We start from the raw sequence: 113995 nt of genomic DNA, 5'->3' as shown, positions 1-113995 counted from the left end.
CGGCCCTCCTGTGCCAGCAGGGCTTTTGCCTCGGTCACAAGATCATCAAAGCTAACGGTGCGGTTCATGGTATCTGGTCCAGTTTAGGCGCTAACATCGGATGTTTTGCCCAATAAACAGCCCCTGTCCAGTATTTTCCCGCCCCGATTGCAGCCCTTGGAACAAGAAAAGGCCGGCGCATGGCACCGGCCTTTAGGGTCACTGAAAAGCAATCTGGGTCAGGTGATTACATCGGGGCCATCACGGCCTGTGCGCTGTTTCAGCCCGGCAATCTGATCCGCAGCGGCGATGATATCCGCCAGCGCCGCGGCCGGTTCCAAGGTCAGCAACGCGGGATCGGTCTCAAGCCGCTCAAGATAGACACGGATGGTCGCGCCAACGGTGCCTGTGCCCGAAAGACGGAACACAATGCGGCTGCCCCCTTCAAACAGGATGCGCAGACCCTGACGCGCCGAATGCGAGCCATCAATCGGATCGTCATAGGCAAACTCATCCGCCATCTGGACCGTCAGCGGGCCAAAGCTTTGACCTTTCAGATCATCCAGTTGGCCGCGCAGAGCGTCCATTAAGCCGTTGGCGGCGGCGGCATCCACATCCTCATAGTCATGGCGCGAATAGTAGCAGCGACCGAACTCACCCCACATTTCGCCCATCAAGTCGGCCACGGATTTGCCGCTGGCCGCAAGGATGTTCAGCCACAGCAGCACCGCCCAAAGGCCGTCCTTTTCCCGCACATGGTCCGAGCCGGTACCGGCGCTTTCCTCACCACACAGGGTCACGCGGCCTGCGTCCAGCAGGTTGCCAAAGAACTTCCAGCCGGTGGGGGTTTCAAAGCACTCGATCCCCTGCGCCTTGGCCACCAGATCAACCGCGCCAGAGGTCGGCATGGATCGGGCAACGCCTGCCAGACCCTTGGAATACCCGGGGGCCAGATGGGCCTTGGAGGCCAGCAACGCCAGACTATCCGACGGAGTCACATAGCTGTTGGGACCCACGATCATGTTCCGGTCGCCATCCCCGTCCGAGGCCGCACCAAAGTCAGGCGCATTGTCGCCATACATCACGTCCATCAGTTCCTTGGCCCAGATCGGGTTCGGATCGGGATGACCACCGCCAAAATCTTCGGACGGGACGCCATTCACAACGCTGCCCTCGGGCGCGCCCAGACGGTTTTCAAGGATTTCCTTGGCATAGGGGCCCGTCACAGCGTGCATCGCATCGAACCGGATACGGAAACCGCCTGCGATCATTTTCCGGATCGCGTCAAAGTCGATCAGCGTCTCCATCAAGGCGGCGTAATCGGTGACGGGATCGACAATCTCGATCACCATATCGCCCATCTTGCTTTCACCCAATGTGCTTAAATCGGCGTCCTGAGTCTCGACGATCTTATAGCTATCGATGGACTTGGTGCGCTCGAAAATCTTGTCGGTCACCCCTTCCGAGGCGGGGCCGCCATTGGGGCCGTTGTACTTCAACCCAAAGTCCGCATCGATGCCGCCGGGGTTATGGCTGGCCGACAGGATCAGACCGCCATCTGCGCCACGCTGGCGGATCAGGTTCGAGGCCGCAGGGGTTGAAAGCACACCGTTCTGGCCCACCACCATCCGCGCCGCGCCATTGGCGCAGGCCATACGCAGGATCACTTGGATCGCTTGAGCGTTAAAAAAGCGCCCGTCGCCGCCAAGGATCAGGGTCTTGCCCGCGATCCCGCCGATGCCGTCGAAAGTCGCCTGCACGTAGTTTTCAAGGAAATGCGGCTCCATGAAAGTACGGGTCTTTTTCCGCAGACCGCTGGTGCCGGGTTTTTGCCCATCAATGGGCCGGGTTTCCTTGATCTGGATATCCATAAAATCCTCTTGTCTTCAAAACCGTTCAATCGGGACGATACGGCTGTCTTGATAAAGAACTGTGAAGCTACGCAATGGGTTACACATGCGCAGCGCCTGCGCAAATCGCGCAGCGGGCAAAAAAGGGTTTGCACTGACAGCCACGTGCTTTTCCGTCCTTCCGCCTCTGGTCACATACCAGAGATCACCGAGGACAGGACCAGAGTCGGCCCTGCTGCCTCACACAGCATAAAAGCCAGACCGCGCGGGAAAGCCAACAGGGCATGCACCTGATTTCATCAGATTGTCACCAATCCCGCATCAAATCGGGTCATTTTTCGACACCATCCGCCACTGGAATTCTGCGAATGCATCCGCTACCTCCGGCGCAACCCTCCGAACACAGGTTTAATTGATGAAACACCTTATTCTTGCGCTGGCCGTTCTGGCCGCCCCTGCCCACGCCGAAACCCTGTACTTCTCGGCCATCCCCGATGATGACGAAACCAAGCTGGTCGAGCGTTTCGGCCGTGTTGCCGACTATCTAGAAGAGGCACTTGGTGTTGATGTGGAATACATCCCCGTCAAGGATTACGCCGCCGCCGTCACCGCCTTCCGCAACGACCAGATCCAACTGGGCTGGTTCGGCGGTCTGTCCGGCGTTCAGGCCCGTATCGCAGTGCCCGGAAGTCAGGCCATCGCCCAAGGCGCGGAAGACGAGACCTTTGTCACCTACTTCATCGCCAACACCGAAACTGGCCTGACCGCCAGCGAAACCTTCCCCGATCTGGCGGGCCGGTCTTTCACCTTTGGTGCGCAGACCTCGACATCGGGGCGGTTGATGCCGGAATTCTACATCCGCGAGGAAACCGGCAAAGCACCGGAAGACCTGTTCAGCGCCGTCGGTTTTTCGGGCGACCACGGTCAAACCCTGCGTCTGGTGGCCTCGGGTGCCTATGAAGTGGGTGCGCTGAACTACACGGTCTATGACAACGCCGCCGCCGAAGGCGCGGCCGAGGCAGAGACCGCCAAGATCATCTGGCAGACCCCCGCCTACCCCGACTACAACTGGACCATTCGCGGCGATGTGGATGCCCGCTTTGGCGAAGGCTTTGCCGAGCGCGTGCAGGACGCCCTGATCGGAATGACCGATGCGGACCTGCTGGCCAGCTTCCCCCGCTCGGCCTTCATCGCGGCGGACAACGCTCTCTATCAGCCGATCGAAGACACCGCCCGCGCGTTGGACATCATCGAGTGAGCCAGCCGCTTGTCTCCTTGCAAGACCGCTCATTAGGTTGGGGCGGGCAGATGGTGCTGACCGGTGTGTCGGTCAGCATCCATGCAGGGGACAGGATTGCCCTTCTGGGCCGCAGCGGCGCGGGCAAAAGTACGCTTTTGTCCGCTCTGCAAACCGAGATGGACCGCGCCGCCTTGCGCGTCGCCCACATCCCGCAGGACTATGGTCAGGTGCTGGAACTCAGCGCCTTTCACAATGTGTGGATGGGACGGCTGGATGACTTCGGGACCTTTTCCAATTTGCGCACCCTGATTTGGCCAAGCGCAAGCCAACGGGCAGAGGTGCGCGATGTTCTGAATTCGGTCGGCCTTGAAGCGCTGGATCGCAAGCCTGTCCAAGACCTTTCTGGCGGGCAACGCCAGCGCGTCGCATTGGCCCGCGCCTTGCTGCGCGGCGGCAGCGTTGTGCTGGGGGACGAGCCTGTCTCGGCCGTGGACCCCGCCCAAGGGGCCGATCTGCTGGACGCTTTGGCGCAGAGGTTCGACACAGGCATTCTGGCGCTGCACGATGTGGACCACGCCTTGCGCTTTGCCACGCGGATCATCGGGCTGAAGGACGGGCGTATCGCGTTGGACGCAGCCGCCACTGATGTCAGCCGCGCCGCGATCATGGACCTTTACGCATGAGCCGACAGCGGCGGCATGTTCTGGCGGGCTTCGCCGCGCTGACTCTGCTGGCGTTTCTGTGGGCCGATCTGTCGGGCCCCGCCCCCGATCCTTGGCTGACCTTGCGCCAAGTCGGTTGGGGCCTTATGCACCCAAGCCTGCCCGCATTGCCCGCGCTGACCTATGCTGCGGCTCTGACTGTCGCCTTTGCCCTTTGCGGTGTGGCCCTTGGGGCGGGCGCGGGTCTGCTCTTGGCCCCTTTGTACCAGTTCACCCCCGTCCGGTGGCTCTGCGTCTCGGTCCGCGCGGTGCACGAGCTTTTCTGGGCGCTTTTGCTGCTGAACATCACCGGCCTAAGCCCCACCACGGGCATTCTGGCCATCGGCCTGCCTTATGCTGGCATCTTCGCCAAGGTCTTTGCCGAATATCTGGAAGAGGCCAGTCCCGCCCCCAGCCGCGCCCTTCCCCGCGCCACAGGTCAGATCACTCGTCTGCTTTGGGCAAATCTGCCCCAATGCCTGCCACAGATGCGGTCCTACGCCCTATATCGCGTGGAGTGTGGCATGCGGTCTTCGGCAGTGCTGGGGTTCATCGGCCTGCCCACCCTTGGCTTTCAACTAGAGACCTATTTCCGCCAAGCCCACTATGATCAGGCCATCGTCGTGCTGGCGGTGTTCTTTGCCCTGATCCTGCCGCTGCGCTACTGGCTGCGCTGGCGGCTGGCTTTGCTGTTCATTCTGGCAGGCGCAGCCCTGCTGGCGGCACAGCCGGTGCCCCCGATGGCTGACGGCGCATGGCTGCGCTTTTTCCAGGATATCGTGCCCGCACCGATCCGGTTGGATCAGCCAATGCTGCCATGGCTGGATAAGGTCCTGATTGGCCAAGCTTGGCCCGGTGCCATCAATACGCTGGTCCTGTCGCAGATCGCACTTGCGCTTTCCGCCCTGCTGGCAGCGGTAGCCTTCCCGATGATTGTGCCGCGCGTGTCAGGGCGCATTGGCGCTGCGGTGGGTCATGGACTGCTGGTACTGGTGCGTTCAACGCCCGAATATATGCTGGCGTTTGTACTGCTTCAGGTCTTTGGCCCGTCAATGCTGCCCGCGATCCTTGCACTTGGTCTGCACAACGGCGCCATCATCGCCCATCTCATGGGCCGCCACGCCAGCACCCTGACCCTGCGCCACGATGCCCCGCGCGGCCTGACGTTGTGGGGGTGGGAGTTGTTCCCGCGCCTGTCGGGCTCGTTCTGGGCGCTGTGCCTCTATCGCTGGGAAATCATCATCCGCGAAAGCGCGATCATGGGCATCCTTGGCATCACCACGCTGGGGTTCTACGTCCAGCGCAACGTGCAAGAACTGCGTCTGGACCGTGTGGTCCTACTGCTGCTGGTCACCATCGGGATCACGCTGGCTGTAGATCACCTGTCCCGCCGCCTGCGCCGCACCATGCGACTTGGCAATGACCTGCGGATCGAGACATCACGCGGGCAGTGGCGCACCTAAGGCCCGCCAGAAAAAATCTTCGCCGCAGCGCGGCGGAAACAGGCTGCTCGGGCGTATCACCGAGGAAACGCGTAAACTTTACGACCTCAGTCGTCAGCACTTTATGGAACGGAGCCTTTTCCCAATGACCGCAATCTTCATGCGATATGCCACACCCCTGATCACCACCCTATTTCTGGTCAGTTTGATTTCGGGTATCGCGCTCTTCTTTCACGTCGGCCCTGCCGGTTTCCACGGCATGCACGAATGGCTGAGCATGGTGCTGATTGCCCCTTTCGCACTACACCTATGGAAGAACTGGCGACCGATGACCGTCTACTTCAAAAAAGCGGCCTTTGCAGTCTCGGTCATTGCCAGCATCGGCGCTGCCTCGCTGTTTCTGGTCCCTACATCTGATGCTTCGGGCGAGGCCACGGGCCGCGCGGCGGTCTTCGGCGCGCTCAACCTTATGATGCAAGGATCGGTCACGGAAGTCGCGGCACTTTTGGATATGACTCCCGACGCATTAAGCGCGGCCCTTAAAAATAAGGGGCTCGAAGTGACCTCGGCCGATCAGACTTTGGCAGAGATTGGCACCACAGGCGGACGCGACACCATGGCAATGGCAGGCGTTCTGGCCAGCATAGAGCGTTGAGCTAAGGTGAAAAAAGCGGCCGGTCTCCGGAATGGATGGGATGGGCGAAGACCGGCCAGCTGCACAGGGTCAGCAGCTTGGACAATGGTATAGCGTAGTTTCATCAAGAAGGGGATTACGGAATTCCATTCCTTTGGTGGATGGGATTGCTTTTTTGCAATACCATTGCCACACAGTTCAAAAACAACCCATAGGATAGTTACGCTGCATTTCCCTGTTCTTCATTCTTGACGCGGATCACCGAACACCTGTCTACTAATGAACGGGCGTTCATTTCCCTTTGGGAGGAGGGATTCGAACCGCCGTCGGGAGGAGAAACATGCTGCACGCAACAAATGACCACGCCGCTTTGGCGGCTGGGTTCCGCTGGGATATTCCACAGACCTACAACATCGGCACCGATGTCAGCGACCGCGTCGCGGCCTTGCATCCGGACCGGATCGCGCTGGTTGATGTTGCCGCTGATGGCACCCGCCGGACGCTGAATTTCGCGGGCCTTGCGCAGCAAAGCACGGCGCTTGCCGCAGGGCTTTCTCAGCTTGGATTGGGGCGCGGCGACCGGATCGCGGTCTTCATGCCGCAGCGGATCGAGACTGCGCTGGCCCATATCGCGGCCTTCAAGCTGGGGGCGATCTCGCTGCCTCTGTTCACCCTGTTCGGCCCTGAGGCGCTACTACACCGTTTGGGGGATAGCGGCGCGGCGGCGGTGATCACTGACAGCAATGGCGCGGCACTGCTGGCAGGCTTGCGCGACCAATTACCCGCGCTGCGCCATGTGATCTGCGCTGACGGGCCATCCCAGGGCAGCCTGCCCATGTCCCAAGTGATCTCTGATGGCGATCCGGCCTTTACCCCCGTCTCAACCCGCGCCGAAGATCCTGCCTTGCTGATCTACACATCGGGCACCACCGGCAACCCGAAGGGCGCGCTGCATGCGCATCGTGTGATGCTGGGGCACTTGCCGGGCGTTGAGGTCAGTCACGATTTTTTACCCCATGAGGGCGACTGCTTTTGGACGCCGGCAGACTGGGGCTGGATCGGGGGCCTCATGGATGTGTTGATGCCCGCGCTGCACCACGGCCTGCCCGTTGTGGCCTGCCGCTTTAACAAATTCAGCGCCGAAGCCGCCTTTGATCTGATCCGCCGCGAAAAGATCCGCAATGTCTTCCTGCCACCCACGGCGCTAAAGCTGATGCGCCTTGCCCCGCCCGAGGCCGCCCAAGGCCTGAACTTACGCTCGGTCGGCAGCGGGGGCGAGCCTCTGGGGCAAGAGTTGCTGGATTGGGGCCATCGGGTTCTGGGGCTGGAGATCAACGAATTCTACGGCCAGACCGAATGCAACATGATCGTCTCGGCCTGTAGCGCGATGGAGCCCGCCTTGCCAGGTGCCATCGGGCGCCCTGTGGTGGGCCATGACGTGCAGATTATCGATCCCGAGACCGGCCGGATTTGCGAAGACTACGAACAGGGCGCTGTGGCCTGCCGTGCGCCTGATCCGGTGATGTTTCTGGAATATTGGAACCGGCCCGACGCCACCGCGGAAAAATTCCTTGAGGCCGACACAGGCCGCTGGTTGCTGACCGGCGATACGGGATGCCGCACCCCATGCGGGCGCATCCGTTTTGTGGGACGCGATGATGATGTAATCACCTCGGCGGGCTACCGGATTGGCCCTTCAGAAATCGAGGATTGCCTGCTGCGCCACCCCGCCGTGCATTTGGCCGGTGTCGTCGGCAAACCCGATCCGATCCGCGGCCATGTGGTCGCGGCATATGTGACGCTGGCAGAGGGGCAAGCGCCCTCGGACGCGCTGGCGCACGACATCGCGCTGTTTGTCAAAACACGACTTGCCGCCCACGAATACCCGCGCGTCGTGCGGTTCATCACGGATATGCCGATGACCCCGACCGGAAAAATCATCCGAGGCGCACTGCGCAAAATGGCCGAAGAGGAGAGCGCCGCCGATGTCTGAAGAATTGGTCCAGTTCCGCACCGAAGGCCCTGTCGCCATCCTGACCCTGAACCGCCCCGACCGGCGCAATGCCGTCAATCTGGCAATGGCCGAGGCCATCAGCGCCGCACTGGACACGTTCGAGGCCCGCGATGATTTGCACGTCGGCATCCTGACCGGCGCGGGGCCGGTCTTTTGCGCGGGGCTTGATCTGGCGGCCCCGACGGATGAGCAGGACAAGACCGTTTTCCACCCCGACGGCTTTGCTGGCATCGTCAAACGGCGCCTGTCCAAACCGCTGATCGGGGCAGCCAACGGCCCCGCTCTGGCTGGCGGGTTCGAGGTTCTTCTGGCCTGCGATTTCATCTATGCGGCAGCAACAGCGCAATTCGGCCTGCCCGAGCCCCTGCGTGGCCTCTTCGCCGCAGGCGGCGGCGTGCTGCGGCTTGGCGGGCGCATCCCCCCTGCCCGCGCCGCCGAGATGCTGCTGACCGGCCTGCCCATCGCCGCCGATGAGGCGCAGACCCTTGGTCTGGTAAACCGCGTGGTGCCCTCGGGCGAATTGCTGGTTGCCGCCATCGCAACTGCCCGCACCATCGCCAACAATGCCCCGAACGCGATTTCCCAGACGCTGGCATTGGCCCGCGCAGCTGAGGAAAGCCGTTACGCAGCCCTCTGGGAAGACAGCGACCAACGGTTCCGGGCGGTGCTGCCCTCAGACGAGGCGAAGGAGGGTATGTTGGCCTTTACCGAAAAGCGCGCGCCGAAATGGCAAACTGGCGACGTCTGAGACGCATTTCAACGCCGCGAAATTCACCAGACGCCCGCATCGTGACCAAGCACAGGCGGGCGTTCAAGTTTGCGGTGATTGGATCGAGAACCGTGTTTCGCCAGCTTTTAAAGCAGGCCGAACAGTTGCGCCGCTTGAGGGCGCAGGACGGCGTGGGTGCGCAAACGCTCGACCGCAGACATCGCCATGGTTTCCATCGCGTGCAGTTCGACATCCGAACAGGCAGGCTTTTCGACGTCATCAGCAATGCCGCAATAGCCGATCACCACGCCTTCATAGACCATGGGGGCAATGTGCAAATAGCGCGGAACGGCATTCCCGCCGGACGCATCAGACAGACCGTGAAACTGCGCTGGCACATCCAGATATTCTACCGACTCCGTCAGGTTTTTCAGCAAAGGCAACGCCTGATGCATCGGGTACTGCATCTGGTCAAAGCCGTGCTGGCCAACCATGAAGAACGCGCCCTCATTCTCCAACGCCACGAAAGCACGACGGCAAGACCGCAGCATCGCCACGATCTCGCACATGCGGTTCAGCTGGGGGTCCCCGTCGAGCGCAAGGATCAAAAGCTCATTCACCATGCGGTGCTTGCGCATCTCCGAACTCTCGGTCGTTGGAAATATAATCACGTTTTTCGACATTGGGTGCTCCCTCTGCCGACATGGTGCCTGATGCACCCTGAACAACAATCCGAGCAAATGGCCACCGCCCTATATCAAACGGTGAGACCAACGTCCTTTCGGAGATAATAGGTGGCCGAACCTGTTTTTTTCTGGGCGGTATCTAGGGATATGTGCGGTTTTTCAGGCCCCACTGAACATAGTTCTGACACATTGGAATCGGCGGTCAGCGCTGCCGCCCCTGCCACACATGCGCCTTTTGCAGCGCGATTCTTTGCAGAAACGCAGGTGTGCCCTATCGAAAGACAGGCGCCAATACGCCACCCTACAAGGGCCCGTGCGCCCGCCCTGCGTCAGCGCAGAGGATCTGCGGGAAAATCCGGACTCGGATTTCGCAGCCAGCGGGCTACAGTGCCGGACACAACGACAGTCCGGAGACCGTTCCATGAGCCAGAGCGCCCCTCGTATTCCGACCCAAGGGATCCATCACATCACGTTGGTTGGTGCCGACAGGCAGACCTCGATCGATTTCTGGCAGGGACTTCTGGGCATGCCCTTCGTGTTCGAGCAGCCCAATCTGGACAATCCCGACGAAAGCCACCTGTATTTTGACCCCGGTGACGGGCGGTTGATCACCGTTTTCACCAACGAAGAGCGCACCCCGAACCGCAGCCGCACCCCCACCGATCCGGGCTGCGTGCATCATCTGGCGCTGGATGTCAGTCAGGCGACGTTCTCGCAGATCGAAGAGCGTCTGAAAGCGCGCGGGATTGCCAATTCAGGACGCAAGGATCGCGGGTTTATGGACTCGATCTACTTCAAGGATCCGCTGGGTTTTCTGATCGAACTTGCAAGCTACCGTTTCCAACCGCCTGAGGGCTATCGCATCTCTGATGTCATGATCGAAGCACACCGTATCCGTGTGTCACGCGGCGATTATAACATCGACCAAGTTCATCTGGCTGACGCAATCGAGACCCTGATTGCCCGCCGAGACAGCCTTTAAAACCATATAATATGATATTCGCGCTGACATGCCCGAAACGGTCAAGACGCATCTACGCAAACCCACAGTAACAACTTTAGCGTGCAAATCGTTTGACTCGCTTACCGCTCGCGCATAAAATTCTTGTTAAAATTGAGTTTCAAAAATTTTGCAGGGTTTTATGGCGTATTCGGCCGGTTTTGACATTGTGATCAATGCAACATCTCTCTTCCGAGAGATGTCCCGCGCCTTGCGGTCATTAACTGTGTTCGACAGCACCTCTTACGAGAGCGCACCCGACACCTACGCAAAAACCCACGTGGTGAACGGCACCTATCTGACAGTTCGCTACGACTACGCCGAAACCCTGACCTTTACCGCCGGAGACCTGACGCTAGAGATTTTCGGAACAGGACTTTCCGGCACTGGAACTGCCGCATTGGTCGGGTATCGGGTCAGCCGCGCAGGCGAGGAATTCTTCTCCGCGTGGTTCAATGAGGCAATTTCCCTGTCCGTCACGGACGGCTTGCCAGATTTTAGCGCCATGATCACGGCCATTCGCGCCGACGCGGACCAGCGCGCGATTTACCTCATGAGCGATGACAGCGACGCATTTCGCGGAACTGCCGCCGAAGAATGGATCTTCGTAGGCAATGGCGCGGACACCCTGCGCGGGGGCGATGGCAACGACGTCCTGATGGGCGAACGGGGTGCAGATTTTCTACTCGGAGGCCGGGGGGCCGATCACGTGGACGGCGGCTGGGATGACGATGTCATCGCTGGCGGCGTCGGCCGCGATACATTGAAAGGAGGTGCAGGCGACGATTTATTGGCAGGCGGCTGGGGCAACGACCGGCTTTACGGTGAAAGCGGCGACGATACTGTGCAAGGCGGCGAAGGCGTCGATTTCATCTGGGGCGGTAGCGGCGACGACGTCATCGACGGCGGAAACGGTAACGACAAGTTGGCGGGCGAAGGCGATGACGACAGCCTCACCGGCGGCCGCGGCAATGACGTGCTGCGGGGCAATGAAGGCAATGACACCCTGACCGGCGATCAGGGGCTGGACCGGTTGCTCGGCGGTAACGGCAATGACCGTTTGGACGGTGGAGGCCAGCGCGATGTGCTTTACGGTCAAGGCGGCAACGACTGGATGGACGGGGATACCGGCGACGACACCCTCTATGGCAATGCGGGCAATGACACCTTGATGGGCGGATCGGAAAATGACCGCCTTTTTGGCGGGCAGGGCAACGATTATCTGGATGGCGGATACGGATACGACCGGCTGGAAGGCGGGGCAGGCAACGACACTCTGCGGGGTGCAGGAGGCTTTGACCAACTGATCGGCGGCGCTGGCGCCGACGTCTTCATCTTTGCCCGCGACGGGTCAGCCGACAACGTCAACGACTTTGAAATTGGCGTTGATCACCTAACCTTCGAAGGCCGGTTCACCGCAGACCAGATCACTGTGACCAAGGTAGGGAACGGGGTTTCCTTGCAGCTCGGATCAGCCCATGCGGTGCTAAGTGGTTTGGATTACGACGATCCGGACAGCTTTCTTGAGTCTGTATTACTTTGAGCATCCAAAGCGTTAGCCCACACCTTCGGAGCAGCACTTCATACTAAATCGTGCATGATCTGATACGGACTTCGGGTTAGCATAAGATCCTGCCCAAAGGCCCTTCGCGCCAGAAAGTTCGAAGATGAAGGCGAAAACGGTATATCTGCGCTATTGCAGTCAAGAGGCTGCAATCCTCTCAACGCCCTATCTCTTGGGGCGAATGAGCGAGTGCATCGAAACGTTTTCTCCTGAAGAGTTGCGCGTCAATCTGGGTGAATCTGGTGAGATCCAGATCATCGTGCTGTTCCGGAATGCTGCCTGCGATCCCCATCTGCAAGAGTTTCTTGCCGATGTCATCCGCAAGATGCAGACCGGAATTCTATTACGGGCGCGGGTCATGGATTCAGAACCTTTGATGTTACTGACAGAGGTCGAACAAGATGTCTTGCCGATGCACGATGCCCCTACGCGGATGTCACTGTCGGCCTAGCCTGATGTGAGCAACGCGCTTTGTGCAAGGCAGTCTTCAGCCATGACTGGGACTTCTAGTGCAGGAACGCCGGTACCCAGTGCTTCTGTCACGCAGGACACGGCCGATTGCAGTGCCACCACATCACAGCCAAGTTCCCGATAAAGGCTGACCGAGGCCACTAGCCGCTGGGACGTGGCCGCCACTTCTTCGCGCGCGCCAACGTGCAAATCGTCCAGCACCGCCAGCCATCCGGAAATCGCGACTGGTGCCAGAATTTCGCATTGCTGAAACCGGCCTTCAGATGCGGCAGCTGGGGCCAATTGTGCGTAGAGGACTGCGGCAGTGATCAAATACTTCATGCTTTTTTCCTTCTGTAACCGCGCAGCCCTAGCCCACCAATAGCTGCCGCCAGCAGCCAGAAACTGGCAGGCAGGGGCACCGGTGATGGCGGTTGATTGTTCGATGTCCCATTGCCTACATTGGAATTGCCCAACCGCTTGGCCAGATCGGCAAGAAAATCACGCACGACCACGCGGGTCAGTGTCCCCGGGACGTAGCTGCCGTTTTCAATGCTTTCACGCAACTGGGTCGCTAGGGCGAAGCCATTGCCACGCAGAAACGCCGCAGCCGGACCGTCCCCCGCAAGCATTTGGGAAACCGGACCATTTCCCTGCACACCGCTGCGTGGCGCGTTCCCCAGAAAACTGCCCAGAATACTAGCCGTGGTCAGTATCGATCGCTGATTACCGCGAAAGGAAAGCGACCCCAGAGCGGCGACAACATCCTGCTCGGACGGGCCGGTGACAGTGCTGTCCGTCAAAGCGGTGGTCAGGCCAATATCTGCGGGGTTAGACATCAGGCGCGACAACATCGCCGTCCAATTCGCCTGTACGATAAAGTCGCCCTGCGCCACGTCATCCGTGATGCCATGCCCCGCACGATTGCGCCGCGCGGCATTCGCAACCTCACTAAGCCGCGCGACAGACAGCAATTGCTGCGGCGCAAACTGCGTCATAGCGATGGTAGTGCCCGCAGGCACCTGCCCTGCCAAGGCCGCTCCGATCGCCCCCGCTTCATCGGTATAGCTAGAAAGCAACCTAGTAAGGCCGAACCGCGCTGCATGGGCCGAGCCAAAGCTGATCAAGAAAATGCCCGCAGCACACAGCAGGCCAGTCAGTACGCGCACAAATCCATTCCCTCAGGTGCAAGGAACACCCTTGCCATCACCTTCGGGAATATGCGGAAAGGCTTAATAGCCCATTAACGCTAACCGTCTTTTAGCCCCACGGGCCGCTGCTTTGCGACGCACGCGGCGCAGGCGCGGGTCGACGCATGCCAATACCTTGCTCTTGCGCCATCTGGTGCAGAGCCGCGACGCGATTACCCGTGTCGGGGTGGGTAGCAAAGAGGTTGTCCATACGCTTGCCGTTCAAGGGATTGATGATGAACATATGTGCCGTTGCGGGGTTCCGCTCGGCGGCCACATTTTCAATCTGCGAGGCGCCCGCCTGAATATGCTCTAGCGCCGAGGCCAGCCACAGGGGGTTGCCACAAATCTCGGCTCCTGCCCGATCGGCGGCGTATTCCCGCGTCCGGCTGATGGCCATCTGGACCAAAGCCGCAGCCATAGGCGCAAGGAACATCATCGCTATTGAGCCGATCAGCCCCGGACCTTCATCCCGTCGCCCACCGAAGAACATCGCAAAGTTGGCCAGCATCGAGATCGCACCGGCAAAGGTCGCCGTCACGGTCATGATCAGCGTGTCACGGTTGCGGATATGAGCCAATTCATGGGCGATGACACCTGCCAATTCCTCACGCGGCAGCATCTGCAAAAGACCCGAGGTCACGGCAACCGCCGCGTTATCGGGATCGCGGCCCGTGGCGAAAGCGTTCGGCTGCGGCGTGTCGATCAGATAGACCGCAGGCATCGGCAAATCCGCATTGCGGGCAAGATCGCTGACCATGTCATGCAGGCCCATGCGATCGCGCGGCCCGATCAGCTGCGCATTGTGCATCCGCAGGACCATCCGGTCCGAGTTCCACCAGTTCATGACGTTCATGCCAGCGGCAATCACCAGCGCGACCAGCATACCGCCTGCGCCAGCCAGCATATATCCCAGCCCCATGAACAGCGCGGTCATCGCGGCCATCAAAATCGCGGTTCTGAAATACCCCATGAAAGAGCCCCTATCTTACGGTCTGATACCGTTCGATATAGGAAGCAGTTTGGCGCGCGACAATTGCCCCGCGCCGCAATCAAGCATGGTTCAAGGTTCAGGCGTGCGCTTTTCCGCGCACCTCTTCCATCGCCTTCTGCGCGGTCTGCACCAATTGCGGCACGTCCCCTTCGCCGGTGCGGCAGCCCCGTTCAAGCGCGATCATGGGTTGGACCAGATCGGCCACGTTCAGCGCGCGGATCACACCAAGCAGACGGTGGGCAATATCCCGAGCCACCCCGACATCCCCCGCAAGATGCGCCTCAAGAATTGCCGGCAAATCTCGATCCGCCTCTGCCATCGCCCGCGAGACAAAGCGCGACACGTCCAGATCGTATTGCTCATCGTTCACGTTGGCCTCAACGCCCATGATCTCTTCAAGATCGGTGAGGCGAATGGGCTTTTCGATGACGCGGGTCATGCCAACCTCGCGGCAGCGTTCCTCGACCTCTTCGCTGATAAAGGCAGTGGCGGCGATGATCGGGATATTGGCGAAATCCGGATGCAGGCGAATGCGGCGCGTGGCGTCATAGCCGTCCATGACCGGCATACTCAGGTCCATCACGATCACATCGGGTTTGACGCTGGCCAGTTTGCCCAAGGCATCGCGGCCATCTTCTGCGCCGACCGCATAGATATTCAGACGACGGCTAAGAGCCAGCAGAATTTCGCGGTTGGTCGTGTTGTCATCGACAATCAGCAGGCGACGATCCGAGTCGGTGGCCTGACTGGTACGGGGCGAGGCGATATTGCGACCTTTCGCCAAGGGCAGCTCGAACGTGATTTCGAAATGGGTGCCGCCATCGACCTCTGAGTCCACCTGCACCGTGGCATTCAACTCATCCAGCGCATTGCGCACGATAGACAGACCAATGCCTGCCCCGCGCCGCGTATCGCCGTATTTCGCGTCCGTTTCGAACGGTTGCCAGACCTTGTCCAACCGCGCAGGATCAATGCCAACACCGGTGTCGGTCACCGACAGCATAACCTGCACCATCTTTCCGCGCAGTACCGCGCTGTAGGTGACATTGATCTGACCATCTTTGGTTGCCTTGATGGCGTTCGAAATCAGGTTCTGCGCGATCGAGAAGAACAGCGGCGCTTTGCCTTTCAGCCAAAGGGATTCCCCCTGCCCCAGTTCCAGTTCAAGCGTGCTGCCTTCTTTCTGCGCGAAGGCCGATTGTTGTTCGATGATGTCCTTTAGAACCTGCGCCGGACGGAACGGACGCGGCGGCACATGGCCGAACCCTTCTTCCGAGCGGACAAAGGCCAGAACGTTGGTCACCTGATCCAGTGCCGTCTCGGACGAGCGGGCGATGATTTCGATCAGATGGCGCTGGTCGGGGGTCAGGGCCTCGTCTTCCAGCAGCATCTCTGTGGTCAAAAGCAGGCCGTTCAGCGGTGTGCGCATCTCGTGGGACATCACACTGACCAGACGGGTCCGCGCACGTTCTGCCGCTTGGGCACGCTTGTTCGCCCCTTCCAATTCGGCAGCCCGCTTCATCGCGGCCGCTGCCAACTGGCTGTCACGGTAATCGCGAATAATCACGACCGAAGACACCGCATTGCGCCACATGGTCCGCGCAATCCGCATTTCGACAGGCACAGGCCCTGCAGTCAGCCGCAGTTGCCCTTCCGTCACGAAAGGCGCTTCATCTGCGCGTTTCCAAAAATCAGCTTCGTTGCCCGTGCTGAGGTCAACCAACTCGGTCAGCTCGACCCCTTTCAGAAGATCGGCAGAGGCTCCGACCATATCCCCGAAGGCTTTGTTGGCGCGCAGAACCTCGCCCGTGTTCGAAACCAGAACGATACCGTCAGAGGCCGCGTCAAAGATAACTTCGGCCTGACCTTCGACCTCAAGCCGACGGGCAATTTCCTTGTCCGTAATTTGGCGCTGTCGGGCAACCTCGCGGATCGGGGCGAATTCTTCATGACCGCCGAAGCGGAGCAATACGTTATTGTTCTCATCGGACAAACGTCGTCCGGTCGCGAACAAATCCTTTCTACCTTCAAAGGTGAAACGGGCGGGTCGTGCTTCACTCTGACGCAATATCTCGGCAAGGATGCCGAAACCCGCAGGGCTGCGCAGCTTGGAAAGCACCGCGTCTTTCTGATCCCACGACCAAAAACGCCTGTTCCCCAAAACGAGAATTCCATCACCAGTCACGATCAGCGCGGGGCTTTTTATCGCGTCAAGAATTGTACTTTGAGCTTCAAGACCCGCTTTCATCAACCCCACTCCGGCACCTCTTCCAATAGGTTACTCCGGCGCCGTGGGATCCGTCTAGATGCACAACTGCACGGCAGCACGCACCGTTTTGCGCAATCGTCTCCAATAACTGAACACGCGCTTGACCATTACACATCGAGGCGACAGTGCCCATAATGCTAGAGGTCAAGGTACATAGCGATTGGCGCCCCGCAAATTGGGTCGAATAGGGGCATTGGGTGTTGGTCAGACGGATTTGATGACCGTTCTGAACCTCTACGTCGAAACAACCACCCAACAGGTTCTGAACCTCAACCAACAAATCGGCCATCTGGTCGATTGAGAGGCTTTCGAAATCCACACCCTTCGCGATTTCGGCTGCAACGAATTCACCAATTCGCTCACCGACAATTGAAACGTAACCTCTGGCATCATCAGCGCCGACCACGTCCTCAATCATTGCACCGAATGCGCGCACACATTCAGATAGCATTTTTTCGCGATCAAGTTCCAGCTTCAGCGCAGTTGGAACACTAGACATTTGAACCTCAAGGTTTGGCGTGGAGTTGTTTCTATCTAACGGCACAGCCAGCGATTTCTCCAACTATACATTGGTATTCGAGCTAACCATTTTGCTCGTCACATACGACAATTGGCATACTTCACAAGCAAGTTGAACCAATATCGCCCGGCATTCCTTTGCAAAAACTAAAACCCGCCTGCCGCTCAGATTGGTTTTTCCTCACGTTAGGTCCACCAGATATGAGCGAACGCACATATCCCGACACAGACCAAGGTACAGATCAAATTGCCGCACATATATTAGCAATTTAGACCAAACCTACATCCTAAAGGATATCGATACGCGCATTAGCATAGTTGCGGATTTAGCCACCATACTTCGGAGTAGTTGGCACGCATTTCGCTATCTTTCTGGCATGACAACGATCCATCACAACTTCACCAATCCAGACGCCGGTCCCCGACACGCATATCTTGCCGATCCTCAAACTGTAGAGGTGGCTTTCGATTTCGGTTCGTCAAACGACTCACGCAGAGTGGGGACGCTTGAATGGGACAAAGGGCGTCGATGCGCGATACTTGAGTGGGACGAGACATTCGTCGCCGACCCGCTTCCCCTATCTCCGATGCTGGTCCGCCAGATCAGCACGGTCCTGAAGCCTCGTAAAGGCTGGTATTTCGAAGGCATCCCTGCCCCCTTTGCCGACAGTCTACCTGACGGATGGGCGCGGCAGGTTGCGGATGCGGAAATACTGGCACGGGACGGCAATCTACGCCTTCTTAGCGGTCTTGGCCGTTTGGCCCAGATTGGCCAGAACGGCATGGGCGCTTTGACCTATCAACCGGCATGGCGCGGCGCGGTACCCGAAGACATGAACCTGGAGTGGTTCGCAGGATGCGTGGCCAGCTTGGGCGACGGTGCCTCGATCGAAGAGCTGTTGCAACTGCGACTGGCAGGGGGCGGCGCCCATGGGGATCAGCCCAAATTTCTGGCCCAGATGAGCACAGACGGCACCAGACTGCGCAGCCATCGCAACCGCCTTACCCGTGGCTGGCGCCATGTTCTGATCAAACGGCGCGAGAAATCGGCGCGGAACGGCTCGATCGAAGCAGAAGTAGCGTACGCCTTGATGGCGCAGGCTGCTGGCATTCAGATGATGCCGGTCACGACGCTGCAATCGAACTCGAAAGAGCGGTTTCTGGCGGTCGAGCGGTTTGATGTGACCCGCGACCAGCGGTTCCACATGCAAACGGCCGCGGCGCTATTCGGAGTGGACCACAAGAACGCCACCGTCGACTATATCGATCTACTGAAGCTGACCCGCTGCCTGACGCGCGACAATGCGCAGGTGGAACAGATGCTGCTGCGGATGATCTTTAACGCGCGCGCGGTGAACCGGAACGACCACCTGCGCAACCATAGCTTCCTGATGGATGCCGAAGGGCGCTGGTACCTTTCGCCGGCCTATGACCTGACTCACACCATGGGGACGGGCGGGGTGCACCGGATGACCATGGCGGGCAACAACCGCCAACCGGGGCCGGTCAATTTCGTCGATGTGGGGCGGGCGTTGGACATCAAGCCAGCGAGGGTTCTGGCCCTTCGTGACAAGGTTGACCGCGCGATCTTGCAGTGGGACGGCTTTGCCGAAGCGGCCTGTGTACCGCGCATCCTGCGCCACACCATCAAAGACGATATCGAACGCGCGCTCACCTGGCACTAACCGCAGCATCTGCTGCAACCGTTGTCTGAATACAATGTTGCCGCCTCTGGGGAGCAGAGGCGGCAATACTGCGTGATGACATTGGGAGCTGGCCTAATTCAGGCCGAGATACCACGCAGTTTCTCGCAAATCGCGTCAAGAAGCACATGGGCCGAGGCCGCGCCGGGGTCCACATGCCCAACCGAACGGGCGCCCAGTTTGGCGCTGCGGCCACGGCGGCTTTCGATCTCGGCGGTGTAGTCGCGTCCGGATTTGGCCCCTGCAACGGCAGCCTCAAGGCAACCGATAACGTCTGCCCCACCTTGCAACGCCTCTTTCGCGCGGGTCACGGCGGGGATCCAAGCATCCACCATGGTCTTGTCCCCGACCTGAGCGCCGCCACGGGCCAGAATACCCGCACAAAGCCCATCCAGCCATGCCACCATCGCCTTGGCATCAAGGTGCAGACGGTCCGACACCGCCTCGCCCGCCTTGCGGAAGGCCGACGCATAAAGCGGCCCCGAGGACGCGCCCACGGCATCAAGGAAGGCTTTTGCCATCGCCTCGGACACCTCAGAGATCGTGGCATCCGCGTCCATCGTCACCAGACGGGCCCGCACGGCTGTCCAGCCGATGTCCATCGTGATGCCGTGATCGCCATCGCCAATCACCCCGTCCAGCTCCGACAACCAATCGCGCTTGGTGTGGATGGCAGCGCCTGCCGCCAGCATCAGGTCACGGAAAATCGCGGGCGTTACAGAGCCGTCGGCCTTCAGTGTGGACCGATCCACCTTGGCGGCGGTCTGCGCCGTATCGGCGTGGCGACGAGTGCGGCTGCCTTTGGGTTCCAGACTACCAGCGACCGTCAGCGCAGAGGTGCGGCAGGGCGTATCCAGCAGCATTTGCAGATCGTCATCCAGCTTCAGCAAAGTGATCGAAGCACCCGCCATTTCTAATGAACTAACATATTCGCCAACCCAACTGTGGTGAATATCAATCCCGTGTTCGCCAAGCACCTCAGCCACGCGGCGGTGGATGATGTAAAGTTCCAGCTGGCCCGTGGCACCAAGACCGTTCACCAGAACCGCCACACGGTCACCGGATTTCAGGCCCATATCCTCAAGGATCGGCTCTAGCAGTTCGTCCGTGACCACATCGGCGGCCTCAACCTTGCCGCGGCGGATGCCCGGCTCGCCGTGAACGCCCATGCCGATTTCCATCTCATCGGGGCCGATCTCGAAATTCGGCTTCAGGGTCTGGGGCATGGAACAAGCCGTCAGCGCCACCCCCATGCTGCGGGTGTTGGCGTTTGCGGATTGGGCAGCGGCGTAGCAGCCCTCTAGATCGCGGCCATGTTCTGCAGCCGCGCCTGCGATCTTGAACACAAAGAAATCGCCCGCGATCCCGCGGCGTTCATGCTGACGCTCTTTCGGGGCGCTGGCCACGTCGTCAATCACCTGAACCGAGCGGGTCGGGATGCCCATGCCTTCGCATTCTTCGGCCGCCATGTCGAAGTTCAGCACATCGCCGGTGTAGTTCCCGTAGAGGAACATGACCCCTGCCCCACCATCCACGGCGCGGGCGGCGTCCATAATCTGTTCGGGCGAGGGCGAGGCAAAGACGTTGCCCACTGCCGCCGCATCCGCAAGGCCACGGCCCACGTATCCGGCAAACGCAGGCTCATGCCCCGAGCCGCCGCCGATCACGATACCCACCTTGCCATCACGGGGACCATCCACCGCCACAACAGCGCGGCCTGTGGGGCCTTCGACCGTCAGAATGTCAGGATGGGCCGAGACCATACCCGCGATCATCTGCGGGATAATATCTTCGGGGGCGTTGATCAGTTTCTTGGTACGGACTTCAGTCATGGTTTCCTCCCTCACTCAGCGCCCTTTGATGAATTCTTTTGCCGCCGCGACGGTCTGTTCCAGCCAAGGCTGTTCCTGCGCGCGGGCGTTCGCGGTGTCGTCACCGCGGGGCAACCAATGCTCAAGGATAACACTCATATCCTTGGGACAGTGGGCCAGTTGATCCAGAATCCACGGGATCGGCGCACGCCCCTGCCCCAGCGGCACACCGTGGATGTAAAAGCCGACGCCGTAGTTGTCGGGCTGAATCACATAGTCTTTGAGGTGCAGGTTGATCGTATAAGGCGCCAGCATCTTGACGGTCTCGTGCGGCCATTCGCCTGCACAGATCGAGTTCGCCACGTCCAAGCAAACGCCAAGGGTCGTATCACCGACCACATCCAGCAGCTCGACCATGCGGGGAGAGGGGTAGTTGAAGTGGTTTTCAATCGCGATCCGCATCCCTGCATTGCGGGCTTTCTCCAGCAGGGGGCGCAGCTGCTCGGCAAGTTCGGGGACCGGCATGTGGGAGTCCTCGGCGTCCAATGCCACACGCATGATCTTGGCGTGAAGGCGTTGACCGATGACCAGATAACGCTCAACCTCATCCGCATCAAAGCACTGGGTACCCAGTTCCAGCGCGATGCCTTTGGACTGCGCGATCTCATAAAGCTTGTGGTGATCCGCCTCAGAGAAGGTGTCCAACGGCATGTTGTCGGCGTATTGCACAACGTCCAGACCCAGAGCCGCGGCTTGATCCAGCACCTCGAACGGAGTCATTTTCACCGCTGGCTGTTGATCCTTGATGCCGATCGACCAGCGATAGGCGTAGCTTCCCAGACCCAGTTTCATGGGCGCTCCTCCACAAATACTCTGCCTGCTCTCCCGACAGGCGCGTTAGGGCACAGTCCTATCGAACCGTGACCAGCAAAGAAATCCACCTAATGTGAAGTAATACTAAACAACTCTGTAAGAACGCTTTCTTGAAGGTTCCCAAGAACCGAATATTGACTGCAATCTAGGAATTCACGCCGTCGCGCCCATTCGCGACGCGCGCAGGGAGGAATTGATATGGGACTTTTGACCGGCAAATTCGCCGTCATCACCGGTGCCGCTTCGGCACGCGGTCTGGGTAAAGCCACCGCGAAACTGTTCGCAGAGCATGGCGCAACCGTGGCCATTCTTGATCTGGACGAAAGCGCCGCGAAGGCCGCAGCCGCCGACATTGGCGCACAGCACGTAGGTCTGGCCTGTGATGTCACCGATAAAGCAGCCTGCGAAGCAGCCGTTGCCGCCCTGCTGGATCAGTGGGGCCGGATTGATGTTCTGGTGAACAACGCAGGCATCACCCAACCGCTGAAGTCGCTGCAGATCGAGCCCCAGAACTATGACGCCGTCATGGACGTCAGCCTGCGCGGCACCCTGTACATGTCGCAGGCCTGTGTTCCCGCGATGCAAAAGCAGAAGTCGGGCAGCGTAGTGAACCTGTCGTCGGTCTCGGCACAGCGCGGCGGCGGCATCTTTGGTGGCCCGCACTACTCGGCTGCCAAGGCTGGTATCCTTGGCCTGACCAAAGCGATGGCCCGCGAATTCGCGCCTGATCAGGTCCGTTTCAACGCGATCTGCCCCGGCTTTATCGCGACCGACATCACCGGCGGCAAGCTGACCCCCGAGATGAAAGAGATGATCCTGGAAGGCATCCCCATGGGCCGCGCGGGCGAAGCGTCGGACGTGGCAGGCTGCGCCCTGTTTCTTGCGTCCGACCTGTCGGCCTATTGCACCGGCACCGAGGTTGACGTGAACGGCGGCTCACTGATCCACTAACCGAATTATCAGGAACAACAAAAGGGCGGCCTTAATGGGCCGCCCTTTTTACGTTGATTGCTACCACCTCACATCAGGTGCCCGTATCGGCAGCTGGAGGCTTGCCCATTTCATTCTGCAGCGTCTGACACAGGTTGGCGACATTTAGTGGCTTGGACATCACCGCCGTCACGCCTGCCTCGATAAAGCGGGCCGTGTCATCGCCTACCACCGCAGCCGTCAAGCCGATGATCGGGATCGTCACACCATCCGCGCGCAAAGCGCGGACCAATTCGTCCCCCGTCATTTCGGGCATAAACAGATCGGTGAGCAAAATGTCGGGCTGCTCTTCACGAATGGCCTCCCATGCCTCACGGCCATTGGACGCCAACCGGATCGAGCCGAACACCCGCGACAGCTGCTTCGTGGTGATCTTCGCGACTAGCGCGTTGTCCTCAGCCACGAGCACCGACATCTTGGCGAAACCGGCGCAGACAACTTCCTTTCCTTCTTCCTCATGGACAACCGCTTTTTCCAGCGGGTCCGGCAGCCATATCCGATAACCTGCCCCGCCCTGCGGCGCGGTGAAATATGTCAACTCGCCCCCAAGAAGTTCGATGGTCTGCTTGGCAATGTAGAGCCCCAAGCCGCTGCCATCGGCCTGATTACGGGCATCTTGCGAGCCGCGCTCGAAGGGTTCGAACAGGCGTTCCACATCCGCTTCCGGGATACCTACCCCGTCATCGGTGACAGTCCAGCACCCCTGCGCCAGAATGCGGCGATCCACCAGATCCTGCGGCAGCTCCTGATACGCAATGCGGATTTCACTACCGTTGCTATGGATGATCCCGTTGCGCACCAAATTGCCAAGAACCTGCTTGATCCGCTTTGCATCGCCTTTCAGCGTGCTGCGTGCCCCTTGTTCAAGTTCTACGCTCAGGCGCATCTGATTGCCCCGCGCAAGAAGCTGATAGGTGTTCCGCAGGCTTTCGGCCACATCGGCAGGCACATAGGCCTCATGGTGAATGCGCTGGTTCTTTTCGGGGTTCACGGCCTGCCGCATATCGTCCAGCACGTTCAAAAGCTGGCTTGAGGCCTCGCGCATCTGGCTGGTGGTTTCGGCCAGATCCTCGCCGGATTTCAGCTCGTCAATCAGCATCGAGATCACCGAGGCCGGTGTCCGCAGTTCGTGGGACACGATCGAGAACAGCTGCTTCTGACGCTCCTGACGCACTGACAGTTCACTCAGCGCATCGGACAGAGCACGTTGGCGCTTATGTTCGTCGGTGACTTCGACCATCATCCCGTAGGCTATGTGTTCGCGCCAGAGGTTCTGTTCGCTCCAGAGGTGGACACGCAGAATTCGCTGCTCACCATTCGCCCGAACGTGGGCCAGACGTACCAGCAAGGTGTGCGAGCCCGCATCGCCCGACAGGATCATCCTGCGCAAGGCCTCCTGATCTTCGTGTTCAAACCGGCTTAGCAACGCTTCCAGATCATCGCTGGCTGGCAGACCCACCAAACGCTGCGCGGCCGGATCCACCCGCATCATGTCGCGCGGCACGTTAATCGCGAACAGGCCCACACCTGCAAAGTTACGCACGGTGGACAGGCGGCGAATGCTGGCTTCGCGTTGCGCCAGATCGTAGCTAAGACGGCTGCGCAGGGCCATCGCCAGAACGATAATAAACAGCATAAGGATGGCGTAACGCTGCAACAGAAACGATTCAAAATCGCGCGGCGCGGTGTCGGTCAGATAAGCGCCTGTCATAGCCGAATAGATCGCCACCCCTACAATGACGATCAACGGGGCAACGCGCGCAGGCAAGGTCAGCGCCAGCAGCAGGGCCAAAAGACCCACATCCATCATCGCATAGCCGCCACTATCTGACTGGTGCATCAGCGCCAGCGCAGGGAAGACCCCCAATATCGGAGCCGCCCGCAGCAGGCTGGCCCGCGTAGGCATATTCAGGATCGCCACCATGAACCCGCCCACAACAGCGGTCCCGCGCAGGGTCCTGTTCAAGGCGAAATCGTTGTAGTTTTCGTCAAACCCCAACGCAGCCAGATGGGCAGGATCCAATTTGGACGCAAACTTCTGGACCGCAAGGAACTGAATTGTACAGATCACCAAAAAGGCGACTGAGATCACCGCGGTCACCAGCAGCGCCGTATCCAGCGGTGGAAATTTTCGGGCAATCTGCGCGTAGACCTGCCGGACGATGTGACCGACCAACACACCACTCAGCATGTTCGCGCCCCACATGAAGCCCAAAAGGTCCCACGTGACCTCTGGCATCGTAATCCACATGGGCTTGCCACTGAAGGGCAGGATCGCGGGGACAAAGAACAGCCCCGCCAGCGCCAATATCGGCACCCACGTCAAACGCTTTGGATAGGTAACGATCCCAACACAGGCCGTGAAAAGCGCCACATGGGGGCTAAGGTTCACTGCAATCGTGTTTGGCCCATGAAGCGCCGCGCCATAGGAAATGCTGATGGTCCAAAACAGGACCACTGACAGATAGAGCACGGAGTGAAAGACAGGACGGCTCTGAATAGCCTCACTGATCACACTGAGCCGCGAAACCTCAAAGTCACGATAAACCTGTCCATAGGCATTCTCATGAGACCAGAACTGTCCGACCTGCGCCGATTTGTGCATGCCGCCTCGCCTTTACGCACCTGCAACTCAAGTTTGACCGCCAGCGTCCCGCCTACACTATTCGCGCGACGAACCTGTCGCGGCGCAGCAGCCGAGAAACAAAAACCAGCGAACAGATGCATTAGACATGAAGGCCTGACTTAATGGCAGATGGCCATCAGGACGAGGAAACGCAAAAAAGGCGGTCGGTTATGCCCTAATATCACCTTTCGGACGTAATAATCTTCCCCGTGGGGAAGATCGGATATGCCCTAGACTGCACCGCGGGTGATCGATGCCAAGGTGTCCGTCTCTTCGATTCTACAGCCAAGATCGGTAAGGGTCGCGGCGACATGCGCATCATGCTGACGCCCCTCAGCCCTGATCCAGTCAGAGAACAAACGAACGATCCGGCGGCTTGCATGGCGTGACGGACAGACCAACCAATAGGCCGGAAAGCGCAGCACTTCAAACCCGACCGACAGCGGCACCAATGCGCCGCGTTCGATCTCAGGCAGGGCAAGGGTCGCGCTTTCCAGCACGACACCGCCCCCATCGGCAGCCACCTGAATAGCCATCGAGGACCGGTCAAACCTGAGGGGATAGACCAACCTGCCCCCCATCGCGCCCCGCCGCGCCAGCCAGAAATCCCAACGGCAGTGGGTCTTGACCGAGTCAATCAGGCGGGCCTGCCGCAACTGGGCAATGGGATCGTCTGAAAGCTTGCGCAACTCTTCCAGATAAGACGGGGCACAAAGCGGTAGAACAAAATCATCCACGACGGCCTCCTGGTGCAGGCCAGACCAATCCCCTGCCCCATAACGCAGATCCAGATCCACGATCTCGGTTTCGAAATCGGTAAAGTCTGGGGTGCCATCTACACGCAAGTCCCAGCCCGGATTTTCGTCAAGAAAGTTCTTGATCCGTGGACCCAACCAGCGCACGCCAAAACTGGGGCTGACGCGCATGATGAAATGGCGGTTTTCGCGCTGGCGGACGATCGCGCTGCGCACGTCGCGCATCATACGAAAGGCTTGGGTGGTGGTTTGAAACAAGCGCTCACCATCAAGGGTCAAAGACAGGCGGCGCTTTTCACGGCGAAACAGTTTTACGCCAAACTGCTGCTCAAGCAGCCTGATCTGCTGGCTCACTGCGGACGGAGACACACCCAACTCCTCCGCCGCCTTCGAGACGCGGCCGAGGCGGGCCACCGCCTCAAAGTGGTTCATCGCGTTCAAATTAAGGTCTTTGACCAAAATCGCCTCCCTGATCCAAGAGTTAAGGCTTAGCACGGAGACTTGAGATACGGTATCTCCATCTCACACCACACTTTTTCACTGGTGAGGGTTTTGCAGAATTCATCCAGCGCTACGGATCGGTTGGTAGTTAGCTGGGTTTGAACCAGCGCGACACTCTCTTAGGTATAGAGGCAACAACCTAAGATTGTTTTCGATGATCCTATGTGGAACTCTGACCCAACGGGTCGCGTGTTTTGGCCCAATCAAACATTCATCGCTCGCCACAATTGAGATGCGATTTTTCTTGTCGCCTCGCGCCACGACCACGTGCTGCGCACTTTTGTGGCACCAAAGACCAGAGGCAATATGCGCCGACCATACCCGCTGCAGGCTGACGATCCTGCGTTGCTTTCGCAAACCACACCCCTGCCCCTCGCCATTCCGATGGACCAGCAAAGCATCGCGCCTTTCAATCTCAGCATCCATTACGACACCCTTGCCCGCATCGAAGATCCTGACCTTGGACCGACAGCCCGCATTCAAAGCACAACCGATCCGCTTGGCGTGTCTGGCGCAGAAATCCGCGTCGGGGTGATGTCTGGTGACACCACGAGGTTCCCGCTACCCGTCCCTGACCTGAAATGCGGGATAGCCGACCCGAGCGACATTCTGAGGTCAGCCTTCATGAGACAGGCGAAAATCACGTCCCACTGTACCGCGATCATTGCCCAAGGCAGCGGTGTGGCGACGCGACTGTCCGTCCATCACCGGACGGTACCCCAGAAAACCTTCCCCGCGGGGATGATCCTGTCATTTGAAACCGCCGCATCGCTGGTCATCGGAACCGGTCTTGATCTGGGCTTTCAGATCACCTGCCGCGATCTGCGGGGCTATATCTCTGAAGCGGGCTCCAAGCTGCTTGCGAGCATCTATGCTGTAAAACCGGCCACGACCTCCGCGCGAAGCACCACCGCAGACGCGTATCGTTCGATCGCGCTTGAGACAGCCGTTGATCTAATCGCGCGCTGCGCTGGCAAGGCTGATCTGCCGCAAACACTGTTGTCCGAGGGGTTGGCGAATTACCTTAAACGTCTTGCGCCGCTGTTGGCCGATGAGGCCGCAGAACTGGCAACCCGGATTGCGACAAAGGGCAGGGAGGACGACATCGCCAATCCCCTTGGCACACCTAGCCCGCCATCCGATCTTGAAGCGCAAGACATCAGAAACCTGAGGCGGTTTGCTGCCGCGCTACGACTGCTATCCGGCTGCAAGGGCGGGTTGGAAGGAAATATCGAAGAGGAAAAAGACGAACACTTTCCAGTAACAATCGAGGACGCCTTCGCCCTACTTGATCAGGATGTCCTAGGGCAGGGCGATGAGGCAAATCAGCGGCAGATGTCGCGCTGCTTTCAGCACCTGATCGAGGCGGGATACCTGACCGGACGTTCTGCCAGTCAATCCTTCGCAGTCGTGTTTCGCGATACGCCGATGAATAGTGCGCAAACCGGCGCGATGGTTCTGCATGCGCAGTTGATGTCAGTCGCGGACAATCTTCCCCGCGGGGAAGGAGGCGATCTACTGCGGGACACGGTCACAACAGTTCGCGAATTGCTGCTGCCGTATATTCTTGAGTGGGATCAGCAAACCGAAGAAACAATGCAAAGCCTGCAAGAGGTCGTCAGACGATGGATGGTCGCGCCACTGGCCCCTCTAGCGGCAGAGCTTTTTGAAACCCTGACCTGCACGATCCCCGACCATCTTGTTGCTTTGGACGGACAGCCATCATTCCCATCCACACGCTTGAAAAGCGTCCTCAAAGCGGACCCGCTGCTACAAAGTGGCATCCTTTCTCAGGCTTCCCAGTCCCAACGCTCACTGCCTGTGCTGGCGGAAAAGCTGATGACAGACGTCATTCGCCAAGCCGCCAACATCCCAGATGGGGCAGGGGGTGAATTGTTGGCACAGGCAATCAAGGCCGCTCTGCATCACCCGGATGGCGCGGAAACTGATCTAAGGTACGCCCTACGAGACCGCGTTATTGGGAGCTTGAAACGCGAAGCCGCTCCGATCTCCAAACCTCATCAAGCGCTCTCAAACGCGATCCCTGCACTGCGACAGCATGGCTATCTGGCCGCACTAGACCGTAACCAGAGCAGCTGCGATCTGCTGGACACCCGCCACCTCTACGCAAAACCGCAGGCAAACCAAGGAAGGTCCCTTCGCATCACCAGCCCTTGCTGCGCCGACCCGAAACGCATGGTTCCAATCCTTAGCGCACCAGTTTACTTCGAATTTCACTGCCCCGACATTCCATCCTGGAAAGACCAAGGGAGTGTCGACATCTGGCTGAACCACACCCTCCTAAATCACGCCGACCTCCGGCAAAACGGGGCAGGGTGCTACTACGGTTATCTTGGGCTTTCGACATTGCGATACGGGCCGAACTTGCTGGAAGTCCGCTGCCAAACTGGCACAGCGCAGCCCCATCGCGCGACGCAGCTGTTCTATATGGCGCTGGACGAAAGTCTGGTGGTCGGGCGACTGGGGCTAAGAGCCAAAGCCTGTTCGCAGCGCCAGAACATCACCCTGACAAACCGATCACCCGCGCCCCTTGCCTTGGCAGGCTACACGCTGGAAAGTTCTCTCGGCCTCAGAGCCCGCTTCAAGACCGGCGCATTATCGGCACTTGGCGAGATGACAATCTCCATTTCAGGGAACATTTCTTCGCGCAAAGACTGGATGACCGTTGAACAGGCCAGCGCGTACGACAATCCAGCAGGAAGCATGTTGATGCTGCGGGCCCCGGATCAAAACATCATCGCGCAGGCATATACAGCAGGGGCAAAACAAGCGGCCATCAATCTAGTGAATAGCCTGAAATAAAGCCCACCGCGCCCCTCAGGGAAGAGGGACGCAGTGGCTTCCGGTCCAAGCGGGGACCTCTACCGCGAGGACCATGAAGACCGGTAAGCAGAGATATAGTGACGAACGGCAAGAATATGAGGGGGAGGGGACATCACCCCTGCTCACGAACGCGCGTGGTGCTATGTAGGGCGCATCAGGTAGGGAAGCGCATGGGGCCTTAGGTACGTCGCAAAACCTTATCGGCCTGCGCCAGCGCCGCATCCAACGCCGCCATCGCTTCAGATCCAGCCTCTTGCCCCAAGGGCGCACGTTCCTCAGAAAATTGCGCTTTGGGTCGCCGTTGACACAAGTAATCCGCCAAGGGCGTGGGTGCCCAAGCGCGGTAGGTACGACGGCCAGTGATCGGCGCAAGAAAGCCGCTGGCCACACCTTCATTCATCAAGTTCAACCCCGTCCGTCCACTAACGTTCAGCCGGTCAGCCACGCGCACTGTCGTCAGGATTGGCTCTTCCATCAGCAGGTGAACAAGATCCCGCAGACGGGATTTGCCATGCTTCCCCTCACAGGACGCCAACGCCTGCGCACGCCAGCGGCGCAATAGGGGCAACTGCCCCATCGCCCGCGAAAGCTCGACCTGAAGCCCATCCAGCAGGCTGACTTGCCCCGAAGGCACGGTCGGCTGCCATGCGCGAAACCCTTCGGCAGTCAAAGCACAAGAGGGCAGGAAAACCCAATCCCCACGCAGCGCCGCCAAGACTTCGACCGACCCAACATCTTCATCGAAATTCAAATCCCGCGCCCCGGCGCGACGGCTACGAAGTGAATGATCGATCATTGTAAAGAACAACCGCTCGGCGGCGGGGTTGGCACTTTCTGTTGCCAATCGCAAATGCGAGGTCGCCCGCAGCGCCGCGACAAGAGGGGAGGGGGCCTCTTCGACCAAAATCGTCAAATCCCGACAAAAACCGGCCCCAAGCTCTGCCGGATCAACGGTGCTGCCTTCTTCCAACGGCGCGGCCCGATAACAGCGCTGAACACAGCGCTCTGGATCGCGGAAAAAGTCCACCGGAGAAACCAGCACCTTTAACATCTCGGACGCCAGCCAAGAACCCCGCGCAGTCTCTAGTTCCGTCTGACGGGCTTCGAACTGACGCGAAACCAGATCGCCTTCGGAAAGAGGCACACCTTCAAGGCCGACAGACCTGCACACTTCGGAAAGCGCAGCTTGCGCACGCCACATCGCCCCGATCTGAGGGTCCGCCAAAAACGCCCCCTCTAGACGCGCAGCCAGCACTTCGATAGAGAGAATTTTCTCATAAAGCTGCATATTCTGCCCTCACTGCGCAAAAGCACAAGTCATTGATAGTATGCAGAATAGATCAAGAAACGGAAATAAACCAACCGATATTTTCGCTTACTGAGGCATTCTTGAGATCCCCTCAAAACTAGGCAAATATTCGGGGAATCGGCGCTAAAAACCGTTCAAAAATAATGCCATCTACTTGGCAAAAACTCAACAGAAGCGAAAAATGCAAAGGTAACTTTGCATCAAGAGCAAAGGCGAATCGACTTCATTCCGTTGAACTATCCCTAAGGTGACATATCTACTCTTAAGAACGCCGCAGATCTGCGGTGAAAGAAGGTCATGAGCAGCGTTTACGACAACATTCGGCGCAGAAGCCTATCCTCGCTTCTGCCAAAAATCGCGCTAGCCATGGCGATTGTCGTGTTACTGCTTAGTTTGATCACAAAAACGGGCCAAACGACCGCATATTTGACCACGCCGTCGATCTTGACAGCTGTCATCCTAAGCTTGGCAGTCGGTCTTCACGCATTTCCTTCGATAAAGCCTTCACTGCAACGCCAACTCGCGCAGTTCACAGCAGTTAGCGCAGCGATCCCAGCCGCGACCGTTCTAGGTGGAATGCTCATCGGTGGCGAAAAGACCCAATGGCTACAGCATCTGATAGATCCAGAAACGGCAGTTTGCGTAATTCTGATTTCATTACCACTGGCCAAACGAACGGAAGAGAACGAATTCAGGAACCTGACAAGGTACGTGATGTGTCTTGGCTTGGGAGTTGTCGGGATCATCCTGACCCCAGAAACGATAATCGCCGCAATGATGCAGACTGTCGTACATCCGGTGGTCGTCAGTTCTCCGATCGGCGCAATTCCACTGTGCATCATCGCAGCAATTCGAACGATCCAAGCGAAAAAGGGGTTCAGCAGACCGGTTCTGAATGTTTCAATCGCGATTGCGGTTCTGGCTTACCTTCTTTTATCCAGCATATATGCCAATCTGATCCTCGGGCAGATCGGCTATGCGCTTTTTGACATATTTCTCTTCGCAGTCTTCGGCTACGGAATGAACACGCTTGTAAAGGGAATGGATGAGTATTTCCGTCTGGTCGGCGGCCTTGAGCGGCGCAACAACCAACTCAGCCGCCAAAACCAAGTGATCCAGGATTTGCTTTATGCTTTAGCACATGACTTGCGCAGCCCTGCACGCGGGATCGTGCAATCTGCCGAGTGGCTGCGTGAAGACCTGAACAAAGGTAAAATCAAAGAGGCCGAAACACGCGCCTTTAAAATTGCCGACCGCGCCGAGACCCTCTATGAGCGGATGGAAGCTTTTGTCGAGTATGTCAGGCTTGGCGGTTTCACCGTGAATCGCGTTCCGATCCGCTTTGACAAACTGGTCGAGCAGATCTTGCAGGCAATTCCCCAGATCCCCAAGCTACAGGTGAAACTTTCTGGTCCAAAGGTGCTGCTGCACAGCGACGAAAGCGCGCTTAGTGGTATTCTTTCGAACCTGATCGACAATGCAATCCGCTTTGCCAATCCGGACCATCCCGAAATTACGATCACATGGCGCGTTGTAGAACAACAATTGCACTTTGAAGTGATCGACAACGGGGTCGGTATTCCCGTCACAATGCAAACCAAACTGTTTCAACCGTTCCGGACCACTGGCGCTCCGGCGTCCCAACAGGGAATGGGGCTGGCGATCAGCGCGCGCATGGTCGAAGCTCTACACGGTGAGATCACACTACACAGTCAGCCGGCCGAAAAACCCGGCACGACTTTGAAAGTCACCGTGCCGGTCGAGAACTATACTCTTATCGATGACAGCAAGGGTGCATGTTGACAGCTGTCAACTGCCAGCGCCTCCGTCCAGCTGATCCAAAAATTCAGACAACGCCCGCTCCAGCGCCGCCGCGTCCAAAGCCGAGAAATCACGGCTGGTTTTGATCTCAAGCTTACCATCAACCGCAGTACACTGGACCGCAGTTCCATTGCGTTCAAAACCAAGACGCAACCGCGCGGGCTTTGCAGATGGGGCAGGGGCCTTGGGCCCGGTCTCGGGCATCGCCTTCTCAGTGACACCCACTGCTACGCGCAAAAGGTCCAGTTCTTCCGACACGGACCGCTCGGGCATCGCCGCAAGCTTGGCCCGCAAAGCGTCAACGTCAGCCGGCGCTTTCTCGACCAGCGCGACCAATGCCAAGCCCAACGCGCGGGGCAAGTGGGTCGGATGGCGCAGATCTCCACCAAGCGCATCGATCAGTTTAATGAAGCTGCGGATGTAGCTGCGTTTCTGATATCCGGCGGACTTGAACAGCAGCGCGACCACTTTATCGGGGTCTTGTTCTTCTGTCGCTGGATCACGGGCATACTCAAGCGCAAGCTGCGCCATTTCAGCGAATGAGATATCCTTGCGGACAAGGTTCTCATCCACCATCCGGCGATACAGATCTTCCAGCGTATCGCCAGCCGAGGTCACGACCGCAGGGATCGCCGACCATTTTTCCTGACCCAATGTTTTGGCCAATTCTTTGTAAGCGCAAAGGCGGCGAAAGCCTTGGATCAGCTCATACCCGCCGTCATCCCGCGCCTCAACGCGTATCGGGTTAGAGAGGCCAATCTCGACAATCGAGTCCTTCAGTTCTGCCAACTCAGGATCAGGCGCGACCGCACGGTCGCGAACAAGCTTGTCGGTGTGGATCGCATTGATGGGCACAAGCTCGATTATCAGACCCATGTTCTTGAGGCGCACATGCTCGTGGGCCAGCGCGTCATTCTCGGCGCGGATCTGCGCTTCGATCTCTTGGCGCTGACGATGGGACTCTGCCGCCTCAGTAATCGCCGACGCCATCGGCCCGCGACGCGACTGGGTCGCTGGGGCAAGGGCTTCGGGCGCTGACTGCACCGGAGCCGCCTCGGTGGGCATATCGATGCTGAACATCCGACGTTTCTTTGCCATCATCGCCTCCTTAGATCTTGTCCCACGCCGCAAGAACATTCCCGCGGAATTCTTCGTAAGCGCGGTCAAAGCTGGCGCGCGCCCGACGCCAAGTCTCCCGCGTCATATCGCGGTAATCAATCTCATAGACCGACGACAGGAACCGGCCCGATTGTTCCACCGCGCGCGTCATCTCAACCGGATGTTTGGTAAGATGCTCGCCAAAGACTTTGCCGAATGCCTCATACATCGCACGGTGCAATTCGTTGCCCGTCTCATACCGCGTCATCAAGAAACGAATATCCGCGAAGGCTTTGGGTAGACGCATCGTACCGCCCGGCACAGTACCTTCGAAACCGGCGGCCAAGTCTTCCAGCGCCTCAGCCAACTGGCCGATGAAACTGGTGGTCGAGTCATATTCCCAGTAGCCAGGCCCCGATGGAATATACAGCATGTCTGCCGCAAAGACCGCGTTCATCGATTGGTAACCGATCGCTGGCGGACAGTCGAAAATGATCAGATCGTAATCATCGTCGTTCAAGCTATCCAGATATCGGGACACCGCCGCGAAGAAACTCCATTCGGGGTTCAGGTGTCGATACTGCGCGCTGGCAAATTCCACGAAAGCCGCGTTCGCACAGCTGGGAACGATATCAATCGTGCTCCACGATGTCGGCTTGATGAAATCAGGGGTCCGCAGAACTTCTAGCCCCATTTCACGGATCGAGGACGGGATCTGCCGCTGAGGCAGCGCCGTGCCACTGGCCGCCCCCGACACCGCCGCATTCATCCGGTCGGTTTCGCGGATCAGGTCGCGGGCCATGATGCCCCAAACCGTGTATTCCTCGTCCACATCGGTCAGCCCCATCGAGTGGGACAAGGTTGCCTGCGGGTCGAAATCCACCAACAGCACACGATACCCGTCAAGCGCAGCCGCATGGGCCAAATGCAACGCAACCGTCGATTTGCCCGCCCCGCCTTTGAAGTTGGCAATCGCCGCCCGCAATGCACGTTTACCAGCCGGTCGCGGCGGCATCAGCGATTTCTTGTTCACCTTGATCCGGCGTCGCAACTCGTTGATTTCGTCCAAAGAGAACCAGCGCTGACGTCCATCGGGCTCAACCTCGCCGCCGGGCAGATCAAGGTCGGCCGCAAGCCGTCCGCGGAAAGTGGATTGATTGATCCCCAGGATCAGCTCGGACACTTCCCAACTGGAAAAGCGCCGAAGCCGTTTGGTCGTTTCAGGCGAGAACGTCTGCGTTCTGATCCAGCTCTGCATTTTCAGAGACTGAGCCTGAAGCCTGCTCAAATCCTCATGCGTGTACATGAATTACCCCTAGACGTAAAAACCGTGTTGCTCTGAATTTACGCCGAAAACGAACGGAACGCAAAAGCTAATGCTTTGAAAAATAGCGTTTTGCCCACTGTGGTCATCATGACGCACGACACCGACATCGGTGCCCGAAAGCGTCCCAGATGCCGTCTCCTGAGAACATTTAGCCCGAGGCCAAAGCCAACTAGACCCCAACGAACTTCCAAAACATACCACAGCCCAGTGCATCAAACCTCCCGCTTATTTTCCGTTGAGATAAGCGCCATGATCATCGGCCCAGGCGAGAATGCCCCGTCCTCGGCTTTGCTTGTTAATGCACGCAAGTATCCGCCCGGGCTTCGGATCTCGGATGCTTTCTGCAAGATCGCAACCAAGGTGATCGCCGCTTGTTCATCCCCCATAGCATTTCGTGCTCTGAGCCATGCATCATCGGAAATTCCCAGCATTGGCCTGATGAAGTCCGCACTATGAACCAGCTCTTCCCAGCTTGAAATGCCATCGGGCATATAGTCCAGAACATCCGGACATGCCTTAAGCACCAAATACAGAGGAAGCTTTGGTTTCACTCGTACAGCAGGGTCAGCGAGGGCGGGGGCCGTCGCCTCTTCCTTTTCTAAGGAAGGTTCAGAATCTGAATGTTTTAGGTTTGAATATTGTATGTGACGTTCATTAATAGCGTCATTGGCGTCCATTTCTTTTGTTTTATTCGCTACTATCAGACTGTTAACGTTGTTCAGGATGTGATCTGCATCTACGTTCAGCGCATTGAGAGCATCCACGTCATTCTTCCGACGCAAGCACTGCTGGATCAGCTTCAATTTTCCTAGAATGCTGCCCCAGTCTTCTTGAATTTCATCCTGTGCGAACTCGATCAACTTCACCGCATCACGCACGCGAAGAACCACCGCTTCACGCAACCGCTTCAAACGCAGCGCCGCAGCCCTCGCCTCATGAGCGGCCTGAGCAATCTCGGGCAAGCGAACCAGCAATGGACGCAAGTCAAAGCCGAACACACGCTCAAAGCCCCCGTCTACCCCACGCGCGGCATAGCGTTTACCGTTCGGGCTATCGTGTCGGATGATCAATTGCGCACGGACAAGCGCAGCAAGATGACGGCGTAGCGTGCTTTCAGCCATCCCATGCGCCCGCTCGGACAGTGCGGCATTCGAGGGAAACACAATCGTGCCCTCACCATCCGCCAGACTGTCATGGGGATGAAAGCTGACCAATGCATGCAAGACCGCCAGATCGCGATCGGTAACCTGAAAGGCCAAACGCGCTGCGGTCAGTTCCTTAATGATGGTCCATTTGTCAGGCACAGCATCGGGGATCGGCGCCTTCAGCAACGCTTGCGCTGCCAAATGGTCAGCCGTCACCTGCCGGCGCCCGAAAGGCGTCGAAGTGATACGTTCCATTATATTTCACGACGGCAAAAAAATCCCACCCATCGGACTGCGCGATGGTTGACAGCTGTCAACAAGAAGGGCTAGATTCGTGGTGCGAGTACGAAACGGCCTCTCGGGATGTCATGTCCTGGGGGGTCTTTTTCTTTCCGTGTATCGTGCCTCCTTAATTTCGGTCTCGGGTTACTTGCTTTCGGGTGCCTCATCAGCGTCCTTGAGAAACTGCTGATGAAGCGTTTTCAGGTTATCGATCAGCCACTGATCGAAACCGGAATTCTCTTGTAGGGTCAGGACGGTCTTGCCGCCTTTGTGAGCAACCTCGCCCAAGGTCTGGCCATCGACTGCGACAACCGCACGCTTTCCGCCACGGGCTGGCTTCAGCTTTTCCGGCGCCAACGCGTCGAACATGGACTGGAACCGCTCGTCCGAGGACGAACCGACCGCCATTTCGACCAACTGGCCAATTGCGCGCCCCTTGATCCGCTCTGCCAGCGACAGCCAACGATCCCGCCCAACACTTGGCGCAGCACCAATGGCCACGATGATCGGGTAGGGGACAGCATCGGTCACGCTTAGCATCCGGCTGATCACTGTCTTATCGATGTGCAAGGCATCGCAGATTACTTTGCGTTCGAACCCGCTTTCGACCATCTGCCGCGCAAAGTTTGCCTTCTCGATAAAAGTCAGATCTTTTCGGGCCGCGTTTTCCTGACCCTGTGCCACGATCAAATCGCGGTCCGTCAGAACGCGAACCATCGCCCTTACGGGTTGGCCCAACTGCCGCAAAGCACGCACACGGCGGCGACCATAGACCACCTCATACCGCGCAGCATCCTTTGGTGATTGCCGCAGTAAAACCGGAACCTGCTGACCATATTCACGGATCGAGGCCACCAATGCCTCAATTCCAGCGGGATCATCATCCAACCGGTCCTGAAGACCCGCGTCATCGATCAGCTCTGCCGCAACCTCAACCAAAGCGCGGGTTTTAAGGTCCGCGATCTGCTGAGAGACCGCCCCGATTGCGCCAGTGGTCCGGCGTGGGGCAATCGCTTCGGGCGGCGTCATCGCGCCAGGGCCCATCAGATTACCAAGCAGGTTCTTGCGTGCCATCACCGCCCCCATGCTTTCTGGACAAGATCTTCGATCTCGCCGTTCGCGGCATTCAGGCTTTCCATCGCCCGCTCATAAGTCGAGCGGTGGAACTGGTTCTTTTCAACCTCATAGAGGGTCTGCTTTGTGATGCCCGCATCGGAAATCGCTGTCGACTTCAGAACCGGATGGTTCAGCACATGCTCTCCGAACATTGAGCGCATGAACCCAACCATCTGGTTTTGCGGCCCGTCACCGGGCTCATAACGGGTGACCAGATAGCGCAGCCAGTCATAGCTCATGTCGCCTCCGGCTTCGGCCACGACACCAAGTAGGTTCGAGGTCATCAGCAGAAACTGACACATGGACATCACATCCAGCATCTGGGGATGCACCGTCACCAGAACGGCCGTTGCCGCTGATAGGGCAGACATTGTCAGGAACCCCAGCTGCGGCGGACAATCAATGATCACCACGTCATAGGCGGCCTCAATCTCGGCCAGTTTCTCGCCGACGCGGGTAAAGAACAACTCGCCCGACTTGCGGGCCAGCGCCCGGGGTGTGTCATGTTCGAACTCCATCAAGTCCAGATTGCCCGGAATGATATCTAGGTTCGTAAAATGCGTCTTCTGGATCACCTGCGCCAAAGGCACTGGGTCATCATAGCGGATCGCATCATAAAGGGTGCCGCCGTCCACCAGATCGAATTCCGGCTGAAACCCGTGCAGCGCACTCAGGCTGGCCTGCGGGTCAAGATCAATTGCGAGCACACGATAACCATCCAACGCCATCTTCTGCGACAGATGCGAGGCGGTGGTGGTTTTCCCCGATCCACCTTTAAAGTTAATGACCGTGATAACCTGTAGGTGATCGCCCTCGCGACGGCCGGGCAAGTAGGTGCCTTGCACCTTCGCCCCGTGGTCCAACATCACACGAAGGGCCTGAATATCCTCGGTCGTGTAATAGCGACGCCCGCCCGTGCGGATTTCAGGCTCAGGTCCACGTCCGTCTAAATGGAGTTTCCGCAGATAAGCGTCTTTCACACCCAGTAGGGCCGCAACTTCGCCAGAGGTGAACTTTCTCAGGAAACGGCGCGCGTCTGGGGGAAAGAGTTGCGTGCGATGTGCTTGCAACCTCTCCGACAAACTCGCAGCATGTCGACCGACCAACTGGTCGATCCGCCCCTGACGATCCATCGTCTGCCCTCAAATTGCGCCGTGTGTTACGGAAAACGACGTCTTCTTCTGTGTTTAACGTAAGTAATGGCTTGAAGCGGCAGGATGACGCAAGCGTTTTTTAGAGAGATCGCCGGTTTAGCGTCCGAAGCGAGCCTAACGGAAGAAAGAGTACGATTATTTTCCGTCATCTCTCCCGCTGCTTACGTGTCACAAAACGTGCAAAACCGAATCTCAAAGTAGGTTCAGGCACCAGATTTACCCTGTTTTCGGGAAAAACCCCTAGAAACTGATAGCTTTTGGCTGACAATCGGACGCTTTGCACGCTCAAGCTCAGAAAAACGCTATGTGGATAACTTACGGGATCAGCGTTTTACCTATAGAGACAAAGCCTCAGTCAAGGCGACAGACCCGCGAATGCACATCCCTATCTGGCCTAAAGACGCAAAAAAGCCCGCCGAAGCGGGCCCTTTGAACTGGCAGGGTGTTTGACCTTAAGCGGCGGCGCGTTGTGCCCGCTTGGCTTCAAGACCTTCATCGTTCAGGTGCATCACCGCAACCGCATCAAAGGCGTGGACACGGAACAGGAACGAACGCTTCATCGTTTCGACGATCTCAGCAAAGAACACGTTCGCTTTCTTCAGTGCCTTCGCATCTTTGAAACCACTCGAGACGACGACCTCTCCAGCTTTCCCGATGATAATCTTGAGGTCGATGATCTCAAGTTCATCGATCTTCATCGCCAGACCCTCAACAAGGAAAGGCGCGGCCATTTGCGCCCCTTGTAGATCTGGAAATCGTAGAATGAGTGACTTGTTCAGCATATCGATCTCTCAGGCTATTGTTATCTGTCTTGCTACTTTGAGTAACGGACGCTCTACGAGAAAATGTAAATGTTCATGAGAAATCCATAAACATCTCCTTGGGGCAGCTAGACACGTCTTTCGGATAGAAAGGGCGTCGAAAGGCAAAGCTTCCACCCGCCATGACGTATTTTCCAACCGAATTCTCGACACCCCAGTTTGTGAGACTCGGTCACATATCAGTGCACCCTACATGCCGAGGCATAGGAGAGAGTCGGCGTCAGCCGCGCTTTGGGGTGAATCGGGCGCTTAACTTTCGGGACTATATCGCAATCCGAAACATTATGATTACAGCTACGGCCTGATCTCTCCCGCGAATTGCCAGAGATAATGGCCAACAACCAAAAGATTAGCGCAAAAAATCTTTCACCTGCCCTCTGTCTAACATGATGTGTTTTCGCCAGCTTCTCTCAAGAGTTGCGTAAATTCCTGGCATTCAATCCAGCACCACTTACAGCTCACCCCCACCCTATAAAAATGTACGATAAAGCACTGGAATAATCGGGGAAGAGAACTTTATTTGGACGAAATTCGTTAGTTTTTTCTTACCGATTTCCACGCTGAAGATAAGATTTTGGTGCCTTAACCCAACCGGTTGGATGCGCGCTACCAATTGGGTTGTGCCGCATTCATGCAGGCCTGTTTCGCAAATCCGCCACTCACGCGATCCCGAATTTGCGAGAACCGCATCGTAAGATGAGGAGAGGTAACCGCACGCGCCCTCAGGGTATCCCTGCGGGCAATCATGTCAGGCGTAGTTTCGTATATTTTATGAGGAAACCACCGCTTTCCTGCGGCTGACGCGGGCAAGTGCTGTGGATGATGTGCCGTTTAGTTCCGGTTCCCTGCCTTGGTACGGCGTTAAAACCCGGAAAATCCCCATGATCTTTCGCCTGCTGACTGCCCTTTCCTTGCTGATGGCGACTACACCCATCGTAGAAGCCCGCTCGATCATTCCTGACAACAAGTGGAGAGTGATTGACTTTGATCCCGGAGGGGTCGTCGGACATCGTTTCAGGCAGGAAATGAAAGCGGAAAAGGCAGGCGCCGGTTATGTGATCCGTGGCACCTGCGCCAGTATGTGCACCATCCGCCTTGCTTATGTGATCGAGAACCGCCTCTGCACCTACCCAAACGCTAAGTGGAAGTTTCACGCCATCATGCCAATCACCGGTGGCCGTTCGACCACGATCAATGGGACCAACGCGATCCTCAGCACATACCCGCCCGAAATTGCGAGCTGGTTCAAAAAGAATATCGGCTACAACGCCACATTCTCGGCCAAGACCCTGACGGGGCAGGAACTCCATGACATGACCGACGGCACGGTCCCTTTGTGTGGGCAAACCGGCTAATGCTCCCCGAAAGACCGAAATTCTTGGAAAACTGAGCAATTCCGGACCTTCCATGAACACCCAGATCGCCTAAACTTCACCACGACGCGCACAGGGCCAACCATCAGTCCTGTGCGGTTCAAAGCGAGTTTGTGAATCGGGGATGGGTATGTCTGAACCTATGATGGCCGCAGGGTTCGTTGCGGCTTTTCTGGATTATGCGTCGGAGAAAGGCGCACCACGCGGGGCGCTGCTGACGGCCTCGGGCTTACGCGAAGAGGATCTGGATGATCAGGACAACCGCGTGCCCATTGCCGCATATCAGGCGATGATCGGTGCAGGGATCGCAGCCACGCAGGACACCGCACTTCTTCTGCGGCACACGCTGGATACCAAGCTTGAGACAATCTCGATCGTCGGGCAAATCGTGCATACCTCGGCCTCGCTGGCCCATTCGATCGAACAGCTGAACCGCTACCTCCGCCTCATGAGCGAAAACGATGCTGTTGCAGGACAGGATCGGTTTGAACTGCTGGCGCAAAATGGCGAAGCGTGGATTGTCGATCATATGCCCATCGGTGGTTCAAGCGAGGCGCCCCCCTATCTGGCGCTAGAGGCTTCATTCGCACGCTTTATCAGCGAATTCCGCCGGTCTTTCCCCGATCTGACCTTCGAGTTGGAGATGGAAGTCACCTACGGCCCGCCGCCCCATGTTCAGGACTATCCCGACCTGTTCCGCGTCCCTGTCCGATTTAACAGCACCCGAAATGCACTGCGGATCGATCCGGTCTGGCTTAGCGCCGACAGTGCCTTTGAACCAGGGCATCAATATGCTTTCGGCATCTTCACCCGCCACGCGGACGGTCTGCTGCAAGAGCTAGAGCGGTCCGACGGTATCCGAGCCCAGATCGAGGGCCAGATTCTACCTGATCTGCATAAGGGCTCTCTATCTATGGACAAGATCTCACGTGATCTGGGGATGAGCCGCCAAACCCTCTATCGCCGCCTGAAAGAAGAGGGCGTAACCTTCGCTGAAATCCACGACAGCCTACGCGAACGAATGGCGCGGGATTATCTGGCCGCCCGCAAAGTTTCGGTGAATGAAACAGCTTATCTTCTGGGCTTCTCCGAGGCATCATCCTTTGTCCGCGCCTTCAAGCGCTGGACCGGCATGACCCCTTCGGCGTTCCGTGAAGAGGGGGCAGGGGCCTGATCTGAGACCAACCATCAAAGGAATGAAACCAGCGGTCATCCGCAGCGCCGCGAAACACAGATAGGGTCATTGCATAACGAAAGGAATTTCCATGCCCGATATGCTGACCCTCCGCGCCCACCGTTTCAAAGCCCTTCACGCCTTACTCACCGGCGAAACACTCTTCACGCAGCTGGTTAACCGCGACGAACAACCAACTGAAGCAACGCCCAAATTGCCGACACAATGCGTCGCCCATCAAGAGGCTATGTCATGACCATCGCCGCGATTATCTACGCCGCAGCGACCACGCTGCCGATTTCCATGCACTTGGGTCTTATCGCAGGTGCGCCTTGGGGCCGTTTCACGATGGGCGGACGCTTTTCCGGCCGCTTGCCCGCCGTCTGGCGGGTGCTTCCGTTGGTGCAAGCCGCTCTTTTGATCGCAATGTCATGCAGTGTGTTGCAACGGGCAAATCTGCTGGATCTATCCCTGCCAAGCTATGCCTTTCCTCTGACGTTGATCTTGACCTTTGTGACCCTGATCGCGAACAGCTTTAGCCCCTCGCGCCCCGAGCGGCGCCTCTGGACGCCCGTCACTGCCGCGATGGCGCTCTCAGCGGCCGCTGTTGCGTTCCCTTGAAAGGAAATCCGATGCAATCCGTCTTCATCGCCGGAGCCACCGGCTACCTTGGCCGCTATCTTTGCGCCGAATACGAACGCCGCGGCTACTACGTTACTGCCCTTGTTCGTGACAAATCCCGCGCCCGTGACATCAGCGCCAGCGCCCTGATCGAGGCTGAGGCCACCCGTCCCGACACGCTTGCTGACACTATGGAAGGGGCCGATCTGGTCGTCTCGGCCCTTGGGATTACACGGCAAAAGGATGGGCTGACCTATCGTGACGTGGATTTTCAGGCAAACCTCAACCTTCTACGCGAAGCCGAGCGGGCAGGCGTGTCGCGGTTTGCCTATGTTCATGTGCTGAACGCCGACAAAATGCGACATGTCCCATTGGTTGCCGCGAAGGCCGATTTTGTGGATGCACTACAACGGTCTCCTATCGCCTCAACCGTGATTGCGCCATCGGGCTATTTCTCGGACATGCAGGACTTTCAGAAGATGGCGCAAGCGGGCAGGGTATGGCTGTTCGGCACAGGGACCAACCGGATCAATCCAATCCACGGTGCCGATCTGGCCGCCGCAATTGCCGAGGAAACAGACACTGGCACCCCATGGCTGAATGTGGGCGGCCCCGATACCTTCACCCATCGGGAATTGGCAGAGCTGGCCTTTGACTGCATCGGCAAGACGCCCCACATTACCTATCTGCCCGATGGGATCAGACGGGCGGCTCTACATGTCCTGCCATGGGTCACGCCACAAAGCGTGAGTGGGCCCATACAGTTCTTTCTGACCGCAATGGCAATAGATATGGTAGGCCAATCTTTTGGAACCCGCCACTTAGGTGATCATTTCAAAGCGGTCGCAGAGACCCGCTGAACAGCGATCCCCGCAAGCCGTGGGCGAACTTTCAAAACGATGTACATTCGATGGCCGCACGCCTAGAACCATTCAAGTCTTGTCGCAGAGGGGCCTATGGAAGCTCAAAAGATGATCGGCCACATGATCCGCCGCTTACATCAGAAATCCACACAGGTTTTCACCAAGCGGATGACCGATGCGGGCCACGATCTGACCGCCGTGCAATTCTCTGCCCTTGATGCGATCCACAGCCTGCCGGGGTCGGATCAGGCAACCATTGCCGAAGCCATCGCCTATGACCGCGCCACGATTGGCGGCGTCATTGACCGCCTTGAACGCAAGGGCCTTGTCCAGCGGTCCGTCAGCCCCAAAGACCGCCGCGCCCGTGTGCTGCACCTGACCACGGCAGGGGAACGCCACTACAAAGACGTCCTGCCGGTGATCATTGACCTACAAGACGACATCCTGTCCGGCCTAACGGACGAAGAGCGTTCGCTGCTTGCGCCGCTGATCCGGAAGACAGTCTTCCACGACACCTAAGCAAAAAAGGTTATATCGCTTAGTCTTACGGATAGGACGCCCCCACACCGGCTGTTGCGGCGCAGTGCGCTAGGGTACTGTGTGGCAATGCGGCCCGTGGCAAGCCCACCTTGCCAAGGGGCGCGCCTTATTCCTGTGCCCTGTACCGACCCATCGCAGCGAAACGAGATGCCCATGGCTCCGAAGAATGATCTGGCGCTAGTCCTTTACACCAAGGATGATGACTATCTGCTGAAAGCCGACGGGACCGAGGCCCCTCTGGCTCTGGACGAGCGCACGCGCATCTTGATGGGCGTGATGGAGGTGCTTCAGGCGAACAACTTTGCCCCGACCGAGATCGCAGCAGCCCTGCAACGGGTCACTGAGCGCAACCTTGCGCTTCGGGCCATTGACGCGAACCAGCAACCGCCCCTCACGACGCCCCAAGCGCTTGAGCATCTGTCAAACGCGATCCTGCGCCATCTGGACAATGCCTATGCTCCAATGGCTGCCGCCCACGAAGATGGCCGCCGCGTGGTCGAGAACACCTGTACTATCTTTGGGGCTGTGACCAATCTGAACGAAATTGCCCCGTCCCAGAAAGCCCGCTGGCAATACGGGGCAGGGATCTCGCGCGAGGATCTGGCGTCCATCGGGGGCGACACAGCCATCGCGCAAGATATCCGCCGCTTCTTTGCCCTCTCGGTTGCGGCACTACGGGCGGCACCGCCGAAAGACCGCGACCTGTTGCTCATTGCCGTGCGCATCGTATCCGATGCTTGGGAAATCATCGGCGACGATCTGTGCGAGGCGCTGGCCTGCGCCTCTGCCTGACGGATTTTCCCTAGCCACAACGGCCTTGCTTGTGTTCTCTGGTCCTGACCAACCAAAGGACATAAGGCACCATGCAGCAGCGCAAATTTGGACACAGTGGCAGAACCGTTTCATGTATTGGTCTGGGAGGCATGAGCTTTTCCGACTTTTACGGCGCCACATCACAGGAAGAGTCCTTCACCGTGATGGATGCCGCGCTGGAGTTGGGCATCGACCATATCGACACCGCCAACATCTACGGCATGGGCCGGTCGGAAACGGTGATCGGCAATTATCTCAAGGCCCGCGGCGGCGAAAACCCGTTTTACATCGCCACCAAAGGGGCGATCACCAGCGATCCCGAGACCGGCCAGCGGTGCTTTGACAACTCGATGTCTCACCTGCGCAAAGAGCTGGAAGGCAGCCTGACGCGCCTCGGGTTAGAGCAGGTTGACCTATACTACATCCATCGCCGCGACACGCGTGTCCCGATCGAGGAGCTGGTCGAGACTCTGGTCACCTTCAAAAAAGAGGGCAAAATCGGCGGGTATGGCTTGTCTGAAATCGCCCCATACACTCTGCGACAGGCCGCAGCGATCCATCCTTGCGAAGCGGTCCAGAACGAATATTCCCTGTCCACGCGCCTGCCAGAGCTCGGGATGCTGCAAGAATGCGACCGCCTTGGCACCGCCATGGTTGCCTTCTCGCCCGTTGGGCGCGGTCTGCTGACAGATACTCCGCCGACTGCGGACCGGATCGAAGGTAACCCGTTCCTTGGGGTAAACCCGCGCTTCATCGCGCCCCACTATGCGGCGAACTTAGAGAAAACCGCGCAGTTCCAACGCCTTGCCGCCGAGATGGGCTACAGCACTGCCGGTCTGGCCAATGCTTGGGTCTTGGCGCAGGGCGAACAGGTCATCTCGATCCCCGGAACGCGGTCGGTGACCCACCTAAAGCAATTGGTGGAAGGTGTCGAAAAGCCCCTTGGCGCCGCCGAACTGGCACGGATCGAAGAGGTTCTGCCCGTGGGGTGGGCTGCAGGTGATCGATATTCGGTTGCGCAAAATGATGGGCCAGAGCGCTACTGCTAAGCCCTCAGACGATCAAAAACGAGGCCAACAAAGCGGCACCTAGAAACGCCACCGCCAAGCTACGAATTAGCGGGCGGTGGACGGCTTTGTATTCGAACCGCACGTCGCCCGGGTGATAGCCGTAGTGCCGCCCCGAGCCACTAAAGGAGTCAGAATAGGAGTCGCGCGTCCGCGCAATTCCCATGGATACGTTGTCCATTCTCACACCTTTTCGCGCCCGCGCCATAAAAGCTGTCCTTCATCTAGCAGCACTTGGTTCTCGTAAACCGAGTTTGGAGCAATTGCTCTCATAAATATATAGAACGTTACGGTTATGGTTTCCTAGCCCACCTATTCGTTGGGGTAGGCCATTGTTTTGATGGTCAAAAACATCCTCTCGACACATATGAAAGCTAAAATTTGTTAATTTTTAATTACAAATTGAGAGAAATTTATCTGAGAATCGCTTTTCTACGCGACTACTGCCCCCATGCGCTAATTTCTTGAAACAATGGTAAAATTCCACTGATTCACACGGCCAATCCAGCCACCAACGTAGAGACAAGTGATCGAAATACGGCCTCTACTACCCATTGGGGTACATTCATCAGCGTGCTCGATATGCCTATAAGTATACATAGATTTGCAAGTTCGTTTTTTACCAAATGCAAACCCTCTCCCTGCTAGACAAAGAAACGGAACGAACAACGTGACACAGATTATCATCGCCGATGCCAACCTTCTGGATGCCGAACTGCTGTCCTATGCCCTGCACGCACGGGACTATCGCCACATCACGATCGCCAGTTGCTTTGATAGCCTGCTGACCGCTATGGATGCTGCAACGTCGATGACAACACTGGTCGTATACGAAGACGTCTTGGGTGGGGCAGATTGGGACGGGATCGAATTGCTGCGCGAAGTGGCACCCACAAGCCAGATTCTTGTCCTTGGCAACGAAGTCTGCGCAGAGCGCATCGAAAAAGCCATTAGCAATCTGGTGTATTACGCACCGAAAACGCTCTCGGCTGCGGCGATGATCGGTCATATCGAGATGATTGACCGAACACGTATCGCTAATAGCGTATTCACGCCCCTAGCGTCTGTGGCCGCAATCGCCTGAGCTTTCAGGCAAACGGATTTCTGCCACGGGTCCGAACGTATTCGCAATCAGTCTAACGGGCGGCCTTGTGCCGCCATTAGCTTTGGCTCAAAGGCCGCCCTCAGGCCTTCAAACGGGCGACAATTTCTTTGATCTCGGCAATCTGGATTGGCTTGATCAGAACACCATCCATTCCCGCCGACATGCAATCCCGATGGGATTTCGGGTCCGCATGGGCTGTGACCCCGATTATCGGCAGTTCCGGACCGTGTAGCGCTCGGTAGCGTCGCGTCGCTTCCAGACCATCCATTTCGGGCATACTCACATCCATGAAAACCGTATCAAAACTGTTGGTATTCATGGCACTAAGGGCTTCTTTCCCGTCCCGCGCAAAGCTGACATCACAGTCCTGCCTGTCCAACGTCATCCCCAGAACCTGCCTGTTGGTCGCGTTATCATCCACCACCAGAACCTTGGGGGTCGTCAAGACAGTACGCAAGGGCGCTTGCGCTCTACCGTCGTTCAGCATTTCGGCAAGGGGCAGGGACAGACGCACCGTCATAACCGAGCCCACACCGATCACCGATTTCGCCTCTAGGCGGCCATCCATCAACGCCACAGCCTTGGCAACGATTGCCAAACCAAGCCCCGCGCCATCAAACGCGCGACTATAACTATGCTCGCCAATCTCGAATTCTGCGGTCAATCTCTCCAGATCGTCACTGTCAAAGCCCGCGCCGGTGTCACTGACACGGATCAGCACCTCTACGCGGCGTGCCGACCTTTGTTCCATCTCGATGTTCAGACCAATACGACCATCGTGGGTGAATTTCACCGCGTTATCTATCAGATTGTAAACGATATCCCGCAGAAGCGCCGGATCGCAAAACACCCGCCGATAGGACGGCCCCAAGAGGTGCACATCAATCGCATTGCCCCGATCATAGGCATCTTCTTCGAAATGTTGAACAAGGTCCTGCGCGAACTGATCCAATCGCATCGCGGCGGGGCGAGGCGCAAAATCCCGGACATCAAGGCGCGTATACTCCAGAATGCGCTCGACCTGCGCCAGAACCTGATCGCCAGAACGCTGCGCGAGCGAAACCAGTTCATCCGCAACCGAATTCTTCGCGACCTCATCATTCAGCAATTGCAATGCGGCCAGCGTGCCATTCAGGGGTGTGCGCAACTCGTGGCTCATCACACTGAGGAAACGCTGCGTGGCCTCCGTCTTTGCGGTGAGAACCTCACGGCGACGGTTGGCCTCGTCGGCAAGCTTCAAGGCGCGCTCTAAAGCACGTCTTTCCGTTATGTCACGGAAGACCAGCACCGCGATTTTGCCGTCAACGGTCTCGGTTAAAGCAGCCGATATCTCGACCTCCAGCCGCTGACCATCACCTATTAAGATGGTGCGGTCATAGTAGCCGCCCCCAGCCTCTGTATCCGCCAGTGCCTGCGTCAGATGGGTGGCGCAATCGCCTTGGCCACCAAAAATCGCGGCAAGGTGGGCGTCTGGCCCAACCATTGCGGTCAGCGCGGCGTTGCGCACCAGAACCTGCCCGTTCAAGTCACAGACCAGAACGCCTTCGGCGATCGTATTGAAAATTCGCCCAAAGACCTTTTCGTCCCGCGATGCCTCAGCCAAATGCTGGTTTTGCGCATTGATACGGTCGGTCAAACGGCGGAAGCGATGGGAGATCTTATCCGCATCAATCCGGATGACCGCCAAGGGTAAGTAGCCTTCCAAGCGGACCGCCGAGATCGTCGCCTTTACCCCTGCAATCACCCCTTCGGGCGTTTCAAACTGCAAGCGACGTGGCACCGCCTGACTGCTGCGCATAGCAAAATGCACGGCGGCAGTGTTCACCTCGGACGAAAGAGCCGCTGCCAAACCCTGATCCAGAAACGATTGGGCTTTATTGTTTGAATAGATCAACCCACCGCCCATTGTGACAGCAATCACCGGCGAAGGGTCCCCCTTCAGAAAGGCTGAAACAAGATCGGCGGGAACGACACTAGGGCTGCGCATAGTACTCCCGTCCATGGCCTTCCGCCTCTTTTTCGAAATGAACTGTCACACGGCACATTCCGTCGCCAGCAGCGATCGTCTTTTCCAAATCAACACGGGCATAGCCGTTGGCCTCTGCGGCGATGAACCCGAAAACGTTCGACGTCATCATGCAAAGCGACTGGCGTCCCTCGACCCGGTCCCCGAAGGGGCAGGCGCCATTGCAGAATGTTGTGCTCTTGGCGCTTCGGCTTTCGATACGGAAGGTTCCCCCGATCCGATCCTTCAAATCCACCAAAAGATCGGGAACGTCAGCGCATGTAATCGGGTCGGTCCGTTCGCTTTGATAAGCGTTCCAGATCCTTTCGCCCATTAATGCGCCAACGACAGCGAAATAGCCCTCTGCCTCATCCAGCCCGACGACATCCTCAAGCGCACCGGAAATGTCCCTCAGCATGTCGCGAAAGAAAATATCTCGTGCTTGGTCTGTTGCCATTGACGGCTCCTTGCGCACTCGCGCCTGTGGTGATCAGGGGAAAAATTCGCAATCGAACAAAACATTTCTGCCTTGAGACCGAGCGGCCATCTCTCACAGCCGAAGGCAGGCGGCCGTGAACAAAGCGGCACAACGCTGGACCAAGAGGATCTGCGCAAGCCGCCGTTAAATCGTACAGTTTATTAACGCGCAAAACACGGCACGAGTTTCACCGCAAAGCGCGAGAAATGATAGGAAATGTGATAAGAACTACCCTCTTTCGGGTATATCGATGCGAGTCTGGCGCCCCCATCGCCCCATTCCCGTCCGACTGACAGCAAAAAACGCGCATGTTCGTCAAGGCAAGCACAGTGCAACTTGCGTCAAAGACCCTTCGCAACCATCTGATTTCAGGCCCATTCGGCAACAGCATACTGATCAAAGAAATGGCCCGCTCTTTTCCAAAAACAGGCCAGTTGCACATCCAAAGACTTTTTCAAAGCGCCCCGAGACGCAGGATTATCCTCAGCGGCGGCGGGCACCGCTTCGCGACTTGGCGGGTGTGCCACTTAGGCGTTTTGCGTTGCTTTCCACCGCTTTTTTGATCGGAGACAGCCCTTCGGTCGTTGCCGCCGCCCAACCTTTATTCTCGGCCAAGGCCCAAGCGGATTTTTCTGCGCCGCGCATGAAGGCCGACGGCTTTTCCATTACCATCCGTGTCGCTTCGCCAGGGGTCATGGTGCCAAGGCTCATTTGCAGCACACGCATCTGCATGACCGATGCGGCAGAGACCGACACCTCGTAAAAGGCCATTGCAGCTGACTGCCATTGTAACGCTGTGTGAAGTATAGGTCCGAACATAAAAAGAGCCTCCTTGAGACTTTGCTGCACCGCAGCATAATCTAGTGCGTCCGTATCTCCAAAGCAAATATTTCCCACACAAAAGGCTGTGACTGTATCTTCTTTCGTGTCGCGCTTTCGACGCCCCGATGAATAACGCCGTTCACCGCATCTGGCACGCCGAAAATTGTTAAGGATTCCTCGCCTTATCAGGCGGCGCCGATTGCGACACACTTTGACATAGTGTTGTCACCAGCCAAAGCGGAAGAGGGCCCATGTATCCCACAATCAACATCCAGCAACCGCAACCCTATGATCTAGTGGCCCGCACAATCCTGATAGCGGGCAGCGCCGCAGCATTCGAAGGGACACTGACCGCGACGCTCACCGACGGTCACGACGAAGTTCGCAGCTTTCTGCAAGTCGGCTCGATGGGGATCAAACAGTTTCAAGGCCAGATCGAAGTGCCAACCCATGCCGCCTTCAAGCTACCTAGGCTGTTCCTGACCCTTGCCGATGATACAGGGAACGAAAACGGCGCTTCGGTCACTATGCCGATCCTTTTCGGACCGTTGATTTTGCCAGAGTACTCGGGCTGGCATCCCTATGTGGTGAAAGCAGGCGATACTTTGATAAAGATCGCCCGCGATCAATATGGCACCGATAATTATGGGCCGATATTTGCAGCCAATCAGGACGTACTAGCCAGCCCCAACCTGATCAAAGTGGGCCAGCTGCTGCGAATTCCGCGCAATGACATCTGACCCTACCGCCACGCTACACCCAGCTTATTCAAAGCTGATATCGGTAATCTCGCCGTCCCAGAAGGGATATCGCTGCCCTCCTGCGGCGCGAGAGATTGTGAAGCGGTGCGGGATGCGTTGTCCCTGCACCATGCGGTAGTCTCCACGCGCTACATGCTCGCCCGAACCATGATAGGGCAGGGTCAGGTCGCCGTCCTCTTCAGCCATCATAGCAACCATCGCACCCGAGAAATCAAATTCCGCAACCATGCTGGCCTCTTCCCCATCGGCGCGGACTATGGCCCGCGCGTGGGTCGCATCGATGGCCTGCCATGTGACAGGGCCACCAGGCAAAAGGGCGGCCGGATATAGGGCACTTTCCAGCAACCAGCGACGCAAGGAAATCCGGTTCAGCAAAGGCGTCTCACGCTCGTCCACCACAGTCAGAGCCGACAGAATCCGCGCCTTCATCACCATTTTACCTTCGGCGAAATAATCATAGGCCCGCGCCCAACCAACGCCGAAGATCGGAGTTGTGGCCGAGAACATCAATGCAGGGGTCGTTGTTGCAATCACCTGCTCTGCAGTCGTGGGCCCAAAGCTATCTGTCCCCGGACGGCGAAACTGCCCCTTGGCACTTAAGCGCACCAAGCGGTCCTGCGGAACGCCTTCGGGGAAAACATAATCAAAATACCGCTGCACCGGTTCTGGCAAAGCCGCAGTCTGAAAGGCAGGAACCGTTGCCTTGGCAGCCAGCGCAGCCACCGCCTGCTGGTTGCCTGCAATCTCGGCCTCGGTCCGTCGGCTTTCAACACCGACCCACAGCGCAACACCTAAACCTGCCACAGCCACACTTGCGGCCAACGTCTTGAACAAAGCCATTACAATCTCCGTTTTCAAATCACAGCCCGCTGGGGCGACACAATGCACGGCTAAACGAATCTCCGTGCCGTACACAAGTGTACACCTCTTGTAGCCATGTGTACACCCATGTACTATCACCCCAGAGAACCGGAGGTCCTATGCCGAACGCACCCCAAGATGCCCGCCGCAAACGGATCGAAGATGCGGCCTTTGATTTGTTGAAAGAGAACGGCTTTCGCAGCACCTCTATGCTGCAAATCGCGAAACGCGCCTCGGCCTCGAACCAGACGCTCTACGGGATGTACCCGAACAAACAGGCCCTCTTCCGCGACATCATCGAACGGAATGGCCAAGCGGTCCGCGAAATGCTGACACAACACATGGACGACACCGCCGCACCACTGGAAACCTTGGAAAAACTTGGCCCGCTCTTGTTGGCCTATGTGGCAGGCGACCGCGCCGTCGTCATGAACCGCGCCGCTGTAGCCGACGCCGACGACACCGGCATTCTGGGCATCGCCATCGAAGAAGTTGGACGCGGCATCGTCTTCCCGCTCATCGCGGGCCTCATGCAACACATCACGGACACCGGAAAGCTGAACTTTGATCTAGGCCCGCAAGAGGCGGCCCAGACCTACGTAAACCTTCTTTTCGGAGAGACCCAAATCCGCCAAGCGCGTGGCGCCGAAGCGCCGCTGACCAAAGGTGAAGCCGCCATCAAAGCGGCCCGCGCCTTTACTCTCTTCTGCCGGCTCTACGCAGCCTAAGGACTATTCGGTCAAAAGGTGCTCGTACCGCTGATCGGTCAGGGTTCTCATAAAGGCAACCAAAGCGTCGATCTCCCGGTCCTTCAACGCATCGCCTTCCATCAACTCTGTCACAGCAAGCGTATCAGGGAAGGGCGCAGGTCCGAAATTCTCGCCCGTTTCGGGGTTAATCTGCCGCGCCTCCGAGCGCGAATTGTGCCTGTTGTAAAACAGCACAACAGTCCGCAGATCCTCAAAAATCCCGTTGTGCATATAGGGCGCGGTGACCGCTACGTTGCGCAGGGTGGGCACCTTGAATTTGCCCGCCTCGGCCATATCCCCCACTTGCGGATGCGCAGACAGCCCCTGATCGGCGGTCTCTAGAGGAACACCATTCATCTCGCGCAACGCATCATTCCGTGGCACGCCGATGTTAAAATACTGATAATTGGTAAAGACCTCACCCTCGGTCGCGGCCAGAGGGTTCAATTGATGGCACAGATTGCAGTTGGTAAACTGCTGCGAGAAAAACAGCGTCTCGCCCAACAATTCTTCGCTGGTCAACTCGGCTTCCCCGCGCAAATAGCGATCATACTTGCTGTCAAACGGCTGGAACAGCGGCATGCGTTCAAAACTGGCCAGTGCAGCAGTCATCGCATCATAGCCACGGTCTGTATCCTCCAGAACACTCGGCCCGAACAATGCATCAAATGCCGCGATGTAATCTGCATTCTCCCTCAAGCGACCGACAACAGCGGCTTTGTCAGTCATCCCCATTTCAATAGGGTTCAAGGGCGGTCCACCCGCTTGATCTTCCAGCGTCGAGGCGCGTCCTTCCCAGAACTGACCACCGTGCCAACGGCCATCCTTATCCTTACCAAACTCCGGCGTCAGCGCCGCATAGGTCAACGTCGGCGCATTCCGGTCGCCGATCGATGCGCCATCATCCCCGATTGAGGCCATCCCCCGAGGGTCCGCAAACCCAGCTTCGGGTATATGGCAACTGGCACAGGCCTGCGTACGATTGGCCGACAAGTTCGTGTCAAAAAACAGCGCCTCACCCAATCCTTCCAAACTGTCCAAAGACGGTTGCGCCCCACCCGCGACCGGAGACACGAACACGCACGCGGAAATCGCCAGAGCAAGATATTTGCGGATCATCAGGGCACCTTCTGTCCAACAGCCTCGCCCTGTTCCAATCACCAATGCAAACCGCATTCAAGGCCACAGCGCTCACATTTCCCTGCGTCCTAAAGCCCCGCCCAGAATATCGCGCCTGACTAGAGGAAAATGAACCGGTGCTTCTTCATGATCCAAATACTCAAAAATGGCCGGCCCGCCAAAAGCACCTAGCTCAATCGAACAGTGCGCGGTGGCCAAGAAAGAAAACCGCCGCCGAGGTCCGGTTGGGCACCTCCAGTTTCGAGATCACCCGATGTATGTGGATCTTTACCGTATGCTCGGAAATCCCGAACTCCGTCGCAATTAGCCTATTCGACATCCCGCCGCCAATCGCCGCCAGAATTTCCCTTTCACGAGGGGTCAGGCGCTCGATCCGAGCGAGTGCATCAGGATCACATGTGGCCAGCGCGGCCCCGCCAAGAGACAACAAACGCAGTGCGATAGAAGCGGGCAAATACTGCGATCCTGTATGGACTAACGACAACAAACACAGCCACGCATTGATCCCGCTGTTCATGGGCAACAGGCTGATCCCTTCGGAAAAGATCAGACTACTATGGGCGTCAAACACAGTGTCACAGGCTGAAGTGTCCTCTAACGCGACCGCGACACGGCCGGACGGCAAAGTGACCTCGCCACCTGCAAGCTTTGCGGCGAAGGCACAAAATGACCCGGCATCAAACATCACCATCTCAAAGCCCGAGGGTTCGGCCCGATGCCCGTCCACATAGGCATCGATCCTATCAAAAAAGATGACATCCCGTTCAGGAAACTCGGCCGAAACGCTGCCCCGCAGCCGACGGGAAAAGGTTGCACCGCAGCCGACAATCGCAATCTGGCGTTTCCCATCAGGGGCCAGAGTGGGAAGCGACGCAGAAGTCACGGGATCGAAGGTCATCGAAGTTGTCATAGGCACCAACCAGATAAGAACAAAAGGTTATCCGAAAACGACCCTTCATGCGCTTCTCTGGCCAGAACCGACAAACCAACACTCAACCGACCAGCCCCGCAACTTGCGAAATCGTTTGTGTGTATTACGATCCGTTTGATTGATTGGTTTCAAATTAGTCCAAAAATCATGCGGCGCGCGCGACCCCCATAGCTTCAGCCAGTTCTGCCACACGCTCGGCGTTTGAGGATGCACATGACAAATCCTGGTTCATCCGGTTGTTTTCAAACCCGATCCGCGCTTTCCCGCCCAAAGCCCGCCCGGCCAAAAGGCACTCGGTTTCATAGGCGCCAAAGGCACAAACGGCCCAATCTACATGTGGCAGCGTAGACAGTAGCGCGGCCGCAGGCGCGCCCAGATCCACTACGGACGATGTCTGACCGGCGCTATAGCGCCCAAGAACGATCAATGCCTGAAGCCCACTCTTGGGCACTGTTCCGCCAGCGACCATGACTGCCAAAGCCCTGACATCCGCCACATCGTAAAGGATGTGCTGCACAGCTATCCCCGCCTCATGGCAATCGTTGTAAAAGCGGCGCAGGGTTTTGTCGTCTTCCCCAGCGGTCATTTCGCGCACAGCGATCGAGACCGCTTCGGGCCGGACACCTTCCACCAATGCACGCTGCGCTGCCGGTGTATAACGGCCCATCGCCTCGGTGGTGATTTGCAGCATAAACTGCTCAGGCACCTTTGGCGCCAGTTCAGCCAGCAATTCTTTATATAGGCCCACGTCCAGCACATGCTGCTGGCTTTCATCCCGCACATGAGCGTGCAAACCGTCCGCACCTACCGCGATACAGTCCAGCGTCGACTGCACGATCTCGGGGATCGTGACCGGCACATTCGGGTGATCTTTCTTGGTCAGGCGTGCGCCATTAGGCGCGACCATGATCCGGGGCAGGGGTTTCATACGGAAAGTGCCTTGTCGATTGCAGTGGATAGCTTCGAGACGAGCTCATCAATCTGAGTGTCTTCGATGATGAAGGCCGGAGCGATCAGGACGTGATCACCATTCACCCCGTCTATTGTGCCGCCCATCGGGTAGCAAATCAGACCCGCCTCAAAGGCCGCCGCTTTGATCTTTGCGTGCAGCTTCTTTGACGGATCGAAGGGGTTTTTTGTGTCGCGGTCGGCAACCAGTTCAACGCCACGGAAGAGGCCCCGTCCACGGACATCGCCCACATGGGCATGCTGCCCGAACTGCGCCTGCAGAGCGGCCTGCAACTTGTCGCCTTGGGTGCGCACGCGGGTCAGCAAATCGTTCTCTTCGATCTCTGACAGCACGGCATTGGCCGCAGCCGCCGCCATCGCGTGGCCCATATAGGTGTGCCCGTGCTGGAAAAAGCCCGACCCTGCTGCAATAGCGTCATAGATCTTGCCCTGCACCAACAGCGCCCCGATCGGCTGGTATCCCGCGCCAAGCCCCTTGGCGATGGTGATCATATCAGGCGAGACACCATCTTCTTGGCAGGCGAACAAGTACCCCGTGCGCCCCATCCCGCACATGACCTCATCAAGGATCAACAGGATACCGTATTGATCGCAAATCTCGCGAATGCGCTTCAGATAGCCTTCAACCGCAGGAACCGCGCCAGCGGTGGCCCCCACAACGGGCTCAGCGACAAAGGCCATGACAGTTTCCGGCCCAAGGCGCAGGATTTCGGCCTCAAGCTCACCCGCAACGCGCAGGCCATAGTCTTCAACACTCTCGTCCTCGGCACGGCCACGGTATTCGTAGCACGGCGAGATATGGGTGGTTTCAACCAGTAAGGGGGCGAACTGTGAGCGGCGCCATTCGTTGCCGCCAGCGGCCAGCGCACCCAAGGTGTTGCCATGATAGCTTTGACGGCGCGCAATCACGCGGTGCCGCTGGGGCTGGCCGATCTCCATATAATACTGACGGGCCAGCTTCAGGGCAGCCTCAACCGCCTCAGAGCCGCCAGAAACCAGATAGACCCGATCAATTCCTTCTGGCGCTGCGGCAACCAGACGGTCGGCAAGTTCCTCTGCGGGATCAGAGGTAAAGAACCCCGTGTGAGCAAACGCCAGTTGCTCAACCTGCAAATGCAGTGCCGCACGCACCCGAGCGTTGGAATGCCCAAGGCAACTGACCGCCGCCCCGCCAGAGCCGTCCAGATACCGCTTGCCTGTGGCATCGATCAGATAACAGCCATCGCCCCCGACGGCGGTCGGCAACTGGCCGCGGGTCGAGCGTCCGAAGATGTGGCTCATGGTCTTAGTTCCTTACGACATAAACCGATTGTTTGGCGTGCCGAACCACGCGGGCCGCGTTCGGCCCCAGTAGGTAGTCCGAGAATTCAGGGCGATGCGCGCCCATAACGATCACATCCGCCTCAAGCTTGTCAGCAGCCCGCAGAATTTCGTCATAGACCGTGCCATGTACCAGATGCGGCGAGACATCGACTGTCGGCGCGATGTTCTGGGCCACCCAATCGCGCAACTGGTCACCGGCAGCTTTCAGCATGTCTTTTTCATAGCCTTCGCGAAAAAACCCTGAGACCTGCGACATCCCGAAATTAGGCATGACCGCAATCACATGCAGGCGGCCTTCGGGGTCCAGAATGCGCAGCGCTTCCGCCAAAGGTTTGGTCGCGTGCGAGGGGTTATTCAGATCGATTGCAAGCAGGACGTTCTTTGCCATGTCAGGCCTCCTCAGAATGCAGGTTTCGTCTGGCGGCGACGCTGGAACATCACCACGACAGCCAGCAGCAGCACTGCCGGTATCCACAGCCAGTATTTGCTGATCCGGTCTGCGGGATGCAGCAAGCTGACCACTTCGACGCGGGGCTCTCCGTAGAAATCAAAGCCCTGCATCTGTTGCTGATAGTCTGTGCCGAACATGGGCTCGTCCATGTACATGCGGTCGCCCTCGGGCAGCAGCATCAAGCCCGCCGCATCGGTGCGGCCGGTCTCAGGCTCATCGGCGGTCACCGTATGCACGATGGTCAGCGATGTGGGCGAGCCGTCGGCGAAAGAGGGGCCGGCCACCACGAAACGCACGGTGTCGCCAGGGGCGGCCTCATCAAAAGCCTGAGCCAGCAGTGTGGGGGACATTTCCTCGAACTTGGGCTGGATGCGATCCAGCCAGAAGCCTGGCACGAACAATGTAAAGGCCACCAACAAAAGCGCCGCGCTTTCCCACTTGCGCGAGTCCGCAAGGAAGTACCCTTGGGTCGCCGCCGCAAAAAGCAGCATCGCAATCGTCGCTACGAAGAAGACCATGACCGCCTGCAAGATGCCCGCAGTGGTGCCAAGGTCCACGCCGTAAAGGATCAGCGTCGGGTTGTAGATGAACAGGAACGGCAGGGCCACGGTCCGCATCGAATAGAAGAACGCGGTAAAACCGGTCTTGATCGGATCACCACCAGAGACCGCCGCAGCGGCAAAGCTGGCCAGACCCACAGGGGGCGTCACATCCGCCATGATCCCGAAGTAGAACACGAAGAGATGCGCAGCGATCAGTGGAACGATCAGCCCTTCTTGTGCGCCAAGTTGAACCACAACGCCCGCCATCAGCGAGGACACCACGATATAGTTCGCCGTGGTCGGCAGCCCCATGCCAAGGATCAGGCTGAAAAGGCCAACCAGCAGCAGCATGATCATCAGATGCCCGCCGGACAGCAACTCGACCAGACCGGCCAGTTCGGTGCCGATGGGGGTCTTAGTCACAGTGGCGACAATGATGCCCGCAGCCGCCGTCGCCACACCGATGCCGATCATGTTGCGGGCACCGGCGATCATTCCATCAACCAGATCCATGATCCCTGCGTTAAAAGCCGCGCCCATGTCTTCACCGCGGAACATCGCCTTCAGGGGACGCTGGGTGACGATAATCGCCAGCATGACCGCCACCGCATAAAAGGCCGATTTGGCAGGAGACTGCATCTCGATCATCAGGAACCAGACCAGCACCAGAATGGGCAGCAGGTAATGCAAGCCGGTCGGAAAGACCTCTTTGACCGTGGGCAGAGTAAAGTTCTTGGCGCCCGGATCATCCAGCGCCAGATCGGGGTTCGCCGCCGCCGTGCGCACCATCAGCACATAGGCCACGATGATCACCGCCAGAATGATCCATTCGGAAATCGCAGGGGCCGCAGCACGCAGGCCATTGATGCCATAGACCAGCGCCGTGAACGCAACCGCCGTCACCACGAAACCGATGAAGATTTTCAGGAACATCTTGCCCAAGTTCGCCGCCGGTCCCAGCGCAGGCATGTCTTTCTTCAGCGCCTCAAGATGCACGATGTAGACCAGCGCAATGTAGGAAATCACCGCCGGAATGAAGGCGTGCTTGATCACCTCAACATAAGAGATGCCGACAAACTCGACCATCAGGAAGGCCGCTGCACCCATCACAGGGGGCATGATCTGACCGTTTACGGAACTGGCCACCTCGACCGCGCCGGCTTTTTCCGAACTGAAGCCCACCTTCTTCATCAAGGGGATCGTAAAGGTGCCGGTTGTCACCACGTTCGCGATTGACGAGCCCGAGATCAGGCCAGTCATGGCAGAGCCCACAACCGCCGCCTTCGCAGGACCACCACGCAGAGCGCCAAGGCCCGCAAAGGCCAATTGGATGAAATAGTTGCCCGCTCCTGCCTTGTCCAAGATCGCGCCGAACAGCACGAAAAGGAAGACAAAGGCCGTTGAGACGCCCAGAGGGATGCCGAAAACGCCAGTGGTATCCAGCCATTGCGCGTTGACGATCGCGGTGAACGACAGACCGGAATGTTCAATGATATCGGGGATCAGCCAGCCTTGCCCCATGTAGGCATAAAGCAGAAAGATCGACCCGACGATGGTTAGCGCAGGCCCTAGTGCGCGCCGCGATGCCTCCAGCAACAGGACAATCCCGACCGAGCCAATCGCGATCTGCGTCGGGGTCGGCAGCCCCGAACGGGCAGTCGCCGAAATCTCGCGCGAGAAGAGGAACACGTAAAAGGCACATCCCGCGCCGACGATAGCAAAGGTCCAGTCCAGCATCGGCACGCGATTGCGCGGGGAATTCTTGAAGGCCGGATAGGCCAGAAACGCCAGCAGCACCGCAAAGCCCAAATGCACAGGCCGCGTCTGGGACGAGTTCATGACCGGCAGCCACGCGCCGAACCACAACTGAGGCTGCGCGATCCAAAGCTGGAACAGGGACCATGCGAAGGCCACACCAGAGATAAAAAACGCCACCGCCCGATTGTCAGGGGCGCGGCCACCGGTGTCTGTGCTGGCAACCAGATCCTGCAATTCGTCGTCTGAAAAACTACGTGTCGACTGTTCGTTGGTCATGAAATCCCCCTAAGAAAAAAGGCCGCCGCGCAGGCGGCGGCCCAGTTAGCCTAGTATTCTGCCGTTATTCGATCAGGCCGACTTCGCGGTAGTACTTCTCGGCGCCCGGATGCAGCGGAGCCGACAGGCCGTCATTTGCCATTTCTTTGGGGTCAAGGTTCGCGAAGGCAGGGTGCAGACCGCGGAAGCCGTCCATGTCCTCGAACACGGCTTTGACCAGCTGGTACACAGTCTCATCCGAGACACTGGCCGAGGTCACAAGGGTCGCGCCCACACCGAAGGTCGCGACATCGCTGTCATTGCCGCGATACATGCCACCGGGGATGGTCGCGGTCCGGTAGTAGGGGTTGTCTGCAACCAGCTTGTCGATGGCTTCGCCGGTAACCGACACAAGGGTCGCATCACATGCAGTGGTGGCTTCCTGGATCGAGCCCGAGGGGTGACCCACGGTATAGACCATCGCGTCGATGTTGTTGTCGCACAGGGCCTGGCTCTGTTCTGCCGCTTGCAGTTCCGACGCAAGGCTGAAGGTGCTCATGTCCCAACCAAGTGCGCCCATCACCACTTCCATGGTGTCGCGCTGACCGGAACCGGGGTTACCGACGTTCACACGCTTGCCTGCCAGATCCTCGAACTTCGTGATGCCGGAATCCGCGCGGGCCACAACGGTGAAGGGCTCGGGGTGGATCGAGAAAACCGAACGCAGATCAGGGTTCGGCCCTGCATCCGCCAGCGAACCTTCGCCGTGAACGGCTTTGTACTGCACATCCGACTGGGCCACACCGAACTCCAGCTCGCCCGAGCGGACCGCGTTCACGTTGTAGACCGAACCGCCAGTCGACTCGACCGCGCAGCGGATGCCGTGCTCTTTGCGGGTCTTGGACATCATGCGGCAGATGGCACCACCGGTGGGATAATACACGCCAGTTACGCCGCCGGTTCCGATCGAAATAAACTCTTCCGCCATTGCGGGGGCTGCCGAAACGGCCATTGCCGCAGCCAGTGCCACACTCACGATCTTCATTGGGAAACTCCTCTCCTGTCTCACCCTTTGCGGGAATAATTCATTTGCGTTACAGTTGACGCAAAAATAAAGCAAATGAATTATTTTGATTTAGGTGATCACGTGGTACATGTCACGCACCACCGGCCAAGGACAAAACCCATGGGAAAACAAAGACAAATCAGAACAAGCCTGATGTATGTCGTCGAAAACGGCACGCCAACTTTGTCAGGCTTTGCCGCGTGGACCCTTGATCACTTGAACGATGTGGCCTTCCAATCGATTCGCGGATTGGCACAACAGGCGGGGGTGAATGCGAACACGGTGACCCGTCTTGCGCGGGAAATCGGATATGACGGGTACGAGTCCTTCCGGCAGGATGTGCGCGAACTGATACAGGCTGCACCGCCTCTTTACGGGGATCGGGCCGAGGCGCTGCGCAACCGCACCGGACAGGACATCTGGTCCGAGGCTCTCTCGACCAGCTGGAACAACGTTGAAACCCTGTTCCAGTCCGACGGACTAGCCACGATCGAAGCCTGCGTTGCGCCGCTACTGGCCGCCCGCCGTGTCTATTCGATCGGCGTGCGCAGCTGCTACGGGGTGGCCCATTACTTCAGCTATGTGGGGGCGATGGCCTTTGACAATTTTGTGCAGGTCCCCAGCATGCCCGGTGCGATCATCGACCAGATGTCCGCCCTGACCGAAGATGATATCGTGATCGCGATCACCTATGAGCACTACTCGGCCGAGGTGGTGCGCGCCTGTCAGGTCGCACGCGAGGCGGGCGCCAAAGTCTTGGCTCTGACTGATAGCTATCAATCCCCCATCGCAGTTGGCGCATGGAAAGTCCTACGATTGCCAATGGCCGGACCCCAATTGATGCCCTCGCTGACCACGGCCTTCATCACGGTCGAGCTACTTCTGGCCGCGATGACCGCCAAAGACGCCCGCGCGGCGAAACGGATTTCAGGCTTTGAAAGCCGGATCATGGAGCACGGCGGCTACGTACAGAAATAACCGGACCGCTGCTTAGGCCAAGCCAAGCGACGCGGTTTCGACCACACGGCGCAACTCTTCCATAAAGCTGCTCAGGATCGCCGAATGGGGCACCCCTTTTCGGGTCAACATCACGGCGCTAACCTCGCGTACCGGCATGAACGGGCGGGTGATCAACCCACGCCCTAGGTAGGGCGCTGCCGAATATGGGTCCACAACAGTGACCCCCATACCACTAGCCACCAGCGCCGCAGCCGTCTGGCAATAGCGCACGTCAATGCGCGGCGCATAAGGCATGCCCGACACATCAAAACCCACTTTCAAAAGCCGCCCCAGTTGCGAGGCCACATCAATCCCGATCAACGGATAAGGCATCAGGCTTTCGGGTGTCACAGTCTCGGATGCGGCCAGCGGATGGTCTTCGGGCATCAGGACAACCATATTCCGACGCTGCAATAAATCACTGTTTACGGTCTCGATCCGCTCTGCATTCAGCACCAAACCGATATCCGCCTGACCAGTAGAGACAGCCTGAACCACATTCTCCAAGCGCCTGACATCATAAGAAATCGTCGCCTCTGGCCGCGAGGCGGTCAGGTTCCGCAAGGCTACAGGCCCCACAGAATACCCCAAAGGCGGCGTCGCCATGACCCGCAAACGTCCCCGCCGCCCGATGCGCAAATCCTGCGCCCGCGTGGTGAAAGACCGCACGATCCCGAACATCGGCTGGATTTCGGAATACAGTTCCTGCGCCTCAGGCGTGGGCTGCAAACGCCGCCCCGTACGCGTGAACAAGGTGATCCCCAACTGCGTCTCTAACTGCCGCAAGCTTGACGACACCGCTGGCTGCGAGATCTTCAAATGCTCGGCCGTCTCGACCGTGGTCGAACAGCGCATCATCGCTGCGAAAATTTCCAAAAGACGCAAGGATATATCGGAAAAGGTTTCTTTATCGCTCAAATACTCAACCTTTCACGATGCCCAACGCCATCGCACCCGCCGCCACGACAGGGTCGATCACCGCCAGACCCGTTTCGGCCTCAAGTCGAGCGCGGATCGAGGCCATGCCCGCGCACCCCAAGACAATCGCGCCCGCGCCCATGTCGCCAAGTTGCACGGCCAAGCCGCGCACCTGCTCATAGACCTGTGGATCCGTGCCCGAGGCCGCCGCAGATACCCCGTCCAGCGCCAGCTCTGCCGCCAAGCGGCCTTCAACGCCCATCATCCGCATCTTGCGTAGGTGGCGGGGAATCGATTTCGGCGACAAGGCGATGATCCCGAACCGATCCGCCCGCGCCAACGCCGTTAGTATGCCCGCTTCCTGCACGCCGATCACTGGCTGTGTCAGCGCCGCCCGCGCCAATTCCAATCCGGGGTCAGAGAAACAGGCGGTCACAAAAACCGCCGCATCCTCGCGTCCCCGAACCAATTCAAGAAACCCTAGTCCAGCCCGCGCCACATCTTCATCGCTGGCGATGGTAGCGGGGCTGTCGGGCAGGTCTGTAACCTCAAAACAATCGCCCAAAGGCGCTAGAGCAGCGGCGATCCCTTGGGTGACCACCGCCGATGAGTTCGGATTGACCACCAGAACCTTGCCCATCAGCGCAAGTCCGCGCCAAAATTCTGAGCGGGGTTAAACTCCGGTACTTTAAAACCGGGCTTACCGCGCAGATCGACAGGCTGACGGGCAAAGAAACGCCCTTGCCCCTCAGCCGCCTTCAACACGCCGTCTTGCACGATCTTAGCGCCACGGTTCAGAACCACCTCCGGCACGCCGGTGATCTGCATCCCCTCGAACGGGGAGTAGTCCATGTTGTCGTGCTGGTCTTGTTGGCGCACAGTCCGCGTGGTTTCAGGGTTCCAGATGGCAATATCCGCGTCCATTCCGGGCGCGATCCGTCCCTTGGTTGCGCAGCCAAATGTCTTTGCCGCATTGGTCGATGACAGCGCCACAAATTGTTCCGGCGTGATCCGTCCCTTCACCACCCCTTCAGAGAACAGATAGGGCAAGCGCATGGCAATCCCCGGCATCCCGTTTGCGATTTTGGGGTAGGGCACATCGAAACCATTTAGGAATTTCCCCGTTTCATCGGCACGGTAGGGCGCGTGATCCGAAGACACGCTTTCAAACGTCCCATGTGCTACGTGGTGCCAAAGCGCCTCTTGGGTATCGGTGCCGCGCAGCGGAGGGGAACAGATATACTTCGCCCCCTCCATCCCCGGTCGGTCCAGATCATTGCGGGTCAGGGCCAGATATTGAGGGCAGGTCTCGGCATAGATCTTAGCGCCGTTGAACTTTTCGCGCCGCACAATCTCGGCCCCGCCTTCGGTCGAGACATGGACGATGAACAACGGCGCATCCACCAGCTTCGCCAGTTGGATTGCGCGATTGATCGCCTCTTCTTCGGCCAGTTGCGGACGGCTGATGGCATGGTATTTGGGCGCGGTCAGGCCACGGGCCGCCAGCCGCTTGTTCATCCATTTCACCATGTCGTTGTTTTCCGCATGGACCATGGTGATCGCCCCGTGATCCCGTGCGACGGTCAGAATATCCAGCATTCCCCCATCACCAAGGTTCATCAGATCATAGGTCATGAAGACCTTGAAACTGGTCACACCGCGCTGAAACGCGCGGGGCAACTCATCCGTCAGGACCTCTGGGCGCGGGTCCGAGATAATCAGATGATAGGAATAGTCGATGACCGAGCGCGCACCCCGTGCATCATAGGTGGCCAGCACGTCATCCACGCTTTGCCCACGCTGCTGCGCCGCGAAGGGGATAAAAGACGAATTGCCCCCGAAGGCCGCCGAGATTGATCCCGACAGATAATCATCCGCCGTCATCACGCCAGAACTGCTTTCCTGCGCGATATGGGCGTGGGCCTCAATCCCGCCAGGCATCACGATCCGCCCGCCTGCGTCAATGCGCTGATCGCCGCCCGAGAGATGTTCGGCCACGGCAACGATACGACCATCCTTAATGCCCACATCGCCCTTTGCCAGATAGTCCGCCGTGGCGATGGTGCCGCCGTGGATGACTGTGTCAAAATCCGCCATCATTCAGGCTCCACCACACCGGTTTGCGCGGTGATCAAGCCATAGTGTTCAACCCGCCGGTGGGCGGCAAAGTTGAACACGGTGGACTTGCCGAAAGCGCATTTGTCAAAGTCCGCCTCGGCCACGATCAACTCATCCCCTTCGCCTTGCGCTCGGGCGATGACAAAGCCATCAGGATCCACGATCACTGAGCCGCCAATCATGTGATTGCCGTCCTCATCGCCGCATTTGGCCACCGACACAGCATAGGTCGAGTTCTGATAGGCCCCCGCGCATACCGACAATTCATGGTGGTAGAGGCGCTTTTCCAAACCTTCCGCTTGCATCAGGTTATTCTGCGAAGGGGTGTTGTACCCGATGGACACCAACTGAACCCCTTGCAGCCCCAGCACACGCCATGTCTCGGGCCAGCGACGGTCATTGCAGATGCCCATCCCCATGATCACGCCTTGGCTGCGCACCACGTTGAACCCCGTGTCGCCCGGCAGAAAATACCGTTTTTCAAGGTGCTGGTGGCTGCGTTCGGGCTCATACTCCGCGTGGCCGGGCAGGTGGGTCTTACGGTAGGTCAGCACGATCTCGCCCTCAGGCGACACGATGACCGAAGTGTTGTAGTGCAGCCCCTCGGGCGTCAGTTCGCAATAGCCGAAGGTAAAGCCCATGCCGTACTCCTTGGCCTTATCGAACAAGGGCATCACGGCCGCATTGGGCATTTCAGTTTCGAACCAGTGATCAAACTCGGACCGGTCTTCCACGTAGAAACGGGGGAAGAATGTGGTCAGGGTCATCTCGGGGTAGGCGAGAAATTCAACGCCCTTGTCATGGGCCTCTTCCATCAGGGCCAGCATCCGCGCGACAACCTCTTCACGGGTTTCGGCCTTTTGGATGCCGCCAATCTGCGCCCCGCCAATGATCATTTTCGTCATGACAAACTTCCTTCGTTAATGCACCGCAAGGCCACGCTGATAGCGGGAGACGACCCGCACCAGCGGCCAAAGAACGGCAAGGTAAAGCAGCGCCGCCAGAACAAGAGGCGACGAATTATAGGTGACCGAGCGGGCCATGTTGGCCGAGTAAAGCAGCTCGGAGAGAGACACGACCGACGCCAGCGAGGTCAGCTTGACGACCTCGACCGTGTTGGACAGCAGATCGGGCAGCACGTTGCGCACCGCTTGGGGCAGGACCACATAGGTCATGGTCTGCGCGGGGCTGAGGCCGGTTGCCCGCGCCGCCTCGGTCTGGCCCTTGGGGATCGAGTTGATGCCCGCGCGGAACACCTCGGCAAAGTAAGACGAGTTGTTCAGCAAAAAGGCAACGATTACAGCGACAAACGGGCTGAGGTTAATCCCCGCAAACGGCAGGCCGGAATAGACAAAGATCAGTAGAACCAGCGGTGGCAAGGCGCGAAAAAAGTCGATGTAGATCACCGCCGACCAGCGCAGCCAGCCACGGGGTGACACCGCCGCCAAAGCCAGGGCCAGCCCGCCCAGTAGCCCAAGGATGATGACAAAGGCGCAAAGTTGCAGGGTGATCCAAGCGCCCTTCATCAAAAGGGGAAAGGCTTGGCGCATGATGTCGATGTTGAAGAAAGTATCGATAAAGGCGTCCATATCGCGCTCCTCAGGTCTTGTAGTGGAAGCGGCGCTCGATCCAGCGGGATGCGATAACAGCCGGAATGAAGATCAGCATGTAGGCGACAGCAGCCATGGTCAGCGGCGTGGCCGAACCAGAGAAGGACTGCGCCGAAGACGCGACCGACAGGATTTCTTTCACCCCGATGACCGAGCCAAGCGCCGTCATCTTGGTGATCGCCAAGGCGCGGTTGACCAACGGCGGGATGCCCATCCGCCATGCTTGCGGGAACGCGATGTTGGTCAAAACTTGGGTAAACGATAGACCCGTGGCGCGTCCGGCCTCCCACTGGCCTCTGGTGACAGCGGTGAGGCCCGCCCAAAAGATTTCCTCAGCAAAGGCAGCCAGAACGAGGGACAGTACCAGATACAGCACCAGCCAGTCAGGCATCAGCAACCCGACCGACGGCAAGCCGAAGAAGAGGATCAGGATTACCACCAGCGGCGGCAACGCCCGCATCAGGTCGGCAAAGAGGACAATCAGCAGGGTTAAAGGACGAACCTGAAAACTGCGCAGCCCCGCCAGAACCGCCCCGAAGACGATGCCAGAGATGATGATCGCCACAGACAGTGCAAGGGTAATGCCCATCGCCACGATGATGTCGGGCGTATATTTGGCGATCACCGTGCCGTTAAAGAACGTCTCAAGAAAGCGCATCAGTGCGCGCCTCCCGATACGCGGGAGAGGAAGGATTTCAGGCGGTCGGATTTGGGGTTTCCGAATATCTCGTCGGGGGTTCCTGCCTCGACCACATAACCGCCGTCCATAAAGACCACACGGTCGGCAGCCTCGCGGGCAAAGGCCATCTCATGGCTGACCACCAGCATGGTCATACCCTTGTCGCGCAGGTCTTTCATGACCTTCAGGACCGAGCCTACCAGTTCGGGATCAAGCGCCGAGGTCGGCTCGTCAAACAGCATGACTTTGGGGTCCAGTGCCAAAGCGCGGGCAATGGCGACACGCTGCTGCTGGCCGCCGGACAGCTCGGACGGCATCGCATCGGCTTTATGTCCCAGCCCCACCTGATCCAGCAGTTCCATCCCGCGCTGACGGGCCTCATCTGCGGGACGTTTCAGCGCCTTGATCTGCGCCAGAATCACATTCTTGATGACGCTCATATGGGGGTAGAGGTGAAAGCCCTGGAACACCATGCCGACGTTCAATCGCATCCGGTCCAGATCGCGGCGGGGAATGTCGGTGATGCGGGCGTTGTCGATCAAGATCGCGCCAGAAGTGGGCTCTTCCAGCCGGTTGCAGCACCGCAACATGGTGGATTTCCCAGACCCTGAGGGGCCGATGATAAACACCAACTCGCCTTCGGAGACATTCAGGTCGATGGCTTTCAGAACCTCGGTCTCGCCGAAGGTTTTCCCGAGGCCACGGACCTCAAGCATATAACGCCGCGCATTCATATTAGGCACTTTCAGGTATTCAGAGGGAAGGACCTGCCGGACGCGGAACGCCCGACAGATCGAAGCGGCGGCCTACACGAGGGAAGGGGAAAGCAGGCCGCCAGAACAGATCAGAAGGTGCAAGAGACCTCATGCGCGGTCTCGTCATAGCCTTCAAAGCCGGGGGTGCCGTAACCGGGGGTGGGGGTTACGATGGTGCGGCCCTCGGCAGGGGTGACGCCGAACCATTTCTCCGACAGACCGGCAAGGGTGCCATCGGTTTTCAGACACTCGATCACACTGTCGATCAGGTTGCGCGTAGCTTCGTCGTCCTTGCGGAAGGGCAGGGCCCAGACCAGACCGGTGTCCACCTCGTAGGACAGATCGACTTTGGGGTTCTTGACCGCTGCCCACGCCGCGCCCGTCGCGCCCGCAAGGTTGGCATCGGCACGGCCCGTCGCCACAGCCTCCACCGCATCGGTCTGAGTGCCGAAGGTCACGATTTCCCAACCGTATTCACCGGCCTTTTCGGTCAGCCAGCTTTCATAGACCGAGCCCTTGTTGGCTGCGATGGTCTTGCCCTTGAACCCTTCGAGCGAGGTCACCGGGTCCGAACCGGCGGGCACTACAAAGGCAAAGTTGGTGTCCATGAAGCCTTCGGTGAACAGAAGGTTGCCCGCGCGTTCGGCGGTCACAGTGGTCGGGGCCGCGATAAAGTCATAGGTGCCCGCCTGTAGCGCCGGCAATAGACCCGAGAACTGCGCAGCGGTCACATCCACCGGCACGCCCAGTTTGTCAGCGATTGCCGCAGCAAGATCGACGTTAAAGCCTTCAATCCCCCCGTCCAATTTGGGCATAGCATGGGGGGCAAAGGTGCCGTCCAGCGCGACTTTGTAGCCGTCAGCTTTGATCGGCGCGATGTCCGACGCGAAAGCTGTGCTTGCCAGTAGCGACAGGGCGGCGGCATATCCGAGGCGGGTAAACATGGTCATGGGAACTCCGTGTTGGCAAAAGGAAGGGGTCGGGGCTTGTTGCCCTCTTCCTTGATCCAAGACCCAGTTCATGCTGCACCGCAATATAAACAGTCATTTGAATATTTCTAATATAATAACATGAACTTATAGATCAGTTGAGAAAATCGTCGGAAAATAGCGCCGCGTAGCAGCAATTTTCCTTTATTTTTAAGACACGAAGACAAGATGATCGAAAAAATAAAACAATCGATTGAAAAATTTTGCTTTTCGTAATGCCTAAAACTTAGTCTTTACCTTTAGGCACGCCTGCGCAACTTGAAGGCACTTTTTAAACGATTGTTTGACAGGAGACCCCGATGCAGTCGCTTTTCCACCTTGCCATCCACGTCACGAATCTAGACGAGGCCCGCCGTTTCTACGGTGGCGTCCTTGGCTGCGAAGAAGGCCGGTCGACCGATACATGGGTCGATTTCGACTTTTTCGGCCATCAGTTGTCTTTGCACCTAGGCACGCCCTTCCCGACCACACGCACTGGCAAAGTCGGTGATCATATGGTCATGATGCCCCACATGGGCGCGGTGCTGCGTCTGGATGACTGGAAAGCATTGGCTGCAAGACTGGAAGATGCAGGCATCACATTCGATATCCCGCCCGTCATCCGCTTTGAGGGCGAGCCCGGCGAGCAGCGCACCATGTTCTTCTTTGATCCGTCGGGAAACCCGATCGAGATCAAGGGCTTTGCCGATTTCGATGGTCTCTTCGCCAAATAAACAAAGGCTCTTGCCATGACCGACTATGTCTTCTCCCCCGCGCCGCAGCCCTCATTGCCCGTTGTGGGACATGAAGCCCGCTATCCCGTGCGTCGTATCTATTGCGTGGGCCGGAACTACGCCGATCACGCCCGCGAAATGGGCCACGATCCGGATCGCGAACCACCCTTCTTCTTCATGAAACCGGCCAGCACCATCGCGCAGGCGGGCGAGCCTGTGACCTATCCACCCCAGTGCGAAGACTTGCACTATGAAGGTGAATTGGTTGTCGCATTGGGGGCGGGGGGCCAGAACCTGACGCCCGAAGCCGCGGAGGCTGCGATTTACGGCTACGCAGTGGGCAACGACCTGACCCGCCGCGACATGCAGGCCGAAGCAAAAAGCCTGCGCCGCCCTTGGGCGCTGTCCAAAGGGTTTGATGGCTCGGCCGTGATTGGACCAATCCACCCGTTCTCCAAGACCGGCGCTTTGACCAAGGGGCGGATCACAAGCCATGTTGGGGATGAGTTGCGTCAAGACGGCGATCTGGCCCAAATGATTTGGTCCGTGACCGAAGTCATCGTGGCCCTGTCGCAAACCATCACACTTGCGCCGGGCGATCTGATTATGACCGGCACCCCCGCAGGCGTGGGAGCGCTGAACCGTGGCGATGTGGTCGCGGTCGAGATTGCGGGCCTCGGCCGGATCGAGACTCCGATTGTCTAACCCTACCGATCAAGGGCGGGTAAAACCGCCCATGATCAAACCGATCACCGTGTCGATCACCTGATCACTCAAAGTGGTCTGAACGGCCGTATCACCCGCAAGCAGCTGAATTCGCTGCACCTTTGGATCGACATCCGACAGCAGATGGATCGCTGCACCACGCGCGAACTCATAGCGCCAAATCAACTGCTCGCGGTCCAATGCGGGAAAGGTTGTGGCCATCGCCCGCAAGAATGCCTGCGCCACATGGTCGTGTTTGTGAAAATTCGACATGGCCAGTGGGTCCTGCGGCGTGATGCGCATTTGGTAGATCATCCGCAAATAAAGACTGCCCCCGTCATTGGCGCGGCTGACCGCCTTGATCGGCTCGATCAGCGCCCGCAAAATCGCTTCAGCAGGGATGGCGCGCCCTGCGGCGGCAGTCTCGGCGGCCCGCAACTGATCAAGTCGCGCATCATTGACTGCGCCGGTGATCTCTTCAGCGGCAGCGCGGATCAGATCCTCTTTCGAGCCAAAGTAATACCGGACAGATGCCACATTGGCGCCTGTCGCCTCGGTCACGTCCCGCACAGTGGTCGCATGGGGGCCTTTCAATGCCACAAGCTCTTTCGTGGCCTCTAAAATTCCCGCCCGCGCCAAAGCCCCCTTGGTGGGCTTTGCCTCTTTCTTAGGCGGCTTGCCCTGTTCTTTGCCCGACATGGCCCGAACGCTCCCCTTCGTTCATGTTTCTCTTGAGGATCACTTTAGCACCGGCTACCAAAATAAAACAAACGTTTAATTTAATATCTGAGAGTCGCAGCTATGGTTCAGCTTACAGACACACAGGCACGGGAAAGCTCTTACCTCGCGCCAGAGGCGCGACCTGCGGACACGGGTGATTACCCTTACGCTCCGATGCGGGGGCGGCCAAAGCTGACGTGGCCCAACAATGCCCGTGTGGCTTTCTGGATCGCTCCGAACATCGAACACTATGAATGGCGCCCGCCGATCAACCCGAACCGCAATCCCTATCCGCGCATCTGTCCTGATGTGATGAACTACAGCTGGCGCGATTACGGCAACCGCGTCGGGTTCCGCCGCATTGCGCAGGAAATGGACAAGCGCGGCATACGCGGCTCGGTCTCATTGTCCGTCACGGTCTGCGATCACTTTCCCCAGATTGCCCGCCAGATGACAGATATGGGGTGGGAGCTGTTCAGCCACGGCCTTTACAACACGCGCTACTTCTACGGGATGCCCCTAGAGGACCAACGAGCCGTGATCCGCAACAGCAAAGAAACCATCGCGCGCTTCGGCCAGCGGCTGGACGGCTGGCTGACGCCAGCGATCACGCCTTCGCTAGAAACCCAGCGCCTATTGGCCGAAGAAGGGCTGCGCTACACGCTGGATTATTTCCACGACGAACAGCCCATGCCTCTGGATGTGGGCGGCGAATACCGTTTCATGACCGTGCCTTATTCGATTGAGATGAACGACATCCCGCTTTTGCACTGGAACAACATGTCCGTTGACCAGATGCTGAAATCGCTGAAGGCGCAGTTCGACCGCCTCTATGCGGAAGGCGCCGAGAACGGGAAAGTCATGTGCTTTGCGATCCACCCCTTCGTGTTGGGGCAGCCCCATCGGATCGATGCGTTCGCAGAGTTCCTCGACCACGTAAAATCCCATCCAGAGGTCTGGTATCCGACCGCCCGCGAAATCGCGGCACATTATGATGCCACCCATTACGACCGCATGACCCAATGGCTGGCCGCTCAGCAGGAGGGCGCAGCATGAGCAAACAAATCCTGCCCACCGGCCCCGACTATCTGGAAACGCCACTGCGCCGCGAAGGGCCTGATCACGACTTTTTCCCTTGGCGCGATACATGGGCCGACAACCGTTTGTGCTGGGATGGTGACACCACGTTGGGCATCTGGATTCAGGTTGCTGTTGAATGGTTCCCCCTGAATATCACCGGCACACCCTTCCTGCCCATCGGTGCGCCGAACCGCCCTTGGCCGGATTCCGAGACCTATACCCAGCGCGACTACGGCAACCGCGTCGGCATTTTCCGGATGATGGACGCGCTTTCGGCACGGGGCATGACTGCCTCGACTTTTCTGAACGCACGGGTGGCGGCGCGGTATCCGGCTTTGGCCCGCGAGATTGCAAAAGAGGGCTGGGATGTGGTCGCCGCCGGTCTTGATGCCGGCGCGATCCATCACGACGGCCTAGATGAAAACACCGAACAAGCCATGATCGCCGAGGCGCTGGCCTTGCTGCACGCACAGGGGATGCCACCGGTCGCGTGGCACTCGCCCAGTTGGTCGCAGTCCCCGCGCACGCCTGCGCTCTTGGTCGATGCTGGCGTAAAAGCTATGGCCGATTGGGGTAATGACGAGGCTCCCTACCAGCATATGACCGCCTCTGGTCCTATCACCTCGCTCCCCGCAGCGTTTGAGCTGTGTGACCGCGAGATTATCGCCAACCGGCAAAACGCGCTGGCGGATTTTGAAAGCGCAATGATTGTGGCTGCCCAAAGGCTCGCGCGCGAGGCCGCTGAGACCGGCCAGCACCGCCTGCTGACAATCAACCTCTCGCCCTGGATCATGGGCCAGCCCTTCCGCATCGCAGGCTTTGAGCGCATCCTTGATGCCTTTGCCGCCATTCAGGGCGTCAAAACGGTTCAGGTCGCTGAAATTCTCGCAGCATCGCAGGCGGCAAATGACTGATCGCACCGTTCTGCCGCTGGCACTGACGGTCTCGGTCGCCTTTCTGATTGAGACACTGGACAGCACCATCTTGATCGCCGCCCTGCCAACCATCGCGCAGGACTTCGGGATCGATCCGCTCAGGGTCAATCTGGCGGTCACGATCTATCTCGTGACGCTTGCCGCGATGATCCCCGCCAGCAGCTGGATGGCCGACAGGATCGGAGCCAAGCGGCTGTTCCTCATAGCGATTGCGCTGTTCATGGGGGCGTCCGTCGGGGCGGCGATGTCCCAGAACCTTGGCCAATTGGTGACCATGCGTGTCCTTCAGGCGGGGGCAGGGGCGATGATGACGCCGGTTGGGCGTCTGCTGTTGATCCGCCACACCCCGCAGGCGCAACTGGCAACAGCAATCATCTGGATGACAACTCCCGTGCAGATCGGGCCGGTGCTTGGCCCCCTGTTGGGCGGTTGGATCGTGACCTACGCCCAATGGCCGCTGATCTTTCTGGTCAACATCCCGCTGGGTCTGATCGGTTTGTTCTTTGCCTGGCGCGTTCTGCCCGCCGACACCCCGCAACCCGCCGGAGCCTTCGATCTAAAGGGCTTTGTCCTTTGCGTTGTGATCCTGTCTGTCCTGCAAATCGGCATCGATTACTTTGTCCATCCACTGTTGCCTGCCGCATGGATGCTGGCCCTCTGGGGCGCGCTGCCGCTGGCCGCTTGGGCCTATGCCCGCCACATCCGCCGCACATCCCGTCCGGCGCTAGATCTGTCACTGTTCCGGCTGCGCCTGTTCCGGAACGGGCTTGGTTGGGGGGTACCTGCCCGCATGGGGATCAACGCCATCCCCTTCCTGCTACAGCTACAATTGCAACTTGGCTTCGGGTGGAGCGCTGCCCGCGCGGGAGTTGTGGTATTTGCCATTGCGGGCGGTGCAGTGCTGCTAAAGCCCTTTATGGTCGGCATTCTAGCCCGCAGCGGCTTTCGCGCAGGTCTTGGCTGGAACGCCTTCGTGGCCGCGGGATTTGCAGCAGCCTTAGGCTCCATCACGGCCAATACTCCGCCTTGGGCAATCCTTGGGCTGGTCCTTGGCTTTGGCATGGCTCGGTCGCTGCAGTTCAACATGATCAACACCATCGTTTTTGCCGATGTACCGAAACACCGCCAAAGCGCCTCGACGGCGCTGGCTGGGGTGGGGCAGCAACTGTCCATGGCGTTGGGGATTTCCGTTGCCGCCGCGCTGGTGGCACAGGTCCAACATCTGGCGGGGGCAGGGGCCAGCGCCGCGATCTCGATCGCGATGTTCGTGATGGCGGCCCTGACCGTGGCCGGAGGCGTGGGCTATCTCTGCTGCCTCTCTCCTGATGATGGCCGCAACATCAGCGATGCCTCTCGGGGCAGAACATCGAAAGGAACCCCATGACCCTTCCTGACGATCTAACGAACCTTTCCTTGACTGAGGCCACCGCCGCAATTGACTATGGCAGCCTAACGCCTTTGGACCTGTTTGACGCCCTGCGCGCACGGATTGAAACCTTTGAGCCAGCAATTCACGCCTATCTGCGCTATGATTTAAGCGCCGCTGAAACGCTGGCCCGACAGGCCACTGACCGCGCCCGCAGAGGTCAACGCCTCTCGCCGCTCGACGGTCTGCCGTTTGGCGTGAAGGACAACATCTACACCGCCCGCTTTGCCACGACAGCTGCATCCGCAGTCCCTCAAACCCACGACCCTGCGCTGAACGCCACTCTGGTCGCCAAGCTTGAGGCACAAGGGGCGATCCTGATCGGCAAGTGCAACACGTGGGAATATGGCACCGGCACCGGCCATGTCCGCTTTGACCTGCCCATGCCGCCCGCTGTGAACCCTTGGAAGGCACAGCATTATACGGGCGGGTCATCCTCGGGCTCGGCTGCGGCAGTAGCGGCGGGGCTGGCCAGCTTTGCCATCGGCACGGACTCGGGCGGCTCGGTCAGACTGCCTGCGGCGGGCTGCGGTGTGGTGGGCTTCAAACCCACGTTCGGACGCATCAGCCGCCACGGGATCATGCCCAACACATGGAGCTTCGACACCCCCGGCCCCATCTGCGCCACCGTGGCAGACGCCGCCCTGATCTATGACGCCATCGCCGGATATGACGCCGCCGACCCGTCATCGCTGGACGCAAAAGCCCCTAATGCTTCAGCCAACCTAGGCGCTGGGATAAAAGGGGGGCGTGTGGGCGTGGTCCGCAATCTAGCAGGACCGAACGGACTACCTGACAGCGCCATTCTGGCAGCGCTAAACGAGGCAGAGGCGGCACTTCAGGCCCAAGGCGCCCAGATCGTTGATGTCGAAATGCCCGTCGCCCCGTCCGAATTCCGTGCCATCGCGGGCATTCTGAACTGGTCCGAGTGCTTTACAATCCACGAAGCCGACTACCAGCATCACCGCCACCTGATGGGCCGCGCCCTTCGTGAGAAACTGGAAGCGGGGATGTATGTGCGGGCTGTCGACTATCTATCAGCCGCGCGTGAGCGGCGGCGGCTGGTGGCCGCTGTGGATGCTTTGTTCGAGCAGGTCGATGTGCTGCTTTTGCCGATGACCTACCGCACCGCGCCGCATCTGCAGGACACCGAGGCAGTGCGTGATTTCACCACCGGCTCGGCCGGTAGTCCGTTTTCCTTGACCGGCCATCCGGCGATCTCGGTGCCCGCAGGCTTGGACGCAGATGGTCTGCCTTTGGCGATACAGCTTGCCGCCGGTTTCTGTCAGGACGCGCTGCTGTTGCAGGCCGCTCAGGCCTTGGAAACTGCGATAGACTGGCGGCCCCGTCGCGCGCCCCTCATAGCGGAGGTTGCCCTATGAGCGATCAAAACGAAACCACTGTCCGCGCCATCTGGCAAGCAGCGGGCTGGACCCCACCCGAAGGCGACGAGTTGTCCCGCGCGGCAGAGGCATTCCATCGCGCCGCAGCCTTAGGTCGGGGTGTGCCGCGCACTGCCGATAAGACCATTAGCCCTATGCTTGGCCCCCGCGACGACATTAAAAGGCAAACGCAGGACTGAAACGAAAAAGGGGCCTCATCCGAGGCCCCTTCATCATCCGTTAGCCGAACATCGAATTCGGAATGAACACCGCGATTTGCGGGAAGATGATGATCAGGATCAACGCCACGACCATCGCAATCAGAAATGGAGTCACTCCTTTAAACACCGTGGTCAGCGGCACACCCGTGGCAACGCCACGCACCACAAAGACGTTGAGGCCAACTGGCGGGGTGATCATGCCCATTTCGATCACGATCACGGCGACCACGCCGAACCACACCGGATCAAAGCCCATCGCGGTGATGACAGGGAACACGATCGGAATGGTGATCACCAGCATCGACAGGCCATCCATGAACATCCCCAGCACCACATAGGCCAGAAGGATCACAGTCAGCGTGCCATAGGGGCCGAAATCCAACTGTCCCAGCCCTGCACCCAGTGTCTGCGGGATATGGGTGACCGAAAAGAAAGGGTTCAGGTTATTGGCCCCGATCACGATCATATACAGCATGGACGAGGTCTGAAGCGTACCCATGACCGCCTCTTTGAACCCGTGCCAGTTCAGTCGGCGCTGTGCGAAAGCCAGCACCAGCACCATTCCTGCACCAATGCCCGAAGCCTCGACCGGCGAAAACACCCCCAGATAGATGCCACCAATCGAGGCAACGATCACGAACAGCAGCGGACCTGCCTCTGCCAGCAAACGGAAGCGTTCGCGCAGGGGAACCACAGCACCACGGGGGCCTGCTTTGGGGTCAAAGTAAGACACCAGCCAGACCACGCCAATAAACAGAACCATCAACAGCAGACCGGGCAAGATGCCGGCCATGAACAGACGGCCAATGCTTTCCTCGGTCAGGATCGCGTAAAGAACAAAGCCTGTGGACGGCGGGATCAGGAACCCCAGCGTACCGCCTGCGGCAATGGCACCAGTGGCAAGGCTGTCTGCATAGCCCATACGTTTCATCTCGGGCAGGGCTACTTTGCCCAAGGTCACGGCGGTGGCCACCGACGATCCCGACACCGCCGAAAAGGCCGCGCAGCCGATTACCGAGGCCGAGGCCAGACCGCCCCGAAACCGTCCGACCCATGCAAAGGCCGCATCATAAAGCCCGCGCGAGTAGCCAGCGACCGAGGACACGTTGCCCAGAAGGATGAACATCGGTACGACAATCAGCGAATAGCTGGACACCGCCGAGTAGCTTTCTGTCAGCAACAGGGCCGTCGCAGAACGGGTTCCTTCGAGCCAGCCGTAGCCGAAAAAGCCGACGATCAGCATGGCAAAGGCAACTGGTGTCCGCAGGATCATCAAAAGAAAAAGGCTGGCGATACCGATCAGCCCGACGGTGGTCTCAGTCATTTTTGCTCTCTGCCTTTCCGGTCAGCAGAAGAAGGATATCGGCGGCAAACACCCCGACACACAGGGCCGTGCCCGCCGCAAGCACCGCGTAAAACGGCCAGATCGGCAGATTCAGCATGTTGGTGGCATCGCCCCATTCCAGCGCATCCATCGCCTTATCCCATGCCCGCAAGGTCAGCAGGCTTAGGACGTAACCAGAGATCAGACGCGACAGCACATCCCCGAAGAGGGGCCCCCACCGGCCAAGCATGTTGTCAAAAACGTCAACCCGCACATGAACCTGATGTTCGGTCGCATACGGCAGCGAGGCCATGACCAGCGCCAGCGCGGTAAGCTGCACGATCTCGTTGATGCCAAGGATCGGCTGGCCAAGGACGTAGCGCATGATCACGCCCACCGCCAAAACCAACACCAGCGCGATCAGACACACACCGCCAAGCCAGGCCAGCGCCAGGTTGGCGCGGGCGAAATACTTCGCCCAAGCCGATGAGGGATACGCGCTCATGGGTTACTTGCTCAGCGCGTCGACAATCGCAGCGGCATTGCCGCCGGTCTCGGCCACGGCCGCATCACGCACAGGTGCGGACAGGACGTTGAACGCCTCGGCCTGCTCGGCGGTCAGTTGGATCACCTGCTTGCCTTCAGCTTCCGCAAAGGCGGTCAGACCGCCAGCAGCCGCGGCCAACTGGGTCTCATTCGCCAGAACCGAGGCCTTCTTGCCTGCCTCAATCACAGCAGCCTGCTGTTCATCGGACAAAGCGTCAAAAGCATCGCGGTTCATCAGGATGAAGAAGGGCGAGTTTGTAGTGTCCATGCCGTAGGTCAGGTAATTCGCAACCTCACCCAGACGGAACGCGCGGGTGGCCGTGGTGTCGATGTAGGCCCCATCGATCACGCCGGTTTGCATGGCGTTGTAAATCTCGGTCACGGGCATCGAAACGGGCGTCGCGCCCCATGCCTCGATCACGTTGCCTGCGTTGCGCGACGGCACGCGGATTTTCATGCCCTTCAGATCGTCAGGGCTGTCGACGGCCACGTCGCGCATGTACAAAACGTTGCCGGCGCTGGACCAGAGCGAGACCAGCTGCACGCGGCGGTACTCATCAGCGAAAAGATCGATGTTGTTCCAGATGTCTGCGGTGCCGGTTGCTTCGTCCAGCACACCGGGCAGCTCCGCGGTCAGGGTCAGAGGGAACTGGCTGGCGGTATAGCCGGGCAGCGATACAGCCAGTTCGGCCACGCCATCAACGACGCGCGCATATTGCTCGACGGGGCCCGGCCCAAGTTCACCACCGGAATAGATGGTCACGGTCACATCACCGCCGGTTGCCTCGGCTACCATGTCGGCGAAAGGCTGGAATGCGCCGGCAACATAGGGGTGCATGGGCGGCATGAAGTTGGCAAATTTCAGATCTTCCGCCACAGCGGCAGAGCCCATCAGGGTCACAGTGGTAGCGGCGATCGCAGCAATAGTACGCATGTCGTTTTCCTCCCGAGCGATAGCGACATTGAGGGCAAGGCCCATGGCGCATTGCATGCAGGAGGTCACCGCGCAAAACCAATTCAAAGCGCGGCCTTCATCATAAGTTTTAGCTATGACACACTTTGTCTGATGGCGGTTTTCCGCAGTAAATCAAGCAAGATGGCCTGTGATTTGGTGGGTTCCCAATCCTGCCGCAAGGTCACGCCAATCGCACGCCCGGGCCAATCGCCAGCCACATGAATCCGCGCCAGAAGGCCCTTTGCGATCTCGGCTTCGGCCTGCGCGCCAGAGACACAGGCGATGAAATCACCCGCCAAGAGCATCTCGCGCATGAACAGGACCGAGCCGCTTTCGATGATGCTTTGCGGGCGTTCAATATTCTTTGTTTCAAAGTAGTTATCGAACTGCCCACGGGATGGCGACCCAAGTCGCGGGACCACCCAAGAGCGATCCGCCAGATCCTCTAGCAACACCTCTTGCCCTGCCAAGGGGTGGTCAGGAGCACAGACAAAGGCAAGGTAGTCATGGAACAGCGCTTCTTGGACCACGTCCCCAATGGGCGCGGGCTCTCGCAGGGCGCCGACAATCAGATCAATGTCCCCCCGCCGCAAGCCTGTGAGCAAGTCATCATAAGGGCCGTCGTTGATCTCGACCGGCAGGCGCGGGCGCTGCTGCCGGAAGGCCGCCAACAGACGCGGCAAAAGGACCGAACGGGACAGGGGCAAAGCCCCGATCACGATACGGCCCGCTTCGCCGCCGTCGAACTCGGCCAGATCGGCATCGGCCTGATCCAGTTCGGCAAAAGCAAGCCGCGTGGCACGCTCTAGCGCCCGCGTAGCACGGGTCGGGATCAGGCCGTGACTTGCCCGCTCAAACAGCAGCCCGCCCGCCTCTTTTTCCAACTGACTGACCGCCCGATGCACCGAGGGCTGCGCCAGCCCCAACCGCTGCGCGGCCAGTGTGAAATTCTCGGCCTCAGTCACAGCGATCAGGGCCTGCAATTGCGCCAGTGTCGCCGTGAGCGGCAACCGGTCCGACACCTCACGCAGGGCAGGGTCCAGAATGGCAAAGCATCTATTCAAGCGCCACTCCAACAGCGCCCCCCGTTCATTGGTAAAAACCCCTTGGCGCGTGCGGGTAAACAATGGCCCCGAACTGCCCTCTTCGATCTTTTGCAGCGCCTGACTGACCGCCGGTTGCGACACCCCGCACATGTCCGAAGCCAGCGTCAAAGATTGCATCTGCGCGACTGTCAAAAACAAGCGCAAATGACGAAGGTTTCGGGGCAATGTCATAGGTTTCTCCGTAAACTCAATGGCTTTTCCGCGATACAGCAAGGAAAGGCACAAGGTCATTATAGCGAAAACTTATCCCATTGCACAGCGTTCCAAATTGCCTGCGCGGCGACCGACGTGACAGAATGCGCCAACACTTGAAGATGAGGCTACCATGACCCCCAAAAAGACCGCGCTAGTGATCTCAGCCCACGCTGCCGACTTTGTCTGGCGCTGCGGAGGGGCCATCGCCCTGCACGCGGAAAAGGGCTATGACGTGACCGTCGCCTGCCTGTCCTTTGGTGAACGCGGCGAGAGCGCCCGCCTGTGGAAAGAGGGCAAGTCGCTGGATGAGGTCAAAGCCATCCGCCGCGCCGAAGCAGAGGCCGCCGCTGATGTTCTGGGCGTCGCCCGTCTGGAATGCTTTGATCTGGGCGACTACCCGCTGGTTTTGGAGAAAGACGACAAATACCGTCTGGTCGATCTGATCCGTGACGTGCAGCCCGCCTTCATGCTGTCACACAGCCAGTATGACCCCTACAACACCGACCACATGTACACGACCCAGATCGCCCTAGAAGCGCGGATGATCGCGCAGGCTTGGGGCCATAATCCCGGTCAAAAGGTTCTGGGGGCACCGCAGCTTTACCTGTTCGAACCCCACCAAACCGAGCAGATGGGCTGGAAGCCTGACCACTTCCTCGACATCACCGGCGTCTGGGACAAGAAGCGCGCCGCGATGGAGCATATGAACGGGCAGGTCCACCTGTGGGACTATTACACCCGTGTGGCACAGCAGCGGGCCAACCATTTCAAGCGGAACTCGGGCGGGATGTCCGGCGGGCGCGATTGCCAATACGCCGAAGGCTTCCAGTCGGTATTTCCCCGCACAGTCGACGAATTGTGATCGACAAAGCGTCATAGAACAGGCGTAAAAGGCTGAGAACGTCATTTTTTATGAGGATTGATCCATGACTGTTTCAAATGCCCCCTCCGCCTATTCGCCTATGCAAAAACGCCTGCACTGGGCTGTAGTGATCCTGTTGGCGCTGCAGTACCTGTTCTTTGACGGCATGGGCCGCCCGTTTCACCAGTTGATGGACGGCCTGCCTGCGTGGAACACCACCGTTGTGATCCATCTGGTGATCGGCGTTTTGGTCTTGCTGGCCGCAATCTGGCGTCTGGCCCTGCGCCGCAGCCACGGCGTGCCCGCAGAGCCTGAAGGCACCCCCGAACGCGCCAAACTGGCGGGCAAAGTTGTCCACTACGGCATCTATGCGCTGCTGATCATTCTGCCGATCTCTGGATCTGTGGCGTGGTTTGGCAAGATCGGCACCCCGGCCGAAGTCCACGAAATCCTGACCAACGTGCTGCTAGCACTGGTCGCAATCCACGTTCTGGCCGCACTGGTTCACCAGTTCATCTGGAAAGACAATCTACTGCTGCGCATGAAATAACGCGCGGCCCGTCCCCAAGGAGGAGATCCATGTCCGAACATTGTTATGACGTGGCCCATCTGGGTCATGTCGAGATGCTCACCGATAAATTCGATGAGAGCCTCGACTTTTTCACCCGCGTTTACGGTTTGAAACTGTCGGGACAGGACGAAACCTCGGCCTACTTGCGGGCGTGGGATGACTATGAGTACTGCTCGCTCAAGCTGACGCGCAGCGATACCACGGGCGTGGCCCATATCGGCTATCGCTGTGCATCGCCCGAAGCGCTAGAGCGCCGCGTCGCCGCCATTCAAGCCTCGGGCTACAAGGTTCACGGCTGGAACGATGGTGACCAAAGTCACGGCCGCGCCTTCCGTTTCGAAGACCCCTTCGGCCATGTATTCGAGGTTTACTACGACACTGTCTGGTATGAGGCGCAGGAAGAGGCCGAGAAAGCCGCACTGAAGAACACCGCCTCGGCGTTCAATGGCGCTGCGCCGCGCCGTCTGGACCACTTGAACCTGCTGTCCAGTGACGTGACCGAGTTCCGCCGCTTTATGGAAACCTGCCTTGGCAGCCGCGTAACGGAATACATCCAGTTGGACAACGGACGCATTGGCGGATGTTGGTTCACGGTGAACAACAAGACCTATGATCTGGCCTGCACAGAGGAGCATGGCGGCGGCAATGCCCGTCTGCACCATGTGACTTATGCCACCGACCAGCGCGAAGACATTCTGCGGGCGGCAGATATCTTCTTGCAGAATGGTGTTCATATCGAGACCGGTCCCCATAAACATGCCATTCAGGGCACGTTCTTCCTGTATGTCTGGGAGCCTGCGGGTAACCGCGTGGAACTGGCGAACGCAGGTGCCCGTCTGATTATGGCGCCCGATTGGAAGCCTGTGGTCTGGACCGAAACCGACCGCAAGAAAGGTCAGGCTTGGGGTCTGAAGACCATCGAGAGCTTCCACACCCACGGCACACCGCCGGTCGAGCATTAAGGGCACCAAGATGGCAAATGTAGTCGTCCAGAACATCGCGCGCGCAGACCGCGCCGTGATCGACGAGCTTGGCGCCGCAGGGGTTGCCACAGTCCATGAGGCCGCAGGACGCACCGGCTGTTTGGCCAGCTACATGCGCCCGATCTATTCGGGCGCTCGGATCGCGGGCAGCGCAGTGACGATCTCGGCGGCACCCGGAGACAACTGGATGGTCCATGTGGCAATCGAACAGTTGCAGGAAGGCGACGTGCTGGTCCTCGCCCCCACAAGCCCCTGTGATAACGGCTATTTCGGCGATCTTCTGGCCACCAGCGCGCAAGCGCGCGGATGCCGTGGGTTGATCATTGATGCTGGCGTGCGGGATATTCGCGATCTGCAAGAGATGAGCTTTCCGGTCTGGTCTAAGGCGATTTCGGCCCAAGGGACGGTGAAGGAGACCTTGGGGTCGGTGAACGTTCCCATCGTGTGCGCCGGTCAGGCGATCAACGCAGGCGACATCGTGGTCGCCGATGATGACGGTGTCTGCGTGGTGCGCCGTGAAGATGCCGCGGTGGTTCTAGATGCCACCCGCAAGCGTCTGGCTGCAGAAGAGGCCAAGCGGGTACGCTTGGCACGGGGCGAGTTGGGGCTTGATATCTACGACATGCGCCCGCGACTGGCGGAGAAGGGCCTGAAGTATATCTGAGGGCAGGTGAGGGGGCGCTGCCCCCTCTTGGGCCTTCGGCCCAATTCACCCCCGAGGTATTTGAGCCAAGATGAAAGGGCCATGATGGAGCGTTATGAGGCGGAAGGCATCCCGTGTTTGTGGATGCGGGGCGGGACCTCGAAGGGGGCGTTCTTTCTGGCGTCTGATCTGCCAAGCGACCCTGAGGCGCGCGATGAATTGCTGTTGCGCGTGATGGGCAGCCCTGATCCGCGTCAGATCGACGGGATTGGTGGGGCGGATCCGCTGTGTTCCAAGGTGGCAGTGTTGGCGCCGTCGTCCCGTTTGGACGCGGATGTAGACTATCTGTTTTTACAGGTCTTTGTGGATCAGACTGTTGTCTCTGATGCTCAGGGATGCGGGAATATTCTGGCAGCCGTTGGCCCTGCCGCGATCGAGATGGGTTTGGTGCCTGCTGAAGATGGCGAGACCATGGTACGCATTCACATGCTGAACACCGGCGAAGTCAGTGCGGCAACCGTTCAGACTCCGGGCAGGAAAGTAAGGTATACGGGCGAGGCGCAAATTGACGGTGTACCTGCGAACCATGCGCCGATCCCTTTGGTCTTTGCAGGACTTGCGGGTTCAATGTGCGGAGCTTTGCTGCCAACTGGACGGGCTGTGGATGAGATCAATGGCATTGCCTGCACATTGATCGACAACGGCATGCCGGAAGTCGTTATGGCGGCGCGGGATTTCGGCCTGACGGGGTATGAGAGCCGCGAGGCACTAGAGGCCAATGAAGCCGTCAAAGCGCAAATCGAAGCCATCCGTTTGATCGCCGGAGAGATGATGGACCTAGGCGATGTTCGCGAGAAATCGGTGCCGAAGATGGTCCTCGTCAGCCCGCCGGTGCAGGGAGGTGTGATCCACACACGCAGCTTTATTCCGCACCGTTGCCATGCCTCGATCGGGGTGTTCGCAGCTGTCACGACGGCAACTGCCTGCACTATTCCTGGCTCGCCCGCGCATGCATTGGCCGAATTGCCACGCGGAAACATCTTTGCAGTCGAGCATCCCACCGGTGCCGCTGATGTTGTTCTGGATCGGGATGATTGTGGGACTGTCATCAGCGCAGGAACCTTAAGAACAGCCCGTAAGCTATTTGAAGGACGGGTCTTTCCAGCACCTGAACGCTAAGCGTTGCCTCATAGGGCAAGGATCGCCCTTCCGGCCGCCTGATCAAGCAGGTTGCAAGACCGCCGCTTGCAGCGCCTGAGAAAAAGCCCGAAGATCACCCCGAATGCGCGGACGTGCGGCATGGGATGACAGACGGGAAGGCGAAAACGTGAGCAAGAAACCTATCAGCGCCGCCCTGCGTCAGAACCCTCATGCCGTCAAAGAGCATCGGGAAAAGAACCTTGAGGTCGCCATCGGCCGACAGGTTCGGGAATTACGCAAGCGTCAACGGATGACGGGGGCCGATCTGGCCGGCAAAACCGGCCTGTCGGTGGGGATGCTGTCAAAGATCGAAAACGGGGTGATCTCGCCCTCGCTGAACACAATCTCGGCCTTGGCGGATGCCCTCTGTGTGCCTTTGGTGCAGTTGTTTGCGGGCTATGAAGAAACGCGCGGCTGCATGCATGTCAAAGCCGGCGAAGGGGCCGAGATCGAGCGCGAAGGCACCCGCGCGGGGCACCAGTACAATCTACTGGGGCACATCGGTTCAAACAATTCTGGCGTCGTGGTCGAGCCCTATCTGATCACTCTCGACGAGAACTCGCATTTCCAGACCTTCCAACATGAAGGGATCGAATTCCTCTATATCCTAGAGGGAAAAGTGAACTATCGCCACGGCGACAAGAGCTATTTGCTGGAAGAGGGTGACGCCCTGTTCTTTGATTCCGATGCGCCGCATGGACCGGAAGGAATCCTCTCGATGCCGCTGCGATACCTATCGGTTATCACATATCCCCAGACCCGCTGACCCGACTTGATCGGGCGAAACCCGCGCGCCGCGCCTGCGCGCGCGGGGCATTTGCACATTTCATAGGCAGTCTTCACCGCAGGAAAGAAATTTTCCATAAAAGATATAAACTTTCTTTTGCGGAAACTCTCCTTCCCGCTACGACAGAGAGAACGGGCGCGATGTGCGTCCCTATCTCGTCACGAAGGAGACCCTGATGTGCGGCATTGTTGGCCTATTCCTGAAACAGGACGCCTTGCGCCCAAAGCTGGGTGACATGCTGACCGATATGCTCATAACCATGACCGATCGCGGCCCCGACAGTGCGGGTATTGCGATCTACGGCGAAGAGGCAGAAGGCAGCGTCAAGATCACCATCCAGTCGGACACGCCAGATGCGGATTTTGACGGATTGGAAGCGGCGCTTGGCGCGGCCATTGGCGGCGGTGTCACGGTCAAGCCCGTGAATACGCATGCTGTGCTGGTTCTGCCGGTCGAGAAAGAAACCGATGCGATCGCGTTTCTTGAGAGCAAAGGTCTGCGGATCATGGGCGTTGGCACCTCGATGGAGATTTACAAAGAGGTAGGCCTGCCAAAAGATGTCGCAGCCCGTTTTGGACTGCGCGAGATGGGCGGTAGCCATGGCATCGGGCACACCCGCATGGCAACGGAATCTGCGGTGACGACGATGGGTGCGCATCCGTTCTCGACCGCAGATGACCAGTGTCTGGTGCATAACGGCAGCCTGTCGAACCACAATCAGATGCGCCGCAAACTGGCGAAAAAGGGCATCTTCACCAAGTCCGAGAACGACACAGAGGTCGGCGCGGCCTACATCAGTTCGCGCATCGCGGATGGCGCCACCTTGGGCGAGGCGCTGGAAGGCACGATCAGCGATCTGGACGGGTTCTTCACCTTTGTAACTGGCACCAAGAACGGCTTTGGCGTCGTGCGCGATCCCATCGCCTGCAAGCCTGCCGTCATGGCCGAAACCGACGACTATGTGGCCTTTGCAAGCGAATACCGCGCCTTTGCCGACCTTCCGGGCATCGAGGCCGCCCGCGTCTGGGAACCCGAACCCGCCACTGTCTATTTCTGGGAGCGTTGATCTGATGAGCACTCTGGATATGTCCGTCACCCCCCTGCGTGAGGTCAACGTGACCCTGCAAGAGGCTGCGAAATCCCAATCAAATAACGCCTATGAGATCACCAATCCCCGTGGCAGCCACGCAGTTGCCGTGGGTCTTGATGGCCCGCTGTCGGTGACCGTCAAGGGCTCGACCGGTTATTACTGCGCAGGGATGAACAAGCTGGCCACGATCCGCGTCGAAGGTTCGACCGGTCCCGGTGTGGCTGAAAACATGATGTCTGGCGAGGTGGTGATTGAAGGCGATGCCTCGCAATACGCAGGCGCTACAGGCCGCGGCGGGCTTTTGAATATCAAGGGCAATGCCTCAAGCCGCTGCGGGATTTCCATGAAAGGGATCGACATCGTGGTGCATGGCAACATCGGCCACATGTCCGCCTTCATGGCGCAAAAGGGAAATCTGGTGGTGCTTGGGGATGCAGGCGATGCCTTAGGGGACAGCCTGTACGAGGCACGCCTGTTCGTGCGTGGCACCGTCAAATCCCTAGGTGCTGACTGCATTGAGAAAGAGATGCGGCCCGAGCATATCGAAATCCTGCAAGAGCTGCTGGCCCGCGCCGGTGCTGATGCCAAGCCTGAAGAGTTCAAGCGCTATGGCTCGGCCCGCCGTCTTTACAATTTCAACATCGACCACGCCGACGAATACTGAGGGACGCGCAATGGACAAGACACCCCAAACCGATCCGCGCCAGAGCTGGACGTTCTCGAACTCGGTAAACTCGGAAATCCGTCGCGCTGCGGCGACTGGCATCTATGACATTCGCGGGGGCGGCGCAAAACGTCGTGTGCCACATTTTGATGACCTCCTGTTCCTTGGTGCCTCCATGTCCCGCTATCCGTTGGAAGGCTACCGCGAGAAATGTGAGACCGCCGTCACCCTTGGCACCCGTTTCGCAAAAAATCCGATAGAACTGAAAATCCCGATCACCATTGCGGGCATGTCGTTCGGCTCGCTGTCCGGCCCCGCGAAAGAGGCGCTGGGACGCGGCGCAACACTGGCGGGCACCTCGACCACCACGGGCGACGGGGGCATGACCGAAGAGGAACGGGGCCATTCGGAAAAGCTGGTTTATCAGTACCTTCCCAGCCGCTACGGCATGAACCCCGACGACCTGCGCCGCGCCGATGCGATTGAGGTCGTCGTTGGGCAGGGTGCAAAACCAGGCGGCGGCGGCATGCTGCTGGGTCAAAAGATCACCGAGCGTGTGGCAGGTATGCGCGATCTGCCCGTCGGCATCGATCAGCGCTCGGCCTGCCGTCATCCCGACTGGACCGGCCCCGATGATCTGGAAATCAAAATCCTTGAACTGCGGGAAATCACCAACTGGGAAAAGCCGATCTACATCAAGATCGGCGGCGCGCGGCCTTACTATGACACTGCCTTGGCGGTGAAAGCTGGTGCCGACGTGGTGGTTCTGGACGGCATGCAAGGCGGCACCGCTGCCACGCAAGATGTGTTCATCGAACATGTGGGCCAGCCCACACTGGCCTGCATCCGCCCCGCCGTTCAGGCCCTGCAAGATTTGGGCATGCACCGCGAGGTACAGTTGGTCGTCTCGGGCGGCATTCGCAACGGCGCGGATGTAGCCAAGGCTCTGGCCTTGGGGGCGGACGCTGTCTCTATCGGCACCGCCGCGCTGATCGCACTGGGAGACAATGACCCCAAGTGGGAGGCCGAGTACAACGCGCTTGGGACCACCGCCGGTGCCTATGATGACTGGCACGAAGGACGCGACCCCGCAGGCATCACCACCCAAGACCCTGCGCTGATGCAGCGTCTGGACCCCGTGGCCGCGGGTCGCCGTCTGCGCAACTACCTGAACGTGATGACGCTGGAATGCCAGACCATCGCCCGCGCCTGCGGCCACAACCATGTGCACAACCTCGAACCCGAGGACCTCTGCGCACTGACGATGGAAGCTGCCGCCATGGCGCAGGTGCCGCTGGCAGGCACCAACTGGTATCCCGGAAAACCCGGCTTTTGATGCCCCCGCCTTGGGGGCCGGTCGCGGTTCCTGAGGCCTCAACAGGGAAAAGGGAATTGTAATGAGCAAATTGTCAAAATTCGCCGAAGAGCGCGGCGTGAAGTATTTCATGATCTCCTACACCGACCTCTTCGGGGGCCAGCGGGCTAAGCTAGTACCTGCTAGCGCCATCGCGGGCATGGAAGAGGACGGCGCAGGCTTTGCCGGCTTCGCAACGTGGCTGGACCTGACACCGGCACACCCCGACATGCTGGCTGTGCCTGACGCAGATGCGGTGATCCAACTGCCGTGGAAGCCAGAGGTTGCATGGGTACCCGCCGACTGCATCATGGAAGGCACCCCCGTCGAGCAAGCCCCTCGCAACGTCCTGAAAAAGCTGATCGCTGAGGCCGAAGAGGCAGGCCTGCGCGTCAAAACCGGCATCGAGGCCGAGTTCTTTCTGCTGACGCCCGAAGGCAACCAAATCTCGGACCCTTTCGATACAGCGGACAAGCCCTGCTATGATCAGCAAGCGGTCATGCGCCGCTATGACGTGATCGCCGAGGTTTGCGATTACATGCTGGAACTGGGCTGGGGCCCTTATCAGAACGATCATGAAGACGCGAACGGCCAGTTTGAAATGAACTGGGACTTTGACGATGTGTTGGTCACCGCAGACCGCCATTCGTTCTTCAAATTCATGGTGAAATCTGTCGCGGAAAAGCACGGGCTGCGGGCGACCTTCATGCCCAAACCGATCCAAGGCCTCACGGGCAACGGCTGCCACGCCCATATCTCGGTCTGGGATCTGAACGGCAAGACCAACGCCTTCGCAGGCGACGGCGGCGGTCAGATTGGCGAGGTTGGCCTGTCCGCCCAAGGCGGCCACTTCTTGGGCGGGATCATGCGCCACGCCGAGGCCCTTGCCGCGATCACCAACCCCACCGTGAACAGCTACAAGCGGATCAATGCGCCGCGCACCATGTCAGGGGCCACTTGGGCGCCCAACACGGTGACTTGGACCGGTAACAACCGCACCCATATGGTGCGCGTTCCGGGGCCGGGCCGGTTTGAATTGCGCCTGCCGGACGGGGCCGCAAACCCCTATCTGCTGCAGGCTGTGATCATCGCGGCAGGACTTTCCGGCATCCGTGCCAAGGCCAATCCGGGCAAGCGATGGGACATCGATATGTACGCCGAAGGCCACATGGTCACAGATGCGCCGCGCCTGCCCTTGAACATGCTGGACGCCATCCGCGCATTTGATGCGGATACCGAGCTTAAATCCATGTTGGGGAACGATTTTTCAGCCTCATACATCAAGATGAAAAATCAGGAATGGACCTCGTTCGTGTCCCATTTCTCAGCGTGGGAGAAAGAGAACACGCTGGATATCTAAGCCCCTTAGACGTCTTCCCGTTCGGGGCAGTTCCCGCCCCGAATTCCCTGAGGCCCGGCTTTACGTCGGGCCTTTTTTGCGCCGATCGCTGGACGGGGCGCAATCAAACGTCCGCCTGTAGGCGTCGGAAAAATGGGTCTGGCTGACAAAACCCGTCATAACGGCAACCTCTGACATGGGCAGGTGGCTGGTCTTGACCAGATCCCGCGCGACCTCCAGCCGGACACGCAGATAATGGGCCATCATCGGCTGCCCCAATGCCTGCTGAAACTGGCGGCGCAGCTGGCGGGCCGAGATACAGGCCAACTCTGCCAGTTGCTCTTGGCTCAGGGGATCCGCAATGTGGGTTTCCATCATCTCAAGCACTGCCATGACGCTATCGGGCAACACCCCGTACCGAGCTGAAAGCGATGCCTGCTGGGGGGCATCCGCCCCTCGGATTTCGGTCTGGATGAACCAGTCGGAAATCCGCTGCGCAAAGCGTGCGCCATGATCGCGGGCGATGATCGCATGTATCATATCCAACGGGGCCGAGCCTCCCGCGCAGGTATAGCGATCCCGATCAATGACAAAGAGCCTCCGTTCCAGCAGCCACGGACCACTAAGACGTTCAAAATCCTCATAGTGGTGCCAATGGACCGTGAAACGCCGCCCCTCCAGAAGCCCTGCTTTGGCCAAAATTAATGCGCCACCCGAAATCCCGCCAATGGCACATCCGTTCCGCGCCGCCTGCCGCAACCACGCCATCATGGCTGGATCGTTCACCCGCATGGGATCGCCCCCTGCGACGACAAACACCATGTCAAACAGTGGCGTTACATCGCGGAAGGCTTGGGTCCGAAACTGCGCCCCGATCAAAGTTTCTGCCGCACCGCCTGAGGCGGACAGCAGCGTCACCTCATAGGCCGGAGAGGGCGCAAAGAGGTTCGCGGCCCGAAAGGGCTCAAGCGCAGCGGCGGTCGACAAAAGGGCAAAACCATCCACCAGCAGAAAGGCGACTCTTCGCATGAGGGGACTTCTTGATTTGGGAACCTAATGTCCTTTTTACGAAAGAAAATGGCCTTATGAAAGAAGATATGGCGTGTCTCGCGAGTTAAAACAGGATCAGACGCAGGAGACCGCCCATGAAATTCTCAGGTATCAAGGTGCTGAAAGAGGCGCTGACCGGCCACAAAGGGTGGAAGCCCCTGTGGCGCACGCCGGACCCGAAGCCTGCCTATGACATCATCATCGTGGGTGGCGGCGGTCACGGGTTGGCGACTGCGTATCATCTGGCGGCCACCTTCGGGATCACCAATATCGCGGTGCTTGAAAAGGGCTGGCTGGGGTCTGGGAACATCGGGCGAAACACCACCATTATCCGCTCGAACTACCTGCTTCCGGGGAACCAGCCGTTTTACGAATTCTCGATGAAGCTGTGGGAAAGCCAAGAGCAGGACCTGAACTTCAATTCGATGGTCAGCCAACGCTCGATCATCAATCTGGCCCATTCGGACGCGCAGCGCGACGCCTACCGGCGGCGCGGCAATGCCATGCACTTGTCCGGCGCGGACGCAGAGTTGCTGTCCCGCGAACAACTACGCGAGATGGTGCCTTTCCTGAATTTCGACAACGCCCGTTTCCCGATCAAAGCGGGACTACTGCAAAGGCGCGCAGGCACCGCTCGCCATGACGGGGTCGCGTGGGGCTACGCCCGCGCCGCTGACATGCGGGGCGTCGATCTGATTCAGAACTGTGAAGTGACCGGCTTTGATATCACTGATGGCCGCGTCACGGGGGTGCAGACGACCCGTGGTGCGATCAAGGCGGGCAAAGTCGGCGTCGCCGTCGCAGGCAGTTCCAGCCGCGTCATGGCGATGGCGGGTATGCGCCTGCCGATCGAAAGCCACGTCCTGCAAGCCTTTGTTTCCGAGGGCTTAAAACCCCTGATCCCCGGTGTCATCACCTTCGGCGCAGGACATTTCTACGTCAGCCAATCGGATAAGGGCGGGTTGGTCTTTGGCGGCGATATTGACGGCTATAACTCTTACGCGCAGCGCGGGAACCTGCCCGTGGTCGAGGACGTGGCCGAGGGCGGCATGGCCCTGATGCCAATGATTGGCCGCGCCCGTCTGCTACGCAGCTGGGGCGGGATCATGGATATGTCGATGGATGGCTCGCCCATCATAGACCGCACGCCTCTGGACGGCCTCTATCTGAACGCAGGCTGGTGCTATGGCGGGTTCAAGGCCACACCGGCCTCTGGCTATTGCTTTGCACATTTGCTGGCCACTGACACACCCCATGAAACCGCCACAGCCTACAGGTTGGACCGGTTCCACCGCGGCTATGTGATCGACGAAAAGGGCGTTGGCGCCCAACCCAACCTGCATTGAAAGGGCGCAAACGATGCTGATCCCTCATCCTCTTTTGGGCCTGCGCGACAGTCAGGAATTCACCTATCTGGGCGATGCCAGTCTGATGAACCGTCCCGATCCCGCAGGCCCCAGTGCCGAAGCCGAATTCTGCGATTACGTCTTTCTGCGTGACAACCCTGCGGGCGTTCATCGCGAATTGTGGTTCCACGAACAAGGGGATCGGTCGTGGCTGGTGGTCACTCGCAACACCCTAACCCACGAAATTCTAGGGGCGGAACTGGCCCGTAACCTGCCCGCAAGAGGTGCCGAATGACCCGCCTGATAGGTGGTCTGATAGACCGCACAGCACCGCTTTCCTTCAGCTTTAACGGCAAAACCTATCAAGGGTTCAAAGGCGACACGCTGGCCTCGGCCCTTTTGGCGAATGGCGTTCAACTGGTGGGGCGCAGTTTCAAATACCACAGGCCGCGCGGCATTTTCACCTCAGGCTCGGAAGAGCCGAACGCGCTGGTCACCCTGCACAGCGGCGCTAGGACCGAGCCGAACACCCGCGCCACCGTGACCGAGCTGTTCGACGGGCTGGAAGCCTCATCGCAAAACCACATCGGCCCATTGGAGCGCGACCTGCTGGCGATCAACGACCGCCTCGCACCTCTGTTCGCAGCGGGGTTTTACTACAAAACCTTCATGTGGCCCCGCGCGTTTTGGGAAAAGCTCTATGAACCCGCGATCCGCAAGGCCGCAGGTCTGGGGGCCCTGTCGACGCTGCCCGACCCAGACACCTATGACAAAGGGTTCCTGCATTGTGACCTGCTGGTCATCGGCGGCGGCGCGGCGGGACTGACAGCGGCGCTGACCGCCGGACGGGCCGGGGCCAGCGTGATCCTTGCTGATGAGGATTTCCGGTTTGGCGGACGGCTGCTGGCGGAAAGCGATCTGCTGGATGACAGTTGGCCCAGTGAATGGGTGGACCGGACTTGCGCAGAGCTTGCCAGTCTGCCGAATGTCCGCCTCATGCCCCGCACCACCGTTTTTGGCACCTATGACCACGGGATTTTCGGCGCGGTTGAAAGGGTCTCGGACCATCTGCCGCCCTCTGATGAGGCGGTGCGGCAGACCCTTTGGCGCATCACCGCCAAGCGCAGCGTTCTAGCCGCTGGCGCGATCGAGCGGCACATTCCTTTTCAAGACAACGACCGTCCGGGCATCATGCTAGCGGGGGCCATGCGGACCTATGTGAACCGGTGGGCCAGCGCCCCGACCAGAAACGCCGATGATCAAGTGGCCATTTTCACCAATGGCGATGGCGGACACCGCACGGCGCTGGACCTACTTGGCAAGGGCGTGCCTGTGCTAGGTGTCATCGACACGCGCCCCGATGCTCCGGTCTTTGGCAAGTACAAGGTTTTTGCAGGCGCCACTGTGACCGGAACCAAAGGTCGCCTTGGCCTGCAAGCGATCCAAATCCGCCAGAACGGTCAGTCCACTTGGCTTGAGGCCGGTGCACTGGGGGTTGCGGGTGGATGGAACCCGAACGTGCATCTGGCCTCGCACCATCGGGGGCGCCCTGTCTGGGATGAAGATCGTCTGGCGTTCCTTCCCCCAAAAGATGGGCCAAAGGGCATGTTCCCCGCTGGCGCCGCTGCGGGGAACGGCGCGACCAGCGTCGCATTGGCGGATGGAATGCGTACCGCGCAACAGGCGCTGGCGGAACTGGGGACGACTGCTGGCAATATCCCGCTTCCGCGTGTGACCGACACTCCGGACACGCAGGCTGCCTACTGGCATGTCCCCACGACCAAACGCGCTTGGGTGGATTTCCAGAACGATGTGACCGTCAAAGACATCGCCTTGGCCCACAAGGAAAACATGCGCCCTGTCGAGCATCTGAAACGCTGGACCACCCTTGGCATGGCCACCGATCAGGGCAAGACGGCGAATATCTCGGCACTTGCGGTGATGGCCGAACTGACCGGCGCAACCATTCCCGAAACCGGCACCACGATCTTTCGTCCGCCCTACACAGGCGTCTCGCTGTCGGTGCTTGGGGGAGGCAATACGGGCAGGCATTTCCGGCCCTACCGGCTGACGCCCACTCATGCTTGGGCCAAAGTCCAAGGGGCCGCATTCACCGAGGTCGGCCCGTGGATGCGGGCACAGTACTTTCCCCGCGATGGCGAGACCCACTGGCGGCAAACCGTGGACCGAGAGGTGCTATCGGTGCGCAAGGATGTGGGCCTGTGTGACGTCACAACCCTTGGCAAGATCGACGTACAAGGCCCTGATGCGGCAGAGTTTTTGAACCGTGTCTACGCCAACACCATGGCCACATTGAAGGTTGGGATGGTCCGCTACGGCCTGATGCTGCGCGAGGACGGGCATCTGTTCGATGACGGCACATGCGCCCGTCTGGCAGACGATCATTTCGTGGTGACCACTACCACCGCCAATGCAGGCGCGGTCTATCGGCATATGGAGTTCGCCCACCAATGCCTCTGGCCCGATCTGGATGTTCAGATGATCTCGACCACTGATGCGTGGGCGCAGATCGCAGTAGCTGGTCCCAAATCCCGCCAGTTGCTGCAGCGCATTGTCGACGGGTTCGATCTGTCGAACGAGGCGTTTCCCTTCATGGCCTGCGCCGCGCTGACAGTCTGCGGTGGCCTGCGTGCACGGCTTTTCCGCATCTCATTCTCGGGCGAGTTGGCCTATGAAATTGCCGTGCCTGCCCGCTACGGCCACGCTCTGATGGAGCGCCTGATGACCCTAGGCAAGGATCTGGGCGTCACCCCCTACGGGAGCGAGGCGTTGGCCGTCCTGCGGATCGAAAAGGGTCACGCTGCAGGTGCCGAGCTAAACGGCCAGACCACGGCGCAAATGCTGGGGTTGGGCAAGATGGTCTCGGCCAAGAAGGACTCGATCGGGGCGGTGATGTCCCGCCGCGAAGGTTTGGCGCAAGACGGGCGGCGTTTGGTGGGGCTGCTGCCGCTAGAGCCCCAGTCGCAGATTCCTGCGGGATCGCATCTGTTCACCCAAGGCGCTGCGCAGACCATGCAAAGCGATCAAGGGTGGGTGACCTCATCATGCTATTCGCCCCATTTGGGCAGCTACATCGCGCTTGGGTATCTGGAAAATGGTCATGACCGCATAGGCGAAGTGATCACAGCCGCCAACCCGCTGGAAGGGCAGAGCTTTGCGGCCAAAGTGGTCTCTGCCCATTTTATTGACCCTGAAGGAGGGCGCTTGCGTGACTGACCTGATCCCTTTGACCGCCCTTGGCGCAACCGAACTGCGCTCGGAACGCTTTGGCGCATTAACCATCGCTGAGGATGACAGCTATGGGCTGGCCTCACTAACCTTGCGCAAGGGCCAAAGCGCACCGACACCCTTTGGTCTGACACTGCCAGAGGCTGGATTTGCGACGCAGTCAGGCAGCACCAGCGCGATTTGGACCGGTCCTGACCAGTGGCTGATCCTTGGCGAGGGGAAGGGGCAAACGGACTTTGCCGCGGAAGTTTTAGCCCAAGCGCCGCAAGCCAGCGTCACCGAACAAACAGAAGGTTTGGTCTGCTTTGACATCCGCTCAGACGTGGAAGTCCTGCCGATTGCCGCACTCATGTCCAAACTGGTGAACCTGCCGCCCGAAAACTACGCCACCGGTCGCGCCACCCGCACGGGGCTAGAGCATATGACCGTGTTCCTTTACCAGCGCGATGAAAGGCATTTATCAATCCTTGGGATGCGCAGCTATGCGGGCAGCTTATGGCATGCTTTGGTCACTGCCGCTGCGCGGCTTGCGCAGGCGGCGTGACCAAAGGCTATGCCCAAGGGGGGTCTAAGCGACCTCAATCCACGTATTCATACCGGATGCGGCATGAGCCAACATGTGGCAATGCAGCAGCCATTTGCCGGGGTTATCGGCTGTAAAGGCGATCTCTAGCGGCTCCTGCGGGAAAGACAGGATCGTATCCCGCAACGGCCCCATTGTGCCATCTGCATTGACCTGCCGGAAGTGCATCCCATGCAGGTGCATCGCATGGGGAAATGCCGTGCGGTTGGTTAAGGTCATCCGCGCCACTTCGCCTCGCTCAAACCGTGCGAAGGGCGTGTCAGACATCCCAGCCTGACCGGAAAGTGCCCAATACTGGCCCCGTTCAATCAAACTACGAAAGTCGAGCGATTCCCCCAGATAGACCGCGCTCTCCATACCCGCCATCGCCCCGCCTTCCATCACCAGATCGAAATGACGCGCCTGCGACAGATCGGGCAAAGCGGTGTTCGGGTTGGCTGGCAAAGGTTTGGGCACGCCATCACGCGCCGTAAGATTGCCAGCGACGGACACCTCGACCAACGCTTGCAGGCTGTCGTCATCCATCTGCATCAATAGGCCAGCGCTTTGCCCTTGGGCTGCGGTCACATCAACGATCAGATCAACCCGCTGCGCAGGGGCAATCACGATCTGCCCCGAGACCTCTTGCACCGCATCAAGGGGCATCCCGTCCAGCGCCACTGTCCAGCCGGCCATCCCCTCTAGCTGCAGAACAAAGATGCGGGCGTTGGCGGCGTTGATCAGACGCAAGCGCAACCGTTCGCCGGTTTTCGCGGCCATTTCAGACAGATACCGACCGTTCACACCGATCAGATTGCCGGTCCGCCCACCGTGGCTCATCATCATCGGGTGGTCGAAGGGTTCCACGAAACCGCCCGTATCTGGGTCCAGCAGCCAGTCATCCAGCACCAACACTTCGTCCCGATCCACTTCTGGGGGCGTGGTTTCATCAACAATCAGCACACCGGACAGCCCGCGCCCGACCTGCTCCATCGAGTTTTTGTGGGCGTGATACCAATAGGTTCCCGCGTCAGGCACAACAAAGTCATAGTCGAACACACCGCCCGGCGGCGCAGGTTCCTGTGTCAGGCCAGAGACCCCGTCCATCGCATTATCAATCCGTATGCCGTGCCAGTGGACCGAGGTCGGCACGTCCAACTGGTTCACCAACTGTCGCGCAACCCGCCCGCCTTGAGGTACGCGGATCAGGGGACCGGGGATGGTGCCATCGTAGGACCAGACCTCGGTCATCGGGTAGCCTTCGGGGGCCAACTGGACCTGAGCCTTGCGTGCGGTCAACGCCTGGGGTGCGGCCCAAGCAGGGCGCGCAAGCGCCAGCGCACTGACGCCGCCAAGCCCCGCACAGAACGTCCGCCGTGTAATAAGTGTCGCCATCTCACTGAATTCCGTTCGCACGTTGAAGCTCTCGGACATAAGTCACAATGCTGGCCACGTCGGCGCGGGTCAGACCTTGCTGCGGGGGCATGTTGCCAAAGGGCCAATGGTGCGCACGTACGCCTTGCTCGACCGCCATAAAGAAGGACATGTCGCCGTGGTGGTTCGGCTCATAAATCATATGCACCAGCGGTGGACCGAAGCCGATCTTGCCAGTGGCATTCTGCCCATGACACGCGGCACACACCGCATCAAAAGCCCGCTTGCCGATCTGCGCGTCATCTGAAAGCGTCGCTGGCAAAGTCACCTGAACAATCGGCCCACCTTCGGTTGGCGCAGCCGCTGTTTCCTGTGCCCGAGTGCCGCCTTGGGTCAGATAAATTCCCGCTGCAATAGCAAGGGCCGCGCCCCCCGCGATAACTAGCTTATTCATTTTAGTCGTCCTGTCGTCTTGCGCCGTGGCGCTTGTCCTGTGGGTATGCGGATCGCTCCGCCTAAAGTCAGAGGCTTAGGCAGACAGGCGCGGAGGCGGCAGGTCGATCAGGGTATCCGCCCCGACCATAAGATGAAAAACCGGTAACGGATGCCGCACCCTCTCATAATGCACGACAGGCGAAACCGCAGGAAAGACCGTCAGGACCAGCGCGCTACAGCCGCTCATGTGCGGACATTGCGTGTTCGCCTCACCAGCCCCTAAGTCGGGGCAATCGGGACAACCGGCCATATGTTCGCTCATGGCCGCATCCTGCATCGACCCATGCGCCATCGCCGCCCCTGAAAAGGACAGCAAGGCTAGAAAGCCGGTCAAAAGAAGGATCGCGAGCAGGCGCACGGGCACTCCGGTCTGGGTTCGCGCAAAGAGTGCCGCAGAGCGCGGGTCACGGTCAAGCTCGCGCCGTTCACGGCTGCGACAGGTCTATGATTGGCGGTGTCCCCCAAGACGTTTCAGGCATTTCTCTGTCCGGCTGCGCAGAAGCCCAAGAAGCGTCCGAAGCACCAACTTGGCCGAAAACTCGGCCTTCAATAGCGCGACCACGTCGCGTTCATTCAGGCGGTCCAACCGCGCAACCGATTTGTCCCAATCGGCCACACCATAAGACGAAATCCGTTTATTCGCTGAAACCCCGACCCGATAGTTTCGCGCCATTGCCCGCTGGCACGCGGCCTCATAGTCCAGCAAGTGCTTGGAGCTGCCAGTCAGAAGGGATTTCCCAAGCTTCCGCCCCAACAAATCGCCAAATTCGATACAAATCCGGATGCCTTCACCCACGATTGGCGTGGCGAAATTGGCAGAATCTCCAACACGTATCACTTGCCCGTAGACCAGTTTCGGATCGTAAGGGATAGACGGAATTGTCCCGCCATTTTTCTGCAAGACCAGCCCTTCAACTGTCATCCCATAGCGTTTCAAGGCCGAGGACTTCAGGAACCCTTCCAGCATCTCTCTGGGCGACAAATCCGTATCGGGGTGGATGATGCCAACGCCAATACGCAACCTGTTGTCCGGCGTCGGAAAAACCCACCCGTATCCGGAAAGCGCGTCCGTCCCTACAAAGAGAACCGCCCGATGGGGATCGTTCGCACCAAGAGCATATTCGTATTCAATGCCAACACCATACCTGACGGGCTTTGGCCCAAGCGACAGACTGCGCAGCACCGCGCAATGCACACCGGATGCATCAACGATATACTTGGAGACGACCTTTTCGATGCCTCCGGCTTTAGAGCGCACCTCTGTCTCAAACCGGCCATCGTCCGTTTTCTGTGTCGTTTGAAATTTGGTATCGCAGAAGATCTGCACACCGCGATCTTCGGCCTTAGTTCCAAGCCATTGATAAAGCCCCGTCACATCCAGAACGACAGGGCGATCCTCTTGGAATGACAGATGGGTTTTCTGATTGTCGGAAAAGATATCCAGCGTGTCGATGATCTGGAACAGGCTTTGCGGGATGTTCAGCCGCTGCATATCAGACAACCAACTGCCACCACTGGTCCGAACCGGCTTGCCGATTTCCTTGTCCTGATGGATCACAATGGCAGAGACATCTTCAGGTAGCGCCCCCGCAACAGAAAGCCCCGCAGGACCACCGCCCACGATCAGAACATCACACTCTAGAACCTTCCGCTGTGACATACCCGTCCTTAATACTTTCACCTGACGCGTAATACGACTGCACCGCGCCAAGGCTGCCCCTGAAACGCGGTGCTTGACGCTAGGGCCCGCACCCGAAAAGGGCATACGCTTTTGCAGCAAAGGCCAGCAATCCTTCTTTGCCACAAAAGGGCGCAAACCTAAGCCCGGCAAGTCAATCAGCTAAAAACGCGTCAGGCCGTCTTAGCCAACTTGTCGCCCGTGGCTCCAGACGCCGCGAATGACTGGCGTGTAGCCAAGGGTGCGCACGCGGACCAGATCGGCGTGCAGACCTTGCGCGATGAGGCCGCGATCCGTCAGCCCCACGGACCGGGCCGGTGTCCGCGTCACGGTAGCGATGGCGCGGGGCAGATCGTCCCACATTTCGGCCAGCAGGAAGGCCGATGTCATCAGCGCCGAGGGCACATAGTCGGACGAAATAATATCCAGCAAACCCAGTTCCGCCAGATCCTTGGCCGCCACGTTCCCTGAATGCGAACCGCCACGGATCAGGTTGGGCGCGCCCATCATGACTGCGATGCCGTGATCATGGCAGGCCTGTGCGGCTTCGATCGTGGTGGGGAATTCGGCAACCTGCACCCCGTAGCCCTTGGAGACCACCACATGATCAGCCGTGGTGTCATCGTGCGAGGCCAGCACCGCCCCGTAACGCTTTGCCTCGGCCACGGCGGCGGCTTCATGGCGTTCACCGTGCATCTCGCGCAGGCTGCGCAGATGGTCCACATGTTCAACGAAGTCATCATCGGTCATGGCGTGCTTTTTCTGCACATAGTCCTTCAACTTCGAGATATCGCGGAACTGCCGCTGGCCGGGCGTGTGATCCATCAGCGACACCAGTCCCACGCGATCCTCAGGGCCAAAAAGCGCCATTTCGGCCTCAAGCGTCTCCGAGCAGACCTCGGCGCGCAGATGCAGGAAATGGCTGATCCGCAGCGCACCTGCGGAGCGCAGATCCATCAACTCGGTCGTGACCTTGCGGGCATATTCCTTGTACCGGCTTTTGCCGGTCTGGATCGAGCCGACACGCATTGCATCAAACACCGTGGTAATCCCCGCCGAGGCCAATTCCCCGTCATGGGCTAGGATCGCAGCGGCATGAGGCCAATCCACTTTGGGGCGCGGCTCCATATGGCGTTCCAGATTGTCGGTGTGCAGTTCAATCAGACCGGGGATCAGCAGATCGCCTTCGCAATCCTGCGCACCCGCAACGGAAGACGCGCCTTGATCAACGCTTTGGATGCGCCCGTCTTTCACCTGAACCGATCCGGTGATCACCTCGTCATCCAGAACGATGCGGGCATTGGTCAGAATAAAATCACTCATGTCAGGTCCTCAAGACAGGCTACTTTGGGCGGGCGCAAAGGCCTCTTGCCCAAGCAGGGTAACAAGCTGATGAACGGCATCTTCAAGGGCGCCGTTATTATCAATCCGGTGGACGGGCAGACCGGCTGGCACCGACATATCGGCTCGCGAGAGCCGCTGCATGATATCTTCGCGGGTTTCGCGGCCTCGGGCGGTCAGGCGGCTGGCCAGAACCTCGGGTTTGGCGGTGATCAAGATGACCTCTAGCGCCTCAAACTGCGCTTTGGCACGCCCCAATGCGGCGCGCGAGCCGTTGAAGATCACCGTCTTTCCCGCCTCCAGTTCGGCGCGGATCGAGGCGGGAATACCGTAGCTCAGCCCGTGGGCCTGCCAGTGGATCACAAACGCCCCCGCGTCACGACGGCGGTCGAACTCGGCCTCGGTCACGCCTTCGAAATCCTCGCCACCCGCTTTGGTCGGACGGGTGATGACCCGCTTGGTCACCACCAGATCGGGCAGGCGGTCACGCGCGGCCTCAATCAAAGTGTCCTTGCCTGCGCCCGAGGGGCCGACGATGGCAAAAAGCCGACCCGCCATCATGCGGCCTGCTTCGGGGTAAAGGCGGAGACGTCGATCTCGAGGTCTGCAACTCGGGATCGCGCAGGGGCGTCGTGGAAAATCCCGATGATCGCCGCGCCGCCTGCCTTGGCCTCTTCGATCAGGCTCAGGACGGTTTCGCGGTTGGTGGCATCCAGTGAAGCCGTGGGTTCGTCCAGCAAAAGCGCCGGATAGCTATGCGCAAAGCCCCGCGCGATGTTCACGCGCTGCTGTTCCCCGCCCGAAAACGTGGTGGGCGACAGGCCCCACAGGGTTTCGGGGATATTCAACCGGCTCAGCAGATCACGGGCGCGGGCATAGGCGGCCTCCTGATCCACACCCACGGCCCGCAGGGGCTCGGCCACAACATCCAGCGTCGGGACGCGGGGGACCACGCGCAGGAACTGGCTGACATAGCCAAGGGTATTGCGGCGCAGATCAAGGATCTCGCGCGGCTCGGCGCTGGCGACATCCACATCGCCCACCATGATCCGCCCGCTGGCAGCCAGATAGTTGCCGTAGATCATCCGCATCAAAGTGGATTTGCCCGCGCCGGAATTACCGGTCAGGGCAACGCATTCGCCCGCGGCAACGGTGAAGCTGGCGCTCTCCATCACGCGGATAACGGCGCTGCCTTGGTTGTGCAGGGTGAAGGTCTTGGAAAGGTTTTCAACGCAGATCATGTCACACCTGTAGAACCGAAGAGACCAGAAGCTGGGTATAGGCGTGCTGGGGGTCATCCAGCACTTGGTCGGTCAAGCCGGTTTCGACCACCTGACCCGATTTCATTACCATTAGACGGTCCGCTAACAATCGCACCACCGCCAGATCGTGGGTCACGATGATTGCCGACAGTCCCATCTCGCGCACCAGACCGCGCAGAAGGTCCAAAAGGCGGGCTTGAACCGAGACATCAAGCCCGCCCGTGGGTTCGTCCATGAACACAAGCCGCGGACCAGTGACCAGATTGCGGGCAATCTGCAAGCGCTGCTGCATCCCGCCCGAGAACTGGCGCGGGCGGTCGTCGATCCGGTCAGCCGCGATTTCCACCCGTCCCAGCCAGTCAACCGCCTGTTCGCGGATATCGCCGTAGTGCCGTGCGCCGACAGCCATCAGCCGCTCACCCACATTGCCACCGGCAGAGACGGACATACGCAGACCATCGCGGGCGTTCTGATGCACAAAGGCCCAATCGGTGCGTCCCAGCATGCGGCGTTCGGGTTCGGACATAGTGACCGTGTCCTGCATTCCGTTCGCACGGGTATCAAACAGCACTTTGCCCGCATCAGGGGCTAGATGCCCTGCCAGACAGTTCAGCAATGTGGACTTGCCCGAGCCGGACTCGCCCACAATGCCCATCACCTCGCCGGGGTAGAGATCGAACGAGACCTCTTCGCAGCCCACACGCGAACCATAGTACTTCGCCACATTTTGGACGGACAAAAGCGGGGTCATTGAGCGGCCTCCATTTCGGGGGACAAACGGCCACGGTGGCCATTGGCCTGCCGCTCGCCGCAGTAGTCAGTGTCAGAACAGACAAACATCCGTCCGCCTTCGTCGTCGATGATCACCTCATCCAGATAGGTATGCTCGGCCCCGCACAGATCGCAGGGATGATTGGCCTTTGAGGCCTCGAACGGGTAATCCTCAAAATCAAGCGAGACGACCTTGGAATAGGGCGGGATCGCATAGATGCGCTGTTCGCGGCCCGCGCCGAACAGCTGGATTGCCGCCATTTCAAGCTTGGGGTTGTCGAACTTGGGAATGGGCGAGGGGTCCATCACATAGCGCCCCTCAACGCGCACAGGGTAAGCATAGGCCGTGGCGATGTTGCCGTGCTGCGCGATGTCTTCATAAAGCTTAACGTGCATCAACCCGTATTCTTCAAGCGCGTGCATCTTGCGCGTCTCGGTCTCACGCGGCTCAAGAAAGCGCAGGGGCTCGGGGATCGGCACCTGATAGACAAGGATCTGATCCTCGGTCAGCGCCTCTTCGGGGATGCGGTGACGGGTCTGGATCACCGTTGCCTCACGGGTCTTTTCCGTTGTGGCGACCCCTGCGGTGTTCTCGAAGAACTTGCGGATCGAGACCGCGTTGGTGGTGTCATCAGCCCCTTGGTCAATGACCTTCATCGTGTCCTCAGGCACCAGACACGCGGCCGAGACCTGCACCCCGCCGGTCCCCCACCCATAGGGCATGGGCATCTCACGGCTGGCAAAGGGCACCTGATAGCCGGGAATTGCGATACCTTTCAGGATCGCGCGGCGGATCATGCGCTTGGTCTGTTCGTCCAGATAGGCAAAGTTATAGGCTTGATCGCTCATTCCGCCGCCTCCTTAAGGGTGTTGGCCTGCGCTTCGCTGCGGATCTTGCGGACCAACTCCAGCTCTGACTGGAAATCCACGTAATGGGGCAGCTTGATGTGTTCCAGAAAGCCTGTGGCCTGAATATTGTCCGCATGGCTCAGAACGAATTCTTCGTCCTGCGCAGGTGCCCCAAGGTTGTCTTCGCCCAGTTCTTCCCAGCGTAGGGCACGGTCCACCAGCGCCATCGAAATCGCCTTGCGTTCGGTCTGGCCAAAGACCAGCCCGTAGCCACGGGTGAACTGGGGCGGTTGGGTCTTGCTCCCGTGAAACTGGTTCACGGTCTCGCATTCGGTCAGGGTGATTTCGCCAATCTCGACGGCAAAGCCCAGTTCGGGAATGTCCATCTCAACCGAGACCTTACCGATCCGCAGCTCGCCCACGAAAGGGTGGTTGCGCCCGTAGCCGCGCTGGGTGGAATAGGCCATCCCCAGCACAAACCCTTCATCGCCGCGGGTCAGGGCCTGAAGCCGCAAGGGTCGACCGGCCGGATATTCCATCGGCTGGCGGGTCATGTCGCGCGGGGGCTCATCACTAGGGGTTTCGGTCTGGATCAGACCATCGCGGTTCAGAAATTCGGTGATGCGGGGCATGTCACCCTGCAAGGGCGCTGCGGTCGCGGCCTCGGGCACCTCGCCATCAGCGGCCAGTTTGAAGTCCAACAGACGATGCGTGTAGTCAAAGGTCGGCCCCAAAACCTGCCCACCCGGGGCATCCTTGAACGTAGCCGAGATACGCCGGTCACAGGCCATCTTGTCCGTTTCAACAGGGCGCGAATGACCGATGCGGGGCAGGGTGGTGCGGTAGGCACGGATCAGAAAGATCGCCTCGATCAGATCGCCGCGTGCCTGTTTGATCGCCAGCGCCGCAAGGTCCGGATCATAAAGCGAACCTTCGGCCATCACGCGGTTCACCGCCAATGTCATCTGGCTTTTGATTTGGTCTACCGACAGTTCAGGGATGTCCGCAGGACCGCGCCGTTCTTCGGCCAGCCAATCGTGGGCGTTCTCAATGGCGCGTTCGCCACCTTTTACGGCAACATACATCAGTTTGCCTCCACTTTGATCGCACGGGGCAGGGCAGCGATGCGGGTTCCTGAGGTGAAGTAACAATCCACCCCCATGGGAAACAGCAGCCGGTTCTGCTGGAACGCGGTTGTTTCCGGCAAGGACAGCTGCGCAGAGGTCTGGATGCCGGGGCCGCGCAGGGTTGCACCAATGTTCGACAGGGCATCCATCTCGACGATTAGCGTGGCCGAGCGGTCGGGATATTCCGGCGTCCCTATCGGGAAATCCGTGATCGGGGTAAGCGCCTGCCAAGTACCGAGAGCGAACATTGCTTCTGACCGTGAAGCAATCGGTGCGCCGATATGAAAGGCGATCCACTGGCGGATCGCATCTGTATCGTGATCCCCTGCCAGATGAATCGGGGTTTCACCATCACATAAGGTCAGCAGCGTGGTAGCGGCCGCCACGGACAAGGGTGCGGGGCCGCTCGCGCCGGTGATCTTCTCGATGCTGCCCGGACGGGCAAGCGCGTTCATCAACGCGCGAAAGGCGCGGGCGGATTGCTGCGGGGCTTCGGTAAAGCCACCCGTCAGGGTATCGTGGGTCATCAATCCTCTCCGCGAACCATGGTGAAAAACTCGACCTTCGTGGCGGCGGACTTGGCCGAACGGGCTGCTTTAGTGGCCAGAGCCTCGGCACCCAGCGGGTCCAGAACTGCTGCCTGCACCTCTTCGGCGCGGGCGGTCTGCATCAGGGCATCGACCAGAGCGGCGCGGGTGGCGTGATCTTTGTCGCGTCCTTGCACATAGGCGTGGCCAACCTCGCCGGTGGACAAGGTCAAAGCGCAGCGGGTCACGGACATCTCGCCCAAGTTAAAGGGCGCCCCCGTGCCGCCCATGCGTCCACGGACCATCACTGCGCCAATCTCGGGGGTGCGCAGCCATGTATGCGCGGGCACGTCCGTAACCTCAGAAAACAGCGCCGCCAAACGGCTTGGCTCCGATTTTGCCAAAAGGCTCATGCGGCTTTGGCGGGCGGCATTTGCGGGATCAAGGTTTGACATTAGACAGACTCTGCAGTTATCTATACAACTATACAAATCATACAGGCTATGCCCGAAACCGCGCAAGCCTTGCAATGTGAAGTTTTCGTAAATGACCCGATCAACAGTCTGGAACTCTATCGCCGCGACCCTTGGCCAAGAGATCGCCGCAGGCCACTATCCCGAAGGCACCAAGCTGCCGACCGAGGCCGAACTGGCAGCACGTTTCGGCGTCAACCGCCACACGGTGCGCCGCGCCCTGACCGATATGGCCGAGCGCGGCTTGGTCAGGTCCCGCCGCGGCTCTGGCGTCTTTGTGGAAACCGCGCCAACCGAATATCCCTTGGGCCGACGGGTGCGCTTTCATCAGAACATCCGCGCCTCTGGCCGAACGCCAGCCCGCAAGATGCTGCGACTGGAAGAACGCCCTTGCGACGCCAACGAGGCCGAAGCGTTGGGGCTAACGACCGGCGATCCGGTGCTGATTTGCGAAGGGCTGTCCCTGTCCAGCGACACCCCCCTTGCGCAGTTTGTCAGCATCTTTCCCATCGCCCGCCTTGAGGGCCTGAAAGAGGCATTGGCCGAAATCCCGTCGGTCACCGAGGCCCTGCGCCGCGTCGGGGTCGAGGATTACGTCCGCCGTGACACACGTGTGACCGCCGAACTTGCCAGCGCGGGGCAGGCGGCCCTGTTGGGATTGCGCGAAGGGGCGCCGCTGCTGCGCACCGTTAGCCTGAACACCACGCTGGACGGCACCCCGATCGAGCGGGGCATCACCTGTTGGGCCGGTGACCGTGTGGCACTGACCCTGGCGAACGATTAGGCGTATTTCTCCAAGAACGCCTCAATCGGCAGACTGCGGAAATCGGGCAGGCGATCACGCAGAGCCTCATGCGACCAATCCCACCACGCCAGTTCCATCAGGCGATCCGCAATGTGGGTCTCGAACCGCTTGCGGATGGGTTTTGCGGGTAGACCGGCAACAATGGTGTAGGGGTCCACATCCTTGGTCACGACAGCGGACGAGGCGATGATCGCCCCGTGGCCAATGGTCATCTCGGGCTTGATCACTGCATTATGTCCAATCCATGTGTCATGGCCGATATGGGCCAATCGCGACTGGCGGTGCACAAAGAAGGCCTGATCCCGATCCGCATCGTCCCAGTAATCATCCGAGCGATACAGGAAATGGTGAAGCGACGCCTGCGCCATCGGATGATCGGTCGGGCCAATCCGGCTGAAAGCGGCGATATTGGCGAACTTGCCGATCCGCGCGTTGGCGATATCCGCGTAACGGTCGCAATAGCTGTAATCGTCAAAGACCGCGTTGTTCAGGCGACTGCCTTTGCCGATCTCGACATAGGACCCAAAGCTGGAGCCGGTGATTTCGCAGTCTGGGTGGATAAAGGGGTCAAGACCGAGTTTGGACATCATTCCCCCTTGATCAACTTGTTGCGCAGCCAGCCAGAAACCGTGTCCATGAGCATAACCATCAGCACGACGAGGATGATGTAATAGGTGACCTCTTCCCAGTCTTTCTGGGTCAGCATGGCTTGGGTCAGCAACAGACCGATGCCGCCGCCAGTGATTGCACCGATGATGGTGGCGCTGCGGGTGTTGGACTCAAAGAAGTACAACACCTGTGACAAGAGGATCGGGGTGATCTGCGGAATGACCCCGAAGCGATAGACATGCGATTTGGCCGCGCCGGTCGAGGCCACACCTTCGATCTGCTTACTATCAACGTTTTCTAGTGCTTCCGAGAACATCTTGCCGAAAGAGCCGGTATCCGTCAGCAGGATCGCCAAAGCGCCGGTCATCGGGCCGGGGCCGAAGGCCCGGGCCAGAATGATGGTCCAAATCAGACCGTCGATACCGCGGAACAGGTCAAACACGCGGCGCAAGGCAAAGCGCACCGCCATGAGGGGGGCAAAGTTCTTGGCGGCCAGAAATGCCAGTGGCAGGGCGACAATAGCCGCGCCGAATGTGCCAAGGAACGCCATCAGGATCGTCTCGAAAATCGCCCAAGCCACCATGTTGTGGTGCCACATGGGATTGTTCCAGAAGTCATGCACGGCACCGGCGATATTGCTTTGTCCCTGCACGATTTGCGGGCCAAACAGGATGTCAGTCAGGCTGTAGCCGTAGTAGGGGCTGTCCAAGGTGAACCAGAACAGTTCCCACCCGAAGAAATAATTGAAAACCTCAGTCTTGCTGCGGGTCAGCGACACGCGCCCTTCATCGGTGGTGATTTGCAGGCGAGACTTTGAGGCAGAGATCCAATCGGGCAGATCACCGGTCAAATTGGTTTTGATCTCGCGGCCAGACATGGCAGCTTCGATTACGCCGTAATCGGGGATTTCAAAGCGCAGGGCATTTTCGGGCAGGAAGGTGACGATCTGACCGCCACCAAGGTCGATGCGCGTAGACTGGCCATCACGCACCACCCAATCCGGTGCGGTGCCTGTCGGGTAGTTGCCCTTCCGCTCGCCCTCAATCGAGACGCTGACCTCGCCGCTGCGATTGTCACGGGTGACGTGGGTTTTGTAGCTATAGGTGTCCGACATCAGGGTCTGCGCGTTGTCCCAGCGAGCACGTTCCGCCAACCCAAGGATGTCAAAGGCAAAGAACACATAGGCCAGATAGGCCAGCACCACAGCAGGCAGGGCAATAGAGACCAGCTTTTTGCGCAGGAAAATCCGGTCAGAGGCCGCGTAAAGCGTGTCGCGGGAAAGAACGTCGGTGGACATCAGTGGCCCCCTTCCGAGATCAGGCGGTTGCGGATGTAGCTGGACAGTTGGTCAAAGGCGACGATCGTCAGGAACAGCAACAGGAAGATTGCCGCAGCCTCATCGAATTTGCCCTGACCCCACGACATGGTGTTTTTCAGCTCGTATCCAATGCCGCCTGCGCCGACGAAGCCAAGAATTGCCGAGGCGCGGATGTTGATCTCGAACCGCAGCAGGCCGTAGCTGAAGTAATTGGGGGCGACCTGCGGGATCACGCCAAGCCACATACGTTGGCCCCACTTTGCGCCAACGCTGGCAAGCCCCTCGACAGGTTTGAGGTCAGCGTTCTCATTCACCTCAGAGAAAAGCTTGCCCAAAGCGCCGCTGGTGTGGAACGCAATCGCGATCATCGCGGGAACCGGTCCACCGCCAAGCACAAAGATCAGCATCAGCGCGATGACGATCTCGGGCACCGCACGCAGGATGTCCATGATCCGGCGGAAGACGGGGATCATCGCAGGCCAAGGGGCCAGCCCGCGGGTCGACAGCAGCGACAAGACCGTCCCGAACAGCGCCCCCACTAGGGTCGAGACGGCGGCGATGTTGATCGTCTCAAGCAACGCAGGGAAATAATGCACCAGATGGGCCGGAATTTCCGCCAGATGCTTGGCGGTATCGGCCCAAACGGCGGCGGGAAAATCGAAAATTTGCGGCAAGCCCGTCCAGAATCCGCCCGCGTTACGCTCATTGGCCAGCCCGAAGCCGCTAATCATCAAAAGCGCGAAAATACCAAGGGTCAGACCGCCATAAAGGCGCTTGCGGCGCACCAGCGCCGCATAGTGGCTGCGGGTGTCCATCGGAATATAGGTCATAGGGAAGGGCTCCGGAGAAAGGCAAAAAGGCCCCGCCACAGGGACGGGGCCTTTCATCAGGTCACGATCTTAGTTCGACTTCGCTTTGCGCGCTTCGATGATCGAGAGGTAGTTGTCGTGGGTGATGGGCTGGAAGCCAAGGCTGTCACCTGCCGCGATGTTGTAGGTGCAGTCCTTGTCCATCTCATAAAGACCGTCGATCAGAGCGGTCATCTTGGCTTTGACGTCTGCGGGCAGAGCTTTGCGCAGGACGACGGGGCCTTCGGGGATCTCTTTCGAGCGCCAGATTTCGACCAGTTCGTTCATGTCGACCAGACCTGCATCAACCGCTTTGCGCAGCGCGCCCGAGTTGTAGCCGTCTTCCCACGCGCCCATGCCATCGGCCCAGGTCACGCCACCGTCAACGTCACCGTTGTTCACGGCAACGATGGTTTGCTCATGGCCGCCGGTGAAGGTGACTTCTTTGAAGTAGTCGCCCGACTCCATGGTGATGCCGTCTTTGTACTGGGGGATCTCGATCGAGGGGATCAGGTAACCCGAGGTCGAGTTCGGATCGCCAAAGCCGAAGGTTTTGCCAGCCATGTCGTCCAGCGAGGTGATGCCGCTGTCCTTGCGGGCGAAACCGATCGAGTAGTAGCCGATCGAGCCGTCCATGTTGACTTTGACCAGCACGGGTTCGACCGCTTCGGGATCCTGCAGGTAGGTCGCCGCGTAGCCAGATGCACCCAGCCATGCCATGTCGATGGTGCCACCCAGCAGACCCTGGATCACGCCGTTGTAGTCGGCGGGGGCGAACAGTTTGGCTTCAACGCCAAGGGTCTCTTCGGTGTATTTCTTCAGGCACTCGTGGTTGTTCAGACGGTCCTGAGCGTTCTCGCCGCCCAGAATGCCGATGTTGAACTGGGTGATTTCCTGAGCAGCAGCAGCGCCAGTCAGCGCGGTGGTTGCCAGTACGGCAGCAATCAAAGTTTTCATCGTTCTCTCTCCAACTGTTGAAACCCGCCGCAGCATCGGCGGGGTGATGAAACTAGGGGAAAAGGGTTAGACCGTGACCTTGGCGATCAGGCGCTCGGCCTCATCAGAGTGGATGTGGTCACGGATTTCGGTCGAGGTCGCAGCCTCTGAGAAATTCTCGTCAGCGCCGTAGATGTCGCGGGCAACACCGGTGGTCAGCTGCGCGGGGGTGCCGTCAAAGACCATCCGGCCATCGCGCATCCCGATGATGCGGTCACAATAGCGGCGCGCAGTATCCAATGTGTGCAGGTTGGCGATCACCATACGGCCGTCTTCTTCGTGGATGCGGCGCAGGGCCTCCATCACGGTTTGGGCATTCATCGGATCAAGGGATGCGATGGGCTCGTCCGCCAGAATTATCTTTGGGTCTTGCATCAGGGCGCGGGCGATGGCCACGCGCTGTTGCTGGCCACCGGACAGGGCCTCGGCCCGTTTGGCGGCGTGTTCGGCAATGCCGAGGCGTTCCAGCAGGTCAATCGCCTTGTGGATTTCGTCTTGGGTGAACAAGTTGAACATCGTGCCCAAAGTCGAGCGTTTGCCTAACGTGCCATGCAGCACGTTCGAGACAACATCCATGCGCGGCACCAGATTGAACTGTTGGAAAATCATCGCACAATCGGACTGCCATTCGCGGCGCGCGCGGCCCTTCAGTTCCAGCACATTGCGCCCTTCGAACAGCAACTCACCGGAAGAGGCGTCGGTCAGGCGGTTTACCATTCGCAAAAAGGTCGACTTGCCCGCGCCCGACCGCCCGATGATCCCGATCATGCAGGGCTTTTCGACTTTGAACGACACCTTATCGACGGCGGTATTGTTCCCGAAGGTCTTGGTCAGCGCTTTAACGTCCAGCATGATGTTCCCCGTTTTGTCCGGAGTCTCATGCGGGCTGGCCGTGTCACTTTCCTTACGGTTTTGTTAAAGTTTGATTACGCTTTGCATGACCTAGAGTGCAGCACCTCCGGACGGCTAAATCAGATGCCACAATGGAAATGGCCGCTCACATACAATGGAGCGGCCAAATAAGTAGTTTTTCGCTGTATCGGCAGGGCTTTTCCTTATTTGCGCTTCAAGATTGGCGTGCCATTTTTGCAATTCAAATTTACAAATAAGTTCAAGCCAATCCTTCAAGCCACGCAACAGTTTTAGGCAACTGATCCGTGTAGCGGCGCACTTCAAGGATCAGGCGCGGGCATTCTTCTAGGCGCTCAAGCGCCTTCAGCAAGGGTGACCAGTTGATATCGCCCTCACCCGGATGCCAGTGACGGTCTGCATAGCCATCCACATCTTGCAAATGGACATGGCCCAGAACACCGCTGGCCGCCGCGATGAAGTCATTCACTGGCGGCGCGGAATAGTTGTTATGCGCCAGATCCGCGTGGCCGGTGTCGATTGAAACCTTGAGGTTCGGATGATCGATCTGCCGCACCAGATCAACGCGGGTCGCCGGATCGGTGTCATCGATATTCTCCAGCATCAACGTGCAGCCGATATTGCCCGCGTGGGCCAGCACGGGGGTCAGACAGTCGGCGGCGGCCTCATACATATCCGGGATCACATTTGGATAGTTCCGGCGGTTGAGGTGGTGCCAGAAGGTGAATGGGCTGTGGATCACCATATGGGTGGCGCTAAGGGCTTCGGCGATCTCAAGGCCTTTCATAAAGCGCTGCTGCACGATTGCGCGGATATCGCGATCAGGGTTCGACAGGTCCAGCCCGAAAAACGGCCCGTGGATGCCGCGCGGGCCTTTGTGACCGTCCAGCGCCTTCTGGTAGGCTTCGACCAGCGCCGTGCAATCTTCGACGATCACATCCGGATAAACGAAGTCCTGAATTTCAATCGGGCGGTTTGCTTCGCAGAGCCAGTCTTTGAGATGCCCGAAATCATCATAGGTCACGGCAGCGCCGAAGGTGGACAGAGCCATTTGAGTGATCCTTTACTTGATGCCAGCGCGCATAAAGCTTTGCACGAACTGGCGTTGAAACAGAAGAAATCCCAAGAGCAGCGGGGCCGCGGTCATCAGTGTCGCCGCATTGATCACCGCCCAAGAGGTGCCGCTGTCAGTGGTAGCAAAGATCGACAGACCCACGGTCAGAGGACGCGTCTCGACCGAATTGGTGATGATCAGCGGCCACAGAAAGTTGTTCCAGTGATGGCTGACCGACACGAGACCAAAGGCCAGCATCGCGGGCTTGCCCAAAGGCACATAGACCCGCCACAAGACGCCAAGAAGGGAGCAGCCTTCGATCCGCGCGGCTTCATCCAGTTCTTTGGGGATGGTCATGAAGGTTTGGCGCAGCAGAAAGATCGCAAAGCCCGAAGCAAAATAGGGCAGGCCAATCGCTAGAATTGAATCCACCAGCCCAAGCGCCCGCATGGTCTTATAATTCTCGACCAGCAGGATGTCGGGCATGACCAGCAGTTGCAGCAGGATCAAGGCGAACAGGATCGACTTTCCGGGAAACGAGAGCCGCGCAAAGGCAAAGGCGGCCAGCGTGCACAGCACTAGTTGCGCTGCAAGGATCATCGCCACCAAAAGAAAGGTGTTCAGAAAATAGCGGGCAAAAGGAGCCTGCTGCCACGCCGCCGAAAAATTCCCAAGGGTCAGCGGCGCGGTCAGATCAAAGCGTGCCTCAAAGGCGGCGGGGTGAAAGGCTGCCCAAATCGCATAGGCCAGCGGTACAAACCAAAGCAGCGCCAGCAGTGCACCACCGCTGCGCATTAAAATGCGATCAAGGGCTGTGTCCTGCATCATCTGTAGTGCACCCGCTTGTCAGCCAGAAAGAACTGCCCGATCCCGACTGCCGCGAGGATGGCAATCAGAACCATGGTCAGCGCCCCTGCATAGGCTGTGTCCCAGTAGCGAAAGCCGGTCTCGAAGATATAGTAAAGCAGCAGCATCGAGGCATTGTCCGGCCCGCCTTTGGTCATCACGAATACATGGTCCACGAGCCGGAAGGCGTTGATCACCGCATTGACCGAGACAAACAGCGTTGTTGGCATGATCAACGGCAAGGTCACGCGGCGAAAAAAAGTCCAACGGGAACAGCCCTCGATCGCGGCAGCCTCGCGCAGGGTTTCGGGGACGGTCTGCAGGGCGGCAAGGAAAAAGATCATGAAAAAGCCCGCCTCTTTCCAGATCGTCACGGCTGCGACTGCATAAAGAGCGGTATCAGGCTGGCCCGCGTAATTGGCTGATGCCAGACCAAAGAACACGCGGATCTGGTCGATCAGACCAAACCCCGGCGCGTAAAAGAACAGCCAGATATTCGCTACCGCGATCAGGGGCAGCACCGTGGGAGTGAAAAATGACATCCGCATGAGGCCCACGCCGCGAAAACTGCGATGCACCAGCAGCGCCATCG

The 113995-nt window shown here is 58.9% G+C and carries 112 protein-coding genes (2 of these 112 only partly in view); 47 read left to right on the top strand and 65 right to left on the bottom strand.

Going from position 1 to position 113995, the window contains the following annotated elements; all coding sequences use genetic code 11:
• Both CLV74_RS10995 and CLV74_RS10990 read right to left on the bottom strand, forming a co-directional pair.
• Positions 1-68, bottom strand: the 5' end (the start) of a protein-coding gene (locus CLV74_RS10995) for a nucleoside/nucleotide kinase family protein (RefSeq protein ID WP_106264584.1). 568 nt of this gene lie to the left of the window's left edge; the window shows 68 of its 636 coding nt (coding positions 1-68); it begins with the start codon at positions 66-68; its stop codon lies beyond the left edge, outside the window.
• A 150-nt stretch (positions 69-218) separates the two neighbouring features.
• On the bottom strand, positions 219-1850 hold the full coding sequence (locus CLV74_RS10990) for an alpha-D-glucose phosphate-specific phosphoglucomutase (RefSeq protein WP_106264581.1): 1632 nt from the start codon (positions 1848-1850) through the stop codon (positions 219-221).
• A gap of 394 nt (positions 1851-2244) precedes the next feature.
• Here CLV74_RS10990 and CLV74_RS10985 point away from each other — a divergent pair, with 394 nt between their 5' ends.
• From CLV74_RS10985 to CLV74_RS10960, 6 genes are all read left to right on the top strand, one after another.
• The gene (locus CLV74_RS10985; RefSeq protein ID WP_106264579.1) at positions 2245-3087 is read left to right on the top strand and encodes a putative selenate ABC transporter substrate-binding protein; all 843 of its coding nucleotides are present in this window, start codon (positions 2245-2247) and stop codon (positions 3085-3087) included.
• On the top strand, positions 3084-3752 hold the full coding sequence (locus CLV74_RS10980; protein ID WP_245888524.1) for an ATP-binding cassette domain-containing protein: 669 nt from the start codon (positions 3084-3086) through the stop codon (positions 3750-3752). The genes CLV74_RS10985 and CLV74_RS10980 overlap by 4 nt, the downstream gene beginning before the upstream one ends.
• On the top strand, positions 3749-5233 hold the full coding sequence (locus tag CLV74_RS10975) for a PhnE/PtxC family ABC transporter permease (protein ID WP_106264575.1): 1485 nt from the start codon (positions 3749-3751) through the stop codon (positions 5231-5233). The genes CLV74_RS10980 and CLV74_RS10975 overlap by 4 nt, the downstream gene beginning before the upstream one ends.
• Before the next feature lie 124 nt (positions 5234-5357).
• Complete coding sequence (locus tag CLV74_RS10970) at positions 5358-5867, top strand: DUF4405 domain-containing protein (protein ID WP_106264573.1); 510 nt, start codon at positions 5358-5360, stop codon at positions 5865-5867.
• A gap of 319 nt (positions 5868-6186) precedes the next feature.
• Positions 6187-7839, top strand: coding sequence for an AMP-binding protein (locus CLV74_RS10965; protein ID WP_106264571.1), 1653 nt, complete (start codon positions 6187-6189; stop codon positions 7837-7839).
• Positions 7832-8608, top strand: a complete 777-nt coding sequence (locus CLV74_RS10960) for an enoyl-CoA hydratase-related protein (RefSeq protein WP_106264569.1) — start codon at positions 7832-7834, stop codon at positions 8606-8608. Before CLV74_RS10965 ends, CLV74_RS10960 begins: the two co-directional genes overlap by 8 nt.
• Before the next feature lie 107 nt (positions 8609-8715).
• Here CLV74_RS10960 and CLV74_RS10955 read toward each other — a convergent pair whose 3' ends face one another.
• A complete protein-coding gene (locus tag CLV74_RS10955) occupies positions 8716-9207 on the bottom strand; it encodes a hypothetical protein (protein WP_146134937.1) in 492 nt (163 codons plus the stop codon).
• A gap of 469 nt (positions 9208-9676) precedes the next feature.
• Here CLV74_RS10955 and CLV74_RS10950 point away from each other — a divergent pair, with 469 nt between their 5' ends.
• The 3 genes from CLV74_RS10950 (at position 9677) to CLV74_RS10940 (ending at position 12270) form a co-directional block, all read left to right on the top strand.
• Positions 9677-10237 carry a VOC family protein gene (locus tag CLV74_RS10950; RefSeq protein WP_106264564.1) on the top strand — a complete coding sequence of 187 codons (561 nt, stop codon included), beginning with the start codon at positions 9677-9679 and terminating at the stop codon, positions 10235-10237.
• Positions 10238-10397: 160 nt separating this feature from the next.
• Positions 10398-11798, top strand: a complete 1401-nt coding sequence (locus CLV74_RS10945) for a calcium-binding protein (RefSeq protein ID WP_106264562.1) — start codon at positions 10398-10400, stop codon at positions 11796-11798.
• 124 nt (positions 11799-11922) lie between these two features.
• Positions 11923-12270 (top strand): hypothetical protein, encoded by a 348-nt coding sequence (locus tag CLV74_RS10940; protein ID WP_146134936.1) that lies wholly within the window; start codon positions 11923-11925, stop codon positions 12268-12270.
• On the opposite strand, the gene CLV74_RS10935 is transcribed toward CLV74_RS10940, so the two are convergent.
• From CLV74_RS10935 to CLV74_RS10915, 5 genes are all read right to left on the bottom strand, one after another.
• Positions 12267-12611 carry a hypothetical protein gene (locus tag CLV74_RS10935; RefSeq protein WP_106264558.1) on the bottom strand — a complete coding sequence of 115 codons (345 nt, stop codon included), beginning with the start codon at positions 12609-12611 and terminating at the stop codon, positions 12267-12269. The two genes, CLV74_RS10940 and CLV74_RS10935, sit on opposite strands and share 4 nt — an antisense overlap.
• Positions 12608-13438, bottom strand: coding sequence for a VPLPA-CTERM sorting domain-containing protein (locus CLV74_RS10930; protein ID WP_106264556.1), 831 nt, complete (start codon positions 13436-13438; stop codon positions 12608-12610). The genes CLV74_RS10935 and CLV74_RS10930 overlap by 4 nt, the downstream gene beginning before the upstream one ends.
• A gap of 91 nt (positions 13439-13529) precedes the next feature.
• Positions 13530-14432, bottom strand: coding sequence for a zinc metalloprotease HtpX (htpX, locus tag CLV74_RS10925; protein WP_106264554.1), 903 nt, complete (start codon positions 14430-14432; stop codon positions 13530-13532).
• A gap of 97 nt (positions 14433-14529) precedes the next feature.
• On the bottom strand, positions 14530-16701 hold the full coding sequence (locus CLV74_RS10920) for a PAS domain-containing hybrid sensor histidine kinase/response regulator (protein ID WP_106264552.1): 2172 nt from the start codon (positions 16699-16701) through the stop codon (positions 14530-14532).
• Positions 16685-17221 carry a methanogen output domain 1-containing protein gene (locus CLV74_RS10915; RefSeq protein WP_106264550.1) on the bottom strand — a complete coding sequence of 179 codons (537 nt, stop codon included), beginning with the start codon at positions 17219-17221 and terminating at the stop codon, positions 16685-16687. Before CLV74_RS10915 ends, CLV74_RS10920 begins: the two co-directional genes overlap by 17 nt.
• Before the next feature lie 517 nt (positions 17222-17738).
• Here CLV74_RS10915 and CLV74_RS10910 point away from each other — a divergent pair.
• Positions 17739-18926 (top strand): type II toxin-antitoxin system HipA family toxin, encoded by a 1188-nt coding sequence (locus CLV74_RS10910; RefSeq protein WP_170108027.1) that lies wholly within the window; start codon positions 17739-17741, stop codon positions 18924-18926.
• 98 nt (positions 18927-19024) lie between these two features.
• On the opposite strand, the gene dhaL is transcribed toward CLV74_RS10910, so the two are convergent.
• Positions 19025-20776 carry a dihydroxyacetone kinase subunit DhaL gene (gene dhaL, locus CLV74_RS10905; RefSeq protein ID WP_106264546.1) on the bottom strand — a complete coding sequence of 584 codons (1752 nt, stop codon included), beginning with the start codon at positions 20774-20776 and terminating at the stop codon, positions 19025-19027.
• A gap of 15 nt (positions 20777-20791) precedes the next feature.
• Complete coding sequence (locus tag CLV74_RS10900; RefSeq protein WP_106264544.1) at positions 20792-21607, bottom strand: sugar phosphate isomerase/epimerase family protein; 816 nt, start codon at positions 21605-21607, stop codon at positions 20792-20794.
• A 219-nt stretch (positions 21608-21826) separates the two neighbouring features.
• Here CLV74_RS10900 and CLV74_RS10895 point away from each other — a divergent pair, with 219 nt between their 5' ends.
• Positions 21827-22579: an SDR family NAD(P)-dependent oxidoreductase gene (locus CLV74_RS10895; RefSeq protein WP_170108026.1), complete on the top strand. Its 753-nt coding sequence runs from the start codon at positions 21827-21829 to the stop codon at positions 22577-22579.
• 73 nt (positions 22580-22652) lie between these two features.
• Here the strand turns inward: CLV74_RS10895 and CLV74_RS10890 are convergent, their stop codons facing one another.
• Together CLV74_RS10890 and CLV74_RS10885 are read right to left on the bottom strand one after the other, a co-directional pair.
• Positions 22653-25223: a hybrid sensor histidine kinase/response regulator gene (locus tag CLV74_RS10890; RefSeq protein ID WP_106264539.1), complete on the bottom strand. Its 2571-nt coding sequence runs from the start codon at positions 25221-25223 to the stop codon at positions 22653-22655.
• 251 nt (positions 25224-25474) lie between these two features.
• Positions 25475-26458: a LysR substrate-binding domain-containing protein gene (locus tag CLV74_RS10885; RefSeq protein ID WP_106264537.1), complete on the bottom strand. Its 984-nt coding sequence runs from the start codon at positions 26456-26458 to the stop codon at positions 25475-25477.
• A gap of 348 nt (positions 26459-26806) precedes the next feature.
• On the opposite strand from CLV74_RS10885, the gene CLV74_RS10880 reads away from it, so the two are divergent.
• Complete coding sequence (locus tag CLV74_RS10880; protein ID WP_106264535.1) at positions 26807-29323, top strand: hypothetical protein; 2517 nt, start codon at positions 26807-26809, stop codon at positions 29321-29323.
• A 199-nt stretch (positions 29324-29522) separates the two neighbouring features.
• On the opposite strand, the gene CLV74_RS10875 is transcribed toward CLV74_RS10880, so the two are convergent.
• A complete protein-coding gene (locus CLV74_RS10875; protein ID WP_106264533.1) occupies positions 29523-30632 on the bottom strand; it encodes a hypothetical protein in 1110 nt (369 codons plus the stop codon).
• A 318-nt stretch (positions 30633-30950) separates the two neighbouring features.
• Here CLV74_RS10875 and CLV74_RS10870 point away from each other — a divergent pair, with 318 nt between their 5' ends.
• On the top strand, positions 30951-32456 hold the full coding sequence (locus CLV74_RS10870) for a sensor histidine kinase (protein ID WP_106264531.1): 1506 nt from the start codon (positions 30951-30953) through the stop codon (positions 32454-32456).
• 6 nt (positions 32457-32462) lie between these two features.
• Here CLV74_RS10870 and CLV74_RS10865 read toward each other — a convergent pair whose 3' ends face one another.
• From CLV74_RS10865 to CLV74_RS10840, 6 genes are all read right to left on the bottom strand, one after another.
• On the bottom strand, positions 32463-33572 hold the full coding sequence (locus CLV74_RS10865) for a ParB/RepB/Spo0J family partition protein (RefSeq protein ID WP_106264693.1): 1110 nt from the start codon (positions 33570-33572) through the stop codon (positions 32463-32465).
• Between the two features lie 10 nt (positions 33573-33582).
• Complete coding sequence (locus CLV74_RS10860) at positions 33583-34878, bottom strand: AAA family ATPase (RefSeq protein ID WP_106264529.1); 1296 nt, start codon at positions 34876-34878, stop codon at positions 33583-33585.
• Between the two features lie 233 nt (positions 34879-35111).
• Positions 35112-36299 (bottom strand): plasmid replication protein RepC, encoded by a 1188-nt coding sequence (repC, locus tag CLV74_RS10855; protein WP_106264527.1) that lies wholly within the window; start codon positions 36297-36299, stop codon positions 35112-35114.
• Between the two features lie 171 nt (positions 36300-36470).
• Entirely contained in the window at positions 36471-37400 is a 930-nt protein-coding gene (repB, locus tag CLV74_RS10850) for a plasmid partitioning protein RepB (RefSeq protein ID WP_106264691.1), read from the bottom strand.
• On the bottom strand, positions 37400-38575 hold the full coding sequence (gene repA, locus CLV74_RS10845) for a plasmid partitioning protein RepA (RefSeq protein WP_106264525.1): 1176 nt from the start codon (positions 38573-38575) through the stop codon (positions 37400-37402). Before repA ends, repB begins: the two co-directional genes overlap by 1 nt.
• Before the next feature lie 473 nt (positions 38576-39048).
• Positions 39049-39378 carry a hypothetical protein gene (locus CLV74_RS10840; protein ID WP_146134935.1) on the bottom strand — a complete coding sequence of 110 codons (330 nt, stop codon included), beginning with the start codon at positions 39376-39378 and terminating at the stop codon, positions 39049-39051.
• Between the two features lie 920 nt (positions 39379-40298).
• On the opposite strand from CLV74_RS10840, the gene CLV74_RS10835 reads away from it, so the two are divergent.
• From CLV74_RS10835 to CLV74_RS10805, 8 genes are all read left to right on the top strand, one after another.
• Entirely contained in the window at positions 40299-40772 is a 474-nt protein-coding gene (locus CLV74_RS10835; RefSeq protein WP_106264521.1) for a hypothetical protein, read from the top strand.
• 148 nt (positions 40773-40920) lie between these two features.
• A complete protein-coding gene (locus tag CLV74_RS10830; protein ID WP_106264519.1) occupies positions 40921-41964 on the top strand; it encodes an AraC family transcriptional regulator in 1044 nt (347 codons plus the stop codon).
• Positions 41965-42055: 91 nt separating this feature from the next.
• On the top strand, positions 42056-42220 hold the full coding sequence (locus CLV74_RS22820) for a hypothetical protein (protein WP_170108025.1): 165 nt from the start codon (positions 42056-42058) through the stop codon (positions 42218-42220).
• Complete coding sequence (locus tag CLV74_RS10825) at positions 42217-42585, top strand: hypothetical protein (RefSeq protein WP_106264516.1); 369 nt, start codon at positions 42217-42219, stop codon at positions 42583-42585. The genes CLV74_RS22820 and CLV74_RS10825 overlap by 4 nt, the downstream gene beginning before the upstream one ends.
• A gap of 11 nt (positions 42586-42596) precedes the next feature.
• Positions 42597-43445, top strand: coding sequence for an NAD(P)H-binding protein (locus CLV74_RS10820; protein WP_106264514.1), 849 nt, complete (start codon positions 42597-42599; stop codon positions 43443-43445).
• 96 nt (positions 43446-43541) lie between these two features.
• On the top strand, positions 43542-43967 hold the full coding sequence (locus tag CLV74_RS10815) for a MarR family winged helix-turn-helix transcriptional regulator (protein ID WP_106264512.1): 426 nt from the start codon (positions 43542-43544) through the stop codon (positions 43965-43967).
• 174 nt (positions 43968-44141) lie between these two features.
• Positions 44142-44780 carry a hypothetical protein gene (locus CLV74_RS10810; protein ID WP_146134934.1) on the top strand — a complete coding sequence of 213 codons (639 nt, stop codon included), beginning with the start codon at positions 44142-44144 and terminating at the stop codon, positions 44778-44780.
• A gap of 71 nt (positions 44781-44851) precedes the next feature.
• Positions 44852-45850 carry an aldo/keto reductase gene (locus CLV74_RS10805; RefSeq protein ID WP_106264508.1) on the top strand — a complete coding sequence of 333 codons (999 nt, stop codon included), beginning with the start codon at positions 44852-44854 and terminating at the stop codon, positions 45848-45850.
• Between the two features lie 4 nt (positions 45851-45854).
• On the opposite strand, the gene CLV74_RS10800 is transcribed toward CLV74_RS10805, so the two are convergent.
• Entirely contained in the window at positions 45855-46049 is a 195-nt protein-coding gene (locus tag CLV74_RS10800) for a hypothetical protein (protein ID WP_146134933.1), read from the bottom strand.
• Positions 46050-46538: 489 nt separating this feature from the next.
• Here CLV74_RS10800 and CLV74_RS10795 point away from each other — a divergent pair, with 489 nt between their 5' ends.
• Positions 46539-46952: a hypothetical protein gene (locus tag CLV74_RS10795; protein ID WP_106264504.1), complete on the top strand. Its 414-nt coding sequence runs from the start codon at positions 46539-46541 to the stop codon at positions 46950-46952.
• A 100-nt stretch (positions 46953-47052) separates the two neighbouring features.
• Here CLV74_RS10795 and CLV74_RS10790 read toward each other — a convergent pair whose 3' ends face one another.
• The 3 genes from CLV74_RS10790 to CLV74_RS10780 all read right to left on the bottom strand — a co-directional run bounded on the left by CLV74_RS10790 (position 47053) and on the right by CLV74_RS10780 (position 50227).
• Positions 47053-48975, bottom strand: a complete 1923-nt coding sequence (locus tag CLV74_RS10790) for a PAS domain-containing hybrid sensor histidine kinase/response regulator (protein WP_106264502.1) — start codon at positions 48973-48975, stop codon at positions 47053-47055.
• Positions 48947-49435 (bottom strand): methanogen output domain 1-containing protein, encoded by a 489-nt coding sequence (locus tag CLV74_RS10785; RefSeq protein ID WP_106264500.1) that lies wholly within the window; start codon positions 49433-49435, stop codon positions 48947-48949. The genes CLV74_RS10790 and CLV74_RS10785 overlap by 29 nt, the downstream gene beginning before the upstream one ends.
• 504 nt (positions 49436-49939) lie before the next feature.
• A complete protein-coding gene (locus CLV74_RS10780; protein WP_106264498.1) occupies positions 49940-50227 on the bottom strand; it encodes a hypothetical protein in 288 nt (95 codons plus the stop codon).
• A 302-nt stretch (positions 50228-50529) separates the two neighbouring features.
• Here CLV74_RS10780 and CLV74_RS10775 point away from each other — a divergent pair, with 302 nt between their 5' ends.
• Entirely contained in the window at positions 50530-51018 is a 489-nt protein-coding gene (locus CLV74_RS10775; protein WP_106264496.1) for a LysM peptidoglycan-binding domain-containing protein, read from the top strand.
• Between the two features lie 24 nt (positions 51019-51042).
• On the opposite strand, the gene CLV74_RS10770 is transcribed toward CLV74_RS10775, so the two are convergent.
• Positions 51043-51879, bottom strand: coding sequence for a DUF6920 family protein (locus tag CLV74_RS10770; protein WP_106264494.1), 837 nt, complete (start codon positions 51877-51879; stop codon positions 51043-51045).
• Between the two features lie 140 nt (positions 51880-52019).
• Between CLV74_RS10770 and CLV74_RS10765 the strand changes: the two genes are divergently transcribed.
• On the top strand, positions 52020-52628 hold the full coding sequence (locus CLV74_RS10765) for a TetR/AcrR family transcriptional regulator (protein WP_106264492.1): 609 nt from the start codon (positions 52020-52022) through the stop codon (positions 52626-52628).
• Between the two features lie 3 nt (positions 52629-52631).
• Here CLV74_RS10765 and CLV74_RS10760 read toward each other — a convergent pair whose 3' ends face one another.
• The 7 genes from CLV74_RS10760 to CLV74_RS10730 all read right to left on the bottom strand — a co-directional run bounded on the left by CLV74_RS10760 (position 52632) and on the right by CLV74_RS10730 (position 61063).
• Positions 52632-53768 carry a cytochrome-c peroxidase gene (locus tag CLV74_RS10760; protein WP_106264490.1) on the bottom strand — a complete coding sequence of 379 codons (1137 nt, stop codon included), beginning with the start codon at positions 53766-53768 and terminating at the stop codon, positions 52632-52634.
• A 193-nt stretch (positions 53769-53961) separates the two neighbouring features.
• The gene (locus CLV74_RS10755) at positions 53962-54687 is read right to left on the bottom strand and encodes a response regulator transcription factor (RefSeq protein ID WP_170108024.1); all 726 of its coding nucleotides are present in this window, start codon (positions 54685-54687) and stop codon (positions 53962-53964) included.
• Between the two features lie 178 nt (positions 54688-54865).
• Positions 54866-55648 (bottom strand): beta-keto acid cleavage family enzyme, encoded by a 783-nt coding sequence (locus CLV74_RS10750; protein WP_106264486.1) that lies wholly within the window; start codon positions 55646-55648, stop codon positions 54866-54868.
• Entirely contained in the window at positions 55645-56970 is a 1326-nt protein-coding gene (locus tag CLV74_RS10745; protein ID WP_106264484.1) for an aspartate aminotransferase family protein, read from the bottom strand. Before CLV74_RS10745 ends, CLV74_RS10750 begins: the two co-directional genes overlap by 4 nt.
• A 4-nt stretch (positions 56971-56974) precedes the next feature.
• On the bottom strand, positions 56975-57400 hold the full coding sequence (locus tag CLV74_RS10740) for a universal stress protein (RefSeq protein WP_106264482.1): 426 nt from the start codon (positions 57398-57400) through the stop codon (positions 56975-56977).
• Positions 57401-57411: 11 nt separating this feature from the next.
• Positions 57412-60039: a TRAP transporter permease gene (locus tag CLV74_RS10735; RefSeq protein ID WP_106264480.1), complete on the bottom strand. Its 2628-nt coding sequence runs from the start codon at positions 60037-60039 to the stop codon at positions 57412-57414.
• Between the two features lie 64 nt (positions 60040-60103).
• Positions 60104-61063 carry a TAXI family TRAP transporter solute-binding subunit gene (locus CLV74_RS10730; protein ID WP_106264477.1) on the bottom strand — a complete coding sequence of 320 codons (960 nt, stop codon included), beginning with the start codon at positions 61061-61063 and terminating at the stop codon, positions 60104-60106.
• Between the two features lie 174 nt (positions 61064-61237).
• Here CLV74_RS10730 and CLV74_RS10725 point away from each other — a divergent pair, with 174 nt between their 5' ends.
• Positions 61238-62062, top strand: coding sequence for a MurR/RpiR family transcriptional regulator (locus CLV74_RS10725; protein WP_245888522.1), 825 nt, complete (start codon positions 61238-61240; stop codon positions 62060-62062).
• 12 nt (positions 62063-62074) lie between these two features.
• Here CLV74_RS10725 and CLV74_RS10720 read toward each other — a convergent pair whose 3' ends face one another.
• The 8 genes from CLV74_RS10720 to CLV74_RS10685 all read right to left on the bottom strand — a co-directional run bounded on the left by CLV74_RS10720 (position 62075) and on the right by CLV74_RS10685 (position 69113).
• Complete coding sequence (locus CLV74_RS10720; protein ID WP_106264473.1) at positions 62075-63001, bottom strand: LysR family transcriptional regulator; 927 nt, start codon at positions 62999-63001, stop codon at positions 62075-62077.
• Positions 63002-63005: 4 nt separating this feature from the next.
• A complete protein-coding gene (locus CLV74_RS10715; protein ID WP_106264470.1) occupies positions 63006-63641 on the bottom strand; it encodes an aspartate/glutamate racemase family protein in 636 nt (211 codons plus the stop codon).
• Positions 63641-65098 carry a dihydropyrimidinase gene (gene hydA / locus CLV74_RS10710; RefSeq protein ID WP_106264689.1) on the bottom strand — a complete coding sequence of 486 codons (1458 nt, stop codon included), beginning with the start codon at positions 65096-65098 and terminating at the stop codon, positions 63641-63643. The genes CLV74_RS10715 and hydA overlap by 1 nt, the downstream gene beginning before the upstream one ends.
• On the bottom strand, positions 65098-66024 hold the full coding sequence (locus CLV74_RS10705) for an N-carbamoyl-D-amino-acid hydrolase (protein ID WP_106264468.1): 927 nt from the start codon (positions 66022-66024) through the stop codon (positions 65098-65100). The genes hydA and CLV74_RS10705 overlap by 1 nt, the downstream gene beginning before the upstream one ends.
• A 15-nt stretch (positions 66025-66039) precedes the next feature.
• Positions 66040-66708, bottom strand: coding sequence for an amino acid ABC transporter permease (locus tag CLV74_RS10700; RefSeq protein ID WP_106264466.1), 669 nt, complete (start codon positions 66706-66708; stop codon positions 66040-66042).
• A gap of 10 nt (positions 66709-66718) precedes the next feature.
• A complete protein-coding gene (locus CLV74_RS10695; protein ID WP_106264464.1) occupies positions 66719-67387 on the bottom strand; it encodes an amino acid ABC transporter permease in 669 nt (222 codons plus the stop codon).
• Positions 67387-68124, bottom strand: coding sequence for an amino acid ABC transporter ATP-binding protein (locus CLV74_RS10690; RefSeq protein WP_106264687.1), 738 nt, complete (start codon positions 68122-68124; stop codon positions 67387-67389). Before CLV74_RS10690 ends, CLV74_RS10695 begins: the two co-directional genes overlap by 1 nt.
• 128 nt (positions 68125-68252) lie before the next feature.
• Positions 68253-69113, bottom strand: coding sequence for a transporter substrate-binding domain-containing protein (locus CLV74_RS10685; protein WP_106264462.1), 861 nt, complete (start codon positions 69111-69113; stop codon positions 68253-68255).
• Positions 69114-69451: 338 nt separating this feature from the next.
• Here CLV74_RS10685 and CLV74_RS10680 point away from each other — a divergent pair, with 338 nt between their 5' ends.
• Positions 69452-69865, top strand: coding sequence for a VOC family protein (locus CLV74_RS10680; protein WP_106264460.1), 414 nt, complete (start codon positions 69452-69454; stop codon positions 69863-69865).
• Positions 69866-69880: 15 nt separating this feature from the next.
• Positions 69881-70570 (top strand): fumarylacetoacetate hydrolase family protein, encoded by a 690-nt coding sequence (locus tag CLV74_RS10675; protein WP_106264458.1) that lies wholly within the window; start codon positions 69881-69883, stop codon positions 70568-70570.
• A 9-nt stretch (positions 70571-70579) separates the two neighbouring features.
• Here the strand turns inward: CLV74_RS10675 and CLV74_RS10670 are convergent, their stop codons facing one another.
• Entirely contained in the window at positions 70580-71269 is a 690-nt protein-coding gene (locus tag CLV74_RS10670; RefSeq protein WP_106264456.1) for a TetR/AcrR family transcriptional regulator, read from the bottom strand.
• Between the two features lie 102 nt (positions 71270-71371).
• Between CLV74_RS10670 and CLV74_RS10665 the strand changes: the two genes are divergently transcribed.
• Genes CLV74_RS10665 through CLV74_RS10645 form a run of 5 tightly spaced genes read left to right on the top strand, consistent with a single transcriptional unit; the run spans position 71372 to position 76313 of the window.
• Positions 71372-72346, top strand: coding sequence for a polysaccharide deacetylase family protein (locus CLV74_RS10665; RefSeq protein WP_245888521.1), 975 nt, complete (start codon positions 71372-71374; stop codon positions 72344-72346).
• Positions 72343-73284 carry a polysaccharide deacetylase family protein gene (locus tag CLV74_RS10660; protein WP_106264451.1) on the top strand — a complete coding sequence of 314 codons (942 nt, stop codon included), beginning with the start codon at positions 72343-72345 and terminating at the stop codon, positions 73282-73284. Before CLV74_RS10665 ends, CLV74_RS10660 begins: the two co-directional genes overlap by 4 nt.
• Positions 73277-74689 carry an MFS transporter gene (locus tag CLV74_RS10655; RefSeq protein WP_170108023.1) on the top strand — a complete coding sequence of 471 codons (1413 nt, stop codon included), beginning with the start codon at positions 73277-73279 and terminating at the stop codon, positions 74687-74689. The genes CLV74_RS10660 and CLV74_RS10655 overlap by 8 nt, the downstream gene beginning before the upstream one ends.
• Positions 74686-76113 carry an amidase gene (locus CLV74_RS10650; protein ID WP_106264447.1) on the top strand — a complete coding sequence of 476 codons (1428 nt, stop codon included), beginning with the start codon at positions 74686-74688 and terminating at the stop codon, positions 76111-76113. Before CLV74_RS10655 ends, CLV74_RS10650 begins: the two co-directional genes overlap by 4 nt.
• Positions 76110-76313 (top strand): hypothetical protein, encoded by a 204-nt coding sequence (locus CLV74_RS10645; protein WP_106264445.1) that lies wholly within the window; start codon positions 76110-76112, stop codon positions 76311-76313. Before CLV74_RS10650 ends, CLV74_RS10645 begins: the two co-directional genes overlap by 4 nt.
• A 40-nt stretch (positions 76314-76353) precedes the next feature.
• Here the strand turns inward: CLV74_RS10645 and CLV74_RS10640 are convergent, their stop codons facing one another.
• The 4 genes from CLV74_RS10640 to CLV74_RS10625 form a co-directional block, all read right to left on the bottom strand.
• Complete coding sequence (locus tag CLV74_RS10640; RefSeq protein WP_106264443.1) at positions 76354-77658, bottom strand: TRAP transporter large permease; 1305 nt, start codon at positions 77656-77658, stop codon at positions 76354-76356.
• Positions 77651-78163 carry a TRAP transporter small permease gene (locus CLV74_RS10635; RefSeq protein WP_106264441.1) on the bottom strand — a complete coding sequence of 171 codons (513 nt, stop codon included), beginning with the start codon at positions 78161-78163 and terminating at the stop codon, positions 77651-77653. The genes CLV74_RS10640 and CLV74_RS10635 overlap by 8 nt, the downstream gene beginning before the upstream one ends.
• 3 nt (positions 78164-78166) lie before the next feature.
• On the bottom strand, positions 78167-79138 hold the full coding sequence (locus tag CLV74_RS10630) for a TRAP transporter substrate-binding protein (protein ID WP_106264438.1): 972 nt from the start codon (positions 79136-79138) through the stop codon (positions 78167-78169).
• A 113-nt stretch (positions 79139-79251) separates the two neighbouring features.
• Positions 79252-80436: a LysR family transcriptional regulator gene (locus CLV74_RS10625; RefSeq protein ID WP_106264436.1), complete on the bottom strand. Its 1185-nt coding sequence runs from the start codon at positions 80434-80436 to the stop codon at positions 79252-79254.
• 154 nt (positions 80437-80590) lie between these two features.
• On the opposite strand from CLV74_RS10625, the gene CLV74_RS10620 reads away from it, so the two are divergent.
• From CLV74_RS10620 to glnT, 10 genes are all read left to right on the top strand, one after another.
• Positions 80591-81322 (top strand): PIG-L deacetylase family protein, encoded by a 732-nt coding sequence (locus CLV74_RS10620; RefSeq protein ID WP_106264434.1) that lies wholly within the window; start codon positions 80591-80593, stop codon positions 81320-81322.
• Positions 81323-81386: 64 nt separating this feature from the next.
• Complete coding sequence (locus CLV74_RS10615; RefSeq protein ID WP_106264431.1) at positions 81387-81872, top strand: cytochrome b; 486 nt, start codon at positions 81387-81389, stop codon at positions 81870-81872.
• Positions 81873-81901: 29 nt separating this feature from the next.
• Positions 81902-82855, top strand: coding sequence for a VOC family protein (locus CLV74_RS10610; RefSeq protein WP_106264429.1), 954 nt, complete (start codon positions 81902-81904; stop codon positions 82853-82855).
• Between the two features lie 10 nt (positions 82856-82865).
• Positions 82866-83540, top strand: a complete 675-nt coding sequence (locus CLV74_RS10605) for a 4-carboxy-4-hydroxy-2-oxoadipate aldolase/oxaloacetate decarboxylase (protein WP_106264427.1) — start codon at positions 82866-82868, stop codon at positions 83538-83540.
• Between the two features lie 81 nt (positions 83541-83621).
• The gene (locus CLV74_RS10600; RefSeq protein ID WP_245888520.1) at positions 83622-84698 is read left to right on the top strand and encodes a 4-oxalomesaconate tautomerase; all 1077 of its coding nucleotides are present in this window, start codon (positions 83622-83624) and stop codon (positions 84696-84698) included.
• Between the two features lie 148 nt (positions 84699-84846).
• Positions 84847-85485, top strand: coding sequence for a helix-turn-helix domain-containing protein (locus CLV74_RS10595; RefSeq protein ID WP_245888519.1), 639 nt, complete (start codon positions 84847-84849; stop codon positions 85483-85485).
• Positions 85486-85681: 196 nt separating this feature from the next.
• Positions 85682-86572 (top strand): class II glutamine amidotransferase, encoded by an 891-nt coding sequence (locus CLV74_RS10590; protein ID WP_106264421.1) that lies wholly within the window; start codon positions 85682-85684, stop codon positions 86570-86572.
• Positions 86573-86576: 4 nt separating this feature from the next.
• Positions 86577-87260, top strand: a complete 684-nt coding sequence (locus CLV74_RS10585; protein ID WP_106264418.1) for a GltB/FmdC/FwdC-like GXGXG domain-containing protein — start codon at positions 86577-86579, stop codon at positions 87258-87260.
• A 10-nt stretch (positions 87261-87270) separates the two neighbouring features.
• Positions 87271-88596 (top strand): FMN-binding glutamate synthase family protein, encoded by a 1326-nt coding sequence (locus CLV74_RS10580; protein ID WP_106264416.1) that lies wholly within the window; start codon positions 87271-87273, stop codon positions 88594-88596.
• A 61-nt stretch (positions 88597-88657) separates the two neighbouring features.
• Positions 88658-89974 (top strand): type III glutamate--ammonia ligase, encoded by a 1317-nt coding sequence (glnT, locus tag CLV74_RS10575; RefSeq protein WP_106264414.1) that lies wholly within the window; start codon positions 88658-88660, stop codon positions 89972-89974.
• Positions 89975-90034: 60 nt separating this feature from the next.
• Here the strand turns inward: glnT and CLV74_RS10570 are convergent, their stop codons facing one another.
• Positions 90035-90982 carry a GlxA family transcriptional regulator gene (locus tag CLV74_RS10570; RefSeq protein ID WP_106264412.1) on the bottom strand — a complete coding sequence of 316 codons (948 nt, stop codon included), beginning with the start codon at positions 90980-90982 and terminating at the stop codon, positions 90035-90037.
• A 116-nt stretch (positions 90983-91098) separates the two neighbouring features.
• Here CLV74_RS10570 and CLV74_RS10565 point away from each other — a divergent pair, with 116 nt between their 5' ends.
• From CLV74_RS10565 to CLV74_RS10550, 4 genes are read left to right on the top strand one after another with little or no spacing between them, the layout of a single operon-like run.
• Entirely contained in the window at positions 91099-92349 is a 1251-nt protein-coding gene (locus tag CLV74_RS10565) for a sarcosine oxidase subunit beta family protein (protein WP_106264410.1), read from the top strand.
• 13 nt (positions 92350-92362) lie between these two features.
• Positions 92363-92644, top strand: a complete 282-nt coding sequence (locus tag CLV74_RS10560) for a sarcosine oxidase subunit delta (protein WP_106264409.1) — start codon at positions 92363-92365, stop codon at positions 92642-92644.
• Complete coding sequence (locus tag CLV74_RS10555; RefSeq protein ID WP_106264407.1) at positions 92641-95586, top strand: sarcosine oxidase subunit alpha family protein; 2946 nt, start codon at positions 92641-92643, stop codon at positions 95584-95586. The genes CLV74_RS10560 and CLV74_RS10555 overlap by 4 nt, the downstream gene beginning before the upstream one ends.
• Positions 95579-96142, top strand: coding sequence for a sarcosine oxidase subunit gamma (locus CLV74_RS10550; protein WP_106264405.1), 564 nt, complete (start codon positions 95579-95581; stop codon positions 96140-96142). Before CLV74_RS10555 ends, CLV74_RS10550 begins: the two co-directional genes overlap by 8 nt.
• Before the next feature lie 24 nt (positions 96143-96166).
• Here the strand turns inward: CLV74_RS10550 and CLV74_RS10545 are convergent, their stop codons facing one another.
• From CLV74_RS10545 to phnG, 12 genes are all read right to left on the bottom strand, one after another.
• Positions 96167-97555, bottom strand: coding sequence for a multicopper oxidase family protein (locus CLV74_RS10545; RefSeq protein ID WP_106264403.1), 1389 nt, complete (start codon positions 97553-97555; stop codon positions 96167-96169).
• Position 97556: 1 nt separating this feature from the next.
• Positions 97557-97988: a c-type cytochrome gene (locus tag CLV74_RS10540; RefSeq protein WP_106264401.1), complete on the bottom strand. Its 432-nt coding sequence runs from the start codon at positions 97986-97988 to the stop codon at positions 97557-97559.
• Between the two features lie 75 nt (positions 97989-98063).
• Positions 98064-98387, bottom strand: a complete 324-nt coding sequence (locus tag CLV74_RS10535) for a hypothetical protein (protein WP_106264398.1) — start codon at positions 98385-98387, stop codon at positions 98064-98066.
• Positions 98388-98471: 84 nt separating this feature from the next.
• Positions 98472-99689, bottom strand: a complete 1218-nt coding sequence (locus tag CLV74_RS10530) for an NAD(P)/FAD-dependent oxidoreductase (protein ID WP_106264395.1) — start codon at positions 99687-99689, stop codon at positions 98472-98474.
• A gap of 201 nt (positions 99690-99890) precedes the next feature.
• Entirely contained in the window at positions 99891-101030 is a 1140-nt protein-coding gene (locus tag CLV74_RS10525; RefSeq protein WP_106264393.1) for an alpha-D-ribose 1-methylphosphonate 5-triphosphate diphosphatase, read from the bottom strand.
• A gap of 9 nt (positions 101031-101039) precedes the next feature.
• Positions 101040-101606, bottom strand: a complete 567-nt coding sequence (gene phnN / locus CLV74_RS10520) for a phosphonate metabolism protein/1,5-bisphosphokinase (PRPP-forming) PhnN (RefSeq protein WP_106264391.1) — start codon at positions 101604-101606, stop codon at positions 101040-101042.
• Positions 101606-102289: a phosphonate C-P lyase system protein PhnL gene (phnL, locus tag CLV74_RS10515; protein ID WP_106264388.1), complete on the bottom strand. Its 684-nt coding sequence runs from the start codon at positions 102287-102289 to the stop codon at positions 101606-101608. Before phnL ends, phnN begins: the two co-directional genes overlap by 1 nt.
• A gap of 1 nt (position 102290) precedes the next feature.
• Complete coding sequence (gene phnK / locus CLV74_RS10510) at positions 102291-103061, bottom strand: phosphonate C-P lyase system protein PhnK (protein ID WP_106264386.1); 771 nt, start codon at positions 103059-103061, stop codon at positions 102291-102293.
• Positions 103058-103930, bottom strand: a complete 873-nt coding sequence (locus CLV74_RS10505) for an alpha-D-ribose 1-methylphosphonate 5-phosphate C-P-lyase PhnJ (RefSeq protein ID WP_106264384.1) — start codon at positions 103928-103930, stop codon at positions 103058-103060. Before CLV74_RS10505 ends, phnK begins: the two co-directional genes overlap by 4 nt.
• Positions 103927-105015: a carbon-phosphorus lyase complex subunit gene (locus CLV74_RS10500; protein ID WP_106264382.1), complete on the bottom strand. Its 1089-nt coding sequence runs from the start codon at positions 105013-105015 to the stop codon at positions 103927-103929. Before CLV74_RS10500 ends, CLV74_RS10505 begins: the two co-directional genes overlap by 4 nt.
• Complete coding sequence (gene phnH, locus CLV74_RS10495) at positions 105015-105584, bottom strand: phosphonate C-P lyase system protein PhnH (RefSeq protein WP_106264380.1); 570 nt, start codon at positions 105582-105584, stop codon at positions 105015-105017. Before phnH ends, CLV74_RS10500 begins: the two co-directional genes overlap by 1 nt.
• On the bottom strand, positions 105584-106039 hold the full coding sequence (phnG, locus tag CLV74_RS10490; RefSeq protein ID WP_106264378.1) for a phosphonate C-P lyase system protein PhnG: 456 nt from the start codon (positions 106037-106039) through the stop codon (positions 105584-105586). The genes phnH and phnG overlap by 1 nt, the downstream gene beginning before the upstream one ends.
• 91 nt (positions 106040-106130) lie before the next feature.
• Between phnG and phnF the strand changes: the two genes are divergently transcribed.
• Positions 106131-106841, top strand: a complete 711-nt coding sequence (gene phnF, locus CLV74_RS10485; RefSeq protein ID WP_106264376.1) for a phosphonate metabolism transcriptional regulator PhnF — start codon at positions 106131-106133, stop codon at positions 106839-106841.
• On the opposite strand, the gene CLV74_RS10480 is transcribed toward phnF, so the two are convergent.
• The 8 genes from CLV74_RS10480 to CLV74_RS10445 form a co-directional block, all read right to left on the bottom strand.
• On the bottom strand, positions 106838-107449 hold the full coding sequence (locus CLV74_RS10480; RefSeq protein ID WP_106264374.1) for an LbetaH domain-containing protein: 612 nt from the start codon (positions 107447-107449) through the stop codon (positions 106838-106840). The genes phnF and CLV74_RS10480 overlap by 4 nt on opposite strands.
• A complete protein-coding gene (gene phnE / locus CLV74_RS10475) occupies positions 107449-108768 on the bottom strand; it encodes a phosphonate ABC transporter, permease protein PhnE (protein ID WP_106264372.1) in 1320 nt (439 codons plus the stop codon). Before phnE (CLV74_RS10475) ends, CLV74_RS10480 begins: the two co-directional genes overlap by 1 nt.
• Positions 108768-109619 carry a phosphonate ABC transporter, permease protein PhnE gene (phnE, locus tag CLV74_RS10470; protein WP_106264370.1) on the bottom strand — a complete coding sequence of 284 codons (852 nt, stop codon included), beginning with the start codon at positions 109617-109619 and terminating at the stop codon, positions 108768-108770. Before phnE (CLV74_RS10470) ends, phnE (CLV74_RS10475) begins: the two co-directional genes overlap by 1 nt.
• A gap of 69 nt (positions 109620-109688) precedes the next feature.
• Positions 109689-110594: a phosphonate ABC transporter substrate-binding protein gene (gene phnD, locus CLV74_RS10465; protein ID WP_106264368.1), complete on the bottom strand. Its 906-nt coding sequence runs from the start codon at positions 110592-110594 to the stop codon at positions 109689-109691.
• A gap of 66 nt (positions 110595-110660) precedes the next feature.
• The gene (gene phnC, locus CLV74_RS10460; protein WP_106264366.1) at positions 110661-111485 is read right to left on the bottom strand and encodes a phosphonate ABC transporter ATP-binding protein; all 825 of its coding nucleotides are present in this window, start codon (positions 111483-111485) and stop codon (positions 110661-110663) included.
• A gap of 259 nt (positions 111486-111744) precedes the next feature.
• A complete protein-coding gene (locus CLV74_RS10455; protein WP_106264364.1) occupies positions 111745-112554 on the bottom strand; it encodes a sugar phosphate isomerase/epimerase family protein in 810 nt (269 codons plus the stop codon).
• Between the two features lie 12 nt (positions 112555-112566).
• Positions 112567-113385 carry a carbohydrate ABC transporter permease gene (locus CLV74_RS10450; protein ID WP_245888518.1) on the bottom strand — a complete coding sequence of 273 codons (819 nt, stop codon included), beginning with the start codon at positions 113383-113385 and terminating at the stop codon, positions 112567-112569.
• Positions 113382-113995, bottom strand: the 3' portion of a protein-coding gene (locus CLV74_RS10445) for a carbohydrate ABC transporter permease (protein ID WP_106264362.1). The gene runs 259 nt beyond the window's last position; the window shows 614 of its 873 coding nt (coding positions 260-873); the start codon falls outside the window, past its right edge; the stop codon is at positions 113382-113384. Before CLV74_RS10445 ends, CLV74_RS10450 begins: the two co-directional genes overlap by 4 nt.

The sequence above is a fragment of the Donghicola tyrosinivorans genome, assembly GCF_003003355.1.
In the GTDB taxonomy this organism is placed as follows: Bacteria; Pseudomonadota; Alphaproteobacteria; order Rhodobacterales; family Rhodobacteraceae; genus Donghicola; species Donghicola tyrosinivorans.
This window is presented reverse-complemented; position numbering and strand designations above follow the sequence as displayed.

Excerpts from the sequence above, each read along its gene's own strand:
- CLV74_RS10990 (WP_106264581.1), bottom strand. The coding sequence starts at position 1,850 with ATGGATATCCAGATCAAGGAAACCCGGCCCATTGATGGGCAAAAACCC.
- CLV74_RS10985 (WP_106264579.1), top strand. The coding sequence starts at position 2,245 with ATGAAACACCTTATTCTTGCGCTGGCCGTTCTGGCCGCCCCTGCCCAC.
- CLV74_RS10975 (WP_106264575.1), top strand. The coding sequence starts at position 3,749 with ATGAGCCGACAGCGGCGGCATGTTCTGGCGGGCTTCGCCGCGCTGACT.
- CLV74_RS10970 (WP_106264573.1), top strand. The coding sequence starts at position 5,358 with ATGACCGCAATCTTCATGCGATATGCCACACCCCTGATCACCACCCTA.
- CLV74_RS10965 (WP_106264571.1), top strand. The coding sequence starts at position 6,187 with ATGCTGCACGCAACAAATGACCACGCCGCTTTGGCGGCTGGGTTCCGC.
- CLV74_RS10960 (WP_106264569.1), top strand. The coding sequence starts at position 7,832 with ATGTCTGAAGAATTGGTCCAGTTCCGCACCGAAGGCCCTGTCGCCATC.
- CLV74_RS10955 (WP_146134937.1), bottom strand. The coding sequence starts at position 9,207 with ATGCGCAAGCACCGCATGGTGAATGAGCTTTTGATCCTTGCGCTCGAC.
- CLV74_RS10950 (WP_106264564.1), top strand. The coding sequence starts at position 9,677 with ATGAGCCAGAGCGCCCCTCGTATTCCGACCCAAGGGATCCATCACATC.
- CLV74_RS10945 (WP_106264562.1), top strand. The coding sequence starts at position 10,398 with ATGGCGTATTCGGCCGGTTTTGACATTGTGATCAATGCAACATCTCTC.
- CLV74_RS10940 (WP_146134936.1), top strand. The coding sequence starts at position 11,923 with ATGAAGGCGAAAACGGTATATCTGCGCTATTGCAGTCAAGAGGCTGCA.
- CLV74_RS10935 (WP_106264558.1), bottom strand. The coding sequence starts at position 12,611 with ATGAAGTATTTGATCACTGCCGCAGTCCTCTACGCACAATTGGCCCCA.
- htpX (WP_106264554.1), bottom strand. The coding sequence starts at position 14,432 with ATGGGGTATTTCAGAACCGCGATTTTGATGGCCGCGATGACCGCGCTG.
- CLV74_RS10920 (WP_106264552.1), bottom strand. The coding sequence starts at position 16,701 with ATGAAAGCGGGTCTTGAAGCTCAAAGTACAATTCTTGACGCGATAAAA.
- CLV74_RS10915 (WP_106264550.1), bottom strand. The coding sequence starts at position 17,221 with ATGTCTAGTGTTCCAACTGCGCTGAAGCTGGAACTTGATCGCGAAAAA.
- dhaL (WP_106264546.1), bottom strand. The coding sequence starts at position 20,776 with ATGACTGAAGTCCGTACCAAGAAACTGATCAACGCCCCCGAAGATATT.
- CLV74_RS10900 (WP_106264544.1), bottom strand. The coding sequence starts at position 21,607 with ATGAAACTGGGTCTGGGAAGCTACGCCTATCGCTGGTCGATCGGCATC.
- CLV74_RS10895 (WP_170108026.1), top strand. The coding sequence starts at position 21,827 with ATGGGACTTTTGACCGGCAAATTCGCCGTCATCACCGGTGCCGCTTCG.
- CLV74_RS10890 (WP_106264539.1), bottom strand. The coding sequence starts at position 25,223 with ATGCACAAATCGGCGCAGGTCGGACAGTTCTGGTCTCATGAGAATGCC.
- CLV74_RS10880 (WP_106264535.1), top strand. The coding sequence starts at position 26,807 with ATGCGCCGACCATACCCGCTGCAGGCTGACGATCCTGCGTTGCTTTCG.
- CLV74_RS10875 (WP_106264533.1), bottom strand. The coding sequence starts at position 30,632 with ATGCAGCTTTATGAGAAAATTCTCTCTATCGAAGTGCTGGCTGCGCGT.
- CLV74_RS10870 (WP_106264531.1), top strand. The coding sequence starts at position 30,951 with ATGAGCAGCGTTTACGACAACATTCGGCGCAGAAGCCTATCCTCGCTT.
- CLV74_RS10865 (WP_106264693.1), bottom strand. The coding sequence starts at position 33,572 with ATGGCAAAGAAACGTCGGATGTTCAGCATCGATATGCCCACCGAGGCG.
- CLV74_RS10860 (WP_106264529.1), bottom strand. The coding sequence starts at position 34,878 with ATGTACACGCATGAGGATTTGAGCAGGCTTCAGGCTCAGTCTCTGAAA.
- repC (WP_106264527.1), bottom strand. The coding sequence starts at position 36,299 with ATGGAACGTATCACTTCGACGCCTTTCGGGCGCCGGCAGGTGACGGCT.
- repB (WP_106264691.1), bottom strand. The coding sequence starts at position 37,400 with ATGGCACGCAAGAACCTGCTTGGTAATCTGATGGGCCCTGGCGCGATG.
- repA (WP_106264525.1), bottom strand. The coding sequence starts at position 38,575 with ATGGATCGTCAGGGGCGGATCGACCAGTTGGTCGGTCGACATGCTGCG.
- CLV74_RS10840 (WP_146134935.1), bottom strand. The coding sequence starts at position 39,378 with ATGCTGAACAAGTCACTCATTCTACGATTTCCAGATCTACAAGGGGCG.
- CLV74_RS10835 (WP_106264521.1), top strand. The coding sequence starts at position 40,299 with ATGATCTTTCGCCTGCTGACTGCCCTTTCCTTGCTGATGGCGACTACA.
- CLV74_RS10830 (WP_106264519.1), top strand. The coding sequence starts at position 40,921 with ATGTCTGAACCTATGATGGCCGCAGGGTTCGTTGCGGCTTTTCTGGAT.
- CLV74_RS22820 (WP_170108025.1), top strand. The coding sequence starts at position 42,056 with ATGCCCGATATGCTGACCCTCCGCGCCCACCGTTTCAAAGCCCTTCAC.
- CLV74_RS10825 (WP_106264516.1), top strand. The coding sequence starts at position 42,217 with ATGACCATCGCCGCGATTATCTACGCCGCAGCGACCACGCTGCCGATT.
- CLV74_RS10820 (WP_106264514.1), top strand. The coding sequence starts at position 42,597 with ATGCAATCCGTCTTCATCGCCGGAGCCACCGGCTACCTTGGCCGCTAT.
- CLV74_RS10815 (WP_106264512.1), top strand. The coding sequence starts at position 43,542 with ATGGAAGCTCAAAAGATGATCGGCCACATGATCCGCCGCTTACATCAG.
- CLV74_RS10810 (WP_146134934.1), top strand. The coding sequence starts at position 44,142 with ATGGCTCCGAAGAATGATCTGGCGCTAGTCCTTTACACCAAGGATGAT.
- CLV74_RS10805 (WP_106264508.1), top strand. The coding sequence starts at position 44,852 with ATGCAGCAGCGCAAATTTGGACACAGTGGCAGAACCGTTTCATGTATT.
- CLV74_RS10800 (WP_146134933.1), bottom strand. The coding sequence starts at position 46,049 with ATGGACAACGTATCCATGGGAATTGCGCGGACGCGCGACTCCTATTCT.
- CLV74_RS10790 (WP_106264502.1), bottom strand. The coding sequence starts at position 48,975 with ATGGACGGGAGTACTATGCGCAGCCCTAGTGTCGTTCCCGCCGATCTT.
- CLV74_RS10785 (WP_106264500.1), bottom strand. The coding sequence starts at position 49,435 with ATGGCAACAGACCAAGCACGAGATATTTTCTTTCGCGACATGCTGAGG.
- CLV74_RS10780 (WP_106264498.1), bottom strand. The coding sequence starts at position 50,227 with ATGGCCTTTTACGAGGTGTCGGTCTCTGCCGCATCGGTCATGCAGATG.
- CLV74_RS10775 (WP_106264496.1), top strand. The coding sequence starts at position 50,530 with ATGTATCCCACAATCAACATCCAGCAACCGCAACCCTATGATCTAGTG.
- CLV74_RS10770 (WP_106264494.1), bottom strand. The coding sequence starts at position 51,879 with ATGGCTTTGTTCAAGACGTTGGCCGCAAGTGTGGCTGTGGCAGGTTTA.
- CLV74_RS10765 (WP_106264492.1), top strand. The coding sequence starts at position 52,020 with ATGCCGAACGCACCCCAAGATGCCCGCCGCAAACGGATCGAAGATGCG.
- CLV74_RS10760 (WP_106264490.1), bottom strand. The coding sequence starts at position 53,768 with ATGATCCGCAAATATCTTGCTCTGGCGATTTCCGCGTGCGTGTTCGTG.
- CLV74_RS10755 (WP_170108024.1), bottom strand. The coding sequence starts at position 54,687 with ATGACCTTCGATCCCGTGACTTCTGCGTCGCTTCCCACTCTGGCCCCT.
- CLV74_RS10750 (WP_106264486.1), bottom strand. The coding sequence starts at position 55,648 with ATGAAACCCCTGCCCCGGATCATGGTCGCGCCTAATGGCGCACGCCTG.
- CLV74_RS10745 (WP_106264484.1), bottom strand. The coding sequence starts at position 56,970 with ATGAGCCACATCTTCGGACGCTCGACCCGCGGCCAGTTGCCGACCGCC.
- CLV74_RS10740 (WP_106264482.1), bottom strand. The coding sequence starts at position 57,400 with ATGGCAAAGAACGTCCTGCTTGCAATCGATCTGAATAACCCCTCGCAC.
- CLV74_RS10735 (WP_106264480.1), bottom strand. The coding sequence starts at position 60,039 with ATGACCAACGAACAGTCGACACGTAGTTTTTCAGACGACGAATTGCAG.
- CLV74_RS10730 (WP_106264477.1), bottom strand. The coding sequence starts at position 61,063 with ATGAAGATCGTGAGTGTGGCACTGGCTGCGGCAATGGCCGTTTCGGCA.
- CLV74_RS10725 (WP_245888522.1), top strand. The coding sequence starts at position 61,238 with ATGTATGTCGTCGAAAACGGCACGCCAACTTTGTCAGGCTTTGCCGCG.
- CLV74_RS10715 (WP_106264470.1), bottom strand. The coding sequence starts at position 63,641 with ATGGGCAAGGTTCTGGTGGTCAATCCGAACTCATCGGCGGTGGTCACC.
- hydA (WP_106264689.1), bottom strand. The coding sequence starts at position 65,098 with ATGGCGGATTTTGACACAGTCATCCACGGCGGCACCATCGCCACGGCG.
- CLV74_RS10705 (WP_106264468.1), bottom strand. The coding sequence starts at position 66,024 with ATGACGAAAATGATCATTGGCGGGGCGCAGATTGGCGGCATCCAAAAG.
- CLV74_RS10700 (WP_106264466.1), bottom strand. The coding sequence starts at position 66,708 with ATGGACGCCTTTATCGATACTTTCTTCAACATCGACATCATGCGCCAA.
- CLV74_RS10695 (WP_106264464.1), bottom strand. The coding sequence starts at position 67,387 with ATGCGCTTTCTTGAGACGTTCTTTAACGGCACGGTGATCGCCAAATAT.
- CLV74_RS10690 (WP_106264687.1), bottom strand. The coding sequence starts at position 68,124 with ATGCTTGAGGTCCGTGGCCTCGGGAAAACCTTCGGCGAGACCGAGGTT.
- CLV74_RS10685 (WP_106264462.1), bottom strand. The coding sequence starts at position 69,113 with ATGACCATGTTTACCCGCCTCGGATATGCCGCCGCCCTGTCGCTACTG.
- CLV74_RS10680 (WP_106264460.1), top strand. The coding sequence starts at position 69,452 with ATGCAGTCGCTTTTCCACCTTGCCATCCACGTCACGAATCTAGACGAG.
- CLV74_RS10675 (WP_106264458.1), top strand. The coding sequence starts at position 69,881 with ATGACCGACTATGTCTTCTCCCCCGCGCCGCAGCCCTCATTGCCCGTT.
- CLV74_RS10670 (WP_106264456.1), bottom strand. The coding sequence starts at position 71,269 with ATGTCGGGCAAAGAACAGGGCAAGCCGCCTAAGAAAGAGGCAAAGCCC.
- CLV74_RS10665 (WP_245888521.1), top strand. The coding sequence starts at position 71,372 with ATGGTTCAGCTTACAGACACACAGGCACGGGAAAGCTCTTACCTCGCG.
- CLV74_RS10660 (WP_106264451.1), top strand. The coding sequence starts at position 72,343 with ATGAGCAAACAAATCCTGCCCACCGGCCCCGACTATCTGGAAACGCCA.
- CLV74_RS10655 (WP_170108023.1), top strand. The coding sequence starts at position 73,277 with ATGACTGATCGCACCGTTCTGCCGCTGGCACTGACGGTCTCGGTCGCC.
- CLV74_RS10650 (WP_106264447.1), top strand. The coding sequence starts at position 74,686 with ATGACCCTTCCTGACGATCTAACGAACCTTTCCTTGACTGAGGCCACC.
- CLV74_RS10645 (WP_106264445.1), top strand. The coding sequence starts at position 76,110 with ATGAGCGATCAAAACGAAACCACTGTCCGCGCCATCTGGCAAGCAGCG.
- CLV74_RS10640 (WP_106264443.1), bottom strand. The coding sequence starts at position 77,658 with ATGACTGAGACCACCGTCGGGCTGATCGGTATCGCCAGCCTTTTTCTT.
- CLV74_RS10635 (WP_106264441.1), bottom strand. The coding sequence starts at position 78,163 with ATGAGCGCGTATCCCTCATCGGCTTGGGCGAAGTATTTCGCCCGCGCC.
- CLV74_RS10630 (WP_106264438.1), bottom strand. The coding sequence starts at position 79,138 with ATGCGTACTATTGCTGCGATCGCCGCTACCACTGTGACCCTGATGGGC.
- CLV74_RS10625 (WP_106264436.1), bottom strand. The coding sequence starts at position 80,436 with ATGACATTGCCCCGAAACCTTCGTCATTTGCGCTTGTTTTTGACAGTC.
- CLV74_RS10620 (WP_106264434.1), top strand. The coding sequence starts at position 80,591 with ATGACCCCCAAAAAGACCGCGCTAGTGATCTCAGCCCACGCTGCCGAC.
- CLV74_RS10615 (WP_106264431.1), top strand. The coding sequence starts at position 81,387 with ATGACTGTTTCAAATGCCCCCTCCGCCTATTCGCCTATGCAAAAACGC.
- CLV74_RS10610 (WP_106264429.1), top strand. The coding sequence starts at position 81,902 with ATGTCCGAACATTGTTATGACGTGGCCCATCTGGGTCATGTCGAGATG.
- CLV74_RS10605 (WP_106264427.1), top strand. The coding sequence starts at position 82,866 with ATGGCAAATGTAGTCGTCCAGAACATCGCGCGCGCAGACCGCGCCGTG.
- CLV74_RS10600 (WP_245888520.1), top strand. The coding sequence starts at position 83,622 with ATGATGGAGCGTTATGAGGCGGAAGGCATCCCGTGTTTGTGGATGCGG.
- CLV74_RS10590 (WP_106264421.1), top strand. The coding sequence starts at position 85,682 with ATGTGCGGCATTGTTGGCCTATTCCTGAAACAGGACGCCTTGCGCCCA.
- CLV74_RS10585 (WP_106264418.1), top strand. The coding sequence starts at position 86,577 with ATGAGCACTCTGGATATGTCCGTCACCCCCCTGCGTGAGGTCAACGTG.
- CLV74_RS10580 (WP_106264416.1), top strand. The coding sequence starts at position 87,271 with ATGGACAAGACACCCCAAACCGATCCGCGCCAGAGCTGGACGTTCTCG.
- glnT (WP_106264414.1), top strand. The coding sequence starts at position 88,658 with ATGAGCAAATTGTCAAAATTCGCCGAAGAGCGCGGCGTGAAGTATTTC.
- CLV74_RS10570 (WP_106264412.1), bottom strand. The coding sequence starts at position 90,982 with ATGCGAAGAGTCGCCTTTCTGCTGGTGGATGGTTTTGCCCTTTTGTCG.
- CLV74_RS10565 (WP_106264410.1), top strand. The coding sequence starts at position 91,099 with ATGAAATTCTCAGGTATCAAGGTGCTGAAAGAGGCGCTGACCGGCCAC.
- CLV74_RS10560 (WP_106264409.1), top strand. The coding sequence starts at position 92,363 with ATGCTGATCCCTCATCCTCTTTTGGGCCTGCGCGACAGTCAGGAATTC.
- CLV74_RS10555 (WP_106264407.1), top strand. The coding sequence starts at position 92,641 with ATGACCCGCCTGATAGGTGGTCTGATAGACCGCACAGCACCGCTTTCC.
- CLV74_RS10545 (WP_106264403.1), bottom strand. The coding sequence starts at position 97,555 with ATGGCGACACTTATTACACGGCGGACGTTCTGTGCGGGGCTTGGCGGC.
- CLV74_RS10540 (WP_106264401.1), bottom strand. The coding sequence starts at position 97,988 with ATGAATAAGCTAGTTATCGCGGGGGGCGCGGCCCTTGCTATTGCAGCG.
- CLV74_RS10530 (WP_106264395.1), bottom strand. The coding sequence starts at position 99,689 with ATGTCACAGCGGAAGGTTCTAGAGTGTGATGTTCTGATCGTGGGCGGT.
- CLV74_RS10525 (WP_106264393.1), bottom strand. The coding sequence starts at position 101,030 with ATGAGTGATTTTATTCTGACCAATGCCCGCATCGTTCTGGATGACGAG.
- phnN (WP_106264391.1), bottom strand. The coding sequence starts at position 101,606 with ATGGCGGGTCGGCTTTTTGCCATCGTCGGCCCCTCGGGCGCAGGCAAG.
- phnL (WP_106264388.1), bottom strand. The coding sequence starts at position 102,289 with ATGATCTGCGTTGAAAACCTTTCCAAGACCTTCACCCTGCACAACCAA.
- phnK (WP_106264386.1), bottom strand. The coding sequence starts at position 103,061 with ATGACCCCGCTTTTGTCCGTCCAAAATGTGGCGAAGTACTATGGTTCG.
- CLV74_RS10505 (WP_106264384.1), bottom strand. The coding sequence starts at position 103,930 with ATGAGCGATCAAGCCTATAACTTTGCCTATCTGGACGAACAGACCAAG.
- CLV74_RS10500 (WP_106264382.1), bottom strand. The coding sequence starts at position 105,015 with ATGTATGTTGCCGTAAAAGGTGGCGAACGCGCCATTGAGAACGCCCAC.
- phnH (WP_106264380.1), bottom strand. The coding sequence starts at position 105,584 with ATGACCCACGATACCCTGACGGGTGGCTTTACCGAAGCCCCGCAGCAA.
- phnG (WP_106264378.1), bottom strand. The coding sequence starts at position 106,039 with ATGTCAAACCTTGATCCCGCAAATGCCGCCCGCCAAAGCCGCATGAGC.
- phnF (WP_106264376.1), top strand. The coding sequence starts at position 106,131 with ATGACCCGATCAACAGTCTGGAACTCTATCGCCGCGACCCTTGGCCAA.
- CLV74_RS10480 (WP_106264374.1), bottom strand. The coding sequence starts at position 107,449 with ATGTCCAAACTCGGTCTTGACCCCTTTATCCACCCAGACTGCGAAATC.
- phnE (WP_106264372.1), bottom strand. The coding sequence starts at position 108,768 with ATGTCCACCGACGTTCTTTCCCGCGACACGCTTTACGCGGCCTCTGAC.
- phnE (WP_106264370.1), bottom strand. The coding sequence starts at position 109,619 with ATGACCTATATTCCGATGGACACCCGCAGCCACTATGCGGCGCTGGTG.
- phnD (WP_106264368.1), bottom strand. The coding sequence starts at position 110,594 with ATGAAAACTTTGATTGCTGCCGTACTGGCAACCACCGCGCTGACTGGC.
- phnC (WP_106264366.1), bottom strand. The coding sequence starts at position 111,485 with ATGCTGGACGTTAAAGCGCTGACCAAGACCTTCGGGAACAATACCGCC.
- CLV74_RS10455 (WP_106264364.1), bottom strand. The coding sequence starts at position 112,554 with ATGGCTCTGTCCACCTTCGGCGCTGCCGTGACCTATGATGATTTCGGG.
- CLV74_RS10450 (WP_245888518.1), bottom strand. The coding sequence starts at position 113,385 with ATGATGCAGGACACAGCCCTTGATCGCATTTTAATGCGCAGCGGTGGT.